This window comes from Micromonospora sp. NPDC005215 (assembly GCF_040607915.1).
GTDB lineage: Bacteria > Actinomycetota > Actinomycetes > Mycobacteriales > Micromonosporaceae > Micromonospora.
In genome coordinates, this window is the sequence record NZ_JBEXHQ010000005.1 from 1 (window position 1) to 114,578 (window position 114,578).

Below are 114,578 nucleotides of genomic sequence, written 5' to 3' on the forward strand. Positions count from 1 at the left end.
TCAGTCGAGGTCCGGTACGAGAACGCCGGCCCACCCCACTGATAGGTGAGCACCCAGATGTTCTTCGGCGCGAAGTAGAACAACGACGGCGCGACGGTCGCGTTGTTCATCCCGTTCTGGCTCGCCGAGGCCATCTGCGAGTAGTTCGTGAACAGGCCGAAGTTCATCGAACCCCACCTGGTCCCGGTGTCGTGCGTGGTGGCGTAGACCAACTGCTGGCCGTTGTAGGGGGCCACTGTGAAGTCCTTGAGCGACACCCACCCGGACTTCGGGGTAGCCAGCTGACCCGTCGACGACCACCGGTACGACGACGGTAGGTCGCAGCCGTTCGGCGGCGGCGTGGTCGGCGGTGGGGTGGTCGGCGGTGGCGTGGTCGGCGGTGGCGTGGTCGGCGGTGGCGTGGTCGGGGGCGGCGTCGTCGTCGGGGGCGGCGTCACCGGGTTACCGGTACACGCCACCCCGTTCAGCGCGAAGCTCGTCGGCGCGGGGTTGCTGCCCGTCCAGGATCCGTTGAACCCGAACGACACGGTGCCGTTGGTAGCGACCGAACCGTTGTAGCTCACGTTCGCCGCGGTGACCGCGGAGCCACTCTGCGTCAACGAGGTGCTCCACGCCTGGGTGACCGTCTGCCCGGCGGCATAGGACCACGTCAACGTCCAACCAGTCAGTGGATCACCCAGGTTGGTGATCGACACGTTGGCGCTGAATCCGCCCTGCCACTGCGACGGCACGGCATAGTTGACCGAACAGCCCGCCGCCGCGGCACCGGCCGGCAGCGCCGCGACGACAGTCGTCGAGACGAGTAGGGCGACGCCGGCCGACGCCAGACCGACATTGGTGTATCTGGATCTGGTCATAGAGCACCTTCCTGAGGGGGACGGCGGCCATGCATTGGTGGTGGTCGCTGGCGTTGTCGCGTTGTGAGCGTTAACAGGCCGCGACAGGTATGTTACGGGAGCGCTCCCATACCCTCAACCTCGAACTCACGGGTTTCGATCTCCGGCGCTCGTCGGCGGGTCACGCGTACATCAGGTGCAGCGTCATGCCGGCGTCGGCGTGCGCCAGATTGTGGCAGTGGTTGGCCCACACTCCCGGGTTGTCGGCCCGGAACGCCACCTCCCACACCTCCCCCGGTCGGACGTCGAACGAGTCCAGCCACAACGGACTCCCGGTCGCCGGTCTCCCGTCGCGCGACAGCACCAGGACGTGGTGGCCGTGCAGATGCCACGGGTGCACGACCGGTGACCGGTTGACGATCGTGAACCTGACGGCGTCATGGAGGCGCACGACCTGCGGCGGGATGTCCGGGTCGGCCGCGCCGTTGACGGTGTGCGCGTAGCGCGGGAGCAGGTCGTGCAGGTCGAGGCCGCGATCGAGAACCATTGTGAAGTGCCTGTCGAACCGGGACCACGGCACCGCGGAGGCAGCGCCGTAGCGGAGCGGATCCAGCACCGGCCAGTCGCCCGCCGGCGTCGACACCGGTCCGGTCGAGTAGACCACCCGTCCGTCGACGAACAACGCCACCGGCGTGGCTGGTGCGGTGAACACCAGGTCGTAGCGACCCCCGGCGGGGATCAGCACGGCGGTGTCCACGAGCGACGTCGGGCCTCGCAGGTCGGCACCATCGATCGCGGCGACCCGGAACGCGGTCCCGGCCAGGGCGTAGCGGTGCGTCGTGCTGTCGGTGTTGATCAGCCGCAGCCGCACGGGGTCGCCCGCCTCGACGCGCTCGGTTCTCGGTGCGGGCAACGCCCGGCCCGCCAGCGTGTGCACCGGCACCGTGACGTCGAGGCCGACCGTCGGCCCCGGGCGGACCACCAGGACTCCGTAGAGGCCCATCCGCACACCGACATCGGAGACCGAATGCGTGTGGTACCAGTACGTCCCGGCCTGGTGCGCGCGGAACCGGTAGACGAACTCCTGGCCGGGCAGCACCGCGGCCTGCGTCACTCCCGGCACCCCGTCCTGACTGTTCGGCACGTCGTACCCGTGCCAGTGCAGCGTGACGCCTCGCCCGATGTCCCGGTTGCGCAGCGTAACCTCCACCACGTCGCCGACGGTGGCGGTCAACTCCGGCCCGGGTACCTGCGCGTTGAACGCCCAGGCCGCGACGTCGCGGCCACTCACGCGCACCGTGGCGGTCCCGGCCGTCAGGGTGAACCGCCGGGTCGGTTCGTCGGTGGTCCGCGCGTCCCGATACCCATGATCGTGGGGTACGGCGGGCGCGGCGGCCGGGACGACGGTCAGCCCGGTCCCGGTCACCAACGCCCCGACCGCCACCACGAGGGCCACCCGGGAGGTCGCCCGGGACGGACGCGCGCCGAGAGCCCGCCACGACACGGCCGTCGCCGCGACGGTTGCGGCGACCGCGAGCAGTCCCGCGCCCGCCGACGCCGGATAGCCGTGCAGGACCGTCACGAACAGGGCACTGCTCGTGGCGTACCCGGCGAAGAGAAGCCGGACCGCCACGGACCGGATGTCGCCCGGGACCGGAAGCAAGCGCGGCCCGGCCACTGCCACCGCCGCGAGCGACAGCGGGGCGGCGACGAGGAGCTTCTCCGCCGCGAACCACCAGCCCGCGCGAGCGAGCGCGGTGATCGTGATCGCGCGGGCGAGGGTGGCGAGCAGGGCGACGGCCCCCAGCGCCAGGGCGAGCGGCCGGCGTCGGACGGCCGCCGCCGCGCCGCCGCCCAGCCAACCGGCGGCAGTGAGGACCGCGAGCACGAGATCGACAGCGAGCAGCGAGCCGGTGGTCATGCCGGCTCCCCCGCGCGGGCCGGCACGGGAGCGGCGTCGATCGGCGCCGCCAGCTTTCGCGCCGCCTGGAGAACGCCGACCACGACGTGTACCGCGATGATCCCGTTGACGGCGTGCAGTCCACCGATGGTCAGGCCGAGCGGGGTGCTGACGCCCGCGGCGTCAGTGGACGCGCTGGCGAACATGGCGAGGAGCGCCTGCACGACGACGAGGCCGATCGGCAGGAGCGCCAGTGCGACGAGCCGGCCCGGCGCCCTCGCCAGCGCCGCGAACAGCGCGGTGAGCAGTGTGAGCACTGGGATGACCACCATCCCGTTGACGCTGTGCAGGGTGTACGCGCCGTCGGCAGCCGGTTTCGTGAACCCGCCGACGGCGGCGAAGACGAACTGCAGGACGAACGCGACGAGCAACAGGGCGCTGATGACGACGAATGCCTTACGCACGGCGATCTCCTAGAGGTGCGCCGAGGCCAATGCCCGGGCGACGTAATCGGTGGCCGTGATCGCCCCGTAGGCGACAAGCCGTACGAGGTCGGCGTCGGCGGGATGGGAGAGCCGCCAGAGACCGACGTCGCCGACGCTTATCGCGCTCGGCGCGAACGCCGCCAGCAGGGCGATCCGCGTTCCGACGCGGTCCCTGCCCGGCACGTCCCGGACCAGGTCGACGGCCCAGTCCGCCGGCCTGGCCGGGAACCGCCCGTCCTCCCACAGCACGGTGGCCGTGACGGTCTGTCGGGCCACGTCGCCGAGCAGGTCGCCGCCCCGGGCGGCGGCGTCGGTCAGGGCCGCGTAGGCGACGCCCACCGGGCTGTCTTCCGCCCAGGCGGGTGCCGCCGTCGTCCCGGCGCCCAGGAGCGCGAGGCTCCGGCCGGCTTCCTTCGGTTCCCGGGCCGCGCGGGCGGAGAACCAGCCACCGACCGACCGCACCAGGGGGGACCGTTGCAGGCCGCCGGGGAGCAGATCGGGATCGAGCAGGGCGGACACGACCCGGTTGATGAAGTGGAAGGCGAGCAGGGTGCCGGTGACCTCGGGGCGGTACGGGCTGGTCCAGCCGGTGGCCCCGGGGCTCCGGCTCGCCCGCGCCCAGGCGACGAGTTCCGCCTGCCGCGTTTCGGTTGGTGTCCCGTCCCGGACGACGACCTCGGCGAGCTTCGGCGCGCCCAGGGCGTGCAGCAGCGTCGCATGGGCGTCGACGCAGAACTGGCAGCGGTTGGCCCGGGACACCGCCGCCGCGACGAGTTCCCGGTCGACCCGGGAGGCGTTCCCGGCGAGCAGGGCCTCGCGCATCAGCGCCCAGGTCGCGGCAAGCACCTCCGGCACCGCCGCGAGCACCTGGAAGGTGGGCAGTGGCCCGAGGAAGTCGTCCGACATCTGCCGGTAGACCGCCGCGGTCAGGCCGGTCGCGGCCGCGGCTTTCACTGGGGTGGAGAAGCGGTATGTCATGGTCTCGATGCTGGCCTCGACGCGCCGGGAAAACGTCGTGCCGTCGCAGGCACTCGGCCGGCTGCCACTACCGCGTCCGTGGTACGCCCTCCTACCGCGGGTGGTGGATGCTCAGTGCGAACGGCCCGTTCTACCCTTCGACAATGCGTCGAGACCTGCCGTACGCCCTCAGTGGCCTCGCCCTCGGCGGCCTCCTGCTCGGCAACGCCGCGCTCGCGCCGGACGCCGCAGCGGTTGGCGCTGTCGACGTCGCCCTCGTCCTGGCCATGTCGGTCGCCCTGGCGGTGTGCCGGCGGTACCCGGCGGCGGCGCTGGGCGTGGTGACCGCCGCCATGCTGGCCCTGCACCTCCGGGTGCATCCGGGGGTGTCCGCCGCGTTTCCGGTGCTCGCCGCCGTCTACGTCGCCGCCTGGCGGGGGCAGCGGGTGGCCGCCGCGCTCGCCAGTCTCGCCTTCCTCGGTGGGTTCCTGGCCCGGGACATCTCGATGGCGCCGGCCGGCCAGCTGGTCGTCGAGCGAACGCCTTTGCTGCTGGGCTGGTTCGTGGCGGCCAACGTGGCGGGGCTCGTCGCGCGGCAGCGCCGGGCGTACCTGGAACAGGTCGAGCAGCGGGCGGTCGAGGCCGAACGCACCCGCGAGGAGATGGCGTTGCGTCGTGCCGGGGAAGAGCGCCTGCGCATCGCCCGCGACCTGCACGACTCGCTGACCCACAGCATCTCCGTGATCAAGGTGCAGGCCGGGATCGCGGTGCACCTCGCCCGCAAGCACGGCGAGGAGCCGTCGGCCACGCTGCTGGCGATCCAGGAGGCCAGCAGCGCCGCGATGCGGGAGCTGCGCACCACACTCGACTTCCTGCGCGCGCCCGCCGACGAGGACCGCCTCGGGCTGGCCCGGGTGGACGAGCTCGCCGAGCGGACCCGCGCCGCCGGCGTACCGGTGCACGTCACCGTCACCGGTGAGGCCGGGGACCTGCCCGCCGAGGTCGACAAGGCCGGGTATCGCGTCGTCCAGGAGGCGCTGACAAACGTCGCCCGCCACGCCGGCCCCGCCACCGCGCACATCCACGTCGAGTACGCCCCGACGCAGCTCACCGTCTCGGTCGCCGACGACGGCCTGGCCACACCGGCCCACCCGATGACACCCGGCGTGGGCCTGCGCGGCATGCGGGAGCGGGTGACCGGGCTGGGCGGCACACTGCGTGCCGCCGCCGGCAGCGACAGCGGATTCACGGTCCGGGCCACCTTCCCGCTGGACGGCCCCGGCGTCCGAACAGCCCGGTCCGCGACGGATCGTGGCGGTGCCGACCGGAGGGAGGAGCCGTCACGGCCGAGCGCCCCGCGCGAGGTCCAGCCAGCTCAGTCCGCCACGGATCGTGGCGGTGCCGACCGGAGGGAGGAGCCGTCACGGCCGAGCGCCCCGCGCGAGGTCCAGCCAGCTCAGTCCGCGACGGATCGTGGCGGTGCCGACCGGAGGGAGGAGCCGTCATGATCCGGGTTCTGCTCGCCGACGATCAGGCGCTGATGCGGGCCGGTTTCCGGGCCCTGCTCGACGCGGAGGACGATCTGGAGGTCGTCGGCGAGGCCGGCGACGGTGCCGCCGCCGTCCACCTGTCGCGACGCCTGCGCCCGGACGTGGTGCTCATGGACGTGCAGATGCCGGGGCTGGACGGCATCGAAGCCACCCGCCGCATCGCCGCCGATCCGGACCTCGCCGCGGTCCGCGTCCTCATTGTCACGAACTACGGGCTCGACTCCTACGTGTTCGCCGCGCTGCGCGCGGGTGCCAGTGGTTTCCTGCTGAAGGACGCGGACCCCGCGGACCTGTTGCAGGCCGTCGCGGTCGTGGCGCGCGGCGACGCGCTGCTCGCGCCGGCCGTCACGCGGACGCTCATCAGCGAGTTCGTGTCCGGTCCGCCGCCATCCGAACCGGCGGCCGGACGCGGTGTGCTCACCGCGCGCGAGCGGGAGATCGTCGAGTTGGTCGGCAACGGGCTGAGCAACGACGAGATCGCCCTGCGCATGGTGATCAGTCCGTTGACCGCCAAGACACATGTCAATCGGGCGATGACGAAGCTGCACTGCCGTGACCGCGCCCAGCTCGTCGTGTGGGCGTACGAGTCGGGCTTGATCACGCCGCGTCGCCGATGATCGCCGGCCGCGCCGGCGAGGGCACCCGTCGACACATGGGGTGGGGCCGACGCACTAGCATTGCCGCCGTCCGACGACGGCTCTGCTGAAACGAGGCGACATGCGTTGGCTCCGGCGGTTGCTGGGCGGTAGGCGGGTCCAGCTCGATCCGGGACGACAGCAGGCGCTGCTCCACGATGTGCAGCACCGCTACGGCGTCCACGCGCAGATCCGGTTCACCGAGCAGGTCGAGGCGCTCACCACCACCCTGGACAGCGACGACGGCCTGGTGGTGGCGGCCCGGATCGTGGGTCAGGTCGCCGACGAGGCGCACGTGGACCTGCAGTCCCAGGCACAGGAGATCCACCGGCGGACGGGCCGGCGGCTGCTTGTGCACCGCCGCAACTACCGTCCGCTGTGGCGGGAGGCCGGGCCCGCGCTGCGGTGGCCGCTGTTCGCGTTGCCGTCCGGCTTCTACCCGTACGCCCAGGTGGCCGCCGCCGTCGCGGTGCTCGGCAGCCGGGCTCCCCGGCTCGACCGGGTGACCGACCCGACTCCGCTCCTGACCCGCATGTTCGAGGTGCTCGACCTCACCACCGCGGGCTGGGAGTACGGCCGGGTGCGGGTGGACACCGATGCCGCCGCGCTGGCCGATCGACTGATCACGACCGCCGGACAGGTTCTCGCCGCCATGGACGACCCTCCCCGGCTGCCACCGTCGGTTCGGGAGCTGATGCGCCGCAACAACACCTTCGACGTGCACGACCCGGCCGGCCCCCGGGTGGTGGGTGGGATCAACCTGGGCGCGAAGATGCGGGAGAACTTCCTGGTCTGAGCACCCTCGGGCGCTCCTGATCGGCGCTCAGGGATGTGCTGGCTCGCCCAACTGAAGACTCGACCAGGCCGTCACGCGCGAGCTGGACTGCCTCGGTTGCACACGCTCCGGCGCGGTTCGCCGTTGGGTGCGCAACCCAGCCCTCAGGACGTAGAGCTCGCGCTTGGCCGTAGCCAGCCCCTTCGTGTCGAGCACGTACCCGGTAAGCCAGATCCAGTCGTTGTACGGGTCGGTCTCGCCGATCGACACCAGACGCAGCATCAGCGCCCGGTCCCCCGAGAACTGCACCGAGCAGGCCGCCCCGATCAGCACGACGTCTCCAGGCCTCATGCCAGCCATCCGAGGAACCGTCGGTACAACGCAGCATCTGGTGCCCAGGACATGTCGTGCGTCGCTGCGGTGAGGTGCGACCCCAGGTAGCCGGCCAGCGCGGCCGGCGACGTCTCGTACTCATCCAGCAACTCCATTCGGCGAGCGGCACAGGGCCAGGGCCGTTCGCATCCCTCGCACAGCCAGAGCGGCAGGACCGGGCCGTGTGTGGTCATCGGCCCTCACCTGGCCAGTGGCCCCGGTTGATCGGGATCTTGTGTCGGGCCCGACACGGCAGCTCGTTCCCGCACTTGCAGACGTTCCGCCACTTCACCCACGACCACACCGGCTTGTGCCTGCGAGCCAGGGTCATCGCTGCCGCCGCCAGGTATTCGCCGTAAGGCACGTGCCGGCTCATCTGCACTCCCTCGTAGAGGTTCGCGGCAGCGCGGCCACCAACAGCCACCCGACCACCACACCCAGCGCAATGGTTTACCGGTCAACGTGGATATGCAATATTACATTTTGGATGAAACGTAAGAGTAGATTTCATCTTGATAGATTTCATTGCGATGCGTGACCGGCAGGCGTTACATACCGAGTGCAAGCGGCGCCCGGTATGTAGTCACGGAAAGAAGGCGGCAGTGACGACAGACACTGGCTCTACGGTCCCAAGGCGACAGCTAGGGCGGTACCTGCGGCAGCTTCGCGAGGAAGCCCGCGTGACGGTCAAGGCAGCAGCCGACGCGCTTGAGTGGTCGACACCGAAGATTTGGCGCATCGAGACTGGCGCTACTTCGATGAGATCGCTCGACGTAGAAGCGATGTGCAAAATCTACAGAGCGTCACCAGAATTGACGGAGGCTCTGATGGGCCTCGCGAAGGAGACGAAGGGTCGAGGCTGGTGGCACTCCTACGGCGATGCCGTCCCCGAGTGGTTCGAGCTGTACGTGGGACTGGAGGCCGCAGCAGCTCGACTCCGGACGTACGAAGCACAGCTTGTTCCCGGCCTCCTCCAGACCGAGACGTACGCCGCCCGCGTCTTGCAGATAGCCCGTCCAGACATTACCCGGGCAGAGATCGAGCGACGGCTAGCCGTGCGTCTCGGTCGTCAGACGCTGCTGACGCGCTCGGCACCACCCGCTCCGCAGTTCGGCGTTCTGCTTGAGGAGCCTGTCTTGCGTCGAGGGTTGGACGCAGAGCAACTGCAACACCTGATCAAGGTCAGCAGACAGCCGAACGTCTCGCTGCGAGTAATTCCGTTAGCCGGGGGTCTGCACCGGGGCAACATGACCAGCGGCACCTTCACGGTCCTCGAATTCGAGGGGGGAGCCGAGCCGTCGATCATCTACTCCGACAGCCTCACAGGTGCGCTCTACCTCGATAAGCCCGCCGAGGTCGCAACGTACGGGGAGGCGTGGGACATCATGGAGAACCTGGCGCTGACCGAAGCGCAGTCTCGCAAACTCCTGGCATCGATCGCGGAGGAATTAACATGACCACGCTCAACTGGAAGACGAGCACCCGCAGCAACGAGGGCAACTGCGTCGAGGTTGCCACACCGCTCCCGGTCGTCATGGTCAGAGACTCCAAGGACCGGCAGGGACCGGTGCTGTCGTTCGGCGCGGGTCAGTGGGCCGGCTTCGTCCGGGGCATCAAGGGCGGCACGTTCAACGTCTGACATCGGTGCCGGGCGGGTGAAGCGCTCCGTCTTCCTTCGTCTGCCTCCACAACCATCGGCCCTGGACTCCGTCTAGCGGATCATGAATCTCGTTCATTGGACAGGCATCGCCCGTGGGAATGAACCCCACTGAGCCGTGGGCGGACCGGATCCGGTATGGCGCAGGGTCGGTCCGCGCGCGTCGGCTGCCCGCCGGTCACCGGTCGGCGGTCGGCGGTGTTTCCGCTTGTTCGACCTCCTGGATGAGTCGCTTGAGGTGGGCGATCTCGTCGCGCAGGGCGGCGTGACCGGCGGCGGTGAGGGTGATCCAGGTGCGCGGGCGCTTGCCCTCGTAGCCCTTCTCGATGTGGATCAGCTCGGCCTTCTCAAGGACCGTCAGGTGCTGCCCGAGGTTACCGGCGGTCAGCTGCAGGGTGGTACGGAGGAAGCCGAACTCGACCTGGCGGCCCTGGTGCGCGATGGCCATGATGCCGAGCCGGACGCGCTGGTGGACGACGTCGTCGAGGCCGTTGGCGGGGTGATCGGTCATCATGCGCGAACCGCGGGGGTCGGCCGGAACAGGGCGAAGGCGGCGGCGCCCAGGAGCAGCATCGCCGCCGGGACGAGCAGGTGCGGCAGGAAGAACCACGGCGACGACGAGTGAATTACCTGGTTGCCCTGCGCCATGCCGATCGCCAGGTAGACAAGGGTGTACGCCAGCAGCGCCCAGTGGCGTTCGACCCAGGCGAGCACCAGCAGCGCCAGCCCGATCGTCGCCAGGGGACTGGCCAGCCCGTTGACGAGCCACGCGGCCGGCCCGACCTCGATCTGCGCCGGATCGGTGGAGAAGGGGTCGGCGGGCTGGGGAAGGAGCGGGTGGAACGTCAACCAGATCGACACGGCTGTCATCAGCACGGCCAACGCGACGCCGACGACGACGTAGGGGCGGATGGGGGTGCCCAGGCCGCGCTGTCGGGACTGCCTGATGTAGAAGGCCGCGATCGCCGCGTAGGCGAGCAGCAGCGCGCTTGTCCAGTACCCGAGCTCCACCGGGTTGGGCGCCTGGCAGACCGTGTGCTGCGGGCTGGATCGGCAGGTGCCGAAGACGTCGAGGTAGGGGGCGTACCGGTAGACGGGGATCGCGACCAGGGTGATCGTCGCGAAGACCAGCAGCGGGAACCAGGTGCCGCGCTGGGCGACCCGGACCCGGCGCGTCAGGTCACGTACGACCGCCAGCAGCTCGTGAGGGCTGCCCGTCTGAGGAACAGGCTCGTCTGTCATGGAGTTAGCTTTGCATTACAGACCTAGCTGCGCAAGAGAGCGCCTGACACTCTTTCGTGGTCCGTGCTGGGACGGGGACCCGCCGCGACAACTGCGCGCAACCGCTTGCCCGCCCGCCGAACACCGCTCGACCATGTGCGCATGGGGCCGGAGCGTCGTGTCATCCTCGGGGTCGACGTGGGCACCACCGCCGTACGGGCTGGCGCGTTCGCGGTGGACGGCTCCGCCCGACACGTGCGGACGCGGGCGTACCCGCTGCTCCAACCGCTGCCCGGCTGGCAGGTACAGGACCCCGACGTGCTGGTGGCGGCCACCCTGGCGGCGGTGTCCGCGTGTGTCGCCGACACCGCCGGGGCGATTCGCACCGGACACGCTTACCAACAGCCAACTCGACCCGTACGGCGCCGACTTCCGGGGCTGGTGGCACCGCCGGGCACAGCAGATCCAGGCCGCCATCCCGGACTTCATGGGCTTCACGGTGAAGGCCAACTCGGAGGGCCAGCCCGGGCCACAGGACTTCGGGTACGACCACGGCGACGGCGCCAACGGCATCGGCGCGGCGGTCGCGCCACTCGGCATGACCGTCCACTGGCGGACGTTCGTCTACAACGCCGAGGTCGACAACGACCGGCTCAAGCGGGCCTACCTGGAGTTCGGGCCGATCGACGACGAGGTCCAACCGGACGGCACCAGCGGACGCTTCGCCGACAACGTGTTCCTGCAGACCAAGAACGGGCCGCTGGACTTCCAGGCCCGGGAGCCCGTCCATCCGATGTTCGGCCGGATGGAGAACACCAACCAGGCCCTGGAGCTCCAGGTCACGCAGGAGTACACGGGTCAGAACTGGATGCTGACCTACCTCGGCCCGATGTACGAGGAGATCCTCAAGACCGACACGTACGCGACCGACGAGCACGGCAGGCTGCTGCGCGAGCGCCTGGTCGGCGACATCGTCGACGGGACCGCCCAGCACCATCGGGACACCGCGATCGTCGGTGTCGCCAATCTCGGCAACGCCGACAACCTGACCGGGCACCACTTGTCCCAGGCGAACCTCTTCGCCTTCGGCCGGCAGGCGTGGGACTGGACGCTCGACTCGTCGGACATCGCGACGGACTGGGTCCGGATGACCTGGAGCAACGACAGTCGTGTCGTCGACACCATCCGAAAGATGATGATGGGGTCGTGGGAGGCGCTGGTGAGCTACCAGACGCCGCTGGGCATCGGCCACCAGTTCGCCGAGGGCGCCCACTACCGCCCCGACCCGGCCGACTGGGCGGGCCGCGACGACTGGAGCCCGGTCTACTACAACCAGGCCGACAGCGTCGGCCTCGGCTTCGACCGCTCCCCGACCGGCAGCAACCTGGCCGCCCAGTACTTCCCCCGGCTCCAGCGGCGGTACGGGGACATCGACTCGGTTCCGGAGAACCTGCAGATGTGGTTCCACCACGTGCCGTGGGGGCCATCGGATGGACAGCGGCCGAACGTTCTGGGATGAGCTGGTCTACCGCTACCAGATGGGCGTCCAGTACGTGACCTGGATGCGGGAGACCTGGGAGACGCTCGGGGCCGACATCGACGCGCGGCGGTTCGCGGAGGTACGCGCCAAGCTGGCCGTCCACGAGACGGACGCCGCCGACTGGCGGGACACGTCGGTGCGGTACTGGAAGGAGTTCAGCGGGCGGGACATCCCGGTCGACGACGCTCCCCTCTCGGCGAGGATCGTCGTCAACGGTACGGAGTTCGGCGGCTTCAACCTGTCCGACCCGTCGTACACCATTCCGGTGCCGGCCGGCGGCTCCCCCACCATCACGAAGGTGCGGACGACCGACCGGAAGGCGCGCTACCAGATCGTGTCCCAGGCGGCGAGCGTTCCCGGGCAGGCGATCGTCAAGGTCACGACGGAGGGCTTCTTCGGCCCGCTGGTGAAGAACTACGTCTTCAACCTGGTGCCCGACACGACGCTGACGCGCCTGCGCGTCGACGGCGAGCCGCTGACCTCCTTCGCACCGACGGTGCGGCACTACAACGCCCTCGTGCCGGCCGGCACCACTGCCGTGCCGACGGTCACCGCCGATGCCGCCGATCCCGCCGCCACCGTCGCGGTCGAGCAGGCGGGCAGCGCCACCGGGCAGGCTCGGGTCACCGTCACGAACGGCGCTGCGACGTCGGTCTACACGGTGGACCTGAACACCACGAGCACCGGCAGCGACGAGTTCGGCGCGACCCCACTCGGCCCCCAGTGGCAGTGGGTACGACCGGACGAGAGCCGGTGGCGTCTGGCCGACGGCTCGCTTGTCATCACCGCGCAGCAGGGTGACCTGCAGGGCGCCACCAACACCGCGAAGAACCTGGCCCTCCAGGACGTCGACGGTGACTGGACAGCGGAATCCACTATCGTCTTCTCCCGCCCGCTGGCGAACAACAACGAACAGGGCGGCGTCATCGGGTACGCCGACGACGACAACTACGTCAAGCTCGCCTGGGAGATGGGCAGCGCGACAGCGGCCGTCAACAAGGTGCGGATCGTCCTGCTCCGCGAGCAGAACGGCGCGACGTCGACTGTGGAGATCACCGGCGCGGACGCCCAGCGGATCGTCGGGGCCGACGGCGCCGTCCGGCTGCGACTCGCCAAGATCGGAGACACCTACCGCGCCTACTACTCACGCGACGGGAAGGTCTACCGCTTCATCGGCTCCACGACGTTGGACGCCGAGCCGACGAAGGCCGGGCTGCTGGCCTTCAACCGGGCCGGCACCTCCACCAACCTCGACGTCTCGTTCGACTACTTCCGGATCGAGAGCCGAGGTGAGCGCATTCGCTGACGCCCGACGACGTCCGGGCCCGTCCCCACTCGGGGACGGGCCCGGACGCGTTCACCGGTGCGGGGACCGAAGCGGTCAGCCCCCGATGGCGATGGCGAAGATGTGCATTGTCGACACGTTGGTCGCCGCCTGGGCGCTGATGTTGGGCAGCACGACCTGGGCGACCGCCTTGCTCTGCAACGTGACACCCACGTAGTAGATGCAGGCGGCGGTGTTCTGCCGCTGGTTGTTGGGCCGGTTCTGGTACGCGGACACGATGGCGGCGGTGCCCGCCGAGCTCGGCCCGCCGTACCAGTCGGGTGTGCTCAGCGTGAACGTCTGGCGGGTGCCGTCGGCGTAGACCACGGTGCCGGTGCCCGACGGGGCGCCGTAGGTGCCGGTCAGGAGGAAGCCGAGCGTGCTGCCGGTGCCGGTCACGCTGATGGTCTGGCCCGAGGCGATGGCGTTGTCGGCGGCCCCGGAGCTGACGTTGGGCCAGCGGAAGTTGACCCCGTTGCGGCTCACCGTGCCGCCCGGGCTGGCGCCGGCCTGCGCCAGGGCCTGCGCGGAGAGTGAGGCCCCGCCACCGTCGAAGTTGCCGACGCCTGTGTTGCTGTCACTGGTGATGCCGACGTTGCTGAAGCTCTGCTCCAGCGTGGGGCTGGTGGTGCCCCCCGCGCTGGTGACCCGGTAGGTGCGTCCGGCCTGGACGGTGGCCTCGATGAGGTCGGTCTCGATCCGGGTGGTCCGCGCGGCCGTACCGTCGGCGGTGTCGACCATCGTGACGGTGCCGGTGACGAGCCGGCCGCGCAGGCGGACGGTGCCGGCGCGATCCGGACGGAGCAGCGCCTCGCTGGCCAGCCCGTTGCTCCACGTGATGCTGACCGTGTGCCCGCCTCGACCCCGCAGGCCGGCCACCCGCCCGCTCGCCCAGGCCGGCGGCAGTGCGGGCAGGATGTGCAGTTCACCGGCGTGGCTCTGCAACAGCATCTCGGCGATGCCGGCGGTGGCGCCGAAGTTGCCGTCGATCTGGAACGGCGGGTGCAGGTCGAACATGTTGGGCGCGAGCCGTGCGGTGGTGGCGAGGTAACGGATCAGGTCGTGGGCCCGCTTGCCCTCCTCCATCCGAGCCCAGAAGTTGATTTTCCAGGCCAGCGACCAGCCCGTGCCGTCGTCACCGCGCAGCGCCAGGGTCCGCCGGGCCGCCTCGAACAGCTGGGGGGTGCCGCGCTTGGTGATCTGGTTGCTGGGGGCCAGACCGTAGAGGTGCGAGATGTGCCGGTGGTTGGGCTCGGTCTCCACCCAGTCGTAGAGCCACTCCATGATGTTGCCGCGCGAGCCGACCTTCATGGGTGGGAGCCGGTCCCGGGTGGCGCGAACCTGGGCCCGGAAGGTGCTGTCCACGTCGAGGATCTCGCTCGCGCGGGCGCAGGCGTCGAACAGGTCCCGCAGGATCTGGTTGTCCATCGTGGGGCCGGCGCAGACGCTGGCGTTCGCGTGGTGGCTGAGCTCCGGCGAGTTCGACGGGTTGGTCACCAGGTACCCGAGGGTCGGTTCGGTCACCAGGGTGTTGAGGAAGAACTGCGCCGCGCCCTTCATGGCCGGGTAGTTCGTCCGCAGGAACTCGATGTCGCCGTTGAACTGGTAGTGGTCCCAGATCAACGTGGACAGCCAGGCGCCGCCGGTCTGCCACATGCCCCAGAACGCGCCGTCCACCACCGCGGTGGCCCGCCACGCGTCGGTGTTGTGGTGGGTGACCCAGCCACTGGCGGAGCCGTACTGCACCTGGGCGGTCCGCGCTCCGGCGACGGCGAGGTCTCTGACCATGTCGAAGACCGGGTTGTGGCACTCGGCCAGGTTGGTGGTGTTGGCCGGCCAGTAGTTCATCGGCAGGTTGGCGTTGATTGTGTATTTCGAGTCCCAGGATGGGGTCAGCGAGTCGTTCCAGATGCCCTGGAGGTTCGCTGGCTGGGTGCCGGGCCGCGAGGACGAGATCAGCAGGTACCGGCCGAACTGGAACAGCAGTGCCGAGAACTGCGGGTCGTTGACGCTGTTGTGCTGGGCGATCCGGACATCCGTCGTCTGGTCGGCGGCGGAGGTGCGGCCCAGGTCGAGAGTCACCCGCCCGAACAGCGCCTGGTAGTCGGCCACGTGCCGGCTGCGCAGCTGGTCGTAGCTGCTGGCCCGCGCGGCGGTGAGGCGCTGGCGGGCGATGCCCTGGTAGTCGCCGCCGACGTTGCGGTAGTTGACGTAGCTGGAGCCGATGGAGATCAACAGGGTCACGCTGTTGGCGTTTGTCACCCGCAGGGTGCCGCCGGAGCTGGACACACTGCCGCCGGTGACTGTCGCGTTGGCCAGCGCGAGGAAGCGGACCTGGCCGTTGACGCCCTCCATGTTCCCGGAGACGCCGTCGAGGCCGATCGTGGTGCCGTCCGGGCTGGACACCGTCGTGCGCTGCGGGCTGTCGAAGGTGGCGGTGAAGCTGATCGAGCCGGTCCGATCGGCGGTCAGCCGCATCGCGATGACCTGGTCCGGTGCGCTGGCGAACACCTCCCGCTGGTGACGGACGCCGTTGAGCACGTACGTCGTCGTGGCGGTGGCGGTGGTGAGGTCCAGCGTCCGGTTGTACTGAGAGGCTCCGCTGGCGGAGCCGAAGGCGAGTCGGAGGTTGCCGACGGTCTGGTAGGCCAGTTGGCCGCCGGGGTTGCCCATCATGGTCTGGTTGATCAGATCCTGGGCCTGGGTCCACTGGTTCGCGTTGACCAGCCGCCGGATCTCCGCCAGCGCCGCCGCGCCTCGGGTGTTGCTGGGGTCGTGGGGCCCACCGGCCCAGACGGTGTCCTCATTGAGCTGGAGTCGTTCCGAGTCGACATTGCCGAAGACCATGGCGCCGAGCCGGCCGTTGCCGATCGGCAACGCCCTGAGCCAGTCGGTGCCGGCGGACTCGTCGTACCAGAGCGCGAGGTCACCGGCGGCCAGCACCTGCGGCGGCGCCACCGAGTCCGCGTTGGCCACGGCCGTCCAGGGCAGAGGTAGGAGGGCACCTCCCGCACCGGCTGCGCCGATCTTGAGGGCTTGGCGGCGGGTCAGGTCTGACATCGATCCTCCAAACGGTGACCGATCCGGCCACCCCGATGCGTGACAACTGTGGTAACCGAGATGGGTCCGCTTCTCGGGCCGACCAGGACCTTGTGGAGCAGGTCAGTGCCGGATCCGAGTCAGCCAGACATCTGATGTGTTTCGCGAAGGTTACTCCGGAGCCACGCAATAGGCAACGATCGATTGACGGGTACAATCCGCACCACGAGGCCCTCCGGCCAAGGATCATCGCCGGGAAGCCGGCGGTGGGCCGGCGCGGTCCGGCGGAGCCGGGTGCCGGGAAGATGCCGGCGGATGCCGCTCCAGCGACCCATACATCAGATGTACGGCGGCGAGCACACCGCCTGAGCGGTCACCCCGACGGCAGCAGGACCGGGCGCGGCGTGTCCAGCGCCGTCCGGAGCTGGGTCAGGAAGTCACCGAGTTCCACCGCCGAGGCCCCGTCGAGCACGCGACGCATGAGCGCCGAGCCCACCACGACGCCGTCGGCGTACCCACCGGCCTCGGCCGCCTGCTCCGGGCCGGAGATCCCGAAGCCGAGAACCACTGGCAGATCCGTGGCCTGCCGCAGCGACGTCACCAACTGCTCGCCGGCCTCGCCCAAGGTCGACTGCTCGCCGGTGGTCGCCATGACACTGACCGCGTAGACGAAGCCCCGGCTGCGCGTGGCGATCTCGATGCGGCGCTGCGGCGCGGTCGCCGGGGATGCGAGCAACACGAGGTCGAGCATGCGGGCCGCCGCCGCGGTGGAGACCGGCTCCATCTCGTCGACCGGCAGGTCCGGCACGATCAGACCGTCCACCCCGGAATCGGCGAGCGCGGCGCAGAACCGGTCGGCTCCGTCGTGCAGGACCAGGTTGGCGTAGCTGAACGCGATAAACGGCACCGGCAGTGCGAGCCGGGTGACCTCGTCGAGGATCCGCCGGGTGGTGACGCCCCGGAGCAGAGCGCGGTGCGACGACTCCTGCACGACCGGTCCGTCCAGGATGGGGTCGGAGAACGGGAGGCCAATCTCGATGGCGTCGGCGCCCGCGTCGACGGCGGCCCGCAACAGGTCGGTCCAGTTCCCGGTGACACCGCCGGTCACGTACGGCACGAGCAGCTTGCGGCCGGCCGCCCTGGCGGCGCGGGTGCGGATCTCCAGGGCGTTCACGACAGCTCCATCAGGGTCGCCATGTCCTTGTCGCCCCGACCGGAGAGCGTGAGCAGCACCGTCGAACCCGGGGGGATCGTGCCGTCGCCGGCGGCACGGATCACCCAGGCGACCGCGTGGGACGATTCCAGCGCGCAGAGGATGCCCTCCGTGCGGGCCAGTCGGTGGGTGGCGGCAAGCACCTCGGCGTCGTCCACTGTCACGTAGGTGGCGCGGCCCGACTCGGCCAGGTACGCGTGTTCCGGCCCCACGCCGGGGTAGTCCAGACCGGCGGCGATCGAGTGGGCCTCGCTGATCTGCCCGTGCTGGTCCTGGAGCACCAGGGAGCGGAAGCCGTGCAACACGCCGGGAGTGCCGGCGCTGATCGCGGCGCCACCGGCCGCCTCGACACCGACCAGCCGGGCCGGCGTGTCGATGAAGCCGGCGAACGTGCCGGCCGCGTTGGACCCGCCGCCGACGCAGGCCACGACGTAGTCGGGGGTGCCGGTGACGAGGTCGGCCGCGCACTGTGCGCGGGCCTCGTCACCGATCACCCGCTGGAACTGGCGGACCATCCAGGGGTACGGGTGTGGGCCCATCACCGAGCCGAGGCAGTAGTAGGTGTCGTCGACGGAGGTGACCCAGTGCCGCAGCGCCTCGCTGCAGGCGTCCTTGAGGGTGCGGCTGCCGGAGGTCACCGGCACCACCTCGGCGCCCAGCATCTTCATCCGGAAGACGTTGAGCTGCTGCCGTTCGATGTCCTTCGCGCCCATCAGGACAGTGGTCGGCATGCCGAGCAGGGCCCCGGCGGTGGCGGTGGCCACGCCGTGCTGGCCCGCGCCGGTCTCGGCGATCAGTCGCCGTTTGCCCATCCGCCGGGCCAGCAGCGCCTGGCCCAGCACATTGTTGATCTTGTGGGAGCCGGTGTGGGTGAGATCCTCCCGCTTGAGCAACAGGGTGACGCCCAGCTCCGCGGAGAGTCGCGCCGCGGGCGTCAGCGGCGTCGGCCGACCGACGTAGACCGAGAGCAACTGGTTCAGCTCGCCCCGGAACAGCGGGTCCGCCCAGGCCTGGGTGAAGGCTCGCTCGACCTCGACACAGGCCGGAACGAGCGACTCCGGAACGAAGCGTCCGCCGTAGTCACCGAACCTGCCGAGCCCCGAGGGCCGGCGGGGGTCGACCTGGGCGGCTGGGCGGGCGGAGCGTAGGAGCTGATCCACGACACATCCCCTCACAGTTCTAGAACGACGAGTTCTGTATAGCAGAACAGCCGACCAGCGTTCTAGATCTGTGGCGAAATAGTTCTAGAACGGTTGTGGCGGGCGCGTGGTGGCACCGCCACCCTTCCCCGTCAGCCCTGTCGGGGGCTGCCGGCCCCGGACCGCCCGGTGCCGTCGCCGACCGCGTAGCTGACCTGATGGCCGCTGACCTCGCGAACATTCCTGATCACGACGCTGCTCCCCGCGAGGACGGCGACGTCGACAACCAGCGCGCGCCGGTCGGCGTCGCGGGTGATCCGCTCGCTCCGCATCGCCGGTTCGCCGGCGGGCAGTCCGAGCAGGTCGCCGATGCGCTCGGGCATGAGCACCGGCGAGATCGTCTCCTCGGCCTGCACGGCCACCGCGCCCGCCCGCTCGGCGAGTACGGCGTACAGCTCGTTCTTCTCGAAGTCGACGTCCTTGAGCAGGCCACCGAAGGGCTGCGGAAGGTAGGACAGCTGATGGATCAGCGGAGCGCCTCGAACGACCCGGATCCGCTCCAGCTTGAGCACCTCGCCGCCCGCGGGAATCCCCAAACGGGCGGCGATGTCGTCGGGCACCGCGACGATCTCGTGGCCGAGCACCCGGGTCAGCACCTCGATGCCGTGCGCGCGCAGGTCGTCGGCGAGGCTACGCAGATTGCCCATCGAGTACGGGACCGGCATCGCCCGGACGTAGGTGCCCTTGCCGGGAAGCTGCTCCACCACGCCCCGGTCACAGAGCTCGTCCAGGGCCTGCCGCAGCGTCATGAGGCTGACGCCGTACCTCTCGCTCAGGTGTCGCTGGCCGGGCAGGGCGTCCCCGGGAGCGAACTCGCCGCTGCTGATCCGCCTGATCAGATCGTCGCGGATGACCATGTACTTCGGAGTCCTACCCGGAATGACGCGCATGCACTACCCAGCCCTGAGTCGCAACGGAGCGGGCCACGCCGCCTGACGAGTGCGGAGCGCCACGCCCTTCTTCCGGGTGCCAGCGTATGGCCGACGTCCGTCCCGACCTACGCACGGGTCTCGCCGCGCGGGCGGCCTGCCGGGTGACGGGTCAACCGTGCCACGGCCGGTGACGTACCGGCAGGGTGGTCCCATAACTTTACAACCGTTAGCCGAGCGCGTAAGTTAACGGGTGTAAGTTCAAATCCGTTTCACGGAGATGGGGATCTCATGACCACCGCGACCGCCTTCCGCACCGACACCACAGCCCCCGCCCCGCTCGCCGACCGCATCGGTCGTGGGCTGGCGGCCGTCGCCGCCCTCGCCACCGTCGGGGCGTTCGTCAACGGCGTCCTGCTGACCATCAACGCTCCCGACGACCGCCTGTTCATCGAAGGCTGGCGAGTCTCCAGCTTCGCCATCTTCGCCGGGATCTTCGCCCTGCTCGCGATCAGGCCACGGCAGTCGGCTGGCGTCTGGGAGATCGTGCTCGCCGGCAAGACCGCACTCGTGGTGTTCGGCGTGACGGTCGGAGACGTTCCCGAGGCACGCCTGTCGGCCATCATCGACCTCGCGCTGGTCGCCGTCGTCGCGACCGCCTACGTGCTCTGCCGTGGCTGGCTGGCATGGCGCCCCGCCACCACCAACCCGACCCGATGACGGCGAAGCCGAGGTCCGCCACCACCCACCTCGATCGCCGACGCCGAGCGCCCGCCACCGTCGCGTGACGGCGGCGGGCACCCGGCTGGTCAGCAGAGGTGACGGGTCAGCACGGGGGCAGGGTGACCAGCGCCAGGTTCGGGTCGACACCTGTGGTGTACGCGGCACTGAGCACGTAGAGCGTGCGGCCACGCACGGCCACCGAGGTCGGGTTCTGCAACCCGTCGGCACCGCTCATCAGCGTTCGCGAACGGCCGGCGGCGTCGATGCTCACCATCGTGTTCGGCCCGTTGAGTGCGGCGACGACCTGGTGGTCGCCGGCGCCCACGAAGGCGAAGTCGTCGATGCCGACGAGGCCGGTCGCCACCACCCGGACGGGTCCGGGACGGCTGTGCCGCAGCGGGATGCGCAGCAACGTTCCCTGGTCGAGGTTGGTCGCCCAGATCGCGTCGGGGCGTACCTTGATGCCGTTGGCACCGAGGAAACCCGTCGAGGCGAGTTCGGGCGCCGAGGACCAGACCTCGGCGCGGCCGCCCTCCAGGGGGACTGTCGAGATCGTGCCGAGCACCGAGTCGGTGAGGTAGAACCTGCTCGCTTCCGCGTCGAACGCCAGGCCGTTGGGCAGTCCGGCAGCCGGCAGGGCGGCAATGCGGTGTGGGGTCCGGCCGGGGCGCAACCGGTACAGGCCGGTGCTGGCGGCGTCGCCGCTGGCGTAGAGGAAGTAGAGGGTGCCGTCGGTCATCCGGACGATGCCGGTGGTCAACGCGAACGTGAGCACCGGCGTGTGCACGCCGCCGTCGGCCGGTGCCGGCAGGGTCGCCAGAATCCGCGTCGCGCCGGACGGGCTGACGGCGGAGACCTGTCGGGCAGCCGCGAAGGTGACGTACGCCGTGCCGTCCGGGCCCACCGCGATGTTCTCCGGCAGCTGCCCGTTCGCCAGGTCGAAGTGGACCGCGATCCGCGAGGGCAGCGGCGCGGTCGACGGCCCGGCCACTCCGACGGCGGTTGCCCGTGCGGTCCCCGCCTGGGCGACGCTCGACGGTGGGACCGTCACGACGCCGACCCCGGCCGCCGCGAGAGCCATTGCGAGGGTCATCATTCTCTTACGCATTTCTGTTCCTTTCTGAAAGCCGTGTTGATTCGGCTGATGCGGGCGCGATGGGTCCGGCGCTCCTTGCGGAGCACCTCGTTTCGAGCCGGTGGGAAAGGGCGCTATTCGCGCATGGCCGGCTGCTGCCGAGTGCCGGCGCGGGAGGTGACAGCGCCGTGCACGAGCAACGTCATCGCGGCGTGCGACGCCGAGCCGGGTTCGGTGGTGGCGACGACGACCGTCTGACCGTCCTCGGTCCGCAGGGCCTGCTGGGTCACGGCCATCGTGCCGACCAGCGGGTGGCGCATCTCGTACACGCTGCCGCCGCCGGCCTTGACCCGGTGGCCAGCCCACATCGCGCCGAACTCGGGACTCCGCACCGTCAGCTCCCCCACCAGCGCGGCCAGCAACGGGTCGTTCGGGTGCTGTCCGGAGACCATCCGCAGTGTCGCCACCACCGCGCGGGCCTTGGTGGGCCAGTCCACGTACAGGTCGCGGGTGTGCGCGTCCAGGAACACCAGCCGCGCCATGTTCGGGCCCTGGTGCGGCCGCGCGGGGACCTTGTTGTCCAGGTGGCCGGCGAACAGGGCATGGCCCCCGGTGTTCCAGGCCAGCACGTCGGCACGACGACCGAGCACCACCACGGGTACGTCGCCGAGCGTCGCGACGAGCTGGCGTACCGCCGGGCTCACCCGCTCCGGCGTCGGACGCCGTGCGGCGGGCCGGCGGCGGGTCCCGGCCGCGAGTTCGCTCAGGTGGCGACGTTCCGCTTCGTCGAGTCGCAGCGCCCGGGCGAGCGCTTCGAGGACCTCGGGTGAGGCGTTGACGGCCTGCCCCTGCTCCAACCGCGAATAGTACGAAGCGCTGACGCCCGCCAGGAGGGCCAGTTCCTCCCGGCGCAACCCGCTGACGCGGCGCCGGTCGCCGTACGTCACCACGCCGACGTCCTCCGGCCTCAGCTGGGAGCGTCGGGCCTGGAGGAAATCGCCGAGCTGTCCTCGCACGTTCATGACTCGAAGTATTGCGACCTCTCCCAGCCGCAACCACATCCTGGCAGGGATAGGCACTTGCATCGACGTCGGCGAGCGACCTCGTCGGTAGCGTTCGCGCTCGCCGGAGTGATCTTCGTCGTGCCGCTCTATCTTCAGGCGGTGCGGGGCTTCGACGCGCTCGGCACCGGCCTCCGGATCATCCAGATGGTGGCCGGTCCGCTGGTAGCCGGCGCCTTGGCCGACAGCCTGGACCGTACTTCCGGCGCAATGGGCATCGTGCTCACCGGCCTGGTGGTGATGGGCGCCGGGCTGCTCCTGCTCGCCCGGGTCGACCAGGGCACCGCGTACGTCTGGCTGACGGTCGGCCTGGCCGGCTGCGGGTTCGGCATCGGCACGGTGATGGCCACCTCGTTGGCGGCGGCGGCGGTCGGCGCGGTGGGCGACGGCGACGCCGGGGTGACCGCTGTGCGCCGAACAAGGGCTGGACGCTCGGGCTTTGGCCGGTGGCCGGCGGTGACCGTCCGTCACCTCCGTGGGGGCGGATGCGGTAGTGAGCGGTATACCTCAGAGTCATATTCATACCTCTGAGGTATACCGCCAAACAGCACATCGAGATGGTGGGTCAGCCACAGCGGTTGGCGAGCACCCTTCGCCGCGTCCGCAGCCCGTCCCGAGTGAGGACCTACTCGTCCAGGCTGCCACCGTAGTCAGATGCCTCCGCGCAGATCGAAGCCACTGTGAGCAGAGCCGGCGGTAGTGCCCGCGCCCCCCGGCTCGGGAGGCCGCACCCCGCCGCGCGACCACAACCCAACCGGCCGTCCCCGGCCCGCGGCACGGCGCGACCGCCAGCCGTGCGGGAGGAGAAGGAAACTGTCGCTTCAGCGAGCGGAAAGCGATCCAGCCCTTTGTCGTAAACGCGCTCCAGTACACTCGGCGCATGTCGAACGACCTGTGGCCCCGGAGCCGATAGACCGATGAGGGCGCCCTCCGCCGACACCGTCATCTTCGATTTCGACGGCGTACTACTGCGCGGCGACGCATTCGGGCTTTTCATGCGACGCATTGTCTTCGCGGGTGCTCGACTGCCGCTCGCCGTCATCCTCGCTGTTCTCCTCGCGCCCATGGTCGCCCTTCCCGCCTACCGTCCGCGGGCGGCGTGGTGGATGAGTCGGATCGGGTTGTTGGGCCGCAGCGCCGACCAGCTGCGAGCGGAGCTTGGGCGTTTCGGCGCGGGCCTCGGCGACGAGCCCGAGCGGATCATCGGGCCCGGTCTGCGGATGATCCGTGCCCACCTCGACGCGGGCGACCGGGTCGTCGTGGTCACCGGCTGCGAGCACACCCTGGCGCGCGCGGTGCTCGACGCGATCGGCCTCGCCGAGGTCGAGCTCGTCGCCTCGCACATTCGCGGGCCGAAGCTGATCGTGCACAACTACGGGGCGACCAAGGTCGTGGAGCTGGCCGCCCAGGGGGTGACGCCGCCCTGGCGGGTGGCGTACAGCGACTCACTGTCCGACCTGCCCGTCCTTGCCGGCGCGGAGCGGGCGGTGCTGGTCAACGCGAGCGCGCGTCAGGTGGCCCGCGCGCGGCGTCTGCTCGGGGCACGGTTGACCACCGTGACCTGGGCGGGTGGTCACCTCTCCCGCGAGGACAGGGCATCGGGCCCGGTCAGTTGAGCCCGGCGTCACCCGTCGACGTCGTGATGCCGATCCCCGGCGCCGGGGGGCCCTCCGGGCAGGCCGGCGGTCGCACCCCCCGGTCGAACTCCTGCCGGGCGGCCTGCGCGTACATGTGCACGTAGTCCTGACCGGACAGGGCCTGGAGCCGTCGCATGATCTCGTCGGTCAGAGCCCGTGAGGCGACGCTGGCCGGGAGGTCCCGATATGGCGTCAGGTCGATGGGCGTACCGACGGCCATCCTGGCCTTCATGACCTTCGGGATCAGCTTTCCCGGCGGTTGGATCTCGTAGGTGTTGAGCATGGCGACCGGGATGACCGGCACGCCGGTGGCGAGGGCGAGGCGGGCCGCCCCGGTCTTGCCCCGGTAGAGCCGGTTGTCCGGTGGCCGGGTCCCCTCCGGGTACATGCAGATCAGGCCGCCCTGCTCCAGCACTTCCTGGGCGGTCCCGAGCGACGAGGCGGCCTTGCGCCCGCCGGCGCGGTCCACCGGGATGTTTCCCATCCCACTGATCACCATTCGCCGCAGCCGGCCCTTGAGCCCGGTGCCTGTGAAGTATTCCAGTTTCGCGATGTAGACGACCTTGCGGCGCATGACCGCCGAGAGGAACACCGAATCCGAGAAGGAGGGGTGATTTCCGACCAACAGGGCAGGACCGGTCTCCGGCAGGTTCTCGCGGCCCACCACCTCGGGCCGGTAGACCAACTTCACGGTCGAGCCGACCGTGTACTTGAGTGCCCAGTAGATCATTCCCGCCTCCGATCACACCCGCCGCGCCGACCCGACAACATTGATCAGCTTACCGGCCGTGGCAGCGCGTCGGCCTCATCGGCGGCGCCCGAGCGATCGACCGCGTCCGGTGTGGCGGACGCCCTTCGCCCGGTGGGCACCACCCGGGCCGCGAACACGACGCCGACGAGCAGCAACGCGATGGGCACCAGCAACGTCGGCCGTAGCGCCGTCACGAAGCTGTGGGTGTAGACGGCGTGCGCCGCTCGGCCGGCGGCGTCGACGGCCTCCGGTGACGCTCCGCTGCGCCGAACCGCGTCCACCACCTCGCCCACCGTCTCGTCCGGGCCGGCCGCCGACACCTGGCGGAAGGCCGCCACGAACGGTTCGCCGACACCGGCCGGCAGGGCCGGTGCCAGCGCGGTGGCATCCTCCGGCATCCGCCGCACGAGCTGACCCTGGAGCAGGGCGATGGGCACGGCGGCGGCGAAGACCGATGCGAGCTGGCGGGCTGTCATCATCAGCGCGGCCGCGGCCCCCGCCTGCGGTGGTTGCACGTCGTGCATGGCGATGGAGTTCATCGGGGCGAACGTGCAGCCAGCGCCGACACCGGCCACGACGAGGCCGGGAACGAAGTGCTGCCAGGGCGTCGCGTCGTTCGCGACCCAGACCACGAGTGCCATTCCGACGGCGTAGAGGCTGAGCCCGGTCATCAGCACGTACCGGGCGCTGAGCCGGTCACTGAGCTTGCCGGCGAAGGGGGCGACGAACGCCATGCTGAGGAACATCGGAGTCATGACGAGCCCGACCTTGATCGGGCTGTAGCCCAGCGCGGCCTGCACGTACAGCGACAACGGTACGGAGGTCCCCACGATGCCGATCGACAGGATCGTGGTCACGATGATCATCAGGCGGAAGTTGGTCAGCGCGAACAGCTCGAACGGCACCAACGGCGTGCGGTCCTGGCGCCTCTTCTGCAGCACGACGAACGCCGCCGCCAGGACGACGCTCAGCACCAGCAGCAGCGGAATGCTCAGCGGCCCCCAGATCACCCCCCACTCGAACCGGTCGCCCTCCACCAGCCCGAAGGTGAGGCAGACCAGTGCGGCAGTGCTGAGGACGACGGCCAGCAGGTGCAGCGGTTGTCGGCGGCCGCGTTCCAGCGGCGGCACGGCCGCCAGGCAGAGCACGATCATGATCAACCCCACCGGGAGGTTGAGGAAGAAGACGTATCGCCAGCTCAGAATGCTGGTGAGGGCGCCTCCGATCACCGGCCCGAGGATCGAGGCCAGCGCCGAGACCGCCGTCCACAGGCCCAGCGCCCCGCCGCGACGTTGCGGCGGGAAGGTGGCCACGATGATCGACATCGACTGCGGGTACATCAGGGCGGCGCCGAGACCCTGGAACGCCCGGGCGGCGATGAGCTGACCCTCGCTCTGCGCGAGCCCGCACGCCGCCGAGGCGAGAGTGAACAGCACCGAACCCATCACGAACAGCCGGCGGGGTCCGTACAGGTCACCCAGCCGGCCGGTCACGATGACCAGCACCGCCACCACGATGAGGTAGGCGTTGGCCACCCACGCCACTGTGGTCAACGAGGCGTCGAGGTCGCGGACCACGCTCGGCATGGCGATGTTGATGATCGTCATGTCGAGCGAGGTCATGAACGACGCGAGCGACACCGCCAGGAGGATGTAGCGGGGATTCCCGCGAAGCGGGGTCAACTGGTTCGGCCCTCCAGGACGGCCATGGCCGCGGCGAGCGGCTCCATGAACTCCTCGTGGGCGGTGATGTACGAGACCCCGTAACGCTCCCGGCGCTCGACCAGTTGGTCGGCGATCTCCTCCGGCGTACCGATCAGGCCCGCCGGAGCGTCCAGGACCTGCTCCAGCGTGAGGTACGGCGTCCGGGTCTGCTGGGCGAAGGCGGCGGCCGCCTGCCGGTCGTCGGCCAGCACCACCGCGGGGATCATGAGGTTGACCTCGAGGTCGTCGTAGCGGTCACCGGCCTGCGTCCGCAGATACCTGGCGCGTTCCTCGACCGTCTCGGCGGGGAGCGCCCGCCACTTCTCCGGGGTGTCGACCCGGACCACTGGGCTGAGACCGACGATGTCGGCGTGTCGGGCGGCGATCCCGAGGACCTTGTCGCCGCTGCCACCGATCATCAGTCGAGGGGCCGAGGTGCAGTCCGACCACTGTGCCGGGTCGGCGAACGACGCCGTCAGTCGCTGGACCACGGTGTCGAGTTGCCGTACCCGTCGACCGGGTGACTCGAAGGGGATCTCCGCCTCGTCGAACTCGGCCCTCGCGTATCCGGTGCCGACGCCGACCTCCAGACGCCCCCCGGTGAGCCGGTGCGTGGTGGCGATCTCCCGCTCCAACAGGCGCGGGTTCCAGAAGGCGGCGTTCAGGACGAACGTTCCGAACATCACTCGCTCGGTCGCCGACGCCGCCGCGACGATGGACGGGAACGGCGCGGGCATGTGCAGATGGTCGGGGATGAGAATGACGTCGTAGCCCAGCTCCTCCGCCCGGCGACACTTCTTCGCCCACTCCTCGGCGCCACAGTTGTGGTGCAGGCTCACCCCGAACCGGAAGGGCCTCACGCCCATAGCAGTCCTCCATTCACTTCGAGCACATGTCCGTTGACGTACGAGCTCTCGTCCGAGGCGAGGAAGACCGCGGCGCTGGCGACCTCGTCCTCGTGGCCGGCGCGGCCCATGGCGATGCGTTTCGTGTACATCTCCCAGAGCGCGACGTTCGGCCGCAGGGCCTCGCTCATCCCGCTGTCGATCAGCCCCGGCGAGATGCAGTTGACCTTGATGCCCTTCGGGCCGAGTTCGATGGCGCTGGTCCGGGTCAACGACTCGACACCGGCCTTGGCCGCGCTGTACGCCGCCGTGCCGACGGCCACCCGGGTGGCCAGGCCGGAGGAGATGTTGATGATGCAGCCGCCGCCGTTGGCGACCATCACGGGGACGACGGCACGGGTGCAGAGGAAGACCCCGGTGAGACTGACCGTCAGCGTCTCCGTCCAGGCCTCCGGCGCCAGCCGCTCGATCCGGCCGTCGTGCCGGACGGCGGCGTTGGCGACCAGGATGTCGATGCTGCCCATCAGCTCCGCGGCGGTCGTGACGAGTTGCTCGACCGACGCCGGATCGCTGACCTCGACCGGCAGGTGGAACGACCGATCGGGGGCATCGCGGTGCAGCTCCTCCCAGCCCTTACCGGTGCGGGAGGCGCAGGTGACTGTCGCGCCCTCGGCCAGGAAGTGCCGGGCGATGGCCCGGCCCAACCCGCGGTTGCCGCCGGTGACGACGGCGTTCTTGCCCTTCAGACGCATCCGATCTCCGCAGCCTCTCGAACCATCAGTACCAGGTGACGACGGCGGCGCCGGCGGTCATCCCCGCGCCCACCGCGGCGAGCAGCAGCTTCTCGCCACGCTGAAAGGGGCGTTCCCGGTGGGCCTGCACCAGCGTGACGGGCAGGGACGCGACACCGGAATTACCGAATCTGCTCACCGTGGTCGGCACCCGCTCCGGGTCGATGCCGAGTTTTTTGCCGAGCCCGGCCAGTAGACGCCCGTTCGCCTGGTGGAAGACGAACCGGTCGATGTCGTGCAGGCCCAGCCCAGCCTTCTCCAGCGCCGAATCGATCACCTTGGGCAGCGTCTGCAGGACGAACGCCGCGACCGCCCGCCCGTCCATCCGGGTGAACTGGCCACCCTCGGCGTACCGTTCCGGCGTCAGCGGCAGCCGGGCTCCGCCCGCGTAGATGCCGATGTTCTCCCAGCGGGCGCCGTCGGTGAGCAGACTGGTGCTGCGGATCCCGTAGCCGTCGGGCACCGAGCCGAGCAGCAGCGCCGCGGCGCCGTCCCCGAAGAGCGCGACGGTGCGCTTATCCGTGCGATCCACGATGGAGGACACCTTGTCGGCGCCGATCGCCAGTGCGACCTGCCCGGCGTCGTCGCGCATCAGCGCGTTCGCGAGGGCCATGTGGAAGATCACCCCGGCGCAGGCCACGCCGACGTCGAACGCCGGCAGCGCGGGCAGACCCAGCTTCGCCTGCACCACGGCGGCCGTGGCCGGGGACGGCTGGTCCGGCGAGTTGGTGCTGAGGAACAGCCAGGCCAGCCGTTCCTGTACGGCCGGGTCGGCGACCAGGGGCGCGGCGGCGAGGACCGCGAGGTCCGAGGTGGTCTGCTCGGGCTCCGCGTACCGGCGCTCCTCGATACCGGTCAGGTTGGTGATCCAGTCGTGGGTGGCGCCGCTCCAGGCACAGATGTCGTCGTTCGTCACGACGCGGTCAGGGACGTGGGACCCCATATCGATGATGCCAATCGCCATGCGACCCGTCCTTCGTCTCGCGGCGGCTGAGGTGCCGATGATTGCACGGGTCGGACCGCTCGACCGGGGTGCGGACACCCGCCTGAAGGCATGGGTTTAGCAGGATTTTAGCGGCCTCCCCGAGCCTCGACGGTCATCGGCAAACCCGCCGCTGACGCGGTCACAACGGCCCGCTAACGGCTCACTTCACCGCCGTGCCGAGCACGCGCCGGTGGTCCTACAGTGGCGCCTCGCCAGCAACCTGCCCTGCCGGCGCAGAAGGAGGTCACCCGATCATGCCGCCCCGGTGCCTGCTGATCGTCAATCCGCGGGCCACGCGGATGAATCCCGGTGCCCGCGACGAGCTCACCGACATCCTCAGCGGACTGCGGCTCGACGTGGTGGACACCGCGCGGCGGGGGCACGCTGCCGAACTGGCCCGTACGGCGCGCCGCGAGGGATACGACGTGGTGCTCACCGCCTCCGGCGACGGATCGGCCAACGAGACGGTCAACGGGCTGCTCGCCGACGGTCTGGCCGACGACGTACCGGTCTTCGCCCCACTGCCCGCCGGCGGCACGAATGTCTTCGCCCGATCGATCGGCCTACCCAACCAGCTCGGCGAGGCGGCCCGCCTGGTACGGGACGCGGTGACCGCGGGTGGAAGTCGGCGGCTGGGCCTCGGCCTCGTCGGGGACCGTTGGTTCGCCTTCGTGTGCTCACTCGGGCTCGACGCGGAGATCGTGCGGGAAGCCGAGCAGCTGCGTTTCGGCGTCGGCGTCCGCCCGCCGCGGATGCCGGCCGCGGCCTACCTCACCCTGCTGGTGCGGCAGCACCTGCGCACCGACCGCCGGCATCCGGCGCTGACCTTCGACGGGGCCGGCGGCGCGCACGGGGAGGCCATCTTCATGGCGTTCGTCTGCAACTCGGCGCCGTGGACCTACCTTGGGAAGCGGGCCGTGGCGCCGGCCCCCACCGCCTCGTTCGACCGGGGGCTCGACGTACTCGGCCTGACGTCGCTCGGCACGCTGGCGACGATGCGGGTGGTGCGGCAGATGATGACCGCCCAGGCGCCGCTGTCCGGGCCGGACGTGGTGACCGCCGAGGACCAGCAGGGACTGACGATGCTGTCGATCCGCCCGATCGCCGTCCAGGTCGACGGTGACTTCCTGGGGATGCGGACGGAGGCGACGTTCCGGTCCGTACCGGCCGCCCTGCCGGTCCCACTGCTAACCGGTCGCTAACACGGCCGCAGCCGCTGCGTTGCGCACGCACGCCGAAGGGTGCCGATCCGATCTAACGTCCACCGCGAGTTCGAGTTGAAGGAGAGTGCCGGATGCCGTACGCAGAAGGTCGGGTCTACCACGACGCCGACAGCCATGTGATGGAGCGGGAAGGCTGGCTCACCGAGTACGCCGAGCCCTCGGTACGCGAGCTACTCCGTTCCTTCGGTGCGGACAAGGTGCAGCGGGCCCGCACCGCCGAGACCGACATCCGGCAGCGCTACGAGGACCAGGACCGCCGGGCGTCCGCCGAGCAGACCCTGATGACCATGAAGGGCTGGGAGAGTTTCGGCGGCACCGACGCGGGCGAACGCAGCCGCGCCCTGGACCTGCTCGGATTCTCGGCACAGTTGGTCTTCAGCACTGTCGCGAGCGAGCAGTTCTGGTACTACGACCATCCCGAGCTGATGTACGGGGGCAGTCGCGCCCTGAACCGCGCCATCGTCGACTGGTGTTCGGTGGACCGGCGGCTGCTGCCCGTCGGGTTCGTGCCCCTCGCCGACCCGGAGCGCAGCGTCGCCGAGTTGGAGGCGGCGATCGAGTTGGGCTGCGACGGGGTCATCGTGCCCTCCGTCGCTCCGCCGGAGTTCTCCCCGGCGCATCCCGCGTACGACCGCTTCTGGGCCACCCTCCAGGACGCCGACATGCCGTTCTTCCTGCATGTCTGCACGGGTGGCGCGTTGGTGCCGGACGCGTACCGCAACAACGGGCGGACCCCGCCGGCCGACTTCCTCGGCGGTGGCGAGAACATCCGGTCCAAGGACTACATGGCGATGCACGTCCCGCCGCAGACGTTCCTGACGATGCTCGTGCTCGACGGCGTCTTCGACCGCTTCCCGACGCTGCGCTGCGGTTGCATCGAGCAGGGCGGCCTGTGGGTGGCGCCCTGGATGAAGCAGTTGGACATCTCGCAGCTGGCGTTCGGCCGGACCGAGCCCGACCTGCGGACGTTGTCGATGCGTCCGTCCGACTTCGTCCGGCGGCAGGTGAAGTTCACGTCCTTCTTCGTCGAGCCCCTGGACTGGCTCATCGAGCAGGCCGGCCCGGACCTGTTCATGTTCGGCACGGACTTCCCGCACACCGAGGGCGGCACCGATCCGCTCGGCGCTGCGGAGAAGTTCCTCGCCGGCTTCGACGAGAAGGTCAAGGACCGCTTCTTCGCCGGCAACTTCGCGGAGCTGATGGGCTCCCGGGTGGCGAAGGTCCGTCAGTGAGCAGCGCGGTCACCGATGCGCCGAACGCGGCGGCGGGGATGGCGAAGGCCGCCCGTGGCACGAAGGTGGTGCGGCTGGACTCGCTGACCGCACTGCGCGGCGTCCTCGCCGCGATGGCGTTCATGGTGCACTACACGGCACTGCAACTCGTCGCCGTCGAGGGCGGCGGGATCGAGTTCGTGGCCCACGCCATCCCGGAGTGGGTCGCCGTGGTCTCGTTCGGCGGCATGAACGCCTTCTTCCTGATGAGTGGCATCGTGCTCACCTGGGTCGTCCGGGACGGCGACACCGCCCGGGTCTTCTGGCGGCGCCGGGTGTCGCGGATCTACCCGATCTACGCGACCACCACCGCCGTCGCGGCCCTGGTGCTCGTGGTGCTGGGCATGCCGCCCGGTTGGAAGAACGTGCTGTCGAACATGTTCATGGTCCAGGGCTGGGTGCCGCAGCAGAGCGTCATCTACGGGCTCAACCCGGTGTCGTGGTCGTTGAGCGCGGAGGCGTTCTTCTACCTCATCTTCCCGGTGCTCTTCGCCGCACTGGTGCCACTCGGGGACCGGGCCCTGCGTCGGGTCATCGTCGTGGCCACAGTGCTCGCCTGCACGCTGCCGTTCCTGGTGGGCGACATGTTCCAGGTGAAGGACGCCGGGCCACCGTTCTTCAACACCGCTGCGAGCGGCGGAGACTTCGCGTACTGGTTCACCATGGTGCTCCCCCTGCACCGCGCGTTGGACTTCACGGTCGGCGTGGCGGTGGGTCTGCTCCTGCGCCGCGGCACCTGGCGCGGCCCCGGTGTGACGGGCAGCCTCGCCATCCTGGCGGCGGCCTTCTCGGTGACGCTGCTGCTCCCCGAACGCGTCCAGCGGGTGGGCGCGCTGCTGATCCCGGTCGCCATCCTGCTCGCCGCCCTGGCCACTGCCGACGCCAGGGGCGGCCGATCGGTCCTGCACGCGAGGCCGATTGTCTGGTTCGGGGAGATCTCGTACAGCTTCTATCTCACGCACCTGCTGGTGTTCCTGCCGCTGGGCCCGGTGGTGACGGATCTGCTGGTGGCGGCCGGAGTGATCGGTTCCCCGGCGCAGCAGCCACCACTGCCGGTCGAGTTGGCGACCATCGTCTGCCTCTTCGCGCTCTGCACCACTGTCGCGTGGCTGCTCTACCGCTTCGTCGAGCTGCCCGCGGCCCGACTCCTGCGCCCGAAACCGGCGACGGTGAAGGAGGCGGTCCGCGGGCCCGGCCCGGAGCGACACAACGATCCCGAGGTGCTGGCGGAGCCGCTTGTCGACGCGGGTTCGACAGCGGACCCGAAGCCGGCGGCCGAGCGGTCGTCGACGGTTGACGAGCAGCCCGTCGCCGACGTGGTGCCGGCCCAGCCGTCGGGCACCGGGCGCTGACCGAGGAGGGCGGCGGTGGGCTCGGCCCGCCGCCGCCCTCCCCCACTCAGCGCTTCTGGTACTCGTCCACGTACTCCTGGCCGGACAGTTCCGAGATGGCCAGCATGATCTTGTCGGTCACCGTGCGCCAGTCGGCCGGGTCCTGCGAGTCGCGGTACTCGTCGAAGGTCATCGGGGTGCCGAAGCGGACCGTCACCGGACGCCGTCGGGGCACGCGGACGCCGACGGGCTGCATCACCTCGGTGCCGATGACACCGATCGGTACGACCGGGGCGCCGGTGGCCAGCGTCAGTCGCGCCACCCCGGTCCTCCCCCGGTACAACCGGCCGTCGAGCGACCGGGTGCCCTCGGGGTAGATGGCGAAGGCCTGGTTGGCCCGGAGCACGCCCATCGCCGCCTCCAGCGACGACGACGTGGCGTCGCGGGGCCCGCCGCGCTGGACGCCGACGAAACCGAGTTCGCTGAAGAACCAACCGGCCATCCGACCGCCCAGCGACGGCGTCCGCAAATACTCGATCTTGACGAGGTAGCGGACCGACCGCGGGGTCGCGATCGGAATGAGCCAGTTCTCGGCGAAGGAGAGATGGTTCGCGGCGAGGATGACCGGCCCCCGCCGCGGCACGTTCTCGGCGCCCTCGATCAGCGGTCGGTACAGGGCGCGGGCAACCGGCGAGACGATTGGCCGCAGTGCCTCGTTGAGCAAGGGATGTCCTCCGTCGTGATCAGTCAGCGGCTGGACCACTGCCGAGGCAGCGGATGGAGAAGTACGAGGGCCACGCCTGCGCCGCGCGGACAGCGGACGCGAGCAGCTCCCGGGCCGGCCGCTCGGCGAGGTCGACGCGCTCCCCGAGCCGCGCGAGCAGACGCTGCAGGGACAACAGCAGCCAGCCGCCGTCGGCGAAGGCCCCGCCGAACGTCTCGCGGTTGGCCAACCACGTCGCCACGCAGGCCGACGCGGCGTGCAGCAGACAGTGCGTGTGCGCCGCGCGCATGGCGACAAGCGACCGGGCGTCCCATTGTGTGACGGAGGCGTACGTCTCCTCGTGGATCCGCGACAGGTGCGCCACGGTCGCCAGCAGCTCGTCGGCGACCGGGGGCCGGTCCGGGCGGGCGCAGGCCGTCTCGACGCGCCGGACCAGCCGGGGCCAACCCTGGGTCAGCTCGTCGCGTCCTTCGTTTGTCAGCCGCAGATCGGCGCCGGCCGGTTGCCACGTCGGCGCGTCGGAGTTCCAGGAGAAGAGGGTGTCGAACAGCTCGTCGAGCTGCCCGGGGTCGCTCTGCTCGTGCCGGCGCGCGGCGACGAAGGGCAACTGCCCGGCGATGCTGTGCAGGTTGACGTGGGTGGTCCCCTCGAAGATCGCCGCGATCGCGTGGTCGCGCTGGAGCTTCTGGAAGACGCCGTGGGCGACGCCCTCCCGCAGGTAGCTGCGGGCGCCGAGGACCGTGGCCATGCTGAGCACCGTCTCGTCGCCGATGACCGGCACCAGGTATTTCGCCACCGACGACCAGAGGCTGAGCCGTTCCGGTGCCAGGGTCAGGGCGCGGGCCGCGCCGACCGCGACGCACTCGGCGATCAGTAGATCGACGTGACCACGGACGAGGTGGTCGTGGATGACCGGCAGCTCAGCGATGGGCGCCCCGTAGAGGCGCCGCTCGTGGCTGTAGGTCAGGGCGAGTCGCAGCGCCGAGTCCATCGTCCCCAGCGACATCGCCGGGATCGCGGCACGGGTGATCTGGAGCGCCTTCAACACCTGGACCACCGCGATCCCCTGGTTGCCGATCGCGGCGGTGGCCGGGATGAACGACCCGTCGAAGGTGATCCCGCTCAGGTCGTGGCCGCGCAGCCCGACGGTCCGGACGAGGGGCAGCTCCTGGAAACTGTCGCGGCTCAGCTCCTGCTTGTCGACAAGCAGCAGCGAGAAGCTGCGGGGGCCGGTACGGGCGCAGGTCGTCAGGAACCGGGCCCGGGTCGCGTTGCCGACCGGCCACTTCTGCCCGGTCAGCACGAAGCCCCCCGCGACGGGCTCGGCGGCCACGGAGGACGCGAGCAGGTCGCTGCCGTGGTCGGCCTCGGAGACGGCGAACGCGCTCAGGGCACCGCCGACGATCTCCTTGGCCAGTCGTCCGCGCTGCTCGTCGTCGCCCCACAACCAGACCGGGTTCGCGCCGAGCAGCGCCGAACCGTACATGACCGCGAAGGCCAGCGAACGCCGGGAGACGGCCCGGGCGACGAAGAGCAACTCGTCGAGGGAGCGCAGCCGGCCGCCGAGGGCGGTGGGGACCAGGAACTCGGCGAAGCCCCAGTCCCGTAGGACGTCGACGGCGCCGTCCGGGAGGGCGTCGCGCTCCTCGGCCTCGACGATCCGTTCGAACGAGAACGGCGTGCCCTCTGCCATCGGGTCACCGAGCAGCAGGTCAAGCTCGGCTGCGATGTCGAGAGCGGCGTATCGGTGTGCCACGACGGACCCCCGCATTGATCAGTGACCAAGGCGATCAGGCTAGCCGGGCTTGCGGGGCTTCGCGATGACGAGTCAACGGCGGGATAGGGCCGTGCAGCTTCTCGCTAAGCCGCGTATTAGCCGGCTCCGTTAGGTTGGGGACGCCGTCTGAGAGGGCGGCCGTCCGGTGCCGGGGGGAGGGTTCCGCGACGGTGCGATCGGTCGGGCCGTGGTCGAGGCGGCGCGCCGGGACGCCAGCCGTCATCCCCAACGCCACGACCAGTGGCGAGGTGCGTGGCTCGCTGGTGCGCGAACGTCTCACCGCCTGCGAGTTGACGACGTGGTACGCCGGCGTTTGTCCGGTCGCCGCCGGCCCGCCCCGGGCGGTTCGGCGCGCAGGCCGGGGTCGGCTCTGTCGGTGCTGATTGATGGGAGTGGCAGTGATTGACTTTGTGCAGGGGGACTCGGCGGCGGAGCTGAGGAGTTGGCTCACCGAACGGGTGGCCTTCTACCTCGACCGGGGCCCGGAGACCATCCGACCCGACGTGGACCTGGCCGAATACGGCGTCGACTCGGTGTACGCCCTCAGCGTGGTGAGCGACATCGAGGACCGCATCCAGCAGGAGGTCGACCTCGGCGCCGCCCGGCTGTACCCCACCATCGACGCGCTGGTGGGCTACCTGATGACGCTGACCGCCCGTCGTGACGAGACAGCGGACCCCGTGGCCTCCGCCGGAGCGTGACGACGGTGCAGCTCGTTTCGATGGGGGACAGCCTCACCCTGGGGCGTGGGGATCCGGATCCGGCTGGAGGTTGGATCGGCTGGTCACGCCGGCTGGCGAGCCTACTCGGCATCCGCGCCGAGGACGTGGTGAACACCGGCGCCGAAGGCGCCACCACGGCGCAGGTCGCAGCCGGCCAGCTGGCTGCGGTACGGCAGCTGCGACCTGATCTCGTGGTGATCAACTGCGGGATGAACGACGCGGTCCAGGGCAGCCCGATGAGCACGGTGCGGACCGCTCTGACGGATCTGTTCGACTGGGGTACGCGGGCCGGCGCGCTCGTGTTGATGCCGGCGCTGCCGACGCCCTCGGCGAAGCTACCGGTCTCCGCGTTCCGGCGGCGGCGGATGGAGCGCTGGATCGTCGAGTTCGACGACCTGCTCCGCGCGGAGGCGACCCGGGGCGCGGTGGTCCGCGTGGACGTGGCGCCCCCCGAGGCCGAGGACATGTGGAGCGACGACGGCATCCACCTCAACTCGGCGGGGCACGTGCGAGTCGCCACCGTGCTGGCGGACACCGCCCGCCGGTTGTCTCCGACCGTGGCCGCGTCCGGCGCGGACAGCGCGTCATGACCGACGCGCCGAAGATTGTGGGTCCACCGGCGCGGAGCCAGGCCGGCGGCCGGTTGCTGCTGACGCCGGGGCCGGTCGCCGTCGCGTCGTCGGTGCGCCAGGCGGTCTCCCGCACCGACCTGGGGCACCGGGAGTGGGTGACTCGACGCTGTCTGGCCGAGGTGCGGCGCAAGCTCGCCGCGCTGTGCGGGGGCGCGGACCAGTTCACGTCGGTGCTGCTGACCGGCTCGGGGACGGCCGCGCTGGAGGCGGTGCTCTGCTCCGTGCCACCGACGGACGCCGAACTGCTGATCGTGTCGAACGGCCGCTTCGGAGACCGGTTGGAGCAGATCGCGGCGGTGCACCGGCTGCGCCACACCACAGTGCGTCTACCGCTCGGCCGGGCGGTCGATCCCGCGGCGGTGCAGCAGGCGCTCGACGCGCGTCCGACAATCACCCACGTCGCCATGGTGCACCACGAGACCAGTCTGGGCGTCCTCAATCCGGTGCCGGCGATCGCCCGGATCGTCCGAGCCGCCGGGCACGAGTTCATCGTGGACGGGATCAGCAGCATCGGAGCGGAGCAGCTCGACCTCGCGCATGACCCGGTGGACTGGCTGGTGGGCTCGGCGAACAAGTGCATCGAGGCGTTGGCCGGCCTCAGCTTCGTCTGTGCCCGGCCGGAGCGCTTCGAGTCCCTCGCCGCCGTCGGCCCGCGCAGCTTCTACCTGGATCTGCACCAGCACTACCTGGCTCAGCAGCGCAACGACGCGCCGCTGTTCACACCGGCCGTGCAACTGCTCCTCGCTCTGGACGAGGCCTTGGCGCTCGCCCTCGACGAGGGCGTCTCCCCGCGTTCGGCCCGCTATGCGGCCCACTCCGAGCGGGTGCGGGTCGGTTTGTCCCGCCGCGGCCTGCGGCTGTTGGTGCCCGCGCCGGACCGCTCGAGTTCGGTCACCGCGTTCGAGGTCCCACCGCCGTTGACCGCGGCCACGCTCTGTGACGCGATGTCGGCGGCCGGGGTGGTCATCTATCCGGCGTCGTCGGTGGCCCGGGAGGCGGCGATCGTCGCGACGATGGGGCAGTTGACCACCGAGGACGTCGACCGCTTCTTCCTGGTGCTGGACGAGACGCTGGCCGCGCTCGCGCCGTCCGGTCTGCGCCGCGACGCCAGTCGTCTCGAGGCCGGGGTGTACTGAGCCGGGGCGCGGATTGGACCCGCCAACCCATCAACGACGGACGCGATAGGTTGGCCCAATTCAACCCCAACCGCGGCGAAGCTCAGCATCCTGCCGCCCACCCGCCGCGATCAGGACCAATCACGACGGGCGCGTCTGAATCGACCGTCGGCGCAGGCTGAATGCGCACCCTTGCCCACTATTGGGATGCCCGCATTAATCACACTTTGCATCGTTTTTACTCGATCGATTTTGGTCATCTTAGGTGTCGTGTATGGTGTCGGGTGGGCGCTCACGGATCTAATGGGGGGACGGGGGGTTACGGCCAGGTTAAGCATTCATTTCCGCCTACCTGTGGTGGGCGGACGTTTGCTGCTGCCTAACGGCCGAATCCCCCGGTTGGTCGAGAGGAATGCAAGGTGAGATTCGGTATCCTTGGCCCGGTCATTGTCACCGACGACAGTTGCAATCGGACACCGCGAGCATTGAAACTGCGGTCACTCCTCGCGCTTCTCATAACGCAGGGTGACCAGATTGTCTCGACGCAGCGCCTGATTGAGGAATTGTGGGGCGGCGCGCCACCCAGGACGGCGAGCACCGGGCTTCAGGTCTACATCTCCAAGCTTCGCCGGCACCTCGGCGACGGGGTCAACCCCCGGATCGTGGTGAGTCACCCGTCGGGATACCAGCTCTCGCTGGCCGAGCACAGCTGCGACCTCACGATCTTCCAGCAGCATCTCGCTGCCGCGGACCGTGCCGAGGCGGCCGGCCTGCCCGCGGTGGAGGCCACGGAGTTGTCCAGGGCACTCGAGATCTACCGGGGCCCGGTGCTGGCCGACGTGCGCGGTTCGGGTCTGCTCGAGAACGTGGCGCGGCAGTACGACGAGAGTCGGATCATCGCGTACGAACGCCGGATTGACCTCGATCTCCGGTTGGGCTATCGGCGCAACCTCGTCGGTGAACTCTACGGCGTGGTAGCCGAACACCCCACCTGGGAGAATCTGCACGAGCACCTGATGCTGGCGCTCTATCGTTCCGGCCGGATCGCGGAAGCTCTGCGGGTCTATCGACAACTGCACCGCCGGCTGGTCGAGGAGCTTGGAATGGAGCCTGGCCCGCGACTCAAGCGGTTGCACCAGATGGTGCTGTCGCGCGACCCGAACCTGGACCCGGTGACACCGTATCTCGCAAGCTGAACAATTCTTCGATAATTGTCGGAAAGTGAGGGGAAACAGTGGGAGTGGTTGACGATTTCCGGCGCACCGTGCTGGAAAAGGACGTACCCGGGATCCTTGCGACCCTCTCGCCCGACGTCACCTTCCACAGCCCGGTCATGCCGAAGCCCTACCGCAGCAGGGCGGCCGTGGCACCGCTGCTCACCGCCCTGGCGGAGGTGTTCGAGGATTTCACCTACACGGCGGAGTTCGACGGCCGCAGCATCGAGTCAGTCCGCTCCACCGCCGGCTCGCCTCGGCACGCGCTCGAGTTCACCGCCACTGTGGACGGCAAGTCGATCACCGGGATGGACGTCCTCGCCACCGGGGACGATGGGTTGATCAGCGAGGTCACCGTGCTGGTGCGACCGGTGACCGCCGCGCACTCGCTCGCCCGGCTGGTCGGTCGGCGGATGACAGAGGCGTGACCTCGCCGGGCGGTCGTGGCTGCTCCGGCTCAGTAGACCGGAAGGCCCGGCTCGACCTGCTTCGCCCAGGCGATGACTCCGCCCTGCAGATGGGAGGCGTTGGTGAACCCGGCCCGCTTGAGGGCCGCGAGCACCTCGGCGGAGCGCGCCCCGGTCTTGCAGTGCAGCACGATCTGCTTGTGCTCGGGCAGTCGGGACAGCGCCTCGCCCGAGAGGATGAGATCCTTCGGGATGAGCGTCGCGCCAGCGATGTGGACGATGTCCCATTCGGCTGGCTCCCGGACGTCGATGACCTCGATGTCCTCGCCAGCCTTCAGCAGGTCGTACAGTTCGCGCGGAGTGACTGTGGATCCGGCCACCGCGTCGCGGGCTTCGCCGGACACCACACCGCAGAACTCCTCGTAGTCGATGAGCCTGTCGATCGGTCGACGGTTCGCAGCACGGCGAAGCGTCATCGTCGTGAAATCCATCCGTAGCGCGTCGTAGATCATCAAACGGCCGAGCAGGGGCTCACCGATGCCGGTGATCAGTTTTACCGCCTCGGTCACCATGATGGATCCGACAGTGGCGCAGAGCATTCCCAGTACGCCGCCCTCGGCGCAGGAGGGGACCAACCCGGGCGGCGGTGCCTCCGGGTAGACGTCTCGGTAGGTGGTGCCGCGGCCGTTCGGCGCGCCTTCCCAGAAAACCGACACCTGGCCTTCGAATCGGTAGACCGATCCGTAGACATAAGGCTTGCCCGCCAATGCGGCGGCGTCATTGACCAGGTACCGGGTGGCGAAGTTGTCGGTGCCGTCGACGATCAGGTCGTATTGGCGGAAAAGATCGACAGCATTGTCCGAATCGAGCCTCAGTTGATGGAGACGAACGTGCACGGAGCTGTTGATCCTGCGTATCGAATCTTCGGCACTCGTCGCCTTGGGTTGACCGACATCCGACTCGCCATGGATGATCTGTCGTTGCAGGTTGGAGCCTTCCACAGTGTCGAACTCGACGATCCCCAGCGTGCCGACACCGGCGGCCGCGAGGTAGAGCAGGGCGGGCGAGCCCAGGCCCCCGGCACCGATCACCAACACCTTGGCGCTGGCGAGTCGCCGCTGACCGGCAACCCCCACCTCAGGAATGATCAAATGTCGGCTGTAACGGGTTACGTCCTCTTTGGTGAGCTCCACATTGGGCATGACAAGTGGCGGCAATGAGTCCATGAAAATCCCCCGTTAGACCTAGCCGACGCTCCGCATGAAGCACCTTGGCGGAGGCTAGCAGAGGGTCCAAACCCCGTCTAGCAATATGTTCCGTCCCCGACCACCGACGGTTCGGAATGGACGAAGCGAAGTCACGGCCGCCGATGGTACGTTGTGGTCGCGGACTCGCGGCTCGCCGGCCGACGGGGTTGCCGCTGCTCGCAGACCACATCTGAATCACGGGGGGAAAATTGGCGGAGCTGCCACGCTGCCCGTCAGCGGGCTTCGCGCACGTTCTGCGCGCCCGAGCCCGCGAGTCGACAGAGGCCCTGGCCTTTCGATTCGTGCTCGACGACGGGCACGCCGAAGAGATCACCTACGGCGAGTTGGATCGGCGCGCCCGCGCGGTCGCGATCAATATCCTCGACGTCACCGACGGGCGGCCCGAGCGAGCCCTGCTGCTCTACCCCCCGGGGTTGGACTATCTCACCGCGCTGTTCGCCTGCTTCTATGCCGGCGTGGTGGCCATCCCGGCGTTTCCGCCAGGTGCGACGCGACAACCACGCACCATGTCCCGGCTGATGGCCATCATCGAGGACGCGGGAGCGAGCCTCGTGCTGACCACGTCGCCCGGCGCGCCCATGATCACAGACTGGCTGGCCAGCTCGTCGGTGGAGCCGGCGCCGCGGGTCGTCACGACCGACCTGGCGGGCCACGCCGAGCACGACCTCTCGCCCAGGTCGTCCGGTGACTCGCTCGCGGTCCTGCAATACACCTCCGGGTCCACCTCGCTGCCCCGTGGCGTGATGTTGAACCACTGTCACCTGATCTCGAACACCGCGGACATCACCCGCAGCTTCGGGCTCCACGACGGAGCCTCGGCTGCCTTCTGGCTGCCGCCCTATCACGACATGGGCCTGATCGGCGGTCTGCTGACCCCGGTGTCCAGCGGGATCCCGGCGACGTTCATGTCCCCGATCACCTTCCTGCGCCGACCGCTGTCCTGGATGAAGGTGGTGTCCCGCTACCGCGCCACGCACACCGGCGGGCCGAACTTCGCCTACGACCTCTGCGTCAAGCGGGTCAAGGAGGCCGACCTGGTCGACCTCGATCTCTCCTCGGTCGAACTGAGCTTCACCGGCGCGGAGCCGGTCCGGCCGGACACGATCGAACGATTCCTCAAGATCTTCGAGCCGTACGGGCTGCGACCGGAGGCGATCTATCCCTGCTACGGGCTGGCCGAGGCGACGTTGTTGGTGAGCGGCGGCGCCCGCCTGGGCGGATGGCGTTCGGTCTCGGTCGCCCGCGAGGCTCTGGAGGTGGCACGGGTGGCTCGGCCGGCGACGGCCGGAGAGCCCACCCGACGGATCGTCGGATGTGGCGTACCCGGACCGGACACCCGGATCGCGATCGTCGACCCCACCACCGGCCAACCGGTCAGGCCCGGCCAGGTCGGTGAGATCTGGCTCGATTCACCGAGCGTTGCCGCTGGTTACTGGCGTCGTCCGAGCGACACCGCCGACACCTTCGGCGCGATGACGGCCACCGGCGAGGGACCCTACCTGCGTACCGGCGATCTGGGCTTCGTCGCGGACGGCGACCTCTTCGTGGCCGGACGCGCGAAGGACCTCATCGTCCTGAACGGTCGCAACTACCACCCGATCGACATCGAGCAGATCTGCGAGACCGGCGTGGCCGGGATCCGCCGCGACTGTGGCGCCGCCTTCGCCGTGGAGGACGACGATGGCGCCGTCGAGCGGCTCGTGGTGGTCTACGAGGTCGACAGCGGCATGACCGACGAACAACACCTGGCGATCATCGATGGCATTCGCCGCTGCTGCTCGCGGGAGTCGAGCGTGACGCCGTACGCCATCGTGCTGATCAAGGCGCGCACCATGCCGAAGACCTCCAGCGGCAAGGTCCAGCGCTGGCTCGCCCGCCGCCAGTTCCTGTCCGGCGAGTTGGCCGCAGTGACCCGTTGGCAGATGCCCGGGACAGCGGCGTGAGTGGCCCGGGATCGGCAGCCGTCACCACGAAGGGACGCATCCAATGATCATCAAGGTTCGTGGCATCCTGCTCCGGTTCACCAACTACGAGAACGAGATCGAGGTCGAGGGCACGACGGTGCGCGAGGGCCTGGATCAGCTCGCGGCGCGCTACCCCAACCTGCGCGACGTCCTCTCCGATCGCGAGGGCGCGGTGCGCGCCACGCACTTCATCGCGCTCAACGGGGAGCAGCTCTCCGTCGACGAGTTGGACCGGGAGGCCGTCGAGGACGACCGCGTCGACATCGTCACGGCCGTCTCGGGAGGCTAGCCCGTATGCCGCGCAGCTCAGCCTACGAGATCGTGCTCGACGCCAGCTACTTCACGCCCAACCAACTCCAGACCGTGGCGGTGGGTCGCCTGGGCTTCCAGGCCGGCACCCGTTGGCTGCGTGATCACGTGTGCAGCCACCGCACCCTGGTCTCGCAGCACCGCGTGGGCCTGGTGTTGTGGGCGTGGCAGCTCGAATACGAGCAGCCGCTGCGCTTCGAGGACGCGGACGACGCGCTCGTCGACGTGCGGGGTCGCGTCCGTGGGCCGCGCTCATCCCAACTCGAGGTCGAGATGACCCTCTCCGGCCCCGGCGGGGTCGCGGTGCGTACCCGGGCCGCGTCGGTGCCGCTCCGGCTCAGCGGTGACCAGGCGCTGTCGGGTACACCCGCCCCACTGCCCGATCGGATCGTCGAACGGTTCGGGGCGGACGAGCGCGAGCGCTCGCCCTTTCGCAGTCGGGTCCCGGCGCTGCGCGCGATGCTCGAACGCGACGGTGAACGGCTCGCGTCGGTGACGCTGTCGACCCGCGTGCATCGGCACCACTGCGAAGTGGCTGACCAGTGGTATTGGGCGGAGTCGTTGGGTTTCGCCGGCGCGGCCCGTGAGGAGCTGCTGCTGCGTCACGGCTCGCGCTCGCCACAGCTGCGGCGAGCGCTGACCGAGGGAATTCGCCGGGTGGACGTCACCTGGTTGCGGGCGGGACAGCTCTGGGACCAGTTCGACGTCCACACCACCGGCTACCGGCTGGGCGACGAGATCGCCTTCGTCAGCGAGCTGAGGCTGGCCGACGACGGCCGGCCGTACGCGTACGTGGTGGAGCGGGTATGACGACGTCGGCCCGTGCCTCGTCCCTGGCGGGGTACGACGCGGCGGCCGAGTTGGAGCAGAGACTCGGCTGCCCGTTCGACCCGGGTGCGGGGATCACGCTGGCCGCGGGCGTCCAGGCCGACGAACTCGAGGCGGTGCCGACGGCCGCGTTCGAGGCGGTGTGGTCCGCCGGCTGCCACGAGTACCTCGTGCCCGTCGACGAGGGCGGGCGGTTGGCCTCGTTCGAGTCGCTCCTGGGCGTGTTGCGGGCCATGTCCCGCCGTGACCTGGCGATCTCGGTGGGCCTCGGCTCGACCTTCCTGGCCGCGGTGCCGGTGTGGGTGTGGGGCCGGCCGCAGCAGCGCCGCAGGGTCGCGGAGCTGATCCTGGCCCGCGCCTTCGGCACGGCGGGGATCAGCGAGGAGGCGGCGGGCAGCGACCTGCTCGCGACCGCCACGACGGCGGCCCCGGTCTTCGACGGGTTCGTGCTCAACGGCCGGAAGTGGCTGGTGGGTAACGGCCGCCGCGCGTCGTTCGCCACAGTGCTGGCCGCCTCCGAGCCGTCCTTCGGCCTGTTCCTGGCGGATTTCGCCGCCCTCGACGGGCCGGGGGTGCAGCGGCTGCCAAAGGTGCGCACTGTCGGCCTGCGCGGTCATGACCTCAGCGGCTTCGAGTTCCGTGACTGTCAGCTGGACGCGGACGCGACAGTGGGCAACCCGGGGCGGGGCATCGAGATGGTGTCCGGCATGTTGCAGTTCACCCGGACCATGGTCGGCGGCATGACACTCGGCGCCGCCGACACCGCGCTGCGGATCGCCCTACGGCATGCCCGCGGCCGCATCCTGTACGGGCGGCCCGCGCTGGCCCTACCTCCGGTACGCGCGTTGCTCGCCGGCGCCTTCGCCGACCTGCTGGCCGCCGAGGCCACCCAGTTGGCCGCCGCGCGCGCCCTCGACGTGGCGCTGCACCGGATGCCGCTGTGGTCGGCGGTGGCCAAGTACGTGGTGCCCGACTTCTGCGTGGACGCGGTGAGCGCGTGTGGCGAGGTGCTCAGCGCCCGGGCGTACCTGCGGGAGAACGTGGCAGACGGCGCGTTCCAGAAGATCGCCCGCGACGCCGCCATCACGCCGGTGTTCGAGGGCACGAAGCTGGTCCAGTTGGAGAGCATCCGCGCCCAGCTCGCCAGCGGCGCACGACGACGCGGGCCGGCGGAAATCCCGTTGGACCTGCTCTTCGGTTTCGGCGAACCGGTGGCGGCCTGGGCTCCACGGGCGCCCCGTCCGTCGATCGTCTACGGCCGGGCCGACGAGGTGGTGGATCTGCTGGACGCCGCGGTCGAGCGGCTCGCCGACGACGGACTCGCCGCACTCGGACGACAACTGGTAGCGGTGCGCGACGAGACGCGCGAGGCCCTCGGGCACCAGGCGGCGCACCGCACCCACAGCGGCTACGACCACGCCCGCCGGCACGCGTTGGTCCATGCCGCGGCCTGCTGCCTGCACCTGTGGAACGAACGTCGCGGGGTGCTCGGCGGCGTGGCGGCCGACCCGGCGTGGCTGGCGGTCGCCCTGCGGCGCATCGCCCAGCGGCTCGGCCTGCCGGTCGAACCCGACCGCGACGCCGAGGACCGGCTGGTGACACATCTGCAAGAGCTTGACGACGATGATCGGGCGTTCTCCCTGGTGCCGCTGCGGCTCGCGCCGCAGTACCGCAGGTAGGCCCCGCCGGATGAAGGAGGACGTCATCGACACAGTGGACACCGCGGGCGGCGCGGAGTCGACCCTCCAGTGGTTACGGTCGCTGCTCGCCGAGTTGCTGAACGTGGAGATCGACGAGGTTGCCACCGACGAGCCCCTGGGCGAGCTGGGGATCGACTCCCTCACCGCCGCGCAGTTCTCCTTCGAGATCGAGGAGAGCACCGGCGTGACCGCGCCGCTGGAACGCTTCCTCGGCGACCACACGCTCAGGGACGTCGCGGGTGAGCTGGCCGCGCTGACCCGGGCGCGGACGGACGAGGAGGGGGTGAACGTCGCGTGACGAGCCGCTTGCGGGCCGCGGACATCATGGACCGCCGGGCCGAGGGTGCCAACCGTCTGACAATCGATGGCGAGGCGGAGGCGCTGCGTCGGGAGGCGGTCTCCCGCTTCGAGGGGTTCCTGCTGGACCGGGCGAACCCCGGTGCGCGCTTCCGCAACCGCGCCTGCCAGCCCCTGGACCATCGTCTCTTCCAGGAGGCCAGCGAGATAGGTCTTCTGCAGTTCGGCCTGCCGAAGGAGATCGGTGGCGCCGGGCGGGACAAGTTCGAGTGGGGCGTGGTGATCGCGGAGCTGGCCCGCATCTCACGAGACCCGGGCTTCCCGGTGCTGCTCGACATCACCGTCGAGAACACCGAGCTGATCCTGTCGAGCGGCCGAACGGAGCTGATCGACCGCTATGTCCCGGACCTCGTGGCCGGCCGACGCTTCGCGGTGCAGGGTGCCTACGAGAGCCGCGACCCGTACGACTACCAGACCACGGCCCGGTTCGAGGACGGGCAGTGGGTTCTCAACGGCGCGAAGCGGTTCCTCGCCGGCGCCGTCTTCGCGGACCTGTTCATCTGCTACGTACGCGACGAGGCGTCGAACGACATGCTCGCGTTCGCCGTCGAGCGCGACGACCCCGGCGTCACACCGGTGCGCCTGGAGACGATGGGCATGCGCACGATGGGCATGGGCCAGCTCGTGCTGCACGACGTCCGGCTGCCCGAGTGGCGGCTCGTCTGGCGCTCCGACGCGCTGAGCGAACTCAACACGTACGCCCGGAACCGACGCACGATGAGCGGCTGCGGAGTCCTGGGTGCGATCGAGGGGATTGTCGAGGCCTGCGTCGAGTCGCTCTCGGCCCGGCGGCGCAGCGGCCGGCGGGTGCTCGACTATCCCAACGTCGAGCGGTCGATCGGCGAGATGCGCATGCTGTTGGAGTCGGCGAGGTCCAGCCTCTACCGCGCCCTCGACGCGACCAGGGCCGCCCAGCGCGACCCGTACTTCGACGCGTTGGCCACGACCGCCAAGCACCAGGTCTCGGAGGCCGCGGTGCGGGTGGGTCAGCTGGTGATGAACCTCCAGGGCGGCGAGAGCTACATGAGCGCGTTCCCCTGGGAGCAGTACATGCGCGACGTCCTGGGGCTCATCGGTGGCCAGGGCTCGCAGGAGATGTTGCTCATCCAGCTCGGGCAGCGGTCGATCGTCGGGCTGGAAGGCCGCCGGCTCAAGCAGGACGTGGCCGAGCGCACCGTCACCCGGCTGGCCGACTCGTGGTGGGCGGTGTCCGCGCTGGAGGCCAGGGAGGGCGCGGCGACGCATCGGTCCGAGGTGTCCGCGGCCATCGACGATGTGCTGCTCGCGGCCGGTCTGACCGGCTCGGGCGATGCGGCGGACGACAAGCTCGCCGGGCTGGCGAGGCAGGCGACGGCCTTCCAGTCGTGCGCGACGGCGGTGCGGACCGGCCTGTTGGCGGCGCTGCTTCAGCCGCGCACCGTCGCGGAGGCGGCCGAACGGGTGGGCCTGGCACCGGACGGCGCGCGCGAGCTGCTGAGCGCGCTGACCGACACGCAGCTGGTGCAGCCGCTGCCGGGGGACAGCTACGTCGTCAACCCGGGTCTGGAACGGCTGCTCGTGGGCGGCCCCCGTACGGCCGCCTTCAAGGCCCGCCTGCGGCGCGCTGTCGACGGCGGCGCCGGCCTGCGCGCGGGGACCGCGGGCGGACCCGGCGTGCACGCCGCCGGCCGTGGCGACGACGCGGCGCTCCTGGCCGACGTTTTCGCCAACGAGCTGCTCGGACGGTTGGAGGGCCTGGAGGACCTTCTCGACCGACCGGAGCTGCGGATCGGCTGCGCCGCCGGAGACGGGGGGCGGTCGATGGACGCGCTGGCTCGTGAGTTGCCGGTTGCCCGGGTGCTGGCCATCGAGCCCGATGGCGTTCCGGCCGACGAGTTCGGGGAGACCCGGCACCCGTGGGGCCCGGCTCCGGAGGTGCGCGTCGGTGACCTCGACTCCTTCGCACCGGACGACGGGCTGTGCCTGGCCTGGGTTCCGGCCGTCGGGTGGTCGACCGCGCAACTCGAACGGCGCGTCGAGGCCGCGGCCCGCGCGCTCGTGCCGGGCGGTTGGCTGGTGATGACCCTTCCGTTGCCGCCGAAGCGCAAGCTCGGCACGGCGGTCCTGGGCTTGGAGTTGGCGTTGACGGGTTCCCAGCCGGTGGCGCAGGGCACTGTCGAGGAACTGTTGCGCCGGACGGGGCTGGGCCACATCCGGTGGTTCTGGCAGGATGCGAACCTCGGCCTCCAGCTCGTCGCGTCCCGCCGGGAGCGGTAGCCGGGAACGGCCACGGGTGGTCGGGGCACACAGCGCGGACGCCGACCCGCCGCGACCTGCTGCGCGGCGCTGCTCGCAGGTGCCGTGGTCAGCGCAAACGGCTCGCCTTCAACGTCCGGAACACCGCCGTCAGGAGCCGCGCGTGGTTCTCGGCGGTGAGCCGAGCCGGCCGGTCGAACGTCACGACGTGCTGGCTGGCGACCGTCTGGGGGCGGGTGAAGGCGAGCAGGCCGTCTCGCCCGTGGCGGACACCGACCCCCGACCCCTTGATCCCGCCCGCTGGCGCGTCGTGCGAGCCGTACGCCGCGGCGTAGCCCTCGTTGATGTTGACCAGGCCGGTGCGGAGGTCCCCGGCAAGCCGCCGGGCATGGCGGACGTCGCGGCTCCAGATGCTCGCCGTGAGCCCGTAGTCGGTGTCGTTGACCAGGTCGATCGCCTCCTGCTCGGTGCGGAAGGACCGCACCGACAGCACCGGACCGAAGGTCTCCTCCCTGTGAAGTTTCATGCCGCTCACCACTCCGGTCAGCACCGTCGGTTCGTAGAACAGCGGCCCCAGATCCGGTCTGGCCCGGCCACCGGTCAGGACCGTCGCGCCCCGCGACCGGGCGTCTTCGACATGGTCGATCACGCGGGCCAGTTGTCGTGGTGTGGTCAGCGAGCCCATGTCCACGTCGAAGTCGAACCCGGCGCCGAGGCGTAGCTGCCGCACCTGCGACACCAGTTCCGGCAGGAGACGGTCCATGAGTGGTTCGGCCACGAGGACCCGCTCGGTGGCCATGCACAGCTGCCCGGCGGACGTGAAGGCCGCCCGCAGCACGCCACGGACGGCGGCGGCGACGTCCGCGTCGGGCAGCACCACCATGGCGTTCTTTCCGCCGAGTTCGAGGGTGCAGGGTACGGGCTGATCGGCGGCGACCCGCCCCACCGCCCGGCCGGCGGTCGTGGATCCGGTGAAGCACACCGAGTCGGCGTGGGCGATCAGCGTCTCGCCCACCTCGGCGGGGTCGCCGGGCAGCACCTGCCACACGTCGGCCGGAAGCCCGGCCTGGACCAGGACCCGCCACGCCCAGCGGGTGCTGAGCGTCGTCTGGGTGTCCGGCTTGTGGACCACCGCGTTGCCGGCCAGCAACGCCGGCACCACGTCGGCGAGGCCCAGGGCCAGCGGGTAGTTCCAGGGGGTGATGACCGCGACGGTGCCCCGGGGTAGCCGCGCTTCCCGGGCCCGGGTGAACAGCGGGATCGCGCCGGAGCGCCGCCGGGGCGCGAGGAAGCGACCCGCGCGGCGGGCGTAATACAGGGTGATGGAGGCGGCGTCGAGCAGTTCCTCGAAGGCGTGCGCGCGAGCCTTCCCGGTCTCCACCTGGATGAGGTCCAGGACCTCCCGCTGCCGCCGGAACAACGCGTCGTGCAGGGCGATGAACGGGCGGGCTCGGGCCCGGTGGTCCAACCGCGCCCATGCCTGCTGAGCCGGCCGCGCGGCGTCGAAGGCGGCGCGGACGTCCGCCTTGTCGGCCAGCCCGACCTCCACAAGCGGTTCACCGGTGAACGGCGCCGACACGACTCGCCGAGCACCGAGCCGGGGACCGTCGGCGGCGATCCGACCCAGCTCGTCGACGGCTGCCGCCACCCGGGCGGGGTACCCGGTCGTCGTCTCAGTCATCGTCGTCGCCCGGGCCGGACGGCTCGGCGCGGTCCGTGGAGTGAGCCCTCAGGACATCATCGCGGGTGACGAGCCCGCCCGGTCCGGTACCGGGCACGCGGTGCAGCTCCACGCCGAGTTCTCGGGCCAACCGCCGGACCGCCGGAGAGGCCGCTGCCCGCGCCGTCGGCGGCGGCGCCGGCTGGCGGGTCGCACCGGTCCCCCGCTCCCGCCCGGCCCCACGCCGGGTGAGCAGCGACGCGTGCGGGTCCGGTCCGGAACCCACAAGCACGCCGCCGGTCGGCACCTGCCCCGCCGCGGGCGGTGACACCGAACGGTACGGCTCGGTCGGTTCGACAGCGTCGGACTCCTCCGACACCAACACGGTGACCAGCGGCGCGCCGACCGGGATCACCGCACCGGGTACGGCGTGCAGTTCGACGATCACCCCCCGGTACGGGCAGGGCAGCTCGACGACGGTCTTCTCCGTCTCGACCTCGACCACCGCCTGGTCGATGTCGACGCGGTCCCCCACCGCGAGACGCCACGCGATGATCTCGCCGGAGACCAGCCCTTCCCCGAGGTCGGGGAGGTGGAAGGTGCGCGGTACCCCGCCGGCGACCCCGGCCTGGCCGCTCACTGGTCCCGCCAGAGGGACGACACGGCGTCCAACACCCGGTCTACCGACGGGAGGTGGAAGCGCTCCAGTCGGGGAGGCGGGTAGGGGATGTCGAACCCGGTCACCCGCCGCACCGGAGCTTCCAGGTGGTGGAAGCACTCCTCGCAGATCCGGGCCACCACCTCCGCGCCGAACCCCGCGAACCCGGATGCCTCGTGCACGACGATCGCGCGTCCGGTCCGTCGTACCGACTCGTGGACGGTCTGCTCGTCGAACGGCACGAGCGACCTCAGGTCGATGACCTCCAGGTCGTACCCCTCCGCCGCGCCGAGTTCGGCCGCCGCCAGCGCGATCGGAACCGTCGGGCCGTACGCCACAAGCGTCGCGTGCGTCCCGGCGCGGCGGATCACCGCCCGGCCCACCGGCTCCACCTCGGTCGGCAACGCCACGTCGGCGACGCTCCAGTACAACCGCTTGGGCTCGAAGAACACCACCGGGTCGGCGCCACGGACAGCCGCGCGCAGCATGCCGTACGCGTCCTCGACGGTCCCCGGCGTGAGCACGTGCAGACCGGGTGTGTGCGCCGCGTACGCCTCGGAGGAGTCGCTGTGGTGCTCGACGCCGCCGATGCCCCCGCCGTACGGGACCCGGACCACGACCGGCAGTGATACCGCGCCCCGGGTCCGGTTGCGCATCTTCGCCAGGTGACTGGCCAACTGCTCGAACGCTGGATAGGCGAAGGCGTCGAACTGCATCTCCACGACCGGACGCAGTCCGTACATGGCCATGCCGATAGCCATGCCCAGGATCGCCGACTCGGCGACCGGGGTGTCGAAGCACCGCTGCTCGCCGAACCGTGCGGCCAGACCGTCGGTGACCCGGAAGACACCACCGAGCCTGCCGACGTCCTCCCCGAAGACCACCACGCGATCGTCGTGGGACATCTCGTCGTGCAGCGCCCTGTTCAGCGCCTTCGCCAGGGTCGTCCCCGGGGCGATCCCAGCGGTGCCGTCCGTGTCGTGCTGGGCCGGGGCCGTCATGACGTCTCCTCGGGCCCGGCGCTGGCGGCGATCTCGGCGGCCAGTTGCCGGGCCTGTCCGGCGAGTTGCTGGGTGGGAGCCGCGTACACGTGGGCGAACAGGTCGGCGGGGTCCGGGGCGGGACGACCTCGCACGCCCCGGCGGGTGCGGTCGGCGAACGACTCGGCGTCGGCGTCGATCCGCAGTTGCAGGTCGTCGTCGAGGACGCCGTGCCGGCGCAGGTGCGCGGCGAGCCGCCGGATCGGGTCGTGGCCGCGCCACCGCTCGACCTCCGCCGCGTCGCGGTACCGCGACGGATCGTCGGCGTTGGTGTGCGGGGCGATCCGGTACGTCACCGCCTCGATCAGGGTTGGCCCTCTCCCCCCGCGTGCCCGGTCCACCGCGGCGGTCACCGCCGAATGGACCGCGAGCAGGTCGTTGCCGTCCACCCGGACGCCGGGCATCCGGTAGCCGGCCGCCCGGTCCGCCAGCGAAGTGGCCCGGGTCTGCTTGGCGAACGGCACCGAGATGGCGTAGCCGTTGTTCTGCACCACGAACACCACCGGGGCGGCGCGCACCGCGGCGAGGTTGAGCGCCTCGTGGAAGTCACCCTCGCTGGTGGCCCCGTCGCCGCAGAGGGCCAGCGCGACGGTGTCGTCGCCGACGCAGCGCGCCGCCAGCGCGAGGCCCACCGCGTGCGGCGCCTGCGTCGCCAACGGCGTGCAGTGCGGCGCGGTGCGGCTGGCCATCGGGTCGTAGCCACAGTGCCAGTCCCCGGTGAGCAGGGTGAGCGTCTCGACGGGGTCCACTCCCCTGGTCACCACGGCCACCGAGTCGCGGTAGGTGGGGAAGAACCAGTCCGTCGCGCGGAGGGCAAGAACCACACCGACCTGGCACGCCTCCTGCCCGTACGAGGACGGGTACACCGACAGGGAGCCCTGTTTGGCGAGTGCGGTCGCCTGGATGTCGAAACGACGCCCGACGACCATGGCGCGGTACGCCGCCAGCGACGTGGCCAGGTCCACGGTCTCCGGCGCGCCCGCGGACCGGGCGGGCGGCTCGACGGGTGACCTCGGTGACCGAACGTCGTAGCTCGACCGGACGTGACCGGTCTGGTCCGTGGTGGCCATGCTCCACCTCCCTCGTGCGTAGGTGCTCGTTGTCGTCGTGGACTCCGGCGACCGTCGACGGGGCCGGCGCGAGGCGGTCAGGTCACTGCGGGGCGTCGGCCCGACGGGTTGTCGACGACGGACACGACCTGCTCCCGAGCGGCCCGGAAACACGCCTCGATCGAGGTGCCACGCCGGTAGTCGCCGGTCACCAGCAGACCGCCGGATCCGCCGAGAAGCTTGTCGATGCGCTCCAGCCGGTCCGGATGCCGCCGGCTGTAGGCGCAGAACGCCTGCTGCCATCGACGGCTCACCTGGTGGCGCAGCCGGGCCTGCGCGATGGCGGGGAAGTGCGGCGCGAGCTGGCTTTCGGCCCGGACCCGCAGCTCCTCCATGGAGGCCGAGACCAGGTTCCGCCGAGCTGGCCGGCCGCTGAAGGTGTACCGGACGATGTGCCGGTCGTCGCGGCCGTAGGCACCGGCGTTGCTGACCTCGCTGCCGGGAGGGAAGAAGATCGCGCGGGCGGCCACGTCGAACACCGGCCGGTCGTACTCGGCGATCACCACGGCGGCCGGGAAGTACCGGATCTGGTCCAGCTCGGCGGCGACCTCGGGGTGGCACGGCCGCAGCAGCGCGGCGCTCGCGCTGGCGGGCACGGCGAGGACGGTCAGGTCCGCCAGGTACGTCTCGGAGCTGCCGGACCGCGCCCGCACGCGCACGCCGGTGGTGCGGGAGCCGTCACCGAGCAACTCCTCGACCCGGGTCCCCAGCTGGACCGACACCGTCGCGGCGAACTCGCCGAACACCGGCTCGAACCCCTCGGTCAGCTGCTCGAACCGGTCGAGCAGCATGCCGAGGTTGGCGCTGAAGTCGGCCAGGTGCAGCTCGTCGGGTTCGGCACCGTTCATCCGGACCGTCATCGGTCGGACCAGCGCGTTCTGCAGGTACCGGCCGAAGTAGCCGTCGATGGCCGGATCGCCGTGTGCCCGGCTGAGTTGCCGAAATCGGGGGCTGCCCAGGAACCGGTCCTGGTCGTCACCGCGTACCCATCGGGTCATCCGCCAGAAGCGGACGACATCCCGGGGCGGGGTGCGCCGGAGGAAGCCGGCTATGCCGGCAGCTCGGGACTGCCCGTCCACGGTACGCAGCCGCCCGTCCTCCACCCGGGACGAGTTGATCCCGAAGTGCTCGAAGGGCCCGCCGCCCAACTCCTGCACGAAGGAGCGGAACTCGGTGTAGCGGGTGCCGATGTTCTTGCCACCGAGGGTCACGTTGCGGTCGCCCAACTTCTCGCCGGACGAGCGTCCACCCAGGCTGTTCTGCTCGTCCAGCACTGTCACCTGCACTCCGCGCCGGCGCAGGTACCAGGCGGCGGCGATACCCGACCACCCACCGCCCACCACGATCGCGGTCGCGGGGCGCGCCGGCGGCAGTCCAGCCGGGGTGCCCCTCCGGCTCGTCTCAGCAGTCACGATCCATCCCATCGGTGGTGTCGGAAGGACATGTCGAAGCGGCCCGAGCCATCCAGTCGTCGACCCGGGTGGCCAGCGCCTCCGGCCGTTTCGCCCAGCGGAAGTGGTCGAGCGCCCCGCCGGCGGCGGACGCACCGTAGTGCCAGCGCTCGACGGGGGCATGGGGCATCGCGGCGGTCAGGTACCGCACCGCGCGGGGCGGGGCGAGTCGATCGTTGTCGACCGACACCAGCAGGACCGGGGACCGGCAGGTGAACGCCCGGCCTCCGCCCCCGCCGGTCAGGTCCCCGGAGCGGACCTGGGCCGCCCAGTCGCCCAGCACGCCGATCGGCTGGCGTCCGCCGAAGCGCAGGCGGTCGCCGGGCCAGTATCCGACGACCCGGGCGAGGGCCACGAACAGCTGGCTGCACAGCAGGTTCAGCAGACCTCGGCGGACGCCGAAGGAGCGGAACCAGACCGAGCCGCAGGCCACCAGCGCGACGCCCGCCACGTCGACGCCGGGTCGCGACGCGTACCGCAGGGCGAGGTGACCGCCGAGGCTGTGCCCGAGCAGCACCAGCGGCCGGGACGGGTACGCCTCCCGCAGGTGCCGGGCTGTCGCCCGGATGTCCTGGTCGACGAGGTCGTCGTACCGAAGATCGACGCCTCGCCTGATCCGCAGTGGGCTCGCGCCCTGACCGGGCAGGTCGACGACCGCCACCAGATGCCCCCGCCGGCACAGTGCCGCGGCCAACGCCCGGTAGAACCGCGCCGGCACGCCCATCGCGGGCAACACCGTCACGAGTGCCAGTGGTGGCCGCTCCGGCACCGCGGCGAGCACCGTCACGTCCCGACCGACGGGCGTCGCGACCACGAATTCGGAAAAGATCTCCATGCCTCACAGTTCTCGAGGTTCGCTCGCCCGGTCGGGAAGACGCGTCCGACGAAGGTCGCTGCGGCACTTACTTCATCAGCCGGGGGAACTCGGCGTCGTGCTCCTTGATGTAGACCGTCTGCGGCGTGACGGCGAACCTGTTCTCGTTGTCGAAGTTGTCCGACACCTCGGTGAGGTGCGCCATGATCTGCTCACCGTTGGTGTTCAGGGTGTGCCGCAGGTAGTCGGTCTGGAGATTGCCGTGCCACAGCACGCCCAGCTTGTTGACCAGGTAGCGGTCCGCCTCCTCCTCGACCACCCCCGCCTCGACGTGCTCGCGCAGCACGCCGAGCGCCCGCTCGTGGTCCGGCAGGTCGGCGAACTGGTCGAGAAGGTCCTTCGTGAGTTCCTTGTACCGGGGGAACATCACCATGATCCGGTCGAGGACTCCGCCGCGCCCGATGGACTGCATGGTCTCGGTCGACACGCCCCGCTCGTCGATGTTGCGTTGCCAGTCGTCGACCTTGTCCGGGTTGATCGACACCAGGTCCTTCACGTTGCCGCGCGCGGCGCAACCGACAGCGATGATGTCCTGCCGCGCGCAGTGCGCCGTCTGGTACTGGCTGCGCACCGGGCTCTTGGAGTAGGTCTCGGCGAGCGTGTTGTGGTAACCCTGCGAGAGCAGGTAGTCGTACAGGTGCTCCCGCATCGCCATCAACTGCCAGGCGGTGCCCGGCTGCTCGACCCGCCCGTCCATGATCAGCTTGTGCAGCGGCCGATAGGGCAGGTAGATGGTGGAGAACGCGTCGATCTCCGACGGGGAGTACGTCGACACCAGCTCCGTCAGCTCGTCGACGAATCCGTCGAGTGTCTGGCCGGGCAGGTCGTACATGATGTCCACACACGACTCGGCGTCGAAGTTGAGCGTCCGCATCTGGTCGAAGACCGAGTCGACGTCCTCGCGGGTGTCCAGCCGACCGATCTTGCGGTGGATCGTCGGGTTGAGCGTCTCGATACCGAAGGTGATCCGGTTCCAGCCGTGACCCTGCAGCAGCTGCATCATCCCCGGTCGTCGTAGTGTCCGGGGCTCTCCGGTGAACGACTTCTCGATGGTGTCGTAGCCCGGCACGACCTTGCGCAGGTGGGTCGAGAGCCGGTCCACCGCGCCGAGCGGCAACGTGGACGGACTTCCACCACCGACGTAGATCGCGCTGAACGTGCGCGCCTGGACGTACGGCTGACGCATGTACCAGTCGATCTCTTTGATCAGGTAGTCCGTGTACCGCTCGAGACGATCCTCGTCCTGCTTGGGGTAGTGGTAGCGGTTGAAGTTGCAGTAGTGGCAGAAGGACTTGCAGTACGGCACATGGATGTACAACATGAGCTCGTCGTTGAGATTGCCGCCGGGATCGGCGAGGCTGGCGATGTTGGCGTCGACCTCTCCGGGCTCGACCTGGTGCCAGTCCATCGTGGCGAAGTTCGGCATGACATAGTGCGAGGCCGTCACGATCCCGGGAAACGGCAACGGCCGGGTGGCGTGCTCGCCGGTGTAGAGGCTGGGTGCGGCTGGCTTGACTTCCATCTCTGCTCCCTCGGTCGTGCGTGTCGTGCCGTGCACATCCCGGCCGGCATCCGTTACGGACAGTCCGTGCCCTGCACCAGGTGTGCGCAGCCCTTCCAGTTGATGACTCCGGCACCCCAGGTCAGACCCGCGCCGAAGGCGGCCAGCCCGACCCGGGCCCCGGCCGTCAACAGCCCCTCCCGCTGAGCTTCGGCGAGAGCGAGCGGGATCGAGGCCGCCGAGGTGTTGCCGAAGCGGTCGAGGTACATGGCGACCCGATCCGCCGGGTAGCCGAGCCGCCGGGCGACGGCTCGGACGATCCGGGCGTTGGCCTGGTGACTGACCAGCACGTCGAGGTCGTCCACGGCAAGTTCGCAGGCGTAGCAGCTCGCCTTGACCTCGTTGACCATCGCTTCCACGGCGAACTCGTAGACCTCGCCGCCCTGCATGCGCACCACCTGGTCGTCCCGGTCGACGTACAGGAGGTCCCCGTGCTCTCCGGCGGACCCGAAGGAGAGGTACTGCGGGCACCGGGCCCGCCGGGTCCCCCGGGTCGCCCGGACGACGACCGCCGCCGCGGCGTCGCCGAACAGCACGGCGGTCGATCGGTCCTCCTCGTCGGTGAGGCGGGACATCGCGTCCGCTCCGATCACGAGAACGCAGTCGGCCTGGTCCGTCTCGATCCGGCCGATCGCGTAGTCGAGGGCGTAGAGGAAGCCGGTGCATGCTCCGTTGAGGTCCACCGCGCCCGGTGCGCCGGTCCCCAACAGGTGCGCCACCCCGGGGGCAAGCCCCGGTGAGATGCGGTCGGCGGTCGAGGTCGCGGCGACGACGAAGTCGACATCGGCCGGCGTGGCCGCGGCGTCCTCCAGCGCCCTGGCGCCCGCCTCGGCGGCCAGGGTGCCGAGCCGTTCGCCGTCGCCGAGCCGGTATCGCCTGCCGACACCGGTCCGAGTGGTGATCCACTCGTTGCTGACCCCGAGGTGGGCGAACCGGTCGTTGTCGACCACCGTGGCCGGTAGGGCGGCGCCCGCTCCGGCGACGACGGCGGTCACGAGCCCAGCTCCGGCCCGGGGGTTTCCTCCGGACTGAGCACGAATCGGGAGCGTGTGACGACCTGCCCCTTCTGTTCGGCCCAGACGGTCACGGCCTGGCCGCTGCCGTCGGTGTCCCACCCGGCGACCCGGCAGGACAGGGCGGCGTCGAGTTCCGCGAACGACACGAAGTCCATCGACGCCGCATCCGTGCGCAGCGAGCCGGCGTCGACGTCGGCGTGCACGACCATGGCGGCGACGGCGAGCTGGCGCGACGCCTCGGCGATCAGCATGCCCGGATAGTGGTCGAGCCGGCGGTCGAAGAAGGCGGGATGCCGCAGCGGCAACACGTCGGCGGACGCGTCCTGCGGTGGTCCGGACGGGGTGGTGATCAGCACGTTGCCGGGAAAGCGCCGGCCGACGACGGCACCGGGAGCCGCCATCGCGAGCAACTCGGGCCGCGCCTTGAGGACCCGCTCGGCACTGCCGCTGCGCAGCTCCGCATACCCGTCGTGGGCGAGAAAGGCCACCGAGCCGGTCATCGTCGCGGCGGGTCGCCCGTCGATCCAGGCTCGTACCGGCCCGTCGATCGCGTACACCGCGCCGCGCCGGTTGCGGCGTACCCGGTCGACCGGTACGGCGATCACGATCTCGGCCGTGTCCTCCCCCACGATGGTCGCCTGGGTCGACTCCACCCGGACGTCGACCGAGCGGAGGACGAACTGGCTGTCCAGCGGCACCTCGAGGAGCGCGTGCGCGATCACCTCGACGCCCTGCCGCAGCACCTCGGCGATCAGCAGGGTGTCGTGGTGGCGACCGGGCGTGTCGTTGTACAACCGGTGCAGCCTCGGTAGTTGGCCCACGGCCACCAGCCGCTCCCCGTCCCGGGCGACGCCGGTGACGAAGACCCCTTCGGTGGTCTGCCGATGCGCGAACCGCCGTGGGACGGTCGAGTCGGTGGTGAGTCCGAGCGCGCTGGGCACCGGCGGCTGCGTCACGGCCGTCGGCTGCGCTGTCGAGTCGATGTCGATGGCCATTCAGCTCGCCGCCCTCAACAACAGGGCCACGTTGTGGCCGCCGAACCCGAACGAGGTGGAGAGGCCGACGGACCCGCCCTCGCGGACCGGCAGCGACGCGGCCCGCACGACGTGGGTGAGTGGTCCGAGGCGCTCGTCGGGCTCGGTCAGCCCGTGTGTCGGCGGAACCGTCCGGTGCCGCAGCGCCTGCAGCGTCGCGACGGCCTCGACCGCGCCCGCGGCACCGAGCAGGTGTCCCAGATAGGACTTGCTGGACGAGATCGGGGTGCTGGTCAGCGCCTCGCCCAACGCGGTGCGGAGGGCTCTGGTCTCGGCCTGGTCGTTGAGCACCGTTCCGGTGCCGTGCGCGTTGATGTAGTCGATGTCGGCCGCCAGAAGCTGGGCGTCGGCCAGCGCGAGGGAGACCGCCTTCGCGGCGAGCGACGCGTTCGGTTCGGGAGCGGTCAGGTGGTAGGCGTCGGTCGTGGCGCCGTATCCCAGCACCTCGCCGACGATCACCGCGCCTCGACGCTCGGCGGCGTCGGCACTCTCCAGCACCAGGACGGCCGCTCCCTCGCCGAGGAGGAAGCCGTCGCGCTTCTGGTCGAACGGCACCGAGCGGCCGGTGGGCGAGAGCGCGCCAGCCGAGCGGAAGATGGCCTCCGTGAACGGGGTCAGGGCGGCCTCGGCCCCGCCGACCACTACCGCGTCGGCTTCTCCGGTCCGGATCGCCCGCAGCCCGGCCCCGATCGCCTGCGCACCGCCGGAGCACGCCGCGACGATGGACGAGGCCTCGCCACGGAACTGGTAGCGGATTGCCAACTGGGCCGCGGCCGCGTTCGCCATCAACATCGGCACGGACAACGGCGACACGTACTCCGGGCCGTCGCGGCGCAACGTCTCCAGCTGCGACTCGATCGTCGCGATGCCCCCGATCGCCGATCCGATCACGCAGCCCACCCGCTCCGCCGGGTACGGCGGCTGATCACCCCACCCGGCCTGGTCGAGTGCCTCGTGCGCGGCGGCGATGGCGAACTGGCAGAACCGGTCGGTGCGGTGCGCCTCCCGCCGGGTGAGCACCCCGCGCCAGTCGAACGAGTCGCACCTGCCGACCCCGTCGGCAAGGCCGGAGTCTCCCGCGACGGCACGCTCGTGCAGCGCCTGGGCTCCCACACCCAGGGCGCTGATCACCCCCATGCCGGTCACCACGACCCGTCCGGTCATGAGCAGCCCGCCCGCTCGTAGATCACCTGGAGGGCGTCGGCGAGTGACTTGACCTCGGCGAAGTCGTTGGGGCGGACCTGGATGCCGAGTTCCTTGCGGACACCCTGGCTCAACTCGACCACGTCCAGTGAGTCGAGCCCCATCTCTTCCAGCGTGGCGCCGGTACTGATGCCGGCCGCGTCCGCGCCCATGGCCTCCACCTGCTCGCGTACGAACTCCTCGATCTCCACCTGGCTGTGCTGAGAATTCTGGGACATATCGCCCTCCAGGGATGTCGGTCTACACGTGCCCCTCACGACCGGGGCGAGGCTCAGGAGATCTGGAACGCGGCGGCCGAGAGCCCTCCGTCCACGGCCAGCGTCGCGCCGGTGACGTATCCGGCCGCCGTCGACGCGAGAAAGCACACGCAGGCGGCCACCTCGTCCGGACTGGCGGCTCGCCGCATCGGCACGTGGCGGCGCACCGACTGGTCGAGGTGCGCCACGTCGTGCGTCATGTCGGTACGTGCCAGCCCGGGGGCGACCGCGTTGACGGTGACGCCCTTTCTCGCCACCTCCACCGCGACCGACCTGGTCAGCGCGCCCAGACCCGCCTTCGCCGCGGCGTAGTTGCCCACGCCGGGAATCGAATGGGCGCCGAGCACCGACGCGACGTTGATGATCCGCCCGAATCTGGCCCTGATCATGCTTGGCAGAGCACGCCGGATTGTGTGAAAGGAGCCGGTGAGGTTGGTGGAGAGCACTGTTCGCCACTGCTCGTCATCGAGGGTGGCCAACAATCCGTCGGCGCGGACACCGGCGTTGTTGACGAGCACGCTGACCGCGCCAAACTCGTCTTCGAGCGCATTGAAAACTGCGTCCACGGATTGGGCGTCGGACACGTCGGCACCCACCACGACCGCGCGGCCGCCCGCGTCGATGATCGCGTCAGCGGCGGCCCGCGCCGCCGCCTCGTCGGACCGAAAGTTGATCCCCAGCGGCATTCCACCCCGGGCCAGCGCCTGAGCGACCGCCAGCCCGATCCCGCGCGAAGCACCGGTGACCAGAGCACATCCGGTGGTCGGCAGTCCGAATTCAAGGCTGCGCGTGGTGGACGTCTGATTTCGATCAAGACCGGTGCTGGACAGCGCGACACTCACCCGCGAACCCCCCGTTGTATCCATGGTGCACGGACCGCACGGACGGCCACCATCCCGGCCTGACGGAGATGGTCGAGGCTGCCACACGGACCTCGTTAACATATAGAACGACGACGATTCAATCAAGGATCTTGATAATTGTCGTGTCTGTTTATTTTCTGTAACACATGTTTCGTTCGACGTCCGCGATGAGCTACTGCAAGATCATTCAGCCGGCGGCAGATCCGCAGCCGTTATCGGCCAGTGGGGTTGCGGACTGGCCGTCGTTGCCGGAAAGGTGGACACAGTGAGCCGATACGACACCATCGATGCCCTGCTCGAACGCACCGGTCAGCAGCTCGGCACCACCGGATGGCACCTCATCGACCAGGCCCGGATCAACGCGTTCGCCGACGCGACCGGCGATCAACAGTGGATCCACGTCGACGAGAAGCGGGCGGCGGCGGAGAGTCCGTTCGGGACCACTATCGCGCACGGCATGCTCACGCTCTCGCTCTGCGCCACCTTCCTGTCCGAGCTGGTCGAGGTCGACGGCGTCCGCCTGGTCATCAACGCCGGCCTGAACAAGGTGCGCATGCGCGCCCCGGTCCCGGTCGGCGCACGGGTGCGCGGCGTCGCGACCCTCCTGGAGGCCCGCCGGATGGCCGCCGCGTGCCGGGTCGTGGTGCAGATGCGGGTGGAGATCGAGGGCGAGACCAAACCGGCCTGTGTCGCCGACTGGGTCCTCGTCTTCAATGAGTGACCGTCACATCACCGCGCCCTGCGTCTCCCGCACGATCCACGGACCGGTCGCCGTGCTCACGATGGACCGCCCGGACACCGGCAACGTGCTCGACGCCGAGATGCTCGGCGACCTGCTGCGGCACACCACCGCACTGGCGGACGACCCGGCGGTCCGCGCGGTCGTGCTGACCGGCACGGGAAAGGCGTTCTCACTCGGCGGTGACCTGGCGGACTTCGAGCGGGCACTGTCCGGTCAGGTGGGCGACCCAGGCGCGTACAGCCGCCCCCTGACCGAGGCGCTCGGCACCCTCGTCCGCACCCTGCGCGAGATGCGCGCCTGCGTGATCGCGGCGGTCAACGGGCAGGCGGCGGGCGCCGGGTTCGCCCTGGCGTTGGCCTGTGACATGCGCATCGCCTCGGAGCGGGCCGTGTTGCACTTCGCCTACGGAGCGCTGGGCGCGTCGACGGACGGGGGGATGAGTTGGTTCCTGCCCCGTGTCGTCGGGCCGGCACGGGCGCTTGCGCTCCTGCTCGAACAACCGATCATGCGGGCACCCCGGGCTCTGCGGGAGGGCCTGGTCGACGAGGTCGTGCCGGCCACCGACCTGCTGGATCGGGCCCTGCGGACCGCCGGCCACCTGGCGGCGAGCGCACCGCACGCCGTCGCCGCCGCGAAGCGGCTCGTCGACGCCAGCCACCGCAACACGCTGGACGAGCACCTGACGATGGAGCACGACCTGTTCGCCGACGGGCTGCGAACCCGGGACATGCGGCGGGGCCTGGCCGCCCACCGACAGGGCGACGTGCCGGCCTTCGAAGGCGACTGACCCCGGTACGCAGACCGACCTACCGCGCTTCGGGGATGCTCTCCGCCCCCGGCACGGCATCCGCGCCGGGCCGTCCCGGCGTGCGCCGCATCTTCCGCAGCCTCCTGGCGTTGGACCGCCGAGACCACCTCAAGGAGGGTAACCAGTGGCTCGGTGTCCACGCCGTAGTGCACCAGCAGGCCCACCTGCCCGAAGATCAGACCGGCCTCGGCTCTGCTCAGGTCGTCCCGCGGGACGGTCGGAATCGGCCCGTACCCGGCACCGCGCGGACCCACGCTTCGGACAGCTGATGGACAAGGTCCCCACCATCGGAGAGGATCTATCCCGTGAATACCCGGTCCACCGGCGTCGCAGCAACCGCCGAGAACACGAGCCCCGAACAGACGTCCGACGACCGGACGCCGAGCCGATGGGATCGATGGCGGTGGATCCGCCCCGAGTGGACCCTGGCAGCACTGGGCAGCCTGCTGCTGTCGGTGGTGTTGACGTGGCCGACGCTGCGGCATCCGGCGAGCACGATCCCCAACGACCTCGGCGACCCGACGTTGCAGGCGTGGCAGGTCGCCTGGTCGGGGCACGCTCTGCTCACCAGTCCGGCCGACCTCTGGCACTCGAACACGTTCTTCCCCGAGAAATACACGTACGCCTACAGCGACACCCTGCTCGGGTACGCCCCGATCGGGATGCTCGGTTCCGGCTTCGAGGCGGCCGTGATCCGGTACAACGTGCTCTACGTGCTGCTGCACGCGCTCGCGGCCTTCGGGGCGTACGTGCTGGCGCGGCAGCTCGGCGCGAACCGGTGGGGCGGGGCGGTCGCCGGGATCGCGTGGGCGTTCGCGCCCTGGCGGCTGGCCCACGCCGGGCATCTCAACATCCTGTCCAGCGGGGGCATCGCGCTGTGCCTGGCGATGCTGGCCCGTGGGCACGGCTGGTCGCTACGCCACGGTTACCGGCCGGAGCGACGGCGGCCCGGCTGGGCGTTGGCCGGGTGGCTCGTCGCCGCCTGGCAGGTCACGCTCGGCTTCGGCATCGGGTTACCACTTGTGTATTTCCTGCTGGGCGCGGTGTTGGTGGCGGCCGGCTGCTACGGCTGGTCCTGGTGGCGCAAGCGGGAGCGCCCGCCGTTCGGTCGGCGGTTGCTGTTCGCGGATCTGACCGGCGGCGCCGTGTTCGGCGCGGCGACAGTGCTGCTCGGGCTGGTCTACCTGCGTGTTGTCGACCTCAACCCGCAGGCCGAACGGGGGCCGGAGTGGACGAAGATGTTCTCCCCCCCACTTATCGGTTTCGTGACCGCGCCGGGCGACTCGTGGTTGTGGGGTGAGCGGCACGCCGCCGCGCGCGAACAGCTGTCCTGGCCGCCGGAGATGGCGCTGCTGCCGGGGATAACGCTTATCGCGCTGGCCGCGGCGGGCCTGTTCGTCTCGATGTACCCGGTGCGGCACCGGGTCGCACTGGGTCTCGGCGTGCTCGGCACCGTGCTGTTGGGCCTGGGCGCGACCCTCGGCGGTGACGGGGACCCGGGCTATCTGACCCTGTCCACCCTCCTGCCGGGCTGGGACGCCCTGCGCACACCGGGCCGGATGATGCACTGGACCAGCCTGTTGCTGGCGCTGCTGGCCGCCGGAGCGGTGACGGCGCTGGCCGAGTCCTCGGTCCAGACCTCGGCCCGCCGCTGGACGCGGGTCCTCATGCCGCTGGTCCTGCTGGTGCCGCTGGCCCTGGTCACCCTGGAGGGCGTCAACCGGACACCTCACCCGACGGTGACTCCGCCACCGGCCGCGATGCGGGCCGCGAAGGACCCGATCCTGGTGCTGCCCGCGGGCGGTGTGGGCGATCTGACGTACATGTTGTGGACGACCGACGGGTTCCCCCGGGTGACCAACGGACTGGCCGGGTTCGAGCCGGTCAGCCAGGCGCAGACCCGGATCGCGGTGGCGTCGTTCCCCGACGCGGGCAGCGTGGCGTACCTGCGTGGGATCGGCGTGCGGTCGGTGCTGGCCGTGCCGGACCGCACGGCGGGGACGCCATGGGACGGCATCGCGGCCCGGCCCATCGACGGGCTGGGCATCACTCGGGAGGATCTCGATGGCACGCTGCTCTACCGCCTCTGACCGGTTGTGCGCCGCGGGCGGCGGCGGCGGATGCCCGGGCACGGGCGGGGCGGGGTGAGCAGGATGCGGTTGTCCATCGTGGTGCCCTGCTTCAACGAGGAATCGTCGGTGGAGCGGTTGCACGAGACCGTCACGGCCACGCTCGCCGAGCTGTCGGACCTGGACGTCGAGGTGGTGTACGTCGACGATGGCAGCGAGGACGGCACCCTCGAGGCGCTGCGCCGGCTCGCCGCCGCCGACCCCGCGGTCTGCTACACGTCGCTGAGCCGCAACTTCGGCAAGGAGGCGGCGATGCTCGCCGGCCTGCAGCGGGCCACCGGCGACGCGGTCGTCATCATGGACGCCGACCTGCAACACCCGCCACGGTTGCTGCCCGAGATGGTGGCACTGTACCGCCAGGGCTTCGACCAGGTGATCGCCCGCCGGGACCGGCGGGGTGACCGGTTCGTGCGCATGGTGGCCTCGCGGTCCTTCTACCGGATGATCAACTGGTGGATCGACGTACGCCTGCAGGACGGGGCAGGCGACTTCCGGCTGCTGTCCCGGCTGGCCGTGGACGCGATACTGGCGATGCCGGAATACAACAGGTTCTCCAAGGGACTGTTCTCCTGGATCGGCTTCCGCACGGTGGTGGTGGCCCACCGCAACGAGAGCCGGCAGACGGGGCACAGCAGGTGGACGTTCGGCAAGCTGTTCAACTACGCGTTCGACGGCCTGCTGTCGTTCAACAACCGGCCCCTGCGTCTGGCGATCTACGGCGGCCTGTTCCTCACGCTCATCGCGATCGCCTACATGGCCTGGGTGGTGGCGGACGCCATCGAGAAGGGCATCGACGTTCCCGGGTACACCACCATCATCGTCAGCGTGATCGGGCTCGGCGGCATCCAGATGACCATCCTGGGCGTGATCGGGGAATACATCGGCCGGATCTACTACGAGACGAAGCGCCGACCGCACTATCTGGTGCAGGAGACCGAGCGCCTGGTCACCGAGACCGGCGAGGCGTCACGGGTGCCGCCCCAGCCCGCGGCGCGGTCGACCGATCGGGGCCAGCAGGCGGTGCCGGCCCGGGAGGAGCGGTTCCGCCGGCCCTACCAGCCGCCGGCCGCCGGAGAGGCCACGACCGGCGACGCCAGCTGAGCCCTTCGACGCCAGCCGACTGACCGTGCCGGCCGACTGACCGTGCCGGCCGGCTCGACGAGGGCACCCCGATCGGCGCGGGTCGTGCGAGACTCGTGCCGGCGCGACGGATCCGGGGAGGGCAGCGGGTGGCTGATGACGGGCCGACGCCGGTCCACCTGTCGAAGCTGCTGGACGGCCTCGCCGAGAACCCGGCGCTGCCGATCGAGTTGGTCCGCCGGCTGGTGCGCCACCGACGCGGCTCCGGTCACGTGGCCATGCGCGCCGACCTGACCCCGGACCTGATCGAGGAGATCCTCGCCTCGGGCTATCACTGGCTGCTGCACTCGCTCGCACTCAACCGCCAACTGCCGCACGCCGTCCGGATGCGGCTGGCGGCGCACGCCGACCCGGCAGTCCGCGCTGCCCTGGTCGTCGGCGCCCGGGACGCGCCCCGCGAGTTGCACGAACGGCTGATCGACGATCCGGAGCCGCGGGTACGGGAATACCTCGCGCAACGCGACGACGTGCCGGCCGATCTGCTCGCCCGACTCGCCACTGATCCTGAGCCGCAGGTCCGGGCCACGCTCGCACGGTGGTGGACGCGGGCACCCGAGGCGGTCCGGCGAGTCCTGCTCACCGACCCCGTCGACAGCGTTCGCGCGGCTGCCTGCTCGACCTACCACGCGCGGCTACCGCACCCGGTGCCGCCGCCCGACCTCGTGGCGGGCCTGCTCGCCGATCCGGTCACCCGCACCGGTGCCGTACGCCACGCGGTCCTGACCCCGGACCTGGCCGCCCGGCTGGCCGGCGACCCGGACTACCAGGTCCGCCGGCAGGTGGCCGAGCACCCGCAGCTACCCCCACCGGTACGGGACCTGCTCGCCGAGGATCCCAGCGCGAACGTGCGCGTGGGCGTCTTCCGGCGCCCGGACACGCCCGAGCCGACGCGCCACCGCATCTATGCGGGCATCCAGCAGGGCGAGCGGCCGCTGACCGACTTCCTTGGCGACGACCTCGACGACGATGCGCTGGTGCAGCAGGTCGAAGACCACCTGGCCGTCTCCGAGCTGCGACACCTGCGGCTCGACTGGGTCACCGCGAACCCGCTGCCCCACCTGTCCTCGCCGTACATCTGCTTCCGGCGATCCGCGGCACGCAGCCCGGCGCTGCCGGCGGACGCGGTCCTCCGACTGCTCGACGACGACGACAATGGCGTCTGTACGACAATGGCCAGGCACGCCCCGCATCTGGTCGACCCCACCACGGCCGAGCGCATCGACAGTGGCTTCCGGCCGGACAAGAAGACGGACTGGCGTCCCGCCGACGTCCTGCCGCTCCCGGCATCGACCCTGCGCCGGCTCGCCACCGACCCGGATCCCCGCATGCGGTGCCTGGCCCCCCGAGATCCGGACCTGCCCGTCGAGTTGACCGAACGCCTGGCCGCCGACCCCGACAGCACGGTCCGCCAGGCCGTCGCCGGGCATCCGCGGCTACCGGCCCACGCGCGCCGTGCCCTCCTAGCGGATCCGAGCGAGTGGGTGGCGCGGACGACCGCTGCGGCACCGACGCTGCCCGTGGCGGAGATGGAGCGACTGCTCACCCTCGCTGGCCTCTGACCGACCCGCGCCCCGACCAGTGCCACCCCCAGACGTCGCCTCTCCGAGCCGCGCTGGCGGGCACCATCAAGACCCACGTCGCCCACATCTCCCTGAAGCTCGGAAACGTCACCCGCGTACGCATCGCCGCCTGGGCCTTGGGAATCCGGCCTCGTGGCACGCCCCTGACGGCCGGGTCGGGGTGCGGGCGGCGCGGTCAGCCGTCCGGGGTGAAGAGCCCCTGGATGCCGACGACGATCGCGATGAGACCGAAGATCGCGAGCAACAGGCGGACCCCCGTCGCTCCGGCCGCCTGCTCGTCACGTGGCGCCGGCCGTCCGGTCAGCCGCCCCCACAGCAGGGCGAGCCCGACGCCGATCCCCACCACCTCGAAGTGGAACACCCGGGGTCCGGACACCAGGTGAACGATGAGGTAGTAGCCGCCGGTCACGAGCGCCACGAGGCCGACCACCCACGCGATCGGGGCGGCCCGACCGGCGAGGCGGCCCAGGTCGTCGCCGACCCGCGGCAGCAGCCGGAGGACAGCGACGGCGAGCAGGAAGCCGCCGACGATGTTGGCGAGGTCGAGCAGCAAAGCCATGATCACGATAGGTCTCCGTCGATCGAGGGATCAGCGGGTGGGAGCGTACCCACGGACTCGGGCCGTTGAAACGATCCGGACCGCGGGGCCAGCGCGAAGCCCGCGAACTCCGGGCCGACCCTCGACCGGCAGCGTCGCGCCGGGGTGTCCCTATGGGTTCGTCAGCGGACGTGGAAGGGCTTCGGCCCAGGCGATGACGTGGTCGACGGCGTCGCGGGTGAGGCCGGTCGCCGGGTCGGCGGTGATCAGCAGTGTGGGGCTGATCCGTGTCGCGGCCCAGCGGTGCGCCTGGGGCGGGTGGAGGTCGTCGATCCAGGCCAGGGGCCGTTGCTGGGCGTAGGCGGCGATGCGCGGGATCTTCTCGGCGGGGTCGAACGGCGGGGGTGGCATGGTGACCACGGGCAGGGGGGCGATGTGCAGCAGCGGAGCGAGGAGCTGGTTGGCCTCGTCGTTCCAGCTCGTGGCCCAGGCGATGTCCAGGACGGTGCTCGCTTCGGTGATCCAGGCGCCGTGTGCGGGATTGACCCGGACGGCTTCCTCACCCGGGAACAGGGCGTGTGCGCTGTAGCCGACCGGTGGGTGCGGCGTGCCGTACGGGCTGAGGACACCGTCGATGTCGAGCAGGAGCACGGGTCGGGTCATGGGCGGATTCTGCCAGAGTCGGTCCGCCGGCACCTCGCCTCGACTGGCGTCGAGTGGCACTACCGGGCAAATATTTTACCTAAGCTTTACGCATTGACCAGCGTCTTTGTAATCTGAGCGAAATAACCGGCATCGAACCAATGCGACCCGGCCCTGCGTCACTTAGGCTGCCTGGTGACACATCGACGGACCGCACCCCCGCCGTGCCGGCCCCGCGACCTCGCACACCACCTACCGCCGGTCCACGCAACGGCCGACGCCGATTGGAGCATTCGATGACCTGGCGTCCCACCATTGCCGCACTCGCGGGGCTGTGCCTCGCGGTCGGCTCCGCACCGTTCGTCAGCGGTGCCGCCGCCGCGCCCTCGACACCCGTGGACACCGCTCATGTTAGCGCTCACGCCGCGCTCGCCGGTCCGCCCGGCGCACCGTCCGGGGTCTGCCCGGCGGGGGTCGAATACGGCTCACCGCTGCCGGCGAGTTCCCTGTCGGCCGCCCGGATCCAGGGCGGATTCTCGTTCCTCGAAGGGCCGGTCTGGGTTGCCGACGGCGGCTACCTGCTGATGTCCGACATGGCCGCCGGCACCGGGCCCTACAACGTCCAGCCGTCCACGATCCGCCGGTTCACCCCACCGGCGACCTTCGACACGTTCATCGCCAACGCCGGCAGCAACGGCGTGGCGCTCAGCGCCGATGGCCAGCAGATCATCGCGGCCACCCACGACCAGCGGAACGTGTCCGCGTACCGGCTGAGCGACCGTGCCCGCAGCACCGTCGCGGCGAACTACCAGGGCCGGGCCTTCAACTCGCCAAACGACGTGGCGGTCCGGTCGGACGGCGTCGTCTACTTCACCGACCCCAACTTCCAGCGTGGCAACCGCTCCGACCAGATGAACGGTCGCACCAGCGTCTTCCGCGTCTCCGGCGGTCAGGTGTCGCTGGTGGACGACCGGCTCCGCCAACCCAACGGCATCTCGCTCTCACCCGACGGGACCGCGTTGTACGTGGGCGCCTACTCCGAGAACAAGATCTACAAGTACGCCGTCGCGCCCGACGGCAGCACCGGCGCCCGCAGTGTCTTCGTGAACTACGTCGGCGGTCCGGACGGCGGAACGATCGACTGCGCCGGCAACGTGTACTGGACGTCGGGTTTCGATGGCCAGGTCCACGTCTACTCCCCCATCGGCACCCAGCTCGGCACGATCCGGGCCGGCAACTCCGGCACCACCAACGTGGCCTTCGGCGGTTCCGACCGGCAGACCCTCTACATCACCTCCGGCCGGCAGAACGACTCCGGCCTCTACAGCGTGCGACTCAACGTCCCCGGGTACCCCTACTGACCGAGGTAGGCGGGGTAGCGCACCGGGACCGCCGACCGAGTCGAGATGGCGCGACCTGTCTCGGTCCCGATGGCGTGACGTCGCCGTCCACACACCTGCGTGAGCTGCCGGCTCACCGGCCCTCGCCCTCCGACGCACCGAGGGCGAGGGTGAGGAAGCCACCACCGCCGGCGATGAACAGCAGGCCGTCCTGGGCGGCGACGTCCCGGACCGTGAAGGGCAACAGCAACCGCATCGGCTCCTCGTCGCCGGTCAGGTGGTCCAGCCACAACAGCTCGACGCCGTCCTCGACGACGTAGACGACGAACGGCCGCCCGGCCGCCGTACGCCCGGCCTGCGGCGGGCCGACGAAGACGTCACCCCGGCGGGCGGGGTGGACGACCGACCGCAACAGTCGGCCGTTCGCCGTGTTCCAGACCCGGACCTCGGCCTTCTCGTCGAACAGATGGGCGGTGACCGCGACCGGGGGCACCGTGTCGACCACGGCGGCAGCGATCACTCGGCCGTCGTCCCTGGTCAGGTCGAATACCTCGGTGCCGTCGTGCGTGTCGTAGATCCTCAGGACGCCGACATGACCCCCAACGAGCACCCGGCTGCCGGCGCCGCCCGGCACCGCTGTGGTCACCAGAACGATGCCCAGGTCACCAGCCAGTGGCGTCATCGGTTCCGGCCGACACCCCTCGCGGCGCGACCAGCGGGCCAGCACACCGCCCTGAGTCCCAGCGACCAGGTACGCGCCGCCGGACGCCATCCAGGTCAGGCTCACCACGTTGCGAGCGGCTGCCGACAACCGCTGGCCGTCCGGTGCCGTTTCGGGCGTCTCAAGGGCGTCGGCGTCGCCCGAATCCGGGGCGACCAACCACACCCGATGCCGGTCAGCCACCGCCAGCAGCACCGTCCCCGCGTCGTCGAGCACGGCGATCCGGCCGGGCGCCTCCATTTCCCGTTGCAGCAGCGGTCGGACACCCGGCCGCAGGTCGGTGACCAGTAACAGCGTCGAGGTCGTCACGGCGAGCCGGCCCGTACCACCGGCCGCCCACCCCACGGCGGCGAACGGCGCGCCGGTGGGTATCGGCAGCGCCCCCAGGACGCCACCGCTGCGCGTGGACCAGACACTGACACGCCCGTCGTCGCCGACTGTCGCGAAGTAGCCGGAGGCCGGGTCGGCCACGATCTGCTCGGCGTCACCGTCGTGCAGGTCCGCGGCCTCGGGGTCCTGGCTGACCTCGTCGATTCGCCACAGGTCGGCGCCGTCGTTGCGACCCACGACCAGGTAGCGGCCGCCCTGCCGCAGCGAGCCCATCGCCACCGCGTGCGGGGCCGAGCCGGTCAGGGTCACGGCGTCGCGTCCGCGGCTACGCTCCCACAGCCGGATCCGGCCCACCCTGTCGATGCTGACCAGGACGGGCCGTGCGGAACCGGGCGGGCCGACGTACACGGCGTGGACCGACAGGCCGGCATCCAGCAGGCGCCGGGCGGGACTCCGCTCATCGCCGTCCCACGTGTCGACGGCACCGGACAGGTACCCGAGGACGATCGTGGGGGTTTCCGGGTTGGTGTCGGCCGCTACGCAGACCGGAGCCTCCGGCCACGGCCAGGGGTAGGCGCCGGTCGACGGCCTCCACAACAGGGTCTCCCGCTCCCGCAGGCCGGCGGTGATGAGCAGCCGGCCGTCCGGCGTTCCCGGCTGCAAAGCCACGATCTGGATATTGAACGAGTCCTCGAGATCGACCGCGTACCGCTCGTGGCCCGTGGTGGGCTCCCACACCGTGACCCGCCCGCCCGCGGCGACCGCGACCAGGTCGGCACCGTCGGCGTCACAGGTCACCGCGACCCCGGTGATCGGCTGGCGGCCCGCCTCCCAGCGCACCGGCAGCACCAGCGGTGGTGCGGCGCTGCCGGGACGCCACACACTCACCTGCTCCTCGGTCCAGCCCGCCAGGAGCACCGAGCCGTCGCGGCCCCGCCCCAGCACCATTCCGCGGCGGAGGTCGACAGGGCTTTCGGCACGCAGAGCGCGGGTGGTGGCATCCCAGACCCGCACCCCGCCCTCGGCACCGGCCGCGCCGACGACCGGGAAGCCGTCCTCGTCGACGTACCCGACCACAGAGGTGACCGCCGCGCTGCCCGACAGCACGGTCTCCACGAGCGCACCGGACTCCGGGTCGCGTACGTCGAGGAATTGGCCGTTGGCGAGCACGACCAGCGGATTGTCGTCACGGTCGACGACACAGTCCAGGGCCCGCACGGGAGTGCCTTCCGCGATCGACTGCCGCAGCGCCTCGTGCCGGACACGGACGTGCCGAACCGCCACCGGCAGGCCCGCCGCGGCGGCCAGAGCCGCGGACAGACCGGGACGGTCCATCACGGTGGCCGCCACGGACAGCAGGAATCCGCGGCCAGCCGGGGTGGCGGCCCGGAGGCGATGCAGGTACGGGCGCAGCAGCCGGCTCACGGCGACCAGCCGCGGCGAGTCCGAGGTCACCAGGGCCTCGTGCAGCCGGTCGGGATCGCTGTACATCAACAGCTGGGCATCCTCGGCAAGCCTCTCGAGGGTCCCGGCGAGGCGGGCGTGTGCCGGCAACGCGCGCCGCGTGTATGCCCCCGCCCGTGTCCAGTCCCGCGCCCCACCGGCGACGAGCGTGTCGAGCAGAGCCTCCGTGATGGTCAAATGCGCCGCCGCACGATCGGCACGGTCGGCGAGGAACGACGCGGCCAGCGCCTCGTGGTGGAACCGATAGGTGGCGATGCCGCCGATGTCGACGCCGGTGACCAGGTGGGTGGCGATGCGCTGGTCGAGCAGCCACCTGACGTCGGCGGCGGTGAACGAACGCCCGTCCGGGTCCAGCCGGCTCGCCAGCACCGCCCACAGCTCCGATCCGGCCGCCGGTTCACGGGTCAGTCCGCTGCCCTGGGCGTAGGCGAGGGGACGCAGGAGCGCAAGCTGCCGGTCGGCCTCGTCAACGCCGTACAGCGCCTCGACCTCCTGGCGCATCGCGTCGCCGATGCCGCGCGGAAACTGCCGCCGCCAGGCCGGGCTCAGCGAATCGGCCGGTGCGCCGTCGAGGGTGTGCCGGCGGGCGACGTGGGCCGCGAGCAGGAAGGAGTGGCGAGCCTGGGTCTCGATTGCCCGGGCGAGGACGCGCCGGGCACCGGTCAGACCAGCATAGATATTGGGGCGCCCGCGATCATTGACGGCGACCGTCAACAGACGATCGCAGTATTCGGCGATGTCTCCGGCTTCCAGCCAGGGTGGCTCGCCGATGTCGAGGGCTTCGCCACCATCGCTGGTCAGGGACGTGATCAGGTCGCCACGCGGTGCGCCGGGATCGTCGGGGTCGTGGCCGACCGGGTGGCGGCGGGTGGCGACGAGCAGCCGGGTGCCCCCGGCCCGCGCCCTCTGGGCCATCGGACGCAGCAGCTCGGCGACGATCCGGTGCGGCTGGTCCGCCTCGTCCAAGCCGTCGATGGCGATCACCCCGGCCGCCGACCCAGCCTGCGACTGGCCCTCCGCCGCCACGGCGGCGGCGAGGCTGACCCGTACCTGCTCAAAGGTGCGGCCGGTCAGGCGCAGGGTGAGCACGAACCGGAAGTCCGCGGGCGGTGACTCGTCCGGCCGTAGCATCTCCGGCCGACTTCTCAGGTGTTCCCTGACGTCGGGCACGGTCGCCACGACGAGGCGCGCCATGATCGTGCTCTTACCGGAGCCCGGCGAACCGGTGAGAACCAGCACCGGGTCGGCGGGGTCGGCGATCCAGCGTGCCACCCGCTGGTTCAGCCGGCGGCGTCCGCTGAAGAACCACGCCTGCGGTGCGGCCGCGCCTCGACTCGCTCGTGCGGTCGGCTCCCACCAGACCGTCATCTCGTGGGGGTCGACGCCCACCAGGTGGTGACGGGGATTCGGCAGGCATATGTTGCGACCGCCGTCGGACACCTCGGCCGTCTGTACCGCGCTGCCGGGCGGCACGGCCGACCGGAGCCGCTCGGCGAGCTGCCGCACATCCAGGTATGGCTTGTCGCGCGGCGCCACCTCGACGCCGGTCAGCACCGTCGTCAAGCACCCGGCGAACCGCCCGGATCCGGCCGGTGTGGTGGCGGCGACCACGCAGAGGGAGCTCGCGGCCACGCGAACGCTGGTGGCCGCGTGGACCACCGCGGTGACGTCGGCGCCCTGCGTGTCGAGGACCAGCAGGAGCTGGGCTGCCGGTGCACCGGCGGGCCGTTGCCACAGCCCTTCCAGCAGTGCGACGAGCGGCATCGCGCCGATGGAGGTGCCGGGATGGGAACGAGAGGTGTGCACGACAAGGCCACCCAGCGCGTTGTCGAGAGGTTCGACCGTGCCGGCGAGGTAGATGGCGACGATGTCCGTCGAGCCCGCCCCCGCCAGGCGCGCCGCGATCCGCTTGCGGACCTGGTCGGCGTCGGTGAGGGGGATGACGTCGTCGCAGTGGTACCCGATGGCGTTGAACGCGCGCGTCGCCGTCGCGACCGTGTCATCAGGGTCGTCCGCGGGCGAGACCACCATCAGCGAGCGGCGGTATCCGTCACCGATGGGCAGGACACCGGCGGTCGTCTCGGGGCCGGGCCCCGGTGGGGCGGCGTTGATCGGGGTCGTGATCATCTCCCGTCCGACGGCACGCCCCCGCTCGGGGGCGGCGGTGCCCCGCCGGCTCAGGAACGCGCTCGCCGCATGCGCCGCCAGCCGGAACGACCACCATCGTGCGTCCTCGCCGAGGTCTTCGAAGGACAGGTGCCGCATCGCGGCGGCGACCAGCGAGAGTAGCAACTGGTCGGACCAGTTCTCGTCGAACTCGGCGGCCGCCAACAGGGGACGGTCGGCGTACCGGACGGCGTCGACGTAGGCCCGCAGGCCGACAGGAGCCCCGATGGCGCGCTCGGCCGTACGGTCCACGACGTAGTGCAGTAGCGCCTCGGCCTCGGCGGGCGAGCACCCGCCGAGGCGACGCGTGACCGCCGAGACCGTCAACATGGCGAGGTCACGGCTGAGCGGACCAGCCTCGTCGAACGTCGTCAGGTCGATGAGCCGGAAGGCATCGTGGCGGACCACACCGTCGACGCGAGGCACCAGGACGTTGTCCTCGTGCAGATCACCGTGCGTGAACCCGGCGAGGTACTGCACACGGCCACCGACCGACCCCCGTAACATCGCCAGCGGATTGGCCAGGGGAAGCGGTGTCTGCTCGCCTTCGGGCTCGATCCAGGCCGCGCTCAACTCGATTCTGTCGCACACCTCGTCGACGAGTTCCCTGGCGAGATAATCCGCGACGGTGAGGGTGTCGAGACGCAGGTGCTCCTTGCCCGTCCACTCCCCCAACAGCGCCGACACCACCTGCGTGGCGGTCAGGACGCACTCGTCGAGGTTGTTACCGGACATGCTCCGGCACCGCGCCAGGCTGTCGTCCGCGATCCTCTGTAGCAACAGCTCGCCGCCGTCGTGGAGCAGGATCGGCGCGCCCGCCACGTCGACCAAATGACGACGGGTGAAATCGGCGGTCGAGAGCGCCAAGGCGGCATGGTGCCGGGCTCCCTCACGCCGCAGCCCGTCCGCAGGACACACCTTGACGATGTACTTGTCGGGCCGCTGCGGAGCCGGAGGAGTGGAGACCTCCACCACCGCGGCGAGCACGGCCCCGGTGTGACCCGCCGCCGTCCAGAGGGGCTCGGCCAGGTCGACTTCCCGATTACGGGAACGCGCGGAGTGCTGCAACGCGTCGGCGGCCTCGGTGCCGACAACGGTCGCGAGGAGGACCTTTCCATCGTCGGGCACCCTGGTCACCCTATCGAGAGACGCACGGGACCGCGAGCGCTGACAAAGAGCCGACTCACCCTAGGAATGGACGCCCACCCGCTGTTCCAGGATCTGCATCTTGTACCGGAAGTCGGTCAGGTCGTCGTCGTGGAAGAGGCGGAAGAACCACTGTGGCATCCGTGGCTGCTGCCGGCGGGCGACGAACAGCACATCCTGCACCTGCCGGGCGAACACGGCGAACGCCTGGTCATCCGCGATCGCGCGAGAGGGTTCCTCCATGACCGCGCGCACCTGGCCGAGCACCCGGGTGCGGTCCCGGGTGGTCATAATCTGCGCGCGGGCGGTGTCCGAGAAGGACAGCAGCAGACCCAGCGACGGCACGAACCACACACCGACCAGGCTCCCGACCGTACTCTCGGTCACGAGGCCCACGGCCACGCCCACCACACACCAGACCGCGATGACACCGAGCAGCAGAGCAGCGAAGCGTCGGCGGACCCGCGAACCCCACGCCAGGTTCTGCTCCAGACAGAAGAGCACGTCATACGGAGCGGCGACGGTTGCGACGAGGTAATAGTCCCGCAGCCGCGTGTCGTCGCCGCGGAAGCGCCGGCTAAGGCGGCTCAACTCGTCCTCGGACAGTCGCTCACCCACCAGGACCGCGTTCCACGGCACGCCGAACAGGTCGGTGTCGAGCATCTCCTGCAACGTCGCGCTGATGCGTAGGTGACGACCGATCAGGGGAGCCAGTACGACCGCGTAGACGCCGGCCCAGAGTGCACCGATGATCGAGACAGCGGGTTGCAGCGGGGGTTGCGCGACCTTGGCCACAACGCCGAGGCTCGCGACGACCAGTGACATCAACAGACTGACCGCCTGGGCGCGTTGCGTGTAGCGGTGAGCCACCGCGATGGCCCGGAAGAGAATCAGGGAACGGTCGTTGTTCTGCAACTGGTTGATCCGCCGCGCGTCTGCCAATGGAACCTCCGAGCGTCCAGCGGTCCACCCCTGCCCCCAGATGGTGACACGATCAGCAATCAGTACGCTACCGTGCGTTCTATCGACGACAGCGACTGGATACCACGTCACCGCCTGCCGCTGGCCGGCCGCTCACCGCCGGAACGCGGTTTCACCGTTCGCCGGCGGTGGAGCACGCATCCGGTCCCGCCACGGATCCGATCATGTGATCGAACCCGAGCGGGATCGGATGCCCCTTACCGCTGTCGGTGCCGGCGGCCCCTCGACGACCTGAGCGACCAGATGATCAGCCGAAGCAGTCGGGGACGGGCGGCGCGCCGGGACTCGCGTTGACCGGTCTTATGCGAAGAAGGTGCAGACGGCCCCAGCGCACCGGCCGTGCCCGCAAGCAGCAGGCCGCGACGAGGAGACAGGCCAGGCAGAACGGCGGGTGCGCCGGCATGCACGAAGCCGGCACCGCACCGCAACCAACGGCTGATCACCCATCACCAGGTTGACCGTATGTGGTGGGTGTGGTGGTGTTTCCGTGTCGGCACCTGGGGAGCCGTCTGCTGACAACGGACTCCGCCAACGGTCAGCCGCTTCGCCGGTTACCCCACTGGCGCGGGCTCTGGACCGAGCCCCGGCCGCCGAAGTGCTGGCCCTTCCCATGCGGTTGAGGCGAGGCGACCTTGCCCTTCGCGCGTCGGGCAGCCCGATTAGCGGGAACGGCAGGCTGGTCGGTCTCGGTCTCGGTCTCGGCCGCGGTCTCGGCATCCGCCCCGTGGGCGTCCTGAACGGGCTCAGGCTCCGGCATCGGTATCTCCCTGGATCTGGGGCGCCCTGTGGACCATCGCGACAGATGCGGATTGCTCGACGCCGCTGGACTGACCGGAAGCACCATAGCTGACCTCGCCGGAGCTGCCGACGCGGGCACCGCGACGAATGCGCCGGTCACGGCGTTGCCTGTGCACCCAGCATCGTACGGGCGCGCATGAGTGCGAAGCCGAGCAGATTCAACCCACGCCATCGTGCGGGGTCCACGGCGTCGGGGTGATCGGCAGCCAAGCCGATGCCCCACACCCGGTCCACCGGGCTGGCCTCCACAAGCACTCGCTCACCGGTGCCGAGCAGATATTCGCGTAGCTCCGGGCGCTGGCCGAACTTCGCCACCGCGCCCGCAACGACAATGTCGAGGCGGTGCTCCTGCCACACCCGCTCGTCGAAACCGTCGACCTGCCGGCCGAGCGTCTTCGCCGCGTGGGGGTGCGCCACCGTCAGAATCCTGGCGGCTGCCGTCGCGTCGCCGAACAGAACGGCTTTACGCCACATCATGTAATGCTCGGCGGTGCGGAACTCCTGCCCGTCGACGCTGAAGGGATCCGGCCACCATTGGCTCAGGCAGCCAGCCCCGATGCTGCCGTCACGCTGCGGCTGATGGCCCCAGAAGAACAAGAATTTCACAGGGGAACCCGCACGCACCGCATCGGTCAACCCCGCGACGCTGGGAATCAATGCGACCACGCGATCCAGTCTGCCGCACTGTCGGCCAGGACCGCATCGCCATTACCCGCCATTCCGGTCGCCGGCCAACCGGTCGGGTGCCCGGCGGCCCGATTCGCCACTGTCGCTCCGGGTGGGCCGGCGCCCACGGCGCTCAGCTCTGCTGGTAGTTCACGGCGGCGAATCCGCACGGTTGGTGCAGGTGCAGGTAGTAGGCGCCCTCGCCGTATTCGTCCAGGTCCGCGCCGCCAACCAGACCCACATAGTCTATCGGTTGGCCGCAACCGGGGCAGTCGGCGTGCGCGGAGTCCTGGATCCAGTCGGGCACGCCGCCCAACGTCGAACCGCCCCGATCCCACGCGCTGGCCAGGTAGGGACTCTTCCGGGCCGGGCCCAGGACCGGCGCCAGCGTCGGCGGGTCCTCCGGTTCGCTGGAACCGAGGTAGCTCGGGCGGGTGTTGCCGGGCCACCACGTCGTGGCACCGGCCGGCGTGATGTGGCTGTACAGCGTCGTGTAGCAGGCGCAGAAATGGCAGGTCTCCATCGTCAGCCGGCCGGACCAGCCCGTGTGGGCCAGCGCGGCGCCGACAGCAGGTTCCGCGGTGTCGATGTCCGCGGCGATCCACAACGGCGACGTGCACCACGGACAGGTGGGCCCGTCCGCGCGCCGCGGCGTTTCGCGCATGATCCACTGGTACGCGATGCCGCCGCAGAGGTCCCGGCGGCTGCCGTCCGGGCCGACCGTCCAGCCGCCGTCTTCGGCGTAGCTCAGCACACTGACGTGCAGTTCGTCCGCGCCGGCCGGCGGTTGCGTCGTCCAGCGACGCATAGCGCTCTCGGCCAGCGGGTGAGCGGTGTGCGCCAGGATGACAAGCAGCTGATTGAGGTCGTCCGGCGTCCGACCGCCGTCGATCCGCTCGATCAACTCCTCGATCAACTCCTCGATCATGAGGGGATGTTAGTCACATCGATCAACCGGCAACCGCCCCCGGGGTGCTGGCCGCCGTGACGACATCCCCATCAGCGAGGTGACCGCGTGGCCGACCGAGCCAATAGAGGTGTCAGCGTTCAGATCAGATAAGGACCGAACTGTCAATGAGCGAATACCGATTGGATGAGGCCACGAGCAGATCGGATTCGCAAGGCATTGAGATTCCCGTCTCTGCCGACAGACTTTCTGGCCGACGAGGAGAAAGCGTTCTATGCTCGCCCGGGATTAGGCCGCGGCTCTTCCGAGGCCCAGGGGACCGCCACCACAGGGATTGCGAATGCGCCAGGATTCTGCTCTGCACGACGACACTGCTGGCGTCAGCGAAGGAACACCCGACGGGCAAGACTCGACTGTTGTCGCGGAGGACGTCGCCCGCCGTTCCGCTGTCGCTGAGGAACAGGCGTTTCTCGACCTGGCCACGGCCCGGCGCGACAGGTTGGCCGACCACCTCCGGGTGGAGCTCTCGTCCGAGGCTTTGGACCCGGTGGAACAGGCCCGGCAGCGCATGCTCCGTCAGCAGCACGAAGAGCTACGGCGAGCACGGGACGGGCTGGTCTTCGGCCGCCTCGACGGCCTCGACGGCACGGTGCGACACGTCGGCCGCATCGGTCTCCGCAACGACGGCGAGGACAGTGAGCCACTGCTTGTGGACTGGCGTGCTGCCGCGGCTCGGCCGTTCTACACCGCGACGGCTGTCGACCCACAGGGTCAGGCACGACGCCGGCACATCCGCACCACCGGATCGACAGTCGTCGGCGTCGACGACGAGCCACTGGACGGGACACTGTCGGCGGACCTCGTCGGTGAAGGCGCTCTCCTGGCCGCCCTCGACCAGCGGCGCACCGGCCGCATGTCGACGGCGATCGCCACGTTGCAACGCGAACAGGACGACGTCATCCGGGCCGAGGCGACCGGCCCGTTGATCGTGCAGGGCGGCCCCGGCACCGGCAAGACCGTCGTTGCTCTGCACCGCGTCGCCTATCTGCTGTTCGCCCGCCGGACGATGGCCGACCAGGCGGTCCTGGTCCTCGGCCCCTCGCCACGGTTCCTCCAGTACATCGCCCAGGTGCTGCCCGCGCTCGGTGAGACCGCCGTCGTCTCGGCGACCTGCGACACTCTGCTGCCGGGGATCCGGGTGGGCCGCGACGAGAGCCGGCAGCTCGCCGAGATCAAGGGCCGGGCACTCTGGCAACCCGCGTTGGAAAGCTACGTCACGTCGCTGCTCCCGCGGCAGCGTGAGCTGAAGCTGCGCTGGGAGGGCGAGTTCTACGTCATCGCCGCCGCGACGGTGGCACAGGCGCTCGCCTCGGCGGTGCAGGGACGGCCGTACCATCGCGCTCGCGCGGTCTTCGCCGAGCAGCTGCACCACCTCCTCGCCGACGCCGTCGTCGAGCAGCGCGAGACGCTGATGAAGGAGATGGAGGAGGGCTTCGAGGACATTCTCGCCCGCGTCGACAGGGACCTGACGCGCGAGCACCACCTCGGCAGGGCACCCACCGGCAGTGACGTCGACGGCCTGCTCTCCGAGGAGGAGGTCGACCATCTTCGTTCTCGGATCGCCGTGAGCGCCAGCATCGCCCGGTTCGTCGAGGCCTGGTGGCCCACCCTCGACGCCGAAACCCTGCTGGGTGCTCTCCTGACCGACCGCACCCTGCTGGCCCGGTTCGCCCCGCAGCTGTCCCCTGCGGAGATCACCGCCGTCGCGGCCGAGCCCACCCCGTGGGCATCGAGCGACATCGCCCTGCTCGACGCCCTCGCCGACCTGCTGGGTGAGGTCGGAGCACCGCAACCACAGGGCGAGTTCGTCGCCGACCGCGCCCGCCGGCAGCGCGGCTGGGTGTACGGCCATGTCGTGATCGACGAGGCGCAGGAGCTGTCCGAGATGCAGTGGCAGATGGTCGTCCGGCGCTGCCCCAGTCGCTCCATCACGGCGGTCGGCGACATCGACCAGGCGGAGGCGGCGCACCGGCACAGCAGTTGGGCAGAAGCCGTGCAGGCTGTTTTCGGAGACCGTTGGACCGCCGCGGAACTGACCATCTGCTACCGGACCCCGCGTGAGGTCATGGATCTCACCGGGCCAGTCCTGAAGAAGGCTGGCAGCCACAACGCGCCGCCCCGGGCGGTGCGCTCCTCCGGCATCGCCCCGTGGGAGCTCACCACCACACCCGCCGAGCTTGCCGGCGCCGCCGCCCAGGCGGTGCGACAGCTTCGGCAACGGTGGCGGGGCGGCACTGTCGGCGTCATCGCCCCCGCCGACCGCGTCGGCGAGCTCCTGGCCGTGCTGAGCGACGTGCCGGTGCTCACCGCGGCCCAGGCCAAGGGTTTGGAATGGGACGCGACGCTGGTCGTCGACCCGCAGGGCATCACCGCCGAGCCGCGCGGCTGGAACGGCCTCTACGTCGCGCTCACCCGATGCACCCAGGAACTCGGACAGGTGATCCTCACGCCGCCGGCGTAGCTGACGGGAAGCCCGGCGAGCGGCGCACGCCGCCGCCGGGTCTCAGCGGCGTGGCCGCACCAGGCCCGCGTCGAACGCCGCGATCACGAGCTGCGCCCGATCTCGCACGGCCAGCTTCGCCATCAGGTGCGTGATGTGCGTCTTCACCGTCTTCACCGAGATCACCAGGGCGGTCGCGATCTCGTCGTTCGACAGGCCGCCACCGATCAGCGTCAGCACCTCCACCTCACGGCCGGTCAGCCGCCGCAGTGCCGGAGTCGGCCGATCCGGTCGGGGCGCCGTGACGTAGTGCGCGACGAGCCGGGTGAGGATCGACGGCGCGAACAGCGACTCGCCACGGTGGGTACGACGAATCGCCTCGATCAGCTCGTCGGGGCGGGCGTCCTTGAGCAGGAAACCGGACGCTCCCGCGTGCAACGCCTCGTAGACGTACTCGTCCAGCTCGAACATGCTCAGGACCAGGACGCGGGCGGTGGACAGGGCGGGGTCGGCACAGATGCGCCGGGTGGCCTTGAGCCCGTCCAGGTGCGGCATCCGAACGTCCATCAGGACGACGTCGGGGCGGGTGGTACGGGCGCACGCCACGGCCTGCGCGCCGTCACCGGCCTCGCCGACGACGGCCAGGTCCGGCTCGTTGTTGATGATCATGGCGAGGCTGTGTCGGAGCAGCGCCTGGTCGTCCACCAGTAGCACCCGGATGTCGCTCACGTTGCCTCGTCCCGCATCCGCGCGGTGAGGCGGAAGCCCGCGTCGACACGCTCCGCCGACAGTGTGCCGCCGAGACTGCCGACCCGCTCCCGCAACCCGGCCAGCCCGTGCCCGGCGCCCGGCGACGCTCGCCATCCGTCGGCCGACGGGCCGCTGTCCGCCACCGTGACCACCACGTGGGTCCCGTCCCGGTACACCCGTACCCGCACGTCCGTCGGTCCCGCGTGCCGCGCGGCGTTGCTGAGCGCCTCCCGCACGGTCTTGCAGACGGCGACCTGTACGCCCTGCGACACCGGGCCGAGCGGCTCGACCGTCAGCCGTGCCCGAATCCCGGCCAGCGACGCCCCGTGCACGATGCCGGGCAGATCGTCGAGGCTGTCCACCGGCGCACGGCGGCTGGCGGCGGACGGCTCACGCAGGACGGTCAGCATGCGGCGCAGCTCGGCTGTCGCGTGCCGGCTCGCGTCCTCGATGTCGGTGAGCGCCGCCTGCACCTCGGCCGGCTTGGGTAGGTGCCGGGTGGCCGCCGCGCGGACCGTGATCAGACCCAGGCCGTGCGAGACGATGTCGTGCAGGTCGCGGGCGATCCGCAACCGCTCGGCGAGCACCGCCTCCGAGGCGGCCCAGGCGGTCAGCCGCGACTCGTAGGCGGTGCGGTCGGTGCGGGACCGGCGCACCGCCCATACCGCGGCGGCGACAGCGCCGCCGACAATCAGCGGCGGCAGGACGACCGCGAGCGGGCCCTGCGTGCCGACCGTGCACATGGACATCACCAGCACGCTGACCACCACGGCGACCACCGGCACGGTCCTGGACCGCCCGGAGGGGCGCGGGTGGACGTTCACCACCCCGACTGTAGTTCTCAGACCAGGGTCTGACGGTCCGTGGACCGACCCGGCCGGCGGGATCCGAGAACGGTCCGATGTGTGCGGGCCGGGTCACCTGTTGACTCGACGCATGATCACGATCGATCGCGTCAACAAGACCAAGAGCAGGACGCGGATCCTGTACGACGTCACCTTCGAGGCCCGACCCGGCCGGGTCACCGGCTTCCTCGGGCCGAACGGAGCCGGCAAGACGTCGACGCTCCGGATCCTGCTCGGCCTGGACAACCCGCAGAGTGGAACCGCGCTGATCTGCGGACGCCCGTACCGGAAACTGGACCGCCCGCTGACGACGGTCGGCGCCCTCCTCGACGGCAGCGGCGCGCACCGGGCTCGCACGGCCCGCGCCCACCTGCGCTGGGTGGCCGCCAGCAACGGCCTACCGGACTCCCGCGCCGACGAGGTCCTCGAGATCGTGGGCCTGACCGGCGACGCGCGCAAGCGCGCCGGCCGCTTCTCCCTCGGCATGAGCCGCCGACTCGGGCTCGCCGCCGCGCTGCTCGGTGACCCGGAGGTGCTGGTCCTGGACGAGCCGGTCAACGGGCTCGATCCGGCCGGGATCCGCTGGATGCGTGGATTCCTCCGCGACAGCGCCACACAGGGCCGCACGGTGCTGCTCTCCAGCCACCTGATGGGCGAACTGGCGGAGATCGCCGACGACGTCGTCGTGATCGACAAGGGCCGGGTCGTGACCCGTGGCAGTCTCGCCGACGTCACCGGCGGTCACCGCACCCTGGAGGACGCCTTCTTCGCGCTGACCTCCACCGAGGCGGGTGGCCCGTGGTGAACCTGGTCCGCGCCGAACTCCGCAAGCTGCTCGGCCTGCCCACCGCCTGGGTCGGTCTGGTGCTGGGCACGCTGATCGCGCCGCTGGTCGTCCTACTCAACGCGCCGTACACCCGCCGCGCGATCGCCGCCGGCACCCTCACCGACACGTCCGACCTGGGCCTACGCGACCTGGGTATCGGCCTGATCGGTCCGATGGTCCTCGGCGTCATCGTGGTGAGCAGCGAATACACCTCCACCGGCAAGGATGCCCCCGGCGCCCGCCAGCTCACCGCCACGCTCGCCGCGGTCCCCCACCGGCTGCGGCTGCTCGTGGCGAAGACCATCGCGCTGGTGCTGGTCGTCGCGGCGCAGGCAGCGGTCACCACCGCCGCCACCCTCACCCTCACGCGGGTGCTGCACGGCGAACATGCGCCGGTACCCGCCCCGGGGCGAGTCGCCGCCGCGATCCTCTACTGGACGCTGACCGCGCTCCTCGCGTTCGCGATCACGCTGATCACTCGCAACGGCATCGTGCCGCTGACACTGCTGATCATCAACAGCTCCGTGGTGTCCGTGTCGTACCTGCTGACAAAGGTCACCGACCTTGCCTCCTACCTGCCGGACATCGTCGGAGCGCAGATGTTCATCCGCGGCTCGGACTTCCCCGTCGAGGTCCCTCCGGTGACCGCCGGCCTGGTGATGACGGCCTGGATCGTCGCGCTGCTCGCGGTCGGCGCGGTCCTGTTCCAGCGGCGCGACGCGTGAACACCGCCCGTGCCGAACTGCGCAAACTGCTGACCCTTCCGTCGTTGCGTCGGACCGCGCTGCTGACCTGGGCCGCCACCGTCCTGCTGACGTACGCGTACGCGGCCGCCGAGGCTGCCGGTGAGCCGGTCGGCGACCACGCCGGCCTGGCCCCGCTCGGCTACAGCCAGGCCGGTTTCCTGGTGCTCGGCGTGCTGGCGGCCACGTCCGAGTACCAGGAGGGCGACCAGATCCGGAGCACCCTGCTCGCGATGCCCCGCCGGCTGCCCCTACAGGCGGCGAAAGCCCTCGCGTTGGCCGCGCTGACGCTCCCGGTGGCCGCCGCGACGGCGGCCACCAGCACTTTGCCGGCCGATGCGGCGGCCTGGATGCCAGCCGCGACCGCCTACCTGACGCTCACCACCCTGCTGGCGGCGGCAGTCGCCGGCGTCGTCCGCCGCGCGGTGCCGGCCGCGATTCTGCTGCTCGGCCTGTACTTCGTCGCCGGCCCACTGCTGCGGGCCGGGTCCAGCGCCAGCGCCGCCTACCTGCCGGACACCGCCGCCCTCGACCCGTCGCACGGCGCCGCCGCCACGATCACGTGGACGTTCGCCGCCCTGGTTCTGGCCGCGCTGATATTCCGTCGCCGCGACGCGTGACACTGGAGTACGCGGCTCGTCCGACGCCGTATGTGGTGCGCGGTGGACGTGCTGTTTTCGTAGACTTCCGCGGTGCAGACGATCTCCAGGCAGCCGGCTCCCCTGCTTGTCGTCGCCGATCACGGAGCCAACGTCCTGCTCGTCGCACGGAGCGGCTCCTCCTGCGATGTCCACGGCCTGGACCTGAGCACCCGCCGGCTGCGGCCACCCGTGGCCGTCAGGGCGCACCACGTGCTGCCCAGCTACGACGGCGCGTTGCTCACAGTGGTCGACGACGACGGCATCGCATTCGTCGACCTGACCGCCGACGTCCCCCGCGTCACGTGGCGCGAACTGGACCCGGGCATCGCGGTGCTCGACATCGCCCGGAGCCCGACCAGCCTCGCCGCACTGGTCCGGATCACCCGTCGACCGGGCTCCGACGCCGGCCACGCCGAGATGTGGCGCTGGGACCTGCCCGCACTCATGCTGCGGATGCGCCGACCGGTCGACCTCGACGGCCTCGACGGCCTCGCGCTGCTCGCCTCCGCGGCGCTGATGACCACCACCCACGACAAGCACACCGACACCTACCGGGTGAAAGGGCATGGTGCGGCGGTCCGGACGGTGGCGACGAAGCCGACAGTGCTGGCCGGCGGCGAGACGTCTGCCCTACGCATCGACGGGCCCACCAACACCACAGTGGACATCGCCGACGGCAACCTGCGCGTCGTGTTTCCACCCGCCGTCGGCGCGATCGGCATTCGACGCCACGCCGACGCCCTCACCGTGTGGGAGGAGAACGGCCGGCTGGTCGTCGTCGACCTCACGCGCCGCCAGGCCGTCACCCGCCTGCGTACTTGTCTCTGAGCGAGGCGATGCTCCTCCCGACGGGGTGCACCCAACGCGACAGGCTATCGCCTGGTCCATCTGCCGACGTCGGCACCAAGCGGCAGGGCTCCGGCAAAGTCGTAAGGTGCTCGGCTTGAGGTGGTTGGTGTAGACGCGTCCTTCTTGGTGGTAGCAGGTCGGGCGTGACCGGTTCAGCAGGCCATCGAGTTTCCTACGCCTTGTTGATCTGTCCAAAGTGAGGCATGCCCGCGCTGAACGGTTCCGCCAGTTCCCACGCGTTCACCGAGCCGATCCAGGCGTGGAACTTGTCCGCCGATCGGATCAGCCGGCGTGCTCGCGCCATCGTGCTTGACACTCGACGTCAAGCACTTGACAATGGGTGTCAAGTAGCGGAGGAGGCAGCATGTCGCCAACCCACGAGGAACTGACCGAGCATCTCATCCGGTTGATCGACATCCGCCTGCTCGACCCCCTCGAAATCCTGGTCGACGGCCACGACGCCATCGACCCGCTGCGCGCCGTCATCCGGGAGCGGGCCCGATCCTGGGCCATCACGATCGTCAGCGGCGACGACAGGGCCGCCGTCAGCGTGGTCATGCGCGCGATCTCCACCCTTTACCCGGGGGACGGACCGTTCGACCCACCCATCGACTGGTGGCGCAGCCCTTTCGGCCGGGCCGTCGCGCGACGGGTCGGCCACCCGACCGCCGAATCCGTGTCGTACACGGTGGCCGGCGCCATGCTCGGCATCACCCGCCAGGGCGTCCACGACCTGGTCTCCCGCGACAAGCTCGCCCGCCACCCCGAAGGCGGCGTGCGCTCCGCCTCCGTACGCGACCGACTGCTCAAAAAAGGAACCCGACGTGTCTGAGACCATTATCGACTCCGGGACCGTGCCCATCGCGATCCGTGACTTCGGCGGACCCGGACAACCGCTGCTGCTCCTTCACGGCGCTGGCGGCAACCTCGCCCAGATGACCACTCTCGCCGAGCACCTGCGCCCGACCCACCGGGTGGTCGCCGTTGACCTGCGCGGTCACGGCCGGTCCGGAGACGGCCCCTGGCGCTGGGACGACGTCCTGGCCGACCTGGCTGCCGTCGCCGACCACCTCGGCCTCACCTCCCCAGCGGTGGTCGGCGTCTCCCTCGGCGGCATGCTCGCCACCCTCTGGGCGCAGCGTCACCCGGAGTGCCCCGGTGCCGTCAGCTTGGACGGCAATCCGCCGTTGAACCGTCCGGACCAGATCGCCGGGCTGGATTCGGAGCAGGCCGAGACCGAGCTGGCCAAGCTGCGGGCCGTCTTCGACGGGATGGCCGCGATGTTGGCCGAGCCGCTAACCGCCGAACAGGTGGCCGCCATGCTGGCGGGGCAGCGTTCCATGGCCCAGCGCTACGATGCCGCCCCCGACGATTGGGTGGCAGCCTTCGAGCGCAACCTCGTGGCCGGCGACGACGGCCGCAGCCGGCTGCGGCCCGGCCCGGACCTCACCCGGCAGCTCCGGGACGCCATGGACTCCCTCGACCTGATGCCCGCCTACCGCGACGTCCGCTGCTCGCTGCTGCTCGTTCTCGCCACCGAGGACCTGCCCGAACAACAGCCGTTCCACAGCCTGTACGAGGCGTATCGCAAGATCACCGCCGAACGGCTTGCCACTGCGGACAACCCGTCCTTGCGGGTGCGGCATCTCGCCGGCGCCAGCCACGCGATGGTCGCCGAACGCCCACAGGAGCTCGCTACCCTCATCACCGACTTCCTCGGCCCTCACGACTGAGGGCGACCCGCAGCAGCCCGCCTCCTGGCAAAGGTCGGACCTGCCTGCAGTCATGATGGCCATGGGGAGAGACCAACCCAGCAGCGCAGGCTCGCCGAACCCGGCCAGAACTGGTGGTAGCAGGACGGGCATGGCAGCTCAGATGATCAGCGATCTCTTCTACGCCTTGTTGATTGTCCGAAGTGAACCATGCCCGCCCCGCCATCATCGCTGATCTCGCCTGTGTCCAGCGCACCTGATGTCACCGTGCCCGAAACCGCTGCTGGACTGCCCGCAGCGCTGGCGGGTCTACCGGATCCCCGCGCTCGCCGCGGTGTCCGCCACCAGCTGACGGTCGTGATGACCGCGGCAGTCTGTGCCGTGGTAGCCGGCTACCACTCCTACACCGCGATCGCCGAGTGGGTCGCCGATGTCCCGGCCACGACCGCGCTCGCGCTGGGCATCACCCCGGACCGGCGCCCGTCGAAAGCCATGATCCGCCGCCTGTTTGCAGGCCCTCGACGTCGGCGCTGACGGCGACCCCGACGACGACGGCCGGCACAGCCTGCTGATCCGCCGCAACAACACCACCGGTGAGCTGGCCTTCTACCGCTGCTGGACACCCGGCCCGGCCACCCTCGCCCAACTCGTGCGAGTGGCCGGGGTTCGCTGGATCGTGGAGGAGTCTTTCCAGGCCGCAAAGGGTCAAGTCGGGCTTGATCCGAGTTGCCGGGGACACCTGGTAGGGGCTCGACCTTCGGCTCCTGCTCCGCCGTCGCGGCGAGGGCGTCTCTAACTGGATTCGTGCTGCTTGGGGGCGGCCCGGACGTGCGCGCGCTCACCCTGCTTACCGACGAGGCTCAGGAATTCCACGGGACCTGAGCTGGTGGCGCCGAACCAGTGCGGGGTACGCGTGTCGAACTCGGCAGCCTCGCCCGGCTCGAGGATGAGGTCGTGCTCGCCGAGCACCAGTCGGAGTCGGCCGTTGAGGACGAAGGCCCAGTCGTAGCCCTCGTGGGTGCGAAGGTCGGGTTCGGCGTCGTCGCGCCCGGCCGGGAGGACGAACTTGTAGGCCTGGATGCCTCCGGGCCGGCGGGTCAGCGGCAGGATCGTGGAGCCGTCGCTGGTGGGCAGCGGACGCATGTTGATGCGTGGGTCGCCGGTCGGCGGCGCGTCGACGAGTTCGTCAAGGGTGACTCCGTACGCGCGGGCCAGGGGCAACAACTGTTCGAGGGTGGGGCGTCGGAGGCCGGCCTCAAGCCGGGAGAGGGTGCTTGTCGAGATGCCGGTCTCCGCGGCGAGGTCGGTCAGGGTGATGTCGCGGCGCTGCCGCAGCTGCTTGAGCCGCGGCCCTACGGCGTCGAGGGTGCGGTCCGTTGACTCGTCCATGGCCCCAGTTTGCCATTTGGCAAAGAACTTTGCGGTTCCGTCCGCCACTGGTCACTGTTGAGCAGCCGGTTGCCATGGCCGCTGGCCACGCCCCTGCCAACAAGGGAGACGCTCGATGACGCACTCGTTCGACAAGGACTACTGGGACCAGATCTGGGACGGCGATCGTGCCGCTGCCATGGCCGCCAGCCAGCCCAACCCGCACCTGATGCGGGAGGTCGGCGACCTTGCGCCCGGAACGGCCCTCGACGCGGGCTGCGGCGCCGGGGCCGAGGCCATCTGGCTCGCCACCGGTGGCTGGCAGGTCACCGCGGCGGACATCGCCACCGCGGCGCTCGCCCACGCGGCCGAGCGCGCCGCCGCCAGCGGCGTCGCGGATCGGGTGCGGTGGGTCGAGGCGGACCTGTCCACGTGGCAGCCGGCCGCACGGTACGACCTGGTCACCACCCACTACGCGCACCCCGCGATGCCGCAGCTGGACTTCTACGAACGCATCGCGTCCTGGGTCGCTCCCGCAGGCACCCTGTTCATCGTCGGCCACCTCCACCACCAGGACCATGCCTCCGCCACCGGGCATGGCCACGACGAGACGGAGCCGCCCGCCTCGGCCTCGGTGACAGCCGCCGACATCACGGCACGCCTCGACCCGCTCGTCTGGGACGTCAGGACCGCTCGGGAGTCGCACCGGGCCCTGGCCGGTCACGGTGGCCACGCCGTCTCGATTCACGACGTGGTCGTCAGAGCCAGCCGCCGTTCCTGACCTGCTCAGCGCCCGGCCGATCGGTTCGTGACGCCGGGATCGACGTCGCGGTGGTCGACCGTGCCTTCGAGCGATTCACCACCGCCGAGGTACGCACCTGATGGATCGGGGGCACCTGCGTACTCGTCGGCGCGCACCCCGACACGCCCGACGACCTCCCACCCGCCGGCCTCGACCTCACCGCGCTCACCCCTCTGGTCGCCGCCCTCGACCTGCCGTTCGTCTCCGTCGACCTCGCCCGCCGCGACGACGGCGTCTGGCGCGTGATCGAACTTGGCGACGGCCAGGTCAGCGACCGACCGACAACCATCAGCGCCGAGAATTTCGTCACCGCGCTCTGGGCCGGCGAGCCGCCCCGCCCGCAGTAGGGCGCAGCGCTCCTGGCGAGGTAGGACCGGTTGACGCTAGCGTGGACGCCGGAGGTGGGCCATGGGCGCTCCTCAACCCCAGCACCCGACATCCCCGGTACGCGGCAGCGGCCCTGATTCCGCACGGCTACTGGCGGCGGTCGAGGCCGCGGTGACGTACTACCGCGCCCAGCTCGAACAGGCCGACGGCCCGCGTGCCTATCTCGTCCAACGCGGTCTCGGTGTTCTCGCGCGACGGGAGTGGCCGTGGCTGGTCGGATACGCCCCATCCGACTGGAGTTCGCTGACCGGCCACCTGCTTGCCGCCGGCTTCGCGGCGGAGGAGGTGATCGGTGCGGGCTTGGCGCGCCGCACCCGGTGGGACCCCAACCGGCTCATCGACGTCTTCCGCGACCGGATCATGTTTCCGGTGCGCGATCCCGCCGGGCGGGCCGTGGCGTTCCTGGGCCGTTGCCGTCCTGATTCCGTGGCGCACGTACCGAAGTACATCAACAGCCCTCGGACAGCGATCTACGACAAGGGGCGACTACTGTTCGGCATCGCCGAACAGCAGGAGCGTCTCGCCGCACGATGGACACCGGTCCTGGTTGAGGGGCCGGCCGATGTCCTTGCGGTGTGGCTGTCCTACTCCCGGTCGGGCCCCAGGGGGGCGGTGGCCGTCGCGCCCTGCGGCACCACACTGACCGACGACCAGGCCGCGATGCTGCGGAATCTGCCCGGCGCCGCGCAGGGCATCGTGGCGGCATTCGACGCGGACCCGGCCGGCCGCGGCGCAGTGGACCGGGCGTGGCACCTGCTCCGGCGGCAACGCCTGCCCGGCCCGTTGTTGGTGGCCGAGTTCGCCGCCGGCGCTGATCCGGCGGACCTGCTCCGTCGGCCGAACGGCAGGGCCCACCTGCGGACCGCCCTGCGGCGTCGAGCCCGGCCCATGCTCGACGCGGTGCTCGACCACCGTCTCACCCGACTCGTCGAGCGGCACCCCCGTCTGCTGGAGGACATCGACGGCAGGTGCGCTGCCGTACGCCTCCTGGTGCCGCTGCTGTTTCAGGCCGCCGGTCCGGACGACGCGATCCGGCTCGCCCGACGCATCGTCGCCACGACCGGGGCCGGCGTCGACACCGTCGCGCTTGCCGCGATCGCACACCTGGAAGACGCGCTACACGATCTGGACCCGCCTACCGAGGCCAGGGCGAAGCCAGGTACGTCCTGAAAGCACAGACGATTGGTGGCCTGATCGGCGTGACCACCCAGGTCCGCGGCGACTGTTCGTCCTCACCCGGTAGCAGGGGACGACACGACGTGTCGGAGGGAGTATTCGGCGCTGGTGTAGGCACCGCCCTGAAAGGCGGCCGCGTCGATCGGCGCATCCGAACCGGGCACCCGATCGGCATAACTCTCCGCGTTGTCTACCGGCAGATAGCCGAGCCGCGCTCCGGCGGTGGTGTCCCAGAACCCGCGGGTGTTGGCGGAAACGGCATAGGCGGTCGCGAAGTGAACGTCTGACGCGGTGAGGGCCGCACGGATGAAGCCGACGCCGTCGCGCGGGCTCAACCAGGTTGCCAGATACCGGGTCTCGGTCGGCTCGTCCTCGAAACTGCCGATTCGCAGGCACACCACCGAAACCCCGAACTTGTCGGCATACAGGCGTCCGAGTGCTTCGACGGCGACCTTGCTCACCCCGTAGAACCCGTCCGGCCGAACCGGCGCGTCCGGTTCGACAACCTGCCCGACCCGGTAGAAGCCGGTAACACGGTTGCTACTGGCCAACACCACTCGCCCTACCCCTTGTCGGCGGGCTGCCTCCAGAACGTGGTAAGCGCCCAGCACGTTGCTGTCCAGCAGGTCGGCCAGGGGCGCCTCATCCGGGAGCCCGGCCAGATGCACCACGGCGTCCGCCCCCGCCAGGGCGGCAACTACAGCGTCCTGGTCTGCCAGATCCAGTTGTAGCGCCCGCTCTGTCGGTGATTGTGGATGCACCGCAACCCGGTCGACCAGCACGAGTTGGCGAACCTCGCCACACAGCTGTTGGCGGACCGCGGAGCCGATCCGACCCGCCGCACCCGTGATCACGACCGTGCCCAGATGTGAATTCATGCCTACATTCTGGCGGTACCTACCGACAAGGGACGCCGTGGCTGGGGCCAGTCGGCCGGACCGCGATCCGCCAGTGGACGTGGATCTGATTCCACGGCGGCAGGATGAGGTGGCAGGCCACCCCCTCGCCGTGGTCGTTCCGGTCAGGCAAGGGCGGCGACCGCGCGGCGCAACTGTCGGGCGCCGGCACCATGGTTGAGCCGTCGGCTCAGGTCGTCGCGGTCGTCGGCGGCCCGACGATCGTGGTATCTGGCGAGTTGCTCCAGCAGCGACGTCACGGCGAGGCGGGTCTCCGCGTCGTCGCGGACCGGTGTCCCGGTGTCCACGACCACGTCGTCGTGATCCGAGTAGAGCCTCGCCCGGACGTTGAGCAACTCCAGGCCGAAGCGGTCCCAGGCGAAGTCGGTGCCGGCCAGGCTCTTCCACGCCTCGATCGCCAGCTGGATGGCGTCGGCGGCGACTGTGTCATCGAGATCCTGTGCGAGCCGAGCGGTGATCTCTCGTGCCGCCTCGGCATAGTTCGTGCCGTGCGGTTGGTGCGCCGTCAGCATCAGGTTCGTTCCCCTCGTGATGTGCCGTCCCGGGATGCGGGTGCCGGTGACGTACGCCCCCCGTCCGCCACCGGCGCGCCGCGACAGCAGTGCTGCAGGAGGAGTCCCCCCGTCGTGCTCCTTGCGGAGCTGACCCCTCCCACGGCGCCTCCCCGTTCGGCTGGCGAACCTCGATCCCATCCGCCACGCAACGGGCGTTGAGCAGATTGGCTGACCGCTCAACGCGCGTTGCTCCAAACAGAAGCGAGCATACGCTCACGTTCCGTGCATGTGTCAACATCTGTTTCGTTGCGGCATCCATCTGCGACACTGTCGTTTCGGTGCCTGGAGGGTGAAGAATCATGGCCGACGATCGGCACACAGAGCAGGAGTTGCCGCCTCTCGACACGCTGGCCGCGAGGCTCGAATACCTGTTCGACGAGATCCGCCCCACCCGGGATGAGCTTGGCGACTCCGACGAGCCCGGCCGCAAGTACACCAACCGGGAGATCGCTGACAAGATCAACGAAGCGGCGGCCGAGACAGGTGTCACGATCAGCGCCGCCTACATCGGAGAGTTGCGCCGCGGTGTGGCACGTGATCCCCGCACCTCACACGTCCGTGCCCTCGCCGCTGCCTTCGGCGTGAACTCGGGCTACTTCGTCGACGACGCGGCGGCACGGCGGATACAGGACCAGATCACCCTGCTCAATGAGCTGCGTCGGATGGACGTCAAGCAGGTGGCGCTGCGCCAGGTGCTCGCCGACAACGGACTCTCCGCGACCGACACCCAGCTCATCGAGCAGATGGTGGTCCGCCTGCGGGCCGTGGCCGAGGGCGCGGGCGCCACCAGTTCCGCGACCGGCGATCGCAGATAGCCGTGCACATCCTCCGGTGGGAGTACGTCGACGAGCAGGGGAACGCTGACGTGAGGTTGTACCGATTACGCAAGCGCTGCGAGCGGATCGTGGCCGAGCTCGAGGTGCCGGAGCCGTTCGACATCCAGACGCTCTGCGACGCCCTCGGCGAACGCCGCGGCCGGCCCATCCACCTGGTGCCGATCAAGCTGCCGGCGCAGACGGTGTGCGGGATGTGCGTGCCGACCGGTGACTTCGACGCCATCTTCTTCGAGCAGGACACCTCGCCGCTGCATCAACAGCTGATCATCGGCCACGAGCTGGGTCACCTGCTCGCCGGCCACCAGGCGACCGAAGTACTGGACGCAGATGCGTCCCGACTGCTGCTGCCGGACCTCGACCCGCAGCTGGTCCAACGCAGCCTCGGCCGCAGCAACTACGCCGCGACCGAGGAGCGCGAAGCCGAGATGATCGGCTCGCTGCTCCTCCGGCGGCTCCGTGGCGAGCGCGGCGACATGGACGACGAGCCACTGGACGGTCAGGACGCCGAGCTGTACGGCCGGCTGCGGCACTCACTCGAGCACCCCCACTGGTAGCGGAGCGATGGATACCGTCCTGTACAGCGTGTGCGCCGTAGCCGGCTGGATCGCCGTCGGATACATGGTGCGACTTCAGCGCCGGCACCCGAGCCGGGCCCGCCGTGCGATCTGTGTGGGCCTCGGGGCGTTCGCCGCCGGGATCACCGCCGCCATTCCGCCGATCGCGACCGCGATCGACCAGGCGTCCGACCTCCCGAACCTGGCCAAGGTCATCTCTCACGGCTGCGCGCTGACCATCTCGGCGAATGCCGAGATCATGCTCCTGCACTTCGCGCTTCCCCCGGCGAAGGCCGCCGCCCGCGCCCGCGTCTGGGTGTGGGTCACCTGGCTCGCGTTCCTCGTCATGGCCGGTCTCTTCGCCTACACCCTCAGCTACGACGAGCCGGTGCTGCTGACTGTCGAGTACGCGACCGACCCCGTCGTGACCGCCTACCTGCTGATCTTCCTGCTGCTCGGCTTCTTCGCCTACTGCTTCGACATCACCCGGCTGTGCTGGAGCTTCGCGAAGATCTGCGGTCGGCCCTGGCTGCGCCGTGGCCTGCGCATCACAGCGGTCGGCGCGGCCTTCGCGCTGCTCTACAGCGCCAACAAGATCGGGTATCTCGTCGCCTACTGGGCCGGCTACCAACCCACCGGTGAGCGGCAGATCGCCGCGGTGCTGGTGACCATCGGCGCGCTGCTCATCACGATCGGCCTCACCATGCCGGCGTGGGGGCCCACCCTGCGGATCACGCGACGGTGGGAGGACTTCCACTCCTACCGGCGGCTCGAACCGCTCTGGCGGGACCTCATCGCGGCCCTGCCCGAGCTGGAACTCGACAGCGCCCTGCGCCGACCCCTCACGGCGGCGCGCGACATCGACTACGCGCTGACCCGTCGGGTGGCCGAGATCCGCGACGGCCGCCTGGCGCTGCGCCCGTACAGCGACGTCAGTGTGACGGCGCTGGCCGAGCAGTTCGCCGAGCAGGCCGGACTGACCACCCAGGACCGGCAGGCAGCTGTCGAGGCCGCACACCTGGCCTGCGCGCTGCGCCGGCACGCCGCCGGTCTCGTGGCCGCCACCCCGCAGCCCGCCGACGAGTTGCACCGCCCGGACGATGGCTACGCTGGCGAGGTGGCGTGGCTGACGCTCGTCACCGACGCCTACGCCCGCTCGCCGGTGGTGGCGCAGACGCTCGCCACGAGCCGGAAGCTCACCGCTGGAGACGCCCGCCAATGAGAGGCCGCTACGCGAACCTGACCCGGACCCGCAGTCTGGACCCGGAGCGCGACTACCTGGACATCTACCAGACCATGCTGCGGTACGAGTTTCCGTGGGACATGAAACTCGGGCTCAACCTGGCCTTCAACCGGTCCTTTTCCGTTCCCGCCATCGCCGCCGTCCACACGGCCACCGGTGAGCTGACCGAACGCACCCAGAAGCGGATCGACGACACCGGCCTGTTGATGTACGAGATGGTCCTCAACGGATTCGAGCAGCCGCGTGGCCGGGACGCGTTGCGGCGCGTCAATCAGATCCACCGTCCGTTCGACATCAGCAACGACGACTTCCGCTACGTGCTGGGTTGCCTCGTGGTGATCCCGACGCGGTGGTTGCGACAGTACGGTTGGCGCCCGCCCTGCTGCCACGAACGGCAGGCCACGTACCTGTTCTACCGGGAACTGGGCCGGCGGATGGGCATCACTGACATCCCCGAGTCGTACGACGAGTTCGCGACCTGGTTCGACGCCCACGACGCGGCTCACCTGCAACCAAACGACGACGCGGCGGCCATCGAGCGGGCCACCCGGATGCTGATGCTCACCCGGATTCCACCGATGCTCGCACCGCTGGGAAACGCGCTGGTCAGCGCCATCTACGACGCGCCCCTGCGGCGCGCCACAGGGGTCGCCGAGCCGGGGTGGCCGGTCCGGGCCGGCCTGCACGCGGCGCTGAGGACACGCGCGCGGTGGCAGCGGTGGTTCGGCGCGCCCCGGACGACGGCGTTGTTCGCCGACGGGATCACCACGAAGAGCTACCCCGACGGGTACGACATCAGCCGGCTCGGTCCGCGGCACGACCGCGTACCCGAGTAGCGCCGCGGTCGTCAACGACAGCTCAGGGTGCTCACCAGGAGGTGTGCCGCCGGGTCCGGGCTCCCGTGCCCGCCGCCGTTGCCGTCGAGGGTGGTGAGCTGGGCGCGGATCTGTTCGGCCTCGGGCATGTCGAGGTCGGTGTAGAGGGTGAGCGCCCGGCGGAAGTGGTCACGGGCGGAGGTGGGGGCCCCGAGAGCGCGGTGGGCGTGACCGAGTCCGGCATGGGTGCGGGCGTGCTCGTGGTACGCGCCGATCTCGACAGCGATCGCGTGTGCCGCGCTGTGGTGGGCGAGGGCGGCATCGACGTCGCCCGTGACGCGAAGGGCCTCGGCGATTCCGTTGAGCGCGCTGGCCTCCCCGTACCGTTCGCCGGTCTCGCGAAAGATGTCAAGCGACCGCTGGTGGTGGCGGCTGACCTGGCCGAGACGGGTGTGCAGCGTGCCGAGGCTGTTCAGCGTCCAGGCCTCACCCGTGTGATTGCCGAGTTGCCGGTACATCGCCAGGGCCCGCTCCAGGTGGACCACTGCGGCCCGGTGCCGACCCAGCCGTATCTCGATGTCGCCGAGGGTGTTCAGCGTCCAGGCCTCGCCGGTACGACCGCCGAGCCGCTGGAACAGGATCAGGGATCGTTGCGCGTGCCGGGCGGCCAGCGCGTACTGACCCAGTTGCGCCTCGACCTCACCGAGATTGTTCAACGCGTGTGCCTCCCCGGCCTGGTGGCCGGCCTGTCGGAACAGGGCCAGGGCCCGGCCGTAGCTGGTGGCGGCGGGCCGGTTGCGGCCGAGCTGCGACTCGATGACACCGATGTTGACAAGCGCGCGGGCTTCGCCGACGTGGTCGCCGATCCGTCGGAACAGGGTCCGGCCCTGCTGGAGGTGCTCGGTGGCCGGCCCGTACCGGCCGAGCTGCGCGTACGTGGCGCCGAGGCTGGTCGAGGCGTGGGCCTCCCCGGCGGCGTCCCCGGCCCGGCGAGCGGCGCTGCGCGCGTGCTCGTGGATGGCCAGGGCGTCGGTGGGATACCCCCCGTGCAGGTACTGGAACAGGCTGGCCGACAGCCGGGTGCTGTGGGAGTGCCAGCCGTGGGCGGCGGTGTGCGCGGCGACGGCGACCAGCGCCGGGCGTTCGGTGTCCAGCCAGCCGCGGGCGGTGTCCGAGTCGAGCGGAGTCGGCACCGTGACACCACCGGAGGACGCCTCGCGGCGCGAGCCGGCCGGATACAGGACGTCCATGGCAGCGGCGCTGGTGGCCACGTAGTAGTCGAACAGCCGGGTCAGCGCCGCCCGCCGTTCGGGTGGCGGGTCTTCGTCGCCGCACCGGCTGGCGGCGTACGCGCGAATGAGGTCGTGCAGCGCGTACCGGCCAGGGGTGGCCTGTTTCAGCAGGTGATCCCGGTGCAGGTGGTGCAGGTGAACCTCCGCGTCGGACGCGGAGATGCCGGTGAGGGCAGCGACGGCCGGCGCGTCGAAATCATCGCCGGGATGTGCCGCCACGAAGCGCAACAGCCGTCGCCGGTCGGTGGGCAGATCCCGGTAGGAGAGATCGAAGGCGAGCTCCACGCTGAGGTCGAGGCGCTGCTGGCTGTGACGTTCGTCGAGCCTGTCGGCATGGTCGGTCAACGTCCAGCCGGTGGTGCTTCGGAGGTGAGCGTTCACCAGCCCGAGCGCCAGGGGGAGGTGGCCGCACCGCTGCGCGATCCGGGCCACGGCGTTCGGGTCGGAGCCGCCGGGGAGCGGCGCCCCGCCCACGGCGAGCAGGGCAGCCGACTCGTCCGGTGTGAACAGGTCCACGGTGAGCTGGGTGGCGTGCGGCAACTCGCTGAGGTCGCGCCGGCTGGTGATCAACACCGGGCAGCCCGGAGCGTCGGGCAGCAGCGGACGGGCCTGTTCGGCGTCGCTGGCGTTGTCCAGCACCACCAGAGTGCGGGTGCCGACCAGGAGGCGGCGGTAGGCGGCGACCCGGGCGGGCAGGTCGTACGGGATCTGCTGGCCGGCAACGCCGAGCAGGCGCAGGAAGCCCTCCAGGACCGAGGCTGGGTCGGCCGGCGGTTGACCGGGGTCCGGGTGGAACCCGCGAAGGTTGACGAACAGGATCCGGTCGAACGGTTTCCTGCGGTGCACGGCATGCGCGGCGTGGGCGGCGAGTTGGGTCTTGCCGACGCCCGCCATGCCCTGGATCGCCAGCACGACCCGGCCACCGTCCAGGTCGGCCCTGCGTAGTTCCCGTCGGATCCGGTTCAGCGCGGCGGTACGACCGACGAAGTCGGCAAGGTCCTGCGGCAGGTTGTCCTGGACCCGCACCTGCGACGCGGCCCGGGCTTCCCCGCCGACGACTCGAAGCGCCTGCCGCCACTGCGCCGCGTACCCGACGTCTGGATGCAGCGCTTCGACAACGGCGATCACCAGATCCGTGTTGATCCGCCGTCGGCCGCCCTTGAAACAGTCGGCGACTGTCGTCCTCCTGGCAATCACACCGGGTCGGCCGGTGGCCTTCCAGGCCGCGTTGATCCGATTCTTGATCGTGTCGTAGGACGGGTCGCCGGCCCAGACCTTCAGGGTCCGTAGTCGATGGGCCACCTCGTCCAGGGAGTCGGCCCGTCCGGGATCCGGCGGCGCCAGCCCGCTTCCACTCGAAAGCGACTCGGTCACGGCGGCTCCTGGACGGTCTCATCTCGGGTTTCTGTTCCTACTAGACCCCCGCCGTCCGGCAGCGTCACCGGATCTGTCCTTGATCCGCCGAGGCGACACCGAGCGCACCGGTGGTGGCCGTCCGGAGTCGTCCGGGATCCACCCACGGTCCGGCGGCTCGCCACACACTTCACCGAGGTGCTGGTCCGGGCACCGGCGGCCACCGCCGGTCGCGGCCGGGCCAGCCGTGCGAATCCGGGAGGGAGGTGTCGCCATGAAGATCCAGATCCGTCGTCTCGAGAAGATCGAGACCACTGTCATCTGCGCTTGCAGCCCCTGCACGGACTGCTGACCCGACTGTCCTGGCCACCGCCCGGGCGGGCGGTGGCCAGGACCGCCACGACGACCGGGAGCGACGGTCGACCCCACCAGGAACCGAAGGAGCGAGTACGGATGAGGCGACCCCGTATCAAGAGCGTGTTTCCACCCATCCCGCTGGGCGACGGCCGCATCCGCATCGGCGGTGGCGACTACGGCATCGCCTCGGAGATGGTCGACGACGAGCGCGGCAACACCTGGCACCTGTTGAGCCTGCTGGACGGTACGCGAACCCGGCCCGAGCTGGCGGACGCGATGGCGGAGCACGATCCGGGCATCACCGCCGTCGACGTCGACGACTCCGTCGACGCGCTGATCGGCATGGGCTTCGTGGAGGACGCCGCCGTACCCCCGCCGGCCCGGCTGCCGGCGGCGGAGCGCGAGCGGTACCGGCGCAACCTGGAGTTCTTCTCCTACTTCCACAAGCCGCCGCTGACCGCTGCCGACTTCCAGCTACGGCTGCGCGACGCCCGGGTCACGGTGCTCGGGATCGGCGGCCTCGGGTCCTACGTGGCCATGAGCCTGGCCGCCATCGGGGTCGGGGACATCCTGCTCGTCGACGACGACGACGTGGAACTGATGAACCTCAACCGCCAGGTGCTCTACACCGACGCCGACGTCGGGCAGCCCAAGGTGACCGCCGCCGTCCGCCGGCTGACCGAGATCAACCCGCACGTGCGAATCAGCGCGCGCAACGCGCGGGTCGACGGGGTGGCGGCCGCCCGCGCCTGCATGACCGGCCGAGACCTGGTGATCTGCGCCGCTGACCGGCCTCGGCTCACGCTCTACCAGTGGCTGAACGAGGCGGCCCTGCGGGAGGGCACCGCGTGGATGCGCGGTTCCAACGACGGGCTCACGGTCAGCCTCTTCCTGCACGTGCCCTACCAGACCGCCTGCTTCCAGTGCGTCGAGCAGGACGCTGCGGCCAACCACCCGGAGTACAAGCCGATGGCCGAGTATGTGGTCGGGGTGATCGGCGACCGGACCATCAACCCGTGCAACGCGCCGATGGCCGGGATGATCGGCAACCTGGCCGCCCTGGAGGCCGTCAAGCACCTCACCGGCATGGCGGAACCGGTAATCGTCGGCCGGAAGCTCGTCGTCGACGTGCACCGGATGGAGACGCAGTTCGCCGAGGGCACACTGCTCGACGACTGCGCCGCCTGCGGCCCGGACGGCCGGGTCCCCCGCCCCGGCGACCAACGGGCCACTGTCGGGTCCGGGTCCGCGACGTGACAAGCACGCTCGCCGACACCACAGTCGTCCGGCTGCATCCGCTGCACATCGGCGAGAGCGAGGACGGTGTGTGCGAGGTCGGCCGGGTCGACACCGGCGACTTCGTCGAGCTGCCGGCCGAGGGCGTCGACCTCGTCCGGTGGCTCGGCGAGGGACTGCCGCTCGGCGAGGTCCGCCGGCGGTTCGCCGACCGGTACGGCACCGAGCCGGACCTCGCCGACTTCCTCGACGGCATCGCGTCCTGCGGCTTCCTGCGGGTGGACGCCGCGACGGGCGACGGCGTTGCACCGGCGACCGGGGCCGGCACCGGCGCCGAGGTGTCCCGCCGGGGAGTGGCGGTGCTGGCGAACCTGTCGCCGCACCGGGTCTCCTGGCTGCTCGCGCCGCCGATGCGGCCGCTCTACGTCGGCGGCTGGCTGACCGTACCGTTGCTGCTGGCGTTCGTTCCCACGCTGCGGCCCACCCCGGCCGACGCGTTCCTGCTGGACGGGGTGCTGGCCAACGCCCTGGTCGTCGCGATGGTGGCCTGGATGCTGGTGCTGCTGCACGAGTTGGCGCACGCGGCCACCGTGCGGGCGTTGGGCGTCACCGGACGGCTCTCCATCAGCCGAAGGCTGTGGTTCCTTGTCGCGCAGACCGAGATGTCAGCTGTCCGGTCCGTGCCCAGGCGTCGCCGTTACGCCCCGTACCTGGCCGGGCTGACCTGGGACCTGTTGCTCATGTCGGCCTGCCTGGTGCTGCAACTCGCCGGTGTGCACGAGCGGCTGGTGCGCGGCGTCGTCTACACGCTCACGCTGTCGGTGGTCTACCAGTTTCTGGTGTTCATGCGCACCGACGTCTACTACGTGCTGGGCAACTGGCTGCGGCTGGGCGACCTGATGGGAGACACCCGGCGGTGGCTGGCCAACCAGGTGCGGCGGCTGACCGGCCGCGACCCCGGGCACGACCTCGGCGGTGTGCCGGCCCGGGAACTGCGGATCATCCGCTGGTACGCGCCGTTGTACCTGCTGGGCTCGCTCGCCGTGACCGCGGCGCTGCTGGCCCTCACGGTGCCCGCCATGGTGACGATGGTCCGGCTGGCCGTCGACGGACTCGACGCTCCGGTCGACGGGCTCGCCTTCTGGAACGGCGTCGGCTTCCTCGGGCTCGTCGCCCTGCAACTCGCCACCTTCGGCTGGGTCCTCGTCACCGAACGGCGCACCGCCGCCTGACCGGCTCGTCCACCGCAACGCCCGTCACCACGAAGTGAGGACGCCTCCCGTGCCACTGACCGCGCCGCACCGACTGCTGGCCGCCCTACTGACGCCGGCCCTGGCCACCGGCCCGGTCGCCGCCGTGGCCCCACCGCAGGCGACCGCCGCCGGGCCGGTCCGAGCCGTCATCGTCGTTCTCGCCGACCAGCACGACACCACTCCCGGGCGGCGGCTCGCCGACCGGGCCGCCCGGATCACCGCCGACCAGCAACCGATGCTCACCGACCTGCGCCGGATCGGCGCCACCCGGGTGGCGCCCCTCCGCCTGGTGAACGCCATCGCCACGACCCTGCCGGAGCGGGCCGCGGCGGAGCTGGCGACCCGGCCCGGGGTACGAGCCGTACTGCCCGACACCCCGCTGCGACTGCGCCAACCGGTCGCCCCGAACCGGCCGGCGTCACCGGCCGGCGGGGCCGGGATGGGTGCCCGCACCTGCGCCGGGCCGGATCAACAGCCGCTTACCGAACCGGAAGGGCTGGCGTTGACGCGTACTGTCGGGTCGGCCCAGGGGCCCGGCGCCCACGACCTGGCCGACGGGTCAGGGGTGCGGGTCGGCGTGCTCGGCGGGGCGATCGATCCGGCGGCGGCCGAGTTCGTCCGCGACGGGCGGTCGGTGGTGGCCGGCTACGCCGACTTCACCGGCGACGGCCTCGACGCCCCCTCGTACATCCTGGAATCCTTCGGCGACGCCAGCGTCGTGGCGGCCCAGGGCGTCGGCGTCTACGACGCCGGGCGGTACGCGCATCCGGCGCACCGCCCCGACGGACCGTGCCCGATGCGGATCCTCGGCGTCGCGCCGGCCGCCACCGTGCACGTCGCCAAGGTCTTCAGCAACGTCGCGGCGCCCACGTCGGTTGTCCTGCAGGGCATCGAGTGGGCGGTGCTCCACGAACGCGTCGACGTGCTGAACGAGTCGTTGGTGGGCTACGGCTACCCGGACACGGCGGCCAACGCCCTGCGGCTGGCCAACGACGCGGCCGTCGCGGCGGGAGTGACAGTGGTGGTGGCCACCGGGGACGCCGGGCCGGACGGAACCTTGGGTTCGCCGGCCAGCGACCCGGACGTCATCGCCGTCGGCGCGAGCACCCAACTGCGTGCGTACGGCCAACTCGGGTACGGCGGGTCGCCGCTCGGCGACGGCGGCCACCGGTCCGACTCGGTGTCCGCGTTGAGCTCCGGCGGCACCGCACAGGCGGAACCCCGCACCGTCGACCTCGTGGCGCCCGGCGACACCGGGTGGGCTGCCTGCTCGACCGACACCGCGCGCTACCAGAGCTGCGTCTCCTTCTTCGACGGCGGCACCCCCAGCCCGTTCTTCCTGTTCGGCGGCACCAGCGCGGCAGCGCCGTTCGTGGCCGGGGCGGCGGCGCTGGTGATCCAGACGGTACGCCGGCACACCGGCGGCACACCGACCCCCGAGCAGGTCAAACGCATCCTCATGAGTTCCGCGACCGACCTGCGGCAGCCGGCCGACCAGCAGGGAGCCGGGCGGGTGGACACCCTCGCCGCGGTGCGGCTTGCCGCCGCCCTGACCGACCACCCGGACTCCGCCGCCCCTACCGGGTCCGCTGGTCGGCTGGCCTCGCGGGACGCGGCGGGGCTGCTGGTCGCCACCTCGACGGCGAGCGTCACCGGCGCGGCGGGGCGGGTCACGCCGGTAGCGGTGCACCTCACCAATCCGAGCGGCCACGCCCGTCGCGTCACCGTCGGCCTGCGGTCCACCGCGCCGGCCCGCAGCCTCGCCGCCGGTCAGGTGACGCCGGTCGCGGGGACGGGCACGGCCTTCGTCGACTCCGACGGCGTACCGGCGAACGCCCGCCGGGTGCCGGTCACCGTGCCCGGCGGGACCGACCAGCTCCACACCGCGGTGGCCTGGGACCCCCTGTCGCATGCCGCGCCGGTCGCGGTGAGCGTCTTCGATCCCGCCGGCCGGCTCGCCGGTTACTCACTGCCGCTGGGCAACGGGGGGTACGGGCGGGTGACGGTGGCCCGGCCACCGCCGGGCCGCTGGACCGTGGCGATCTGGACCCGCGACGACGGGTCACCGCCGGTGGGTGCGGTTCGGTACGACGTCACCGCGCTGCGGCTGACCGCGCGCAGCGGCCCCTCGGTCGTCGTACCGCCCGGCGCTACGCGGACCGCCTGGTTGCCGGTCCGCCTGCCGACCACGGCCGGCGACTCGTCGCCCGCCGTGACCGTCGTGGCCGGCGCGACGGCTTACGCGGCACTTCCGTTGGGACTGCGGGCGCTGGTTTCGACCGGTCCCTCGGGCGGCAGCTTCGGCGGCACCTTCTCCGGCGGCAACGGCGCCCTCGCCGGGTGGGCGCTGCTCGGGCAGCGGCGCAGCTTCCAGTTCGACGTACCAGCCGGAAAGCCGGCGCTGGCCGTGTCGGTGCGGGCCGGCGACGACCCGGGGCTGGAGGTCTGGGGCTTGCTCGTCGACCCGTCCGGGATGCCGCTCGCGGCAAGCAGCTCGCGCTCCGGGGGGACCACGGCACCGCCCCGGTTGGACCTGGTGCGGCGTGCCCCGCAGCCAGGTCGATGGACAGTGGTGCTGGTGCTCACCGCTCCGACCGCCACTGTCCGGACCAGCCAGCCGTTCCACGGCCGGGTCGGATTCGCCCCGCCGTCGATGGTCGCGACCGGCGTGCCGGCGGGTGCCGTGCTGCCGGCGGGTCGTCCGGCCGAGGCCACCCTCACCATCACCAACACCGGTACGGCACCGGCGTCGTACCTCGTGGACGGCCGGCTGGACGCCATGGGCGAGGTGCCGCTGCGGCCGGTGGCGTCCGCCACGTATCAGACACCGGTGTCCGCCGTCGACGTCTACCCGCGCTTCGCGGTTCCGACCGGCACGACCCGGCTGCGGATGTCGGCCGATTCGGCGGTGCCGCACGTGCTGGACACGCAGCCGTACGGCGAGAACGGTTACTACGTCGGTGACCCGGACCTGGCCGGAACCGCCGGCCGGCGCTCGGAGGTGGTCGTCTCATCGGCTGAGGTGTCGGCCACGACCTGGATCTGTAACGCCAACCGGGCCGGCCCGTTCGGTGGCGCACCCCAGCCGCCGGCCCGGGTGGACTGCGCGGCGACCGCCCTGACTCGACTCTTCGACCGGCGCATCACGTCGTCCACCGGCAGTTACTGGCGGCGGGTGGTCGAAGGGTCGACCGAGCCATCCACGCCGCTGACGCTGGCGCCTGGACAGAGCGGCCGGGTCACCGTGATCTTCAGCGCGGACGAACCGGTGGGAGAACAGGTCACCGGGTCGCTGACGGTGACGACCCTCGACGCACGTACCGGGTTCGCCGCTGAGGTGGCCGCGGTGCCCTACGCGTACACGCTGCGACAGACCCACGCCTCGGTGGTGAGGTCGACTGTGGGTGCCGGAGGCCCGTAGGGTCCCGGACGGTCGCCTTCCGCGCCGCTGATGTCGCCGAGGCGTGTCGGCTGGTACACCTGCTCGTCCAACTCGCCACCGTCAAACCCGGCTAGCGCTTTCCGTCCGTGCCGCCGGCCGGTGTCGCCCGCCGGGCGGGGCCGGTCACGGCGGCCCGGGTAGCGGGCCGCCGTGACACCTGCGAACCAGCTCAGCAGCCGAGCCTCCTGGTGGAGAGAGCGATGTCGTCGACCCAGAGGTCGAACTCGCCAGGTGTGGTGCCGCCCTGGTAGAGCTGCCAACCGATCTTCACGGTGTTCACCGTCGGCAGGACGAAGGGCACGTCGTTGCCGCCGTGCTCGGTCGTGGAAGCGGTCAGCTCCGGGTTCGCCACGCCGTCGATCCACACCGCGACGCGGTTGTCCGTCGGGTCGAGTTTCCACTCGACGCACTGCCAGGTGTCCTCCGTGACCGGGGCCGACTCCCGCCAGTTGGTCCAGTCGCCGGTCGGGCCGCCGTCGGCGCCCACACCCCAGAAGATTCCGGGGACCGTGGGCGCGTACTGACCGCCGACTGGACGGACGACCTCCGGACTGCCGGTGCCGGTCGCCTCCACCAGGGTGAAGTGCGCCCAGTCGGGGGCGGTGGGGAAGGCATCGACGCGCAGTCGCATCCGGCCGTAGAAGCGGTTGCCCGGCGCGGCGAAATCGTCGACGCGCAGGAAGGCGCGCCCGTTGTCCACAGTGTGGATGTGCAGCACCTGGTTGCCGTGGCGGGCACGCTCGACGGTGAGCGTGCCGTTGCGCGTGTCGACGCCCCAGTCCAGCGTGCTGGCCCCGCCGCGCGGCAACCGCTCGAAGTCTTCGCAGAAGAGCAGGCCACGGGTACAGGAGCGCGGGGAGGCACCGGACGCGGCGGCCGGGACGCTGCCGGCCGTGGTGCCGAGGATCAGGGCGGCGGTGCACACCGCGAGGAAACGGCGCATTGTCATCCTCCATGACGTGGGGCCCCTCCCGTGCGGGCAGGGCCGGAGTACCTTCCCCGGACATCGCGATCACTGCTCACCTCGTCGCCGATCTCGGTGCGTCGACATGGCGAAGGGCGAGCGTCTCGGTGTCGTGGGAATACGGGGCCTGGACACGTACGACGGACGCCTGCCCGTCGTCGTGAAGATGGCCCGGCGATGCGGCGCGTCCGCCGAAATGGCGCGACGCTGGCACCGCGCTGCTCCCGTGCTGCCCGTTTCCAGCACGGTTGCCCCCGTGCTGCGGCGATGGGAGCCATTCCAGCACACCCGCAGTCGATCCAGCAATATCGACTGGCATCGCTACTTCGTCAGAAGGTGGCGATCGGGTTGACCGGGCTGCCGGACGTACCGGCGAATCGGACCGGCGCGACCGCCAGGTGGAAGTCCCACTGGTCGAGCTCGGCAGCCGTCGTCGCGCACGCCTCCAGGTCGCAGTTGTCGAGCAGCCACAGACCCATCGCGACGAGGCTCACGGCGTGCACCGGCATCAACACGTCCCCGTACCCCGACGGCTGAACGTCCTGGGGGGTGTCGGCGCCGATCAGTGCGACCTGCCGTTCCTGCAGCCACGGCAGGCAGGACGCGTGCCAGCCGGCCTGCGTGAAACCGATGGCCGCACCGGTCTCGTGCCGGAAGCGGCCGAAGCCGGTCCGCAGGAGCACCGCGTCGCCCGGTCGCACCCGCACACCCTGGCGGCGCTCGGCCTCCTCGAGATCGTCGGGGAACACACCCTCCCCCGGCTCCAACCACGGCACACCGCGGACCCCCGCGACGTCCAGCAGGACACCCCGCGTGATGATCCCGTTCGCGGCCGCCGTGACGGCCGCCCACGCCGAACCCGTCGCGGCGTCGACCAACGAGTGCGACCGCCCGTTGTACATCGCGCCGTCCCAGAAGATGTGGCACGGCGAATCGACGTGGGTGAGGGTGTTGCCGTGGAACGTGATGCCGAGCCGCTCAGACGAGAAACCCCACCGCCGGTCGGCGTGGAAGGCGGGCACCGGCATGTTCTCGGCACCCGGCATGTCGGCGGCGCACGGGCACGTCGTCGTCGCCCGTTCCATGTCCTGCGGTACGGCAATCTCCCACGCGCACGACACGCTCCTGCCGTGGCGCACCGCCCGCGCCGCCGCCAGCCGGACGTCGTCGGTGATGTGGTTGAGCGTCCCGCGCTCGTCGTCGTCGCCCCACCGTCCCCAGTTCGACAGCGTGTCGAAGTATCCGAGCACGTCGTCCTGGGTGGGCAGTGATCGCCCTGCCGTCATCTGGGCACCGACTCCTCTGGTCAGGCGGCCGAGGTGCCGCAGGCAGCGGCATTTCGCCCTCGCCGTTGATCTGCCACCGGCCCGCTGAACTGGCATGACAGTACCTCAGCGGGCCAGCAGCGGGCCGCCCAGAAGGTCGGGTACGACGCGTCGCTGGCGCGGTGGCAGCGCACTCGTCGCGCAGCGCCCCTGGCCCGCCGTTGTCAATCCGTCGGCTCCGGCGCACCCCGCTGCTCACGCCGGCACGGGGACGCGACAGACACCAGTGCCCGTCAGCACGAGGGCGGTCAGCGGCCCGCCGTCCCGAGGATGACGGTGAGGTCTTCCTCGGCCGCCAGCACAGCACCGTCGAACTCCAGTTGTGCGGCGGCGACCGCGGCTGCCCGGTCATTGCCTGGCCAGAAGTGGGTGAGCAGCAGTCGGCGGGCTCCCGCCCGGCGAGCCCAGTGACCGGCCTCGGTGGAGGTCATCAGATTGCGGGTGGGCTGGCTGGTCTCGCCGTCGCGGTCGGTGGCCTCGACGATGAACAGGTCGGCGTCACGGCCGAGTTCGGCAAGCACCGAGGTCGGTCCGGTGTCCCCGGAGTAGGCCACGGCTGTCCCGTCAGCCTCTAGGCGGACGCCCACGTTGGGCACGTGGTGCGGGAGCGACAGTCCGGTCAGGTCGAACGGGCCCACCCGGTAGGTGCCGGGCAGTGGATGCAGGTCAAAGACCGCGGCCAGGTCGGCGTCCGGCTCCAGGCCGCTGATCCGGTCGAGCACGCCGGGCGGGCAGTACAACGGCAGGCGTGATCCACCGACGTCACCGTAGAGCCGCATCCGGAACAGCCCGTGCAGGTCGATGCAGTGATCGGGATGTTCATGGGTGATGACGACAGCGTCAACCGCACCATCCGGCCAGTGCGCGAGCAGCCGCGGCAGCGTGGCGTAGCCAAGGTCGAGCACCAAGCGGTAGCCGTCCCAGTCCACGGCGAAACCGCTACAGGCACGGCCCGGCTCGGGAAAGGCACCAGAACTACCGAGTACGGTCACCTGTCGCATTCGCACAGCATGCCCGACTGCCAGGTCCCTCTCCCGTGCCCGGACCGGGTTGGGGAGTTTGGGCTCCATCCGGTCGCGGGCTGGCGGTGAGCATCGCCGTAGCGCAGCCGGACGCCGGGCCGGTCCCTAGCCGCCCGCAGGCGCAGAGCCGACGCCGGGACGGACTTGACGCACCGACGGTTCATCACGCATGGTCGGTTACATTGATGGTTACGGATGCGACACGAGGAGGATTGATGAAGGCCGTCGTCACCACCGCCTCGGTTGCGGCCCTGCTGCTCCTGACCACGGGCAGCGCGTCCTACGGACGGCCAGCGGCGGATGCGCCCTGCGCCGGGCAGATCCACCCGAACCCGGGCTTCGAGCGCGGCACCACCGGCTGGACCGCCGGCCCCCGCATCGTCGTGTTCGGCGACGCGACCCGGCCCGCACACACCGGTCGCGCGTACGCCACCTTCGCGGGACTGGACGTGACGCGTGGCGACCTGCTGCGCACCACCGCCACGGTGCCAGCCGACTGCGACCTGACGGTCCGCTTCTGGGTCCGGACCACCACCACGGAGACCAGCCGCGGCGACTATCTGAACGTTGGGCTGGCGGTCACCGGGATACCCCCGAAGACGAGGTTCTCGCTGGCCTTCGACGGCGGAGCACAGTGGCGGCAATACACCATGTCGACTGGGACTGCGACTACCGAGCGCACCGCGACTGTCAGCTTCGTCGCCAGCGAGACGGCCGGCAACGGCGCCACAGCCTTCGACGTCGACGACGTGACGTTCACGTTGAGCTGACCACGACGGGGACCGCCAGGACGCGCTTCCACCGCACGACGGACATCGCGGGATCCGTGCCGCACGGTATTTCCCAGCGTCAGCCAAGAGGTCCGGTGCCTGGTTCTCGGCCCTGCCCGTCGCCAATCGGTTGATCGCCTGGGGGGTGACGCGGTACCTACGGCGTCCCCGTCGTCGCCGACGGCGCAGATTTGAGATCGACGTTCACCAATGTATGGTGGAAACGCTCCCAGATCGCGTCCACCACCCCCCACCTGCTCGAGGAGCTAAACATGTCGCGACCTCGTCGTCGCCCGGCCACCACGCTGGCCGGGCTGCTCATTCTGGCCCTGTCTGCGCTCCTGTTGCCACCGGCGTCGGTGGCCAGCACCGCCGCGGCCGGCCCATCCCAGACCCGCGCGGCGCCACTCACTGAGCTGACCGTGGTATCCGAACGGGTGGCTTTCGGTCTGCAGCGTCCGATCGCGATCACCGGGCTGCCAGACGGCCGCATGCTGATCGCGGAGAAGGCCGGCACCGTCCGCGCCTACCACCCCGACACCGGCCTGGCAGCCGAGCCGGTGCTCGACCTGACCGCCCGGATCGACACATCGGACAACGAGCGCGGCCTCCTCGGCATCACACCCGCGCCGAACTTCGCGCGGACCGGGATGCTCTACGTGGCCTACACGAGCCTGCCGGCCGGCACGCTGACCCTGGCGCGAGTGCCCATCGGCGCTCCCGACCGGGTGCAGGTGCTGCTCACCCAGGAGCACGCCGAGTTCGGCAACCACAACGGCGGACAGGTGGCGTTCGGTCGCGACGGCTACCTCTACTGGTCCACCGGCGACGGTGGCAACGCGAACGACCCGTTCAAGAGCGGCCAGAACCTGGGCACCCTGCTCGGCAAGATTGTGCGGATCGACGTCAACCGCTCCTGCGGGGGCAAGCCCTACTGCGTGCCCTACGACAACCCGTTCGTCCGCACGCCGGGCGCGCGGCCGGAGATCTGGGTCTACGGGCTGCGCAACCCGTGGAAGTTCTCCATCGACCCGGCCGACAACTCGCTGTGGATCGGCGATGTCGGCCAGGGCCTGATCGAGGAGATCAACCACATCCGCCCGTCGCAACGTGGCGCGAACCTTGGCTGGTCCTGTCGAGAGGGCACGCCGGTCTTCGACCAGACGCAATGCCGACCGGGCGTGCGGCTTACCGACCCGATCGTCGAATACGACCACTACATGACGGAGAACTGCTCCATCATCGGCGGCCTGGTGTACCGGGGGTCCGTCACCCCGGAGGCGCGGGGGACCTACATCGCGAGCGACTACTGCTCGACCCGCGCGTTCGCCGTGCGTCCCAAGTCCACGGGTGGCTACGAGTCCGCCGAGATCGGCACCTTCCCCACCCAACCGACGGCGTTCGGCGCCGATGTGAACGGCGAGCTGTACGTGCTCAGTGACCTCCCGGGCTGGCTGAACAAGGTGCGGTTCGAGCGCGTCCAGCCAGCCGCTGGCGGCGGGGCGGCGAACCGCTGACCAGCCCCACCGTACGACGCCGCCCCGGGTGCGCGTCCACCACCCGGCCGGAGTGTCGGACCCCGAAGGCTTCGGGGCGTTGGGGGTGCCGGAGACGCTGAGACACACGCACGAGCTGGCGGAGGGCATGGGGCTTCCTGGGCCCCGCCCTCCGCCCTCTGCTCGCGGGTGCTCAGCCGCGGCCAGGCTGATGATCGCGCCCGGTGCGGCAGGCTGCCGCACCGGGCTACTCGCTGAACGTCGTCACGGGAAGCGCCTTGTCCAGCCGACCGGCAGCCAGGTCGTCGTGGCGAATCACGAAACTTCCGCAGGCGAACTCGTCGGCCAGGGAGAAGCGGGCGAGTGACAACCACTCACTCGCCAGCCGGTGCTTCTCCTGTTCCACATGGGAATACCATCTCGCCACCGGGATGACGATCTCGCCGGCCTTCTCGCGTCCCGCGAGGGTCTGCTCCGCAAAGCTCGTGATCACGTCATCATCGGCATACCCGCCGAGGTAGGCGCTGGCGAGCCCTTCGTCAGGCGGCCAGAGCTCGTAGGCCAGAGCACAGACGGCGTCCAGGTGCGGCAGGTCACGGGCCACCTGCTGCTGGAAGGGCGACAGGTCGTCATCGTCCTCGTTCGTCCCGAGCCAACCGGGCAGCTGCGCCACGAGCGTGGCGCCGAGGTCGTACCGCTCGCCGACGAACTCGGAGTTCGGGGGTCCTCCGCCATCTCGGCATCGGTGCCGGCCGGCACATGGACGACTCGAGAGCGGTTGCGCTCCCCGGACCCCCGCTCAACCGGATCGACAAGCGGAGGTGCCTGGTGAACCTACTGATCTCGTGTCCGGGATGCCCAACTCGAGCACGGCACGACGAAACTGACCCTGATGATCCATCGCCCGGCGCGATGTCACGAAGACGACAGCGAGAGAACGAGCCCCGTTACGGACTGGCCGCGGCCCGCACGCGCCGCTGTCGGCAATGGCGCTGTGGTCGCCGTGACCACCACGGACGCCCGCTGCTTCCTGGTGCGCCGGTGGTGCCCCCGGTTGCGCACCGGTGATTGGATGTGCTGATGGATTCGTGGGAAGCAATATTGCTCGTCATCGCCACGATCGGGTCGGTGGGGGCTGCGGTCGGGGCCTGGTCCCAGGAGAGGCGCCGCTCGACGACCCACCTCGCGGCCGTCCAGCGCAAGCTCGATCTGATAATGGATCACCTCGGCATTGCCGAGCCTGTGGAACCAGAAGTCGTCAGGCACCTGGAGAACGGCCGGATGATTCATGCTGTTCGCGCGTACCGCAAGCAGACCGGCACGAGCCTGATCGAGGCGAAGCAGGCGGTGGACCGGATCGCCAGCAGCCTCCATCTCGAGCGGTAACGCCGCGCACCACTCCGGCCCGGAGCGTTGCCGTTCCGGGCCGGAGCAGTGTCGGGGTTGCTGTTCCTGCCGATCAGGTGATGTTGATGTCGCTGCACCACATGTAGGTCTGGTCCATGTGTGATGCCTTCCAGACCACGAACAGGATGTGGTTTCCGCTGCGTCCCGAGGTCGAGACGTTGAACGAGATGTTCTGCGTCGGCGCGTAGCGCCCGGTCGTCGTGATCAGGTCAAGGTTGCCCCACCCGAGCCGCTGGCTGCTCGGGTTGAATCCCTGCTTGGTGACGTAGATCTGGAAGTAGTCAGCACCGTGGCTGGCCTGGTCGTAGAACTGGACGGTGAAGTTGCGGCTGACGGTGGTCGTCTTCCATGCCCCGGGCTGGTTCACCGTGTCGTTCCTGGAAAGGGCGTTGCTGCACAGCTGCCCATCCGGGGTACGGGCCTGGATCTGGCCGCCGAGGCCGTCGCGCAGCTGGCTCATCCAGTTCCACATGGTGTCGGGATTGGCCTGGAACGCCCGATAGCACATGGGGTCCTGTTGCTGCATTGCCGGGTTCGTGTGTTGGTTGCCCCAGGCCTTCCAGCATTGGTAGGCGCGACTCGCCGGGTTGATGACAGTGCCGTGGGCCTGGGCCGCGCCGGCCCAGGACAGCGTGCCGGCAACCATGGCGAACAGCGTGACGAGCACCTGGAGGGACCGACGGACGGTTGACCTGGACCGCCCGCTGGATTGATCGGACTTTTGTAGACGCACTGTTCGTCCTCCGTTCTTCGGTACTAAAGATCAGAATGGGAACGCTCCCAAACCAACTGTTACATCCATGACCGTAAATATCAATACTCATCTATTTCTGGTCAGTGTGGATCAAGCTGACCCGGGATCGCCGTCGAGCGCGGCTCCCCCGGAACCATCCCCCAACCTGCCGGCGGCAACGGATCAGCAGCCGGACGGGGCCGCTCGGTCGACCCACCTGGCCGGGGCCCGCACCGGACGGTGCGGCACGGGTTGCTGACCCGACACCGGATCAACGCCGGGTCTGCGCACCGAGGTCCGCGGCGCTAACCGCATCCACCGCAGTACACGGACGGTTCACACCTGCCGCAGGACCGGTGGGGGAAAGTCGCGGCCGGTCGCAGATTCGGACCTGGCAGCCGGGTGGGTGCGGGTACGACCGCCCGGCATGGTCAGAGCCCGGCCGCTGCGTCGTACCGGCGGCGCTGGTCGGCCATCTCCGACTCGGCAAGCGCCTCCTTGAGCGCCAGCTCCGCGTACTTGGCCGGGAACATCTGCCGCAGCCGGTCGGTGAACATGACCTCGGCGGTCGCCTCGACCACCTGGATGCCCGGCGGCTCGGAGGACATGTCCATGATCACCGGGCCGGCCAACTTGACCGCCACATCCCAGGGGCGCCCCTGCTCCGCGACCCCGCAGAGGTGGAAGCCATAGACCGTCCGTACGTCGGCGAGCGCGGTGACCTCGCTCGGCTCGTAGCCGTAGACGCGGACCCCGCAGATCACCGCTGGCTTATCCCCGGTGGCAGCCTGCTGGGCATTGTGTCCGGCGTGGTTGTGCTGCCCCGGGTCCGCCTGTTCCAGTGTGGTGCGCATCCGGGCCATGATCTGCGTCTGCAGATCCGCCGGCTCCGTCTCCGGGTCGCCCCGGTTGACAAGTACGACCGCGCCAGCCGACACCGCCAGCAGGATCACCGCCACCCACACCAGACGGTTTCGGTACCAACCCGCGAGACTCTCTCGGGAAATCATGACTGCTTCTCACCTCGTCGCCGGTTCTGGGCGCTGGCAGACCGAATCGGACGCCCAGACGTGTCGAACGTCGACCGCGTCGGCCGTCGGAAACACGTACCAGGGGGTACGTACGGCGGGCGAGGATGCCTGCCCGGCAAGATGCCCGTCGTCATGGAGGTGACCCGGCGATGCGGCATACGAGCGCCTGCCAAGGCGGCGCGCTGCCGGCACTGTGCTGCTCCCGTGCTGGCCGTTCCCAGCACGGTTGCCCCCGTGCTGCGGCGATATGAGCCATTCCAACACGTCTGGATGCACTCTGGCAACATCGACGAGCGTCATCATGGGTTCGGCCCGGCCACCCTGGTGGCGCCGGC

104 protein-coding genes and 2 pseudogenes are annotated in these 114,578 nt (G+C 70.5%); 53 read left to right on the top strand and 53 right to left on the bottom strand.

Translation table 11 applies throughout. The features are described from left to right. From ABZU25_RS06250 to ABZU25_RS06265, 4 genes are all read right to left on the bottom strand, one after another. Window positions 1-857, bottom strand: an 857-nt coding sequence (locus ABZU25_RS06250) for a non-reducing end alpha-L-arabinofuranosidase family hydrolase (RefSeq protein ID WP_355028254.1), incomplete at its 3' end; no start/stop codon positions are given. A gap of 160 nt (window positions 858-1,017) precedes the next feature. Continuing rightward, on the bottom strand, window positions 1,018-2,757 hold the full coding sequence (locus ABZU25_RS06255) for a multicopper oxidase family protein (protein ID WP_355028255.1): 1,740 nt from the start codon (window positions 2,755-2,757) through the stop codon (window positions 1,018-1,020). Continuing rightward, window positions 2,754-3,200, bottom strand: coding sequence for a DUF6220 domain-containing protein (locus ABZU25_RS06260; RefSeq protein ID WP_355028256.1), 447 nt, complete (start codon window positions 3,198-3,200; stop codon window positions 2,754-2,756). The genes ABZU25_RS06255 and ABZU25_RS06260 overlap by 4 nt, the downstream gene beginning before the upstream one ends. A gap of 9 nt (window positions 3,201-3,209) precedes the next feature. Next, window positions 3,210-4,199, bottom strand: coding sequence for a carboxymuconolactone decarboxylase family protein (locus ABZU25_RS06265; RefSeq protein ID WP_355028257.1), 990 nt, complete (start codon window positions 4,197-4,199; stop codon window positions 3,210-3,212). 143 nt (window positions 4,200-4,342) lie between these two features. On the opposite strand from ABZU25_RS06265, the gene ABZU25_RS06270 reads away from it, so the two are divergent. From ABZU25_RS06270 to ABZU25_RS06280, 3 genes are all read left to right on the top strand, one after another. Further along, a complete protein-coding gene (locus ABZU25_RS06270; protein ID WP_355028258.1) occupies window positions 4,343-5,686 on the top strand; it encodes a histidine kinase in 1,344 nt (447 codons plus the stop codon). Next, a complete protein-coding gene (locus ABZU25_RS06275; protein WP_355028259.1) occupies window positions 5,683-6,345 on the top strand; it encodes a response regulator transcription factor in 663 nt (220 codons plus the stop codon). Before ABZU25_RS06270 ends, ABZU25_RS06275 begins: the two co-directional genes overlap by 4 nt. A gap of 100 nt (window positions 6,346-6,445) precedes the next feature. Next, complete coding sequence (locus ABZU25_RS06280) at window positions 6,446-7,159, top strand: hypothetical protein (protein WP_355028260.1); 714 nt, start codon at window positions 6,446-6,448, stop codon at window positions 7,157-7,159. A 27-nt stretch (window positions 7,160-7,186) separates the two neighbouring features. Here the strand turns inward: ABZU25_RS06280 and ABZU25_RS06285 are convergent, their stop codons facing one another. Both ABZU25_RS06285 and ABZU25_RS06290 read right to left on the bottom strand, forming a co-directional pair. Beyond that, window positions 7,187-7,489 (bottom strand): hypothetical protein, encoded by a 303-nt coding sequence (locus ABZU25_RS06285; protein ID WP_355028261.1) that lies wholly within the window; start codon window positions 7,487-7,489, stop codon window positions 7,187-7,189. Beyond that, a complete protein-coding gene (locus ABZU25_RS06290) occupies window positions 7,486-7,626 on the bottom strand; it encodes a hypothetical protein (RefSeq protein ID WP_355028262.1) in 141 nt (46 codons plus the stop codon). The genes ABZU25_RS06285 and ABZU25_RS06290 overlap by 4 nt, the downstream gene beginning before the upstream one ends. 486 nt (window positions 7,627-8,112) lie before the next feature. Here ABZU25_RS06290 and ABZU25_RS06295 point away from each other — a divergent pair, with 486 nt between their 5' ends. Then, window positions 8,113-8,967, top strand: a complete 855-nt coding sequence (locus tag ABZU25_RS06295; RefSeq protein WP_355028263.1) for a helix-turn-helix transcriptional regulator — start codon at window positions 8,113-8,115, stop codon at window positions 8,965-8,967. Beyond that, on the top strand, window positions 8,964-9,149 hold the full coding sequence (locus ABZU25_RS06300) for a DUF397 domain-containing protein (protein WP_355028264.1): 186 nt from the start codon (window positions 8,964-8,966) through the stop codon (window positions 9,147-9,149). Before ABZU25_RS06295 ends, ABZU25_RS06300 begins: the two co-directional genes overlap by 4 nt. Window positions 9,150-9,345: 196 nt before the next feature. Here the strand turns inward: ABZU25_RS06300 and ABZU25_RS06305 are convergent, their stop codons facing one another. Both ABZU25_RS06305 and ABZU25_RS06310 read right to left on the bottom strand, forming a co-directional pair. Then, window positions 9,346-9,678 carry a transcriptional regulator gene (locus ABZU25_RS06305; RefSeq protein WP_355028461.1) on the bottom strand — a complete coding sequence of 111 codons (333 nt, stop codon included), beginning with the start codon at window positions 9,676-9,678 and terminating at the stop codon, window positions 9,346-9,348. Then, window positions 9,678-10,409, bottom strand: coding sequence for a hypothetical protein (locus ABZU25_RS06310; protein WP_355028265.1), 732 nt, complete (start codon window positions 10,407-10,409; stop codon window positions 9,678-9,680). The genes ABZU25_RS06305 and ABZU25_RS06310 overlap by 1 nt, the downstream gene beginning before the upstream one ends. Before the next feature lie 141 nt (window positions 10,410-10,550). Here ABZU25_RS06310 and ABZU25_RS06315 point away from each other — a divergent pair. From ABZU25_RS06315 to ABZU25_RS06325, 3 genes and pseudogenes are all read left to right on the top strand, one after another. Further along, window positions 10,551-10,688: pseudogene (locus tag ABZU25_RS06315) on the top strand (hypothetical protein); the annotation flags it as partial. Window positions 10,689-10,743: 55 nt separating this feature from the next. Further along, complete coding sequence (locus ABZU25_RS06320) at window positions 10,744-11,907, top strand: hypothetical protein (RefSeq protein WP_355028266.1); 1,164 nt, start codon at window positions 10,744-10,746, stop codon at window positions 11,905-11,907. Beyond that, window positions 11,879-13,234 (top strand): DUF1349 domain-containing protein, encoded by a 1,356-nt coding sequence (locus tag ABZU25_RS06325; protein WP_355028267.1) that lies wholly within the window; start codon window positions 11,879-11,881, stop codon window positions 13,232-13,234. Before ABZU25_RS06320 ends, ABZU25_RS06325 begins: the two co-directional genes overlap by 29 nt. A 75-nt stretch (window positions 13,235-13,309) precedes the next feature. Here the strand turns inward: ABZU25_RS06325 and ABZU25_RS06330 are convergent, their stop codons facing one another. From ABZU25_RS06330 to ABZU25_RS06345, 4 genes are all read right to left on the bottom strand, one after another. Then, a complete protein-coding gene (locus ABZU25_RS06330) occupies window positions 13,310-16,312 on the bottom strand; it encodes a glycoside hydrolase family 95 protein (protein ID WP_355028268.1) in 3,003 nt (1,000 codons plus the stop codon). 352 nt (window positions 16,313-16,664) lie between these two features. Further along, window positions 16,665-17,465 (bottom strand): tryptophan synthase subunit alpha, encoded by an 801-nt coding sequence (trpA, locus tag ABZU25_RS06335; protein WP_355028269.1) that lies wholly within the window; start codon window positions 17,463-17,465, stop codon window positions 16,665-16,667. Further along, complete coding sequence (gene trpB, locus ABZU25_RS06340) at window positions 17,462-18,664, bottom strand: tryptophan synthase subunit beta (protein ID WP_355028270.1); 1,203 nt, start codon at window positions 18,662-18,664, stop codon at window positions 17,462-17,464. The genes trpA and trpB overlap by 4 nt, the downstream gene beginning before the upstream one ends. Window positions 18,665-18,795: 131 nt before the next feature. Continuing rightward, complete coding sequence (locus ABZU25_RS06345; protein ID WP_355028271.1) at window positions 18,796-19,593, bottom strand: GntR family transcriptional regulator; 798 nt, start codon at window positions 19,591-19,593, stop codon at window positions 18,796-18,798. A gap of 270 nt (window positions 19,594-19,863) precedes the next feature. On the opposite strand from ABZU25_RS06345, the gene ABZU25_RS06350 reads away from it, so the two are divergent. Beyond that, a complete protein-coding gene (locus tag ABZU25_RS06350) occupies window positions 19,864-20,292 on the top strand; it encodes a hypothetical protein (RefSeq protein ID WP_355028272.1) in 429 nt (142 codons plus the stop codon). 106 nt (window positions 20,293-20,398) lie between these two features. Here ABZU25_RS06350 and ABZU25_RS06355 read toward each other — a convergent pair whose 3' ends face one another. Beyond that, window positions 20,399-21,403 (bottom strand): hypothetical protein, encoded by a 1,005-nt coding sequence (locus ABZU25_RS06355; RefSeq protein ID WP_355028273.1) that lies wholly within the window; start codon window positions 21,401-21,403, stop codon window positions 20,399-20,401. Between the two features lie 101 nt (window positions 21,404-21,504). After that, window positions 21,505-22,392 (bottom strand): helix-turn-helix transcriptional regulator, encoded by an 888-nt coding sequence (locus ABZU25_RS06360; RefSeq protein ID WP_355028274.1) that lies wholly within the window; start codon window positions 22,390-22,392, stop codon window positions 21,505-21,507. A 57-nt stretch (window positions 22,393-22,449) separates the two neighbouring features. Here ABZU25_RS06360 and ABZU25_RS06365 point away from each other — a divergent pair, with 57 nt between their 5' ends. Both ABZU25_RS06365 and ABZU25_RS06370 read left to right on the top strand, forming a co-directional pair. Then, window positions 22,450-22,962, top strand: coding sequence for a hypothetical protein (locus ABZU25_RS06365; protein WP_355028275.1), 513 nt, complete (start codon window positions 22,450-22,452; stop codon window positions 22,960-22,962). Between the two features lie 386 nt (window positions 22,963-23,348). Continuing rightward, window positions 23,349-24,047: a haloacid dehalogenase-like hydrolase gene (locus ABZU25_RS06370; protein ID WP_355028276.1), complete on the top strand. Its 699-nt coding sequence runs from the start codon at window positions 23,349-23,351 to the stop codon at window positions 24,045-24,047. Here ABZU25_RS06370 and ABZU25_RS06375 read toward each other — a convergent pair. Genes ABZU25_RS06375 through ABZU25_RS06395 form a run of 5 tightly spaced genes read right to left on the bottom strand, consistent with a single transcriptional unit; the run spans window position 24,040 to window position 29,122 of the window. Next, window positions 24,040-24,798, bottom strand: a complete 759-nt coding sequence (locus ABZU25_RS06375) for a lysophospholipid acyltransferase family protein (protein ID WP_355028277.1) — start codon at window positions 24,796-24,798, stop codon at window positions 24,040-24,042. The genes ABZU25_RS06370 and ABZU25_RS06375 overlap by 8 nt on opposite strands. A gap of 44 nt (window positions 24,799-24,842) precedes the next feature. Continuing rightward, on the bottom strand, window positions 24,843-26,459 hold the full coding sequence (locus ABZU25_RS06380; RefSeq protein WP_355028278.1) for an MFS transporter: 1,617 nt from the start codon (window positions 26,457-26,459) through the stop codon (window positions 24,843-24,845). 38 nt (window positions 26,460-26,497) lie between these two features. Then, window positions 26,498-27,388: a TIGR03621 family F420-dependent LLM class oxidoreductase gene (locus ABZU25_RS06385; RefSeq protein WP_355028279.1), complete on the bottom strand. Its 891-nt coding sequence runs from the start codon at window positions 27,386-27,388 to the stop codon at window positions 26,498-26,500. Continuing rightward, window positions 27,379-28,119, bottom strand: coding sequence for an SDR family oxidoreductase (locus ABZU25_RS06390; RefSeq protein ID WP_355028280.1), 741 nt, complete (start codon window positions 28,117-28,119; stop codon window positions 27,379-27,381). The genes ABZU25_RS06385 and ABZU25_RS06390 overlap by 10 nt, the downstream gene beginning before the upstream one ends. 25 nt (window positions 28,120-28,144) lie before the next feature. After that, window positions 28,145-29,122, bottom strand: coding sequence for a ketoacyl-ACP synthase III (locus tag ABZU25_RS06395; RefSeq protein WP_355028281.1), 978 nt, complete (start codon window positions 29,120-29,122; stop codon window positions 28,145-28,147). A 275-nt stretch (window positions 29,123-29,397) separates the two neighbouring features. Here ABZU25_RS06395 and ABZU25_RS06400 point away from each other — a divergent pair, with 275 nt between their 5' ends. From ABZU25_RS06400 to ABZU25_RS06410, 3 genes are all read left to right on the top strand, one after another. Next, window positions 29,398-30,345 (top strand): diacylglycerol kinase family protein, encoded by a 948-nt coding sequence (locus tag ABZU25_RS06400; protein WP_355028282.1) that lies wholly within the window; start codon window positions 29,398-29,400, stop codon window positions 30,343-30,345. A gap of 92 nt (window positions 30,346-30,437) precedes the next feature. Then, window positions 30,438-31,598: an amidohydrolase family protein gene (locus ABZU25_RS06405; RefSeq protein WP_355028283.1), complete on the top strand. Its 1,161-nt coding sequence runs from the start codon at window positions 30,438-30,440 to the stop codon at window positions 31,596-31,598. After that, window positions 31,595-32,989 carry an acyltransferase gene (locus ABZU25_RS06410; protein WP_355028284.1) on the top strand — a complete coding sequence of 465 codons (1,395 nt, stop codon included), beginning with the start codon at window positions 31,595-31,597 and terminating at the stop codon, window positions 32,987-32,989. The genes ABZU25_RS06405 and ABZU25_RS06410 overlap by 4 nt, the downstream gene beginning before the upstream one ends. 46 nt (window positions 32,990-33,035) lie before the next feature. On the opposite strand, the gene ABZU25_RS06415 is transcribed toward ABZU25_RS06410, so the two are convergent. Continuing rightward, window positions 33,036-33,692 (bottom strand): lysophospholipid acyltransferase family protein, encoded by a 657-nt coding sequence (locus ABZU25_RS06415; RefSeq protein ID WP_355028285.1) that lies wholly within the window; start codon window positions 33,690-33,692, stop codon window positions 33,036-33,038. Between the two features lie 19 nt (window positions 33,693-33,711). Then, complete coding sequence (locus ABZU25_RS06420; RefSeq protein ID WP_355028286.1) at window positions 33,712-35,448, bottom strand: acyl-CoA dehydrogenase family protein; 1,737 nt, start codon at window positions 35,446-35,448, stop codon at window positions 33,712-33,714. 419 nt (window positions 35,449-35,867) lie between these two features. Here ABZU25_RS06420 and ABZU25_RS06425 point away from each other — a divergent pair, with 419 nt between their 5' ends. From ABZU25_RS06425 to ABZU25_RS06445, 5 genes are all read left to right on the top strand, one after another. Continuing rightward, a complete protein-coding gene (locus tag ABZU25_RS06425) occupies window positions 35,868-36,170 on the top strand; it encodes an acyl carrier protein (RefSeq protein ID WP_355028287.1) in 303 nt (100 codons plus the stop codon). A gap of 5 nt (window positions 36,171-36,175) precedes the next feature. Then, complete coding sequence (locus tag ABZU25_RS06430; protein ID WP_355028288.1) at window positions 36,176-36,781, top strand: SGNH/GDSL hydrolase family protein; 606 nt, start codon at window positions 36,176-36,178, stop codon at window positions 36,779-36,781. Continuing rightward, a complete protein-coding gene (locus ABZU25_RS06435) occupies window positions 36,778-37,959 on the top strand; it encodes an aminotransferase class V-fold PLP-dependent enzyme (RefSeq protein WP_355028289.1) in 1,182 nt (393 codons plus the stop codon). The genes ABZU25_RS06430 and ABZU25_RS06435 overlap by 4 nt, the downstream gene beginning before the upstream one ends. 464 nt (window positions 37,960-38,423) lie before the next feature. Next, window positions 38,424-39,134 (top strand): AfsR/SARP family transcriptional regulator, encoded by a 711-nt coding sequence (locus tag ABZU25_RS06440; protein ID WP_355028290.1) that lies wholly within the window; start codon window positions 38,424-38,426, stop codon window positions 39,132-39,134. Window positions 39,135-39,178: 44 nt separating this feature from the next. Continuing rightward, on the top strand, window positions 39,179-39,580 hold the full coding sequence (locus ABZU25_RS06445) for a nuclear transport factor 2 family protein (protein WP_355028291.1): 402 nt from the start codon (window positions 39,179-39,181) through the stop codon (window positions 39,578-39,580). 29 nt (window positions 39,581-39,609) lie between these two features. Here ABZU25_RS06445 and moeZ read toward each other — a convergent pair whose 3' ends face one another. Next, the gene (moeZ, locus tag ABZU25_RS06450; RefSeq protein WP_355028292.1) at window positions 39,610-40,785 is read right to left on the bottom strand and encodes an adenylyltransferase/sulfurtransferase MoeZ; all 1,176 of its coding nucleotides are present in this window, start codon (window positions 40,783-40,785) and stop codon (window positions 39,610-39,612) included. Window positions 40,786-41,015: 230 nt separating this feature from the next. Here moeZ and ABZU25_RS06455 point away from each other — a divergent pair, with 230 nt between their 5' ends. From ABZU25_RS06455 to ABZU25_RS06480, 6 genes are read left to right on the top strand one after another with little or no spacing between them, the layout of a single operon-like run. Continuing rightward, entirely contained in the window at window positions 41,016-42,770 is a 1,755-nt protein-coding gene (locus tag ABZU25_RS06455; RefSeq protein ID WP_355028293.1) for a fatty acyl-AMP ligase, read from the top strand. A 43-nt stretch (window positions 42,771-42,813) separates the two neighbouring features. Next, window positions 42,814-43,080 carry a MoaD/ThiS family protein gene (locus ABZU25_RS06460; RefSeq protein ID WP_355028294.1) on the top strand — a complete coding sequence of 89 codons (267 nt, stop codon included), beginning with the start codon at window positions 42,814-42,816 and terminating at the stop codon, window positions 43,078-43,080. Between the two features lie 5 nt (window positions 43,081-43,085). Further along, on the top strand, window positions 43,086-43,910 hold the full coding sequence (locus ABZU25_RS06465) for a hypothetical protein (RefSeq protein WP_355028295.1): 825 nt from the start codon (window positions 43,086-43,088) through the stop codon (window positions 43,908-43,910). After that, entirely contained in the window at window positions 43,907-45,607 is a 1,701-nt protein-coding gene (locus tag ABZU25_RS06470) for an acyl-CoA dehydrogenase (protein ID WP_355028296.1), read from the top strand. The genes ABZU25_RS06465 and ABZU25_RS06470 overlap by 4 nt, the downstream gene beginning before the upstream one ends. A 10-nt stretch (window positions 45,608-45,617) precedes the next feature. After that, on the top strand, window positions 45,618-45,926 hold the full coding sequence (locus ABZU25_RS06475) for an acyl carrier protein (RefSeq protein ID WP_355028297.1): 309 nt from the start codon (window positions 45,618-45,620) through the stop codon (window positions 45,924-45,926). After that, entirely contained in the window at window positions 45,923-48,241 is a 2,319-nt protein-coding gene (locus ABZU25_RS06480; protein WP_355028298.1) for an acyl-CoA dehydrogenase family protein, read from the top strand. The genes ABZU25_RS06475 and ABZU25_RS06480 overlap by 4 nt, the downstream gene beginning before the upstream one ends. A gap of 88 nt (window positions 48,242-48,329) precedes the next feature. Here ABZU25_RS06480 and ABZU25_RS06485 read toward each other — a convergent pair whose 3' ends face one another. The 12 genes from ABZU25_RS06485 to fabG form a co-directional block, all read right to left on the bottom strand. Further along, window positions 48,330-49,901: a succinic semialdehyde dehydrogenase gene (locus tag ABZU25_RS06485; protein ID WP_355028299.1), complete on the bottom strand. Its 1,572-nt coding sequence runs from the start codon at window positions 49,899-49,901 to the stop codon at window positions 48,330-48,332. Beyond that, window positions 49,894-50,520, bottom strand: a complete 627-nt coding sequence (locus ABZU25_RS06490) for an E3 binding domain-containing protein (protein ID WP_355028300.1) — start codon at window positions 50,518-50,520, stop codon at window positions 49,894-49,896. The genes ABZU25_RS06485 and ABZU25_RS06490 overlap by 8 nt, the downstream gene beginning before the upstream one ends. Next, on the bottom strand, window positions 50,517-51,539 hold the full coding sequence (locus tag ABZU25_RS06495; protein WP_355028301.1) for an alpha-ketoacid dehydrogenase subunit beta: 1,023 nt from the start codon (window positions 51,537-51,539) through the stop codon (window positions 50,517-50,519). Before ABZU25_RS06495 ends, ABZU25_RS06490 begins: the two co-directional genes overlap by 4 nt. Further along, window positions 51,536-52,648 carry a thiamine pyrophosphate-dependent dehydrogenase E1 component subunit alpha gene (locus ABZU25_RS06500; protein WP_355028302.1) on the bottom strand — a complete coding sequence of 371 codons (1,113 nt, stop codon included), beginning with the start codon at window positions 52,646-52,648 and terminating at the stop codon, window positions 51,536-51,538. Before ABZU25_RS06500 ends, ABZU25_RS06495 begins: the two co-directional genes overlap by 4 nt. Window positions 52,649-52,725: 77 nt before the next feature. Beyond that, window positions 52,726-54,099 (bottom strand): FAD-dependent oxidoreductase, encoded by a 1,374-nt coding sequence (locus tag ABZU25_RS06505; RefSeq protein ID WP_355028303.1) that lies wholly within the window; start codon window positions 54,097-54,099, stop codon window positions 52,726-52,728. Then, window positions 54,089-54,973 carry an alpha/beta fold hydrolase gene (locus ABZU25_RS06510; RefSeq protein WP_355028304.1) on the bottom strand — a complete coding sequence of 295 codons (885 nt, stop codon included), beginning with the start codon at window positions 54,971-54,973 and terminating at the stop codon, window positions 54,089-54,091. Before ABZU25_RS06510 ends, ABZU25_RS06505 begins: the two co-directional genes overlap by 11 nt. Window positions 54,974-55,040: 67 nt before the next feature. Further along, complete coding sequence (locus ABZU25_RS06515; RefSeq protein ID WP_355028305.1) at window positions 55,041-56,534, bottom strand: radical SAM protein; 1,494 nt, start codon at window positions 56,532-56,534, stop codon at window positions 55,041-55,043. A 53-nt stretch (window positions 56,535-56,587) separates the two neighbouring features. Beyond that, window positions 56,588-57,568, bottom strand: coding sequence for a beta-ketoacyl-ACP synthase 3 (locus ABZU25_RS06520; protein ID WP_355028306.1), 981 nt, complete (start codon window positions 57,566-57,568; stop codon window positions 56,588-56,590). After that, window positions 57,565-58,584, bottom strand: a complete 1,020-nt coding sequence (locus tag ABZU25_RS06525; RefSeq protein WP_355028307.1) for an AfsA-related hotdog domain-containing protein — start codon at window positions 58,582-58,584, stop codon at window positions 57,565-57,567. Before ABZU25_RS06525 ends, ABZU25_RS06520 begins: the two co-directional genes overlap by 4 nt. Continuing rightward, window positions 58,585-59,787 (bottom strand): beta-ketoacyl-[acyl-carrier-protein] synthase family protein, encoded by a 1,203-nt coding sequence (locus ABZU25_RS06530; RefSeq protein WP_355028308.1) that lies wholly within the window; start codon window positions 59,785-59,787, stop codon window positions 58,585-58,587. Next, complete coding sequence (locus tag ABZU25_RS06535; RefSeq protein WP_355028309.1) at window positions 59,784-60,044, bottom strand: acyl carrier protein; 261 nt, start codon at window positions 60,042-60,044, stop codon at window positions 59,784-59,786. Before ABZU25_RS06535 ends, ABZU25_RS06530 begins: the two co-directional genes overlap by 4 nt. 53 nt (window positions 60,045-60,097) lie before the next feature. Continuing rightward, on the bottom strand, window positions 60,098-60,925 hold the full coding sequence (gene fabG, locus ABZU25_RS06540; protein ID WP_355028310.1) for a 3-oxoacyl-ACP reductase FabG: 828 nt from the start codon (window positions 60,923-60,925) through the stop codon (window positions 60,098-60,100). A gap of 286 nt (window positions 60,926-61,211) precedes the next feature. Between fabG and ABZU25_RS06545 the strand changes: the two genes are divergently transcribed. From ABZU25_RS06545 to ABZU25_RS06565, 5 genes are all read left to right on the top strand, one after another. Further along, window positions 61,212-61,667, top strand: coding sequence for a MaoC family dehydratase (locus ABZU25_RS06545; RefSeq protein WP_355028311.1), 456 nt, complete (start codon window positions 61,212-61,214; stop codon window positions 61,665-61,667). Further along, window positions 61,660-62,475: an enoyl-CoA hydratase/isomerase family protein gene (locus ABZU25_RS06550; RefSeq protein WP_355028312.1), complete on the top strand. Its 816-nt coding sequence runs from the start codon at window positions 61,660-61,662 to the stop codon at window positions 62,473-62,475. Before ABZU25_RS06545 ends, ABZU25_RS06550 begins: the two co-directional genes overlap by 8 nt. A 326-nt stretch (window positions 62,476-62,801) precedes the next feature. Beyond that, on the top strand, window positions 62,802-64,586 hold the full coding sequence (locus ABZU25_RS06555) for a hypothetical protein (protein ID WP_355028313.1): 1,785 nt from the start codon (window positions 62,802-62,804) through the stop codon (window positions 64,584-64,586). A 54-nt stretch (window positions 64,587-64,640) separates the two neighbouring features. Then, window positions 64,641-65,726 carry a glycosyltransferase family 2 protein gene (locus tag ABZU25_RS06560; protein WP_355028314.1) on the top strand — a complete coding sequence of 362 codons (1,086 nt, stop codon included), beginning with the start codon at window positions 64,641-64,643 and terminating at the stop codon, window positions 65,724-65,726. A gap of 128 nt (window positions 65,727-65,854) precedes the next feature. Further along, entirely contained in the window at window positions 65,855-67,324 is a 1,470-nt protein-coding gene (locus tag ABZU25_RS06565) for a hypothetical protein (RefSeq protein ID WP_355028315.1), read from the top strand. Between the two features lie 196 nt (window positions 67,325-67,520). Here ABZU25_RS06565 and ABZU25_RS06570 read toward each other — a convergent pair whose 3' ends face one another. Beyond that, window positions 67,521-67,904 carry a hypothetical protein gene (locus ABZU25_RS06570; protein ID WP_355028462.1) on the bottom strand — a complete coding sequence of 128 codons (384 nt, stop codon included), beginning with the start codon at window positions 67,902-67,904 and terminating at the stop codon, window positions 67,521-67,523. Between the two features lie 150 nt (window positions 67,905-68,054). After that, complete coding sequence (locus tag ABZU25_RS06575; RefSeq protein ID WP_355028316.1) at window positions 68,055-68,546, bottom strand: HAD domain-containing protein; 492 nt, start codon at window positions 68,544-68,546, stop codon at window positions 68,055-68,057. 275 nt (window positions 68,547-68,821) lie between these two features. Here ABZU25_RS06575 and ABZU25_RS06580 point away from each other — a divergent pair, with 275 nt between their 5' ends. Beyond that, entirely contained in the window at window positions 68,822-69,886 is a 1,065-nt protein-coding gene (locus ABZU25_RS06580; RefSeq protein WP_355028317.1) for an SMP-30/gluconolactonase/LRE family protein, read from the top strand. Window positions 69,887-69,998: 112 nt separating this feature from the next. Here ABZU25_RS06580 and ABZU25_RS06585 read toward each other — a convergent pair whose 3' ends face one another. From ABZU25_RS06585 to ABZU25_RS06600, 4 genes are all read right to left on the bottom strand, one after another. Continuing rightward, entirely contained in the window at window positions 69,999-75,674 is a 5,676-nt protein-coding gene (locus ABZU25_RS06585; RefSeq protein WP_355028318.1) for a hypothetical protein, read from the bottom strand. Window positions 75,675-75,734: 60 nt separating this feature from the next. Further along, on the bottom strand, window positions 75,735-76,634 hold the full coding sequence (locus tag ABZU25_RS06590) for an S-4TM family putative pore-forming effector (RefSeq protein ID WP_355028319.1): 900 nt from the start codon (window positions 76,632-76,634) through the stop codon (window positions 75,735-75,737). A 933-nt stretch (window positions 76,635-77,567) separates the two neighbouring features. Next, window positions 77,568-78,137 (bottom strand): NADAR family protein, encoded by a 570-nt coding sequence (locus ABZU25_RS06595; protein ID WP_355028320.1) that lies wholly within the window; start codon window positions 78,135-78,137, stop codon window positions 77,568-77,570. Between the two features lie 133 nt (window positions 78,138-78,270). Then, window positions 78,271-79,065: a hypothetical protein gene (locus tag ABZU25_RS06600; protein ID WP_355028321.1), complete on the bottom strand. Its 795-nt coding sequence runs from the start codon at window positions 79,063-79,065 to the stop codon at window positions 78,271-78,273. A gap of 319 nt (window positions 79,066-79,384) precedes the next feature. Here ABZU25_RS06600 and ABZU25_RS06605 point away from each other — a divergent pair, with 319 nt between their 5' ends. Then, complete coding sequence (locus ABZU25_RS06605) at window positions 79,385-81,565, top strand: UvrD-helicase domain-containing protein (RefSeq protein WP_355028322.1); 2,181 nt, start codon at window positions 79,385-79,387, stop codon at window positions 81,563-81,565. Between the two features lie 42 nt (window positions 81,566-81,607). Here ABZU25_RS06605 and ABZU25_RS06610 read toward each other — a convergent pair whose 3' ends face one another. Together ABZU25_RS06610 and ABZU25_RS06615 are read right to left on the bottom strand one after the other, a co-directional pair. Continuing rightward, window positions 81,608-82,273, bottom strand: coding sequence for a response regulator transcription factor (locus ABZU25_RS06610; protein WP_355028323.1), 666 nt, complete (start codon window positions 82,271-82,273; stop codon window positions 81,608-81,610). Continuing rightward, entirely contained in the window at window positions 82,270-83,118 is an 849-nt protein-coding gene (locus ABZU25_RS06615) for a histidine kinase (protein ID WP_355028324.1), read from the bottom strand. Before ABZU25_RS06615 ends, ABZU25_RS06610 begins: the two co-directional genes overlap by 4 nt. Before the next feature lie 112 nt (window positions 83,119-83,230). On the opposite strand from ABZU25_RS06615, the gene ABZU25_RS06620 reads away from it, so the two are divergent. The 8 genes and pseudogenes from ABZU25_RS06620 to ABZU25_RS06655 form a co-directional block, all read left to right on the top strand. Further along, the gene (locus tag ABZU25_RS06620) at window positions 83,231-83,944 is read left to right on the top strand and encodes an ATP-binding cassette domain-containing protein (RefSeq protein WP_355028325.1); all 714 of its coding nucleotides are present in this window, start codon (window positions 83,231-83,233) and stop codon (window positions 83,942-83,944) included. Next, a complete protein-coding gene (locus ABZU25_RS06625) occupies window positions 83,941-84,690 on the top strand; it encodes a hypothetical protein (protein WP_355028326.1) in 750 nt (249 codons plus the stop codon). The genes ABZU25_RS06620 and ABZU25_RS06625 overlap by 4 nt, the downstream gene beginning before the upstream one ends. Then, on the top strand, window positions 84,687-85,328 hold the full coding sequence (locus ABZU25_RS06630; protein WP_355028327.1) for an MYXO-CTERM sorting domain-containing protein: 642 nt from the start codon (window positions 84,687-84,689) through the stop codon (window positions 85,326-85,328). Before ABZU25_RS06625 ends, ABZU25_RS06630 begins: the two co-directional genes overlap by 4 nt. A gap of 72 nt (window positions 85,329-85,400) precedes the next feature. After that, window positions 85,401-86,177 carry a hypothetical protein gene (locus ABZU25_RS06635; protein WP_355028328.1) on the top strand — a complete coding sequence of 259 codons (777 nt, stop codon included), beginning with the start codon at window positions 85,401-85,403 and terminating at the stop codon, window positions 86,175-86,177. Window positions 86,178-86,562: 385 nt separating this feature from the next. Continuing rightward, the gene (locus ABZU25_RS06640) at window positions 86,563-87,030 is read left to right on the top strand and encodes a hypothetical protein (protein ID WP_355028329.1); all 468 of its coding nucleotides are present in this window, start codon (window positions 86,563-86,565) and stop codon (window positions 87,028-87,030) included. Continuing rightward, window positions 87,023-87,931, top strand: coding sequence for an alpha/beta hydrolase (locus ABZU25_RS06645; RefSeq protein ID WP_355028330.1), 909 nt, complete (start codon window positions 87,023-87,025; stop codon window positions 87,929-87,931). Before ABZU25_RS06640 ends, ABZU25_RS06645 begins: the two co-directional genes overlap by 8 nt. 336 nt (window positions 87,932-88,267) lie before the next feature. Beyond that, the gene (locus tag ABZU25_RS06650; RefSeq protein WP_355028331.1) at window positions 88,268-88,444 is read left to right on the top strand and encodes a hypothetical protein; all 177 of its coding nucleotides are present in this window, start codon (window positions 88,268-88,270) and stop codon (window positions 88,442-88,444) included. A 19-nt stretch (window positions 88,445-88,463) separates the two neighbouring features. Further along, window positions 88,464-88,631: pseudogene (locus ABZU25_RS06655) on the top strand (IS701 family transposase); the annotation flags it as partial. Between the two features lie 71 nt (window positions 88,632-88,702). Here ABZU25_RS06655 and ABZU25_RS06660 read toward each other — a convergent pair. After that, a complete protein-coding gene (locus ABZU25_RS06660) occupies window positions 88,703-89,299 on the bottom strand; it encodes an XRE family transcriptional regulator (RefSeq protein WP_355028332.1) in 597 nt (198 codons plus the stop codon). Window positions 89,300-89,414: 115 nt separating this feature from the next. Between ABZU25_RS06660 and ABZU25_RS06665 the strand changes: the two genes are divergently transcribed. Then, window positions 89,415-90,059: a class I SAM-dependent methyltransferase gene (locus ABZU25_RS06665; RefSeq protein WP_355028333.1), complete on the top strand. Its 645-nt coding sequence runs from the start codon at window positions 89,415-89,417 to the stop codon at window positions 90,057-90,059. A gap of 5 nt (window positions 90,060-90,064) precedes the next feature. Here the strand turns inward: ABZU25_RS06665 and ABZU25_RS06670 are convergent, their stop codons facing one another. Continuing rightward, the gene (locus tag ABZU25_RS06670) at window positions 90,065-90,196 is read right to left on the bottom strand and encodes a hypothetical protein (protein ID WP_355028334.1); all 132 of its coding nucleotides are present in this window, start codon (window positions 90,194-90,196) and stop codon (window positions 90,065-90,067) included. Here ABZU25_RS06670 and ABZU25_RS06675 point away from each other — a divergent pair. Both ABZU25_RS06675 and ABZU25_RS06680 read left to right on the top strand, forming a co-directional pair. Then, entirely contained in the window at window positions 90,164-90,427 is a 264-nt protein-coding gene (locus tag ABZU25_RS06675; RefSeq protein WP_355028463.1) for an ATP-grasp domain-containing protein, read from the top strand. The two genes, ABZU25_RS06670 and ABZU25_RS06675, sit on opposite strands and share 33 nt — an antisense overlap. A gap of 61 nt (window positions 90,428-90,488) precedes the next feature. Continuing rightward, window positions 90,489-91,637 carry a toprim domain-containing protein gene (locus ABZU25_RS06680; protein WP_355028335.1) on the top strand — a complete coding sequence of 383 codons (1,149 nt, stop codon included), beginning with the start codon at window positions 90,489-90,491 and terminating at the stop codon, window positions 91,635-91,637. A gap of 62 nt (window positions 91,638-91,699) precedes the next feature. On the opposite strand, the gene ABZU25_RS06685 is transcribed toward ABZU25_RS06680, so the two are convergent. After that, on the bottom strand, window positions 91,700-92,521 hold the full coding sequence (locus ABZU25_RS06685; RefSeq protein ID WP_355028336.1) for an NAD(P)-dependent oxidoreductase: 822 nt from the start codon (window positions 92,519-92,521) through the stop codon (window positions 91,700-91,702). A 143-nt stretch (window positions 92,522-92,664) separates the two neighbouring features. Beyond that, a complete protein-coding gene (locus tag ABZU25_RS06690) occupies window positions 92,665-93,072 on the bottom strand; it encodes a hypothetical protein (protein ID WP_355028337.1) in 408 nt (135 codons plus the stop codon). 341 nt (window positions 93,073-93,413) lie between these two features. Here ABZU25_RS06690 and ABZU25_RS06695 point away from each other — a divergent pair, with 341 nt between their 5' ends. From ABZU25_RS06695 to ABZU25_RS06710, 4 genes are all read left to right on the top strand, one after another. Next, the gene (locus ABZU25_RS06695) at window positions 93,414-93,929 is read left to right on the top strand and encodes a hypothetical protein (RefSeq protein ID WP_355028338.1); all 516 of its coding nucleotides are present in this window, start codon (window positions 93,414-93,416) and stop codon (window positions 93,927-93,929) included. Between the two features lie 89 nt (window positions 93,930-94,018). Continuing rightward, the gene (locus ABZU25_RS06700) at window positions 94,019-94,504 is read left to right on the top strand and encodes a hypothetical protein (protein WP_355028339.1); all 486 of its coding nucleotides are present in this window, start codon (window positions 94,019-94,021) and stop codon (window positions 94,502-94,504) included. A gap of 7 nt (window positions 94,505-94,511) precedes the next feature. Continuing rightward, window positions 94,512-95,726: an MAB_1171c family putative transporter gene (locus tag ABZU25_RS06705; RefSeq protein ID WP_355028340.1), complete on the top strand. Its 1,215-nt coding sequence runs from the start codon at window positions 94,512-94,514 to the stop codon at window positions 95,724-95,726. Continuing rightward, complete coding sequence (locus tag ABZU25_RS06710) at window positions 95,723-96,583, top strand: oxygenase MpaB family protein (protein ID WP_355028341.1); 861 nt, start codon at window positions 95,723-95,725, stop codon at window positions 96,581-96,583. The genes ABZU25_RS06705 and ABZU25_RS06710 overlap by 4 nt, the downstream gene beginning before the upstream one ends. Window positions 96,584-96,594: 11 nt before the next feature. On the opposite strand, the gene ABZU25_RS06715 is transcribed toward ABZU25_RS06710, so the two are convergent. Continuing rightward, the gene (locus ABZU25_RS06715; RefSeq protein WP_355028342.1) at window positions 96,595-99,228 is read right to left on the bottom strand and encodes a tetratricopeptide repeat protein; all 2,634 of its coding nucleotides are present in this window, start codon (window positions 99,226-99,228) and stop codon (window positions 96,595-96,597) included. 432 nt (window positions 99,229-99,660) lie between these two features. On the opposite strand from ABZU25_RS06715, the gene ABZU25_RS06720 reads away from it, so the two are divergent. Genes ABZU25_RS06720 through ABZU25_RS06730 form a run of 3 tightly spaced genes read left to right on the top strand, consistent with a single transcriptional unit; the run spans window position 99,661 to window position 105,474 of the window. After that, window positions 99,661-100,821, top strand: a complete 1,161-nt coding sequence (locus ABZU25_RS06720; protein WP_355028343.1) for a ThiF family adenylyltransferase — start codon at window positions 99,661-99,663, stop codon at window positions 100,819-100,821. Further along, window positions 100,818-102,032, top strand: coding sequence for a hypothetical protein (locus ABZU25_RS06725; RefSeq protein WP_355028344.1), 1,215 nt, complete (start codon window positions 100,818-100,820; stop codon window positions 102,030-102,032). Before ABZU25_RS06720 ends, ABZU25_RS06725 begins: the two co-directional genes overlap by 4 nt. A gap of 49 nt (window positions 102,033-102,081) precedes the next feature. After that, window positions 102,082-105,474 carry a S8 family serine peptidase gene (locus ABZU25_RS06730; protein ID WP_355028345.1) on the top strand — a complete coding sequence of 1,131 codons (3,393 nt, stop codon included), beginning with the start codon at window positions 102,082-102,084 and terminating at the stop codon, window positions 105,472-105,474. A gap of 190 nt (window positions 105,475-105,664) precedes the next feature. Here the strand turns inward: ABZU25_RS06730 and ABZU25_RS06735 are convergent, their stop codons facing one another. The 3 genes from ABZU25_RS06735 to ABZU25_RS06745 form a co-directional block, all read right to left on the bottom strand. Then, window positions 105,665-106,438 (bottom strand): hypothetical protein, encoded by a 774-nt coding sequence (locus tag ABZU25_RS06735; protein ID WP_355028346.1) that lies wholly within the window; start codon window positions 106,436-106,438, stop codon window positions 105,665-105,667. A 350-nt stretch (window positions 106,439-106,788) separates the two neighbouring features. After that, complete coding sequence (locus ABZU25_RS06740) at window positions 106,789-107,745, bottom strand: cyclase family protein (protein WP_355028347.1); 957 nt, start codon at window positions 107,743-107,745, stop codon at window positions 106,789-106,791. A 287-nt stretch (window positions 107,746-108,032) separates the two neighbouring features. Continuing rightward, entirely contained in the window at window positions 108,033-108,785 is a 753-nt protein-coding gene (locus ABZU25_RS06745; protein ID WP_355028348.1) for an MBL fold metallo-hydrolase, read from the bottom strand. 236 nt (window positions 108,786-109,021) lie between these two features. On the opposite strand from ABZU25_RS06745, the gene ABZU25_RS06750 reads away from it, so the two are divergent. Then, window positions 109,022-109,576 (top strand): hypothetical protein, encoded by a 555-nt coding sequence (locus tag ABZU25_RS06750; protein WP_355028349.1) that lies wholly within the window; start codon window positions 109,022-109,024, stop codon window positions 109,574-109,576. A gap of 272 nt (window positions 109,577-109,848) precedes the next feature. Continuing rightward, the gene (locus tag ABZU25_RS06755; protein WP_355028350.1) at window positions 109,849-111,093 is read left to right on the top strand and encodes a PQQ-dependent sugar dehydrogenase; all 1,245 of its coding nucleotides are present in this window, start codon (window positions 109,849-109,851) and stop codon (window positions 111,091-111,093) included. 226 nt (window positions 111,094-111,319) lie between these two features. On the opposite strand, the gene ABZU25_RS06760 is transcribed toward ABZU25_RS06755, so the two are convergent. Further along, on the bottom strand, window positions 111,320-111,745 hold the full coding sequence (locus tag ABZU25_RS06760) for a hypothetical protein (RefSeq protein WP_355028351.1): 426 nt from the start codon (window positions 111,743-111,745) through the stop codon (window positions 111,320-111,322). A gap of 407 nt (window positions 111,746-112,152) precedes the next feature. On the opposite strand from ABZU25_RS06760, the gene ABZU25_RS06765 reads away from it, so the two are divergent. Further along, window positions 112,153-112,458, top strand: a complete 306-nt coding sequence (locus tag ABZU25_RS06765; RefSeq protein WP_355028352.1) for a hypothetical protein — start codon at window positions 112,153-112,155, stop codon at window positions 112,456-112,458. A gap of 73 nt (window positions 112,459-112,531) precedes the next feature. On the opposite strand, the gene ABZU25_RS06770 is transcribed toward ABZU25_RS06765, so the two are convergent. Beyond that, window positions 112,532-113,146, bottom strand: coding sequence for a lytic polysaccharide monooxygenase (locus ABZU25_RS06770; protein ID WP_355028353.1), 615 nt, complete (start codon window positions 113,144-113,146; stop codon window positions 112,532-112,534). Window positions 113,147-113,643: 497 nt separating this feature from the next. Then, window positions 113,644-114,222 (bottom strand): hypothetical protein, encoded by a 579-nt coding sequence (locus ABZU25_RS06775; RefSeq protein WP_355028354.1) that lies wholly within the window; start codon window positions 114,220-114,222, stop codon window positions 113,644-113,646. Between the last annotated feature and the right edge of the window lie 356 nt (window positions 114,223-114,578).

Excerpts from the sequence above, each read along its gene's own strand:
- ABZU25_RS06665 (WP_355028333.1), top strand. The coding sequence starts at position 89,415 with ATGACGCACTCGTTCGACAAGGACTACTGGGACCAGATCTGGGACGGC.
- ABZU25_RS06485 (WP_355028299.1), bottom strand. The coding sequence starts at position 49,901 with ATGACTGAGACGACGACCGGGTACCCCGCCCGGGTGGCGGCAGCCGTC.
- ABZU25_RS06515 (WP_355028305.1), bottom strand. The coding sequence starts at position 56,534 with ATGGAAGTCAAGCCAGCCGCACCCAGCCTCTACACCGGCGAGCACGCC.
- ABZU25_RS06640 (WP_355028329.1), top strand. The coding sequence starts at position 86,563 with ATGTCGCCAACCCACGAGGAACTGACCGAGCATCTCATCCGGTTGATC.
- ABZU25_RS06745 (WP_355028348.1), bottom strand. The coding sequence starts at position 108,785 with ATGCGACAGGTGACCGTACTCGGTAGTTCTGGTGCCTTTCCCGAGCCG.
- ABZU25_RS06390 (WP_355028280.1), bottom strand. The coding sequence starts at position 28,119 with ATGCGTCTGAAGGGCAAGAACGCCGTCGTCACCGGCGGCAACCGCGGG.
- ABZU25_RS06280 (WP_355028260.1), top strand. The coding sequence starts at position 6,446 with ATGCGTTGGCTCCGGCGGTTGCTGGGCGGTAGGCGGGTCCAGCTCGAT.
- ABZU25_RS06765 (WP_355028352.1), top strand. The coding sequence starts at position 112,153 with ATGGATTCGTGGGAAGCAATATTGCTCGTCATCGCCACGATCGGGTCG.
- ABZU25_RS06570 (WP_355028462.1), bottom strand. The coding sequence starts at position 67,904 with ATGGCTTTGCTGCTCGACCTCGCCAACATCGTCGGCGGCTTCCTGCTC.
- ABZU25_RS06500 (WP_355028302.1), bottom strand. The coding sequence starts at position 52,648 with ATGGCCACCACGGACCAGACCGGTCACGTCCGGTCGAGCTACGACGTT.
- ABZU25_RS06395 (WP_355028281.1), bottom strand. The coding sequence starts at position 29,122 with ATGGCGATTGGCATCATCGATATGGGGTCCCACGTCCCTGACCGCGTC.
- ABZU25_RS06255 (WP_355028255.1), bottom strand. The coding sequence starts at position 2,757 with ATGACCACCGGCTCGCTGCTCGCTGTCGATCTCGTGCTCGCGGTCCTC.
- ABZU25_RS06370 (WP_355028276.1), top strand. The coding sequence starts at position 23,349 with ATGAGGGCGCCCTCCGCCGACACCGTCATCTTCGATTTCGACGGCGTA.
- ABZU25_RS06325 (WP_355028267.1), top strand. The coding sequence starts at position 11,879 with ATGGACAGCGGCCGAACGTTCTGGGATGAGCTGGTCTACCGCTACCAG.
- ABZU25_RS06685 (WP_355028336.1), bottom strand. The coding sequence starts at position 92,521 with ATGAATTCACATCTGGGCACGGTCGTGATCACGGGTGCGGCGGGTCGG.
- ABZU25_RS06510 (WP_355028304.1), bottom strand. The coding sequence starts at position 54,973 with ATGGAGATCTTTTCCGAATTCGTGGTCGCGACGCCCGTCGGTCGGGAC.
- ABZU25_RS06740 (WP_355028347.1), bottom strand. The coding sequence starts at position 107,745 with ATGACGGCAGGGCGATCACTGCCCACCCAGGACGACGTGCTCGGATAC.
- ABZU25_RS06575 (WP_355028316.1), bottom strand. The coding sequence starts at position 68,546 with ATGACCCGACCCGTGCTCCTGCTCGACATCGACGGTGTCCTCAGCCCG.
- ABZU25_RS06435 (WP_355028289.1), top strand. The coding sequence starts at position 36,778 with ATGACCGACGCGCCGAAGATTGTGGGTCCACCGGCGCGGAGCCAGGCC.
- ABZU25_RS06495 (WP_355028301.1), bottom strand. The coding sequence starts at position 51,539 with ATGACGGCCCCGGCCCAGCACGACACGGACGGCACCGCTGGGATCGCC.
- ABZU25_RS06735 (WP_355028346.1), bottom strand. The coding sequence starts at position 106,438 with ATGCGCCGTTTCCTCGCGGTGTGCACCGCCGCCCTGATCCTCGGCACC.
- ABZU25_RS06355 (WP_355028273.1), bottom strand. The coding sequence starts at position 21,403 with ATGCGTAAGAGAATGATGACCCTCGCAATGGCTCTCGCGGCGGCCGGG.
- ABZU25_RS06385 (WP_355028279.1), bottom strand. The coding sequence starts at position 27,388 with ATGGGCGTGAGGCCCTTCCGGTTCGGGGTGAGCCTGCACCACAACTGT.
- ABZU25_RS06405 (WP_355028283.1), top strand. The coding sequence starts at position 30,438 with ATGCCGTACGCAGAAGGTCGGGTCTACCACGACGCCGACAGCCATGTG.
- ABZU25_RS06265 (WP_355028257.1), bottom strand. The coding sequence starts at position 4,199 with ATGACATACCGCTTCTCCACCCCAGTGAAAGCCGCGGCCGCGACCGGC.
- ABZU25_RS06300 (WP_355028264.1), top strand. The coding sequence starts at position 8,964 with ATGACCACGCTCAACTGGAAGACGAGCACCCGCAGCAACGAGGGCAAC.
- ABZU25_RS06470 (WP_355028296.1), top strand. The coding sequence starts at position 43,907 with ATGACGACGTCGGCCCGTGCCTCGTCCCTGGCGGGGTACGACGCGGCG.
- ABZU25_RS06345 (WP_355028271.1), bottom strand. The coding sequence starts at position 19,593 with ATGCGCGTCATTCCGGGTAGGACTCCGAAGTACATGGTCATCCGCGAC.
- ABZU25_RS06705 (WP_355028340.1), top strand. The coding sequence starts at position 94,512 with ATGGATACCGTCCTGTACAGCGTGTGCGCCGTAGCCGGCTGGATCGCC.
- ABZU25_RS06600 (WP_355028321.1), bottom strand. The coding sequence starts at position 79,065 with ATGATCGAGGAGTTGATCGAGGAGTTGATCGAGCGGATCGACGGCGGT.
- ABZU25_RS06755 (WP_355028350.1), top strand. The coding sequence starts at position 109,849 with ATGTCGCGACCTCGTCGTCGCCCGGCCACCACGCTGGCCGGGCTGCTC.
- ABZU25_RS06775 (WP_355028354.1), bottom strand. The coding sequence starts at position 114,222 with ATGATTTCCCGAGAGAGTCTCGCGGGTTGGTACCGAAACCGTCTGGTG.
- ABZU25_RS06330 (WP_355028268.1), bottom strand. The coding sequence starts at position 16,312 with ATGTCAGACCTGACCCGCCGCCAAGCCCTCAAGATCGGCGCAGCCGGT.
- ABZU25_RS06360 (WP_355028274.1), bottom strand. The coding sequence starts at position 22,392 with ATGAACGTGCGAGGACAGCTCGGCGATTTCCTCCAGGCCCGACGCTCC.
- ABZU25_RS06290 (WP_355028262.1), bottom strand. The coding sequence starts at position 7,626 with ATGGAGTTGCTGGATGAGTACGAGACGTCGCCGGCCGCGCTGGCCGGC.
- ABZU25_RS06275 (WP_355028259.1), top strand. The coding sequence starts at position 5,683 with ATGATCCGGGTTCTGCTCGCCGACGATCAGGCGCTGATGCGGGCCGGT.
- ABZU25_RS06750 (WP_355028349.1), top strand. The coding sequence starts at position 109,022 with ATGAAGGCCGTCGTCACCACCGCCTCGGTTGCGGCCCTGCTGCTCCTG.
- moeZ (WP_355028292.1), bottom strand. The coding sequence starts at position 40,785 with ATGGACTCATTGCCGCCACTTGTCATGCCCAATGTGGAGCTCACCAAA.
- ABZU25_RS06660 (WP_355028332.1), bottom strand. The coding sequence starts at position 89,299 with ATGGACGAGTCAACGGACCGCACCCTCGACGCCGTAGGGCCGCGGCTC.
- ABZU25_RS06270 (WP_355028258.1), top strand. The coding sequence starts at position 4,343 with ATGCGTCGAGACCTGCCGTACGCCCTCAGTGGCCTCGCCCTCGGCGGC.
- ABZU25_RS06530 (WP_355028308.1), bottom strand. The coding sequence starts at position 59,787 with ATGACCGGACGGGTCGTGGTGACCGGCATGGGGGTGATCAGCGCCCTG.
- ABZU25_RS06720 (WP_355028343.1), top strand. The coding sequence starts at position 99,661 with ATGAGGCGACCCCGTATCAAGAGCGTGTTTCCACCCATCCCGCTGGGC.
- ABZU25_RS06350 (WP_355028272.1), top strand. The coding sequence starts at position 19,864 with ATGACCACCGCGACCGCCTTCCGCACCGACACCACAGCCCCCGCCCCG.
- ABZU25_RS06605 (WP_355028322.1), top strand. The coding sequence starts at position 79,385 with ATGCGCCAGGATTCTGCTCTGCACGACGACACTGCTGGCGTCAGCGAA.
- ABZU25_RS06550 (WP_355028312.1), top strand. The coding sequence starts at position 61,660 with ATGAGTGACCGTCACATCACCGCGCCCTGCGTCTCCCGCACGATCCAC.
- ABZU25_RS06680 (WP_355028335.1), top strand. The coding sequence starts at position 90,489 with ATGGGCGCTCCTCAACCCCAGCACCCGACATCCCCGGTACGCGGCAGC.
- ABZU25_RS06535 (WP_355028309.1), bottom strand. The coding sequence starts at position 60,044 with ATGTCCCAGAATTCTCAGCACAGCCAGGTGGAGATCGAGGAGTTCGTA.
- ABZU25_RS06525 (WP_355028307.1), bottom strand. The coding sequence starts at position 58,584 with ATGGCCATCGACATCGACTCGACAGCGCAGCCGACGGCCGTGACGCAG.
- ABZU25_RS06690 (WP_355028337.1), bottom strand. The coding sequence starts at position 93,072 with ATGCTGACGGCGCACCAACCGCACGGCACGAACTATGCCGAGGCGGCA.
- ABZU25_RS06465 (WP_355028295.1), top strand. The coding sequence starts at position 43,086 with ATGCCGCGCAGCTCAGCCTACGAGATCGTGCTCGACGCCAGCTACTTC.
- ABZU25_RS06710 (WP_355028341.1), top strand. The coding sequence starts at position 95,723 with ATGAGAGGCCGCTACGCGAACCTGACCCGGACCCGCAGTCTGGACCCG.
- ABZU25_RS06695 (WP_355028338.1), top strand. The coding sequence starts at position 93,414 with ATGGCCGACGATCGGCACACAGAGCAGGAGTTGCCGCCTCTCGACACG.
- ABZU25_RS06475 (WP_355028297.1), top strand. The coding sequence starts at position 45,618 with ATGAAGGAGGACGTCATCGACACAGTGGACACCGCGGGCGGCGCGGAG.
- ABZU25_RS06375 (WP_355028277.1), bottom strand. The coding sequence starts at position 24,798 with ATGATCTACTGGGCACTCAAGTACACGGTCGGCTCGACCGTGAAGTTG.
- ABZU25_RS06305 (WP_355028461.1), bottom strand. The coding sequence starts at position 9,678 with ATGACCGATCACCCCGCCAACGGCCTCGACGACGTCGTCCACCAGCGC.
- ABZU25_RS06580 (WP_355028317.1), top strand. The coding sequence starts at position 68,822 with ATGACCTGGCGTCCCACCATTGCCGCACTCGCGGGGCTGTGCCTCGCG.
- ABZU25_RS06460 (WP_355028294.1), top strand. The coding sequence starts at position 42,814 with ATGATCATCAAGGTTCGTGGCATCCTGCTCCGGTTCACCAACTACGAG.
- ABZU25_RS06310 (WP_355028265.1), bottom strand. The coding sequence starts at position 10,409 with ATGACAGACGAGCCTGTTCCTCAGACGGGCAGCCCTCACGAGCTGCTG.
- ABZU25_RS06285 (WP_355028261.1), bottom strand. The coding sequence starts at position 7,489 with ATGAGGCCTGGAGACGTCGTGCTGATCGGGGCGGCCTGCTCGGTGCAG.
- ABZU25_RS06400 (WP_355028282.1), top strand. The coding sequence starts at position 29,398 with ATGCCGCCCCGGTGCCTGCTGATCGTCAATCCGCGGGCCACGCGGATG.
- ABZU25_RS06620 (WP_355028325.1), top strand. The coding sequence starts at position 83,231 with ATGATCACGATCGATCGCGTCAACAAGACCAAGAGCAGGACGCGGATC.